Consider the following 115,343-nt stretch of genomic DNA (forward strand, 5'->3'; position numbering starts at 1 on the left):
GCCGGCGTGTTTGCGGTGCACCCCCTGACGGGCGAGAACACAGGCAAGCTGCAGCAGTTCGTGGCCACCGGTGACGCAGCCAGCACCACGCTGGGCATCTACCCCCCCATCATCCCTGCAGGCCCTGGCAAGAACGTGACCGCCTCTCCGGCAAACGGGGCTGCGCTGACGCTGGTTGGCTCGGCATCCACTGGCTACCGCCAGTCGCTGATGTTCCACAAGGACGCCTTCACCGTGGCTACAGCGCCACTCGGTGTGCTGGCTGGCTGCGAAGGCTACACCGCACGCCTTCCCAACGGCATCAGCGTGCGCGTGATGACTGGTGGCGATTTCACGAATGACCTCGAAAACACCCGTATCGATGTGCTGTATGGCTTCGCCGCCGTGCGCCCGCTGCATGCGGTTCGTGTCACCGAGTGATCTGGCTGCGAATCAAAGGGGCCCTTCGGGGCCTCTTTTCTTTCAAGGAGTGGAAATGTTCCAGGAATACCCCAAGGCCCTCTATAAGGGCGACAGCTATCGCGCTGTTGAAGATGCTGACCAGGAAGCCGAGGCACGAGCCCAAGGCTGGCATGATTTCGGCAAGGCGCCCGAAGCCCCTCAGACGGGCGGCGCTTCGCAATCTGGCGACCAGGCGGCCACCGGCCAGGTGCAAACGACGGTCACGACCACGAGCCGAGGCAAGAAGGCGAAAGCCGACCAGGCGGCCACCGGCCAGGAGGGCTAAGCCATGCGCACAGCTGGAGAAATTGCGCAGCGCGCGCTGATCCGCGCCGGTGTGGTTGCATCCGGCGAGACGCCAACGGCTGCAGAGCTACAGGATGCGGTGACCACGCTGAGCGACATGCTGGACAGCTGGAGCCTTGAGCGTCTGACCGTGTTCGGCACGAAAGAGATGGTTATCCCGGTGGCAGGTCTGTCCCGGATCACCGTTGGCCCCAGTGGCACCCTGGTAGCAGTGCGGCCGAATGCAGTCGTGTCTGCCTTCCTGCGCACCAGCGTGGGAGACACATCTATGAATCAGGCGGCGCCCGAGTTCCTGGATTCGATCCTGCACAAGGACGAAACGGATGTGGACTCGTTCTGGTTTAGCTATGAGGGCGCGATGCCGGATGGTGTCATCCAGATCTGGCCTGTTCCGGACAGCGGTGAGCTTCATCTTCGGGTCACGGCACCAATCGTGCAGATCACCGATGTCAATGAAGAGCTGGATCTGCCACCTGGCTGGAACCATGCAATGGTGCTGAACCTCGCGGTGAATGTGTGCGGCGAATACGGCTTCCAGGTGCCGGAAGGTCTGGCTGCCCTGGCGCAGACCGCCAAGGCCAATATCAAGCGCGCAAACCTGCAGCCAGCGGTTGCCACCTTCGATGTGGCCATCACAGCCAATCGCGATGGCATGGCGGAGTTCTACTATGGCCGTTGATTTCCCATTTGTCGGTGGAAGCTATACCAGCCGCAGTCTGAACTGGGATGCACAACGATCGGTCAACCTGTACCCGGTCCTTTCCGAGTCGGGCACATCCCGCAGCGTTGCCATGCTGACCACCACGCCGGGTCATCGAAAGTGGCTGGACGTCGGCACAGGGCCCATCCGCGGCGAGCTCAAGGTGGCCGGCTTGCTGCTGGTGGTGAGCGGATCGAAGCTGTACCGCGTGTCTGCCGGCAAGGTGATCACAGAGGTTGGCTCTGTGGCGGGTTCTGGCCTGGTCGGCATGGCCAGCAATGGCAAGCAGGTCATGATCGTGACGGGGGCCAGCAGCCCCGGCTATTTCCTCACCATTGCGACCTGGGCGCTCAAGCAGATCGACACGACAGAAGACCCGGACGGTAGCTTCACCGGCGCCGAAACCGTGGACTTTCTGGATGGCCGGTTCGTCTGGCCGCGCCCTGGTACTGGTGAATTTGCTGTCAGTCAGCTCTACGGCACCAAGATTGATGCACTGGAGTTCGCCACGGCCGAAGGCTCACCCGACAACTTGGTGGGCCAGATAGCCGACCATCGAGAGCTCTGGCTTTTTGGTGAATCGACCACCGAGGTCTGGTACACCAGCGGCGACCCGGATTTCCCCCTGGCGCGCATCAGCAACGCCTTCATTGAGCATGGCTGTGCCGCCCCAAAGAGCATTACCAAGCTGGACAACACCGTTTTCTGGCTGGGTGCCGATGATCGTGGCCAGGGCATTCTGTGGCGGGCCAACGGATACACCCCGCAGCGGGTCAGCACTTTCCCCATCGAGGAGGCCTGGGAGGAATACGCGCGCATTGACGATGCGATAGCGTTCACTTACCAGCAGGCCGGCCATAGCTTCTATGTGATCAGCTTCCCCTCGGCGGATGCCACCTGGGTCTACGACGTGGCGGCCAACCTATGGCATGAGCGGTCCTGGCGCGAAAACACTGGCATGAACCTGCAGCACCGGGTGCGCGGCCATGTCCACGCGCATTTCGCTGGTGAGCACCTGGTCGGCGACCACACCACCGGCCGGCTGTATGCGCTGGACCTGAACCATTTCAGGGATGAAGCATTTGGGGATGGCGCTGATGGCGAGTTGATCCCCCGCATCCGTGTCGCTCCGTACATCGAGGGTGACGGAAACCGCCGGCGCGTTCATTCCATGCAGATCGTCATGGAGACAGGCGTAGGCCTGGTGGATGGTCAGGGATCTGATCCCCAGGCCATGCTGCAGTGGTCAGACGATGGCGCTCATACCTGGAGCAGCGAGCACTGGACGGCCATGGGCCGTATTGGTGAACGCAGGACCCGTGCCATGTGGCGCCGTCTTGGAGCCGCTCGTGACCGCGTGTTCAGGGTGCTGGTGACCGACCCTGTGCCGGTCAACATCATCAAGGCGCGCATGGAGGTCTCATGAGTGAAAACATCAGCATCCCTGCTGCGCGGGTGCCTCTGGTTGATGACCAGGGGAGGATTACTCGGGAATGGATGGCATGGTTCCTAGGCATGTTTCAGCGTGTCGGTGGGCCCCAGGGCTTCTCCAACCAGGAACTCTATGGCGATGCCGTGGCGCTGCAGAGCTATGACGAGCTGTTGGAGCGCATTGGCGCCCTGGAGGCTCAGGCAAGAGACTTGAGGCAGGCCATGATGATGATGGCATTGGGTGGGCTAGAGCAGTTCATGGCTACGCCACCTATAGCCATATCGCCTGACACCTTTGCCCGCATCAAAGTTCTTGGAGAAACCGACCTGGCCATGGATAGCGGCAATGTGCGCATTCGCAAAGGCATCAATGACAGTGCGGCGGTTTTTCAGGTCAACGGAGAAAGCGACCAGACGGGCAACGCGCGATTCCGTTCTGGCCTGCATGTGAATGGTGCTTCCGAAGTAGATCTGAACTCTGTAGTGCATGGAACCCAGAAGGTCGACGGCACTTCAGAGGCCGCATCGTTCCTGGTCGGTGGCCAGCAGGTGGTGGGAGCGCGGGTTCCAGGAAACCCAGCATTCACCGCATACGCCGGCCAGACCATGGGGGCGGCATACAGCCAATCCCAGGCACAGACCAATGACAACGCCGTGAAGGCCGTCAGCACCGCCGTCGACGCGCTGGTCACGGCCATGCGAACCCACGGACTCATAGGAGATTGACCCATGTTCATGAATCAACGCGCCAGCGTCCAAGACGCGGTGCTGAGCACAAGTGCGTCCGTTCTTTACACAGCCCCGGCCAACACTGTGGCCCGTCTGTCCAGCGTCACGCTGTCCAACCAGACAGCCAGCGCCGTGAGCGTGAGTGTCTATCTGGTGAAGGCCGGAAGTGCACCAGGCACGCAAAACCGGGTGGTTCCTCCGTATGTTCTGGCCCCCAACGAGGCTTGGACATGCCCGCACCTCAACCACAACCTGAACCCGGGAGACACCCTGCAGGCCCTGGCCGACACCGCCAGCGCTGTGAGCGTCTATGGCTCGGTCATTGAGATGAGCAAGACGTGATCGGGCGGCCTGGGTATGACGAGGCCTGCGCAGAGGCGGCAGCCCAGGCCATGGCCAGCTATGACCCGACATTCGCGGAGCGTGCCAAGCAGACAGAGTTCTGGGGCCTATTCGACCCGGAGCCATGCGGTGCCGTGATCTTTGAAGGCAACGTCATCCATGTGGCCAGCCTCAAGCCCTGCGGTCTGGCAGTCCGTCGCATCGTGCGCCAAGCACTGCAGAACCGAGAAATCCTCTTCGCCCCCATCGCTGAATGGAACACGCCGGCGATACGCCTGGCCGTGGGGCTGGGCTTCAAGCTCGGCATTCAGAGCAGGGGCGTCAATTTGTATTGGAGAACACCATGAGCTTTGTAGGCGATCTGATTGGTGATGTTTTTGGCGGCATCACGGGCGCCAATCAAGCAGCGGAAGGCGCTGACAAGGCGGCAAATGCCCAGATTCAGGCGGCTCGCGAAGCAAACCAGCTCCAGAAGGAGATGTACGACCAGAACCGGGCGGACATGGCTCCTTGGCGTGAAGCCGGCATGGGCACCTTGTCCCAACTGGTGGCCGGCCTGCAGCCAGGCGGCGACTTCAATCGCAGCTTCACGATGAACGACTTCCAGGCCGATCCCGGCTATGCGTTCCGTCAGTCTGAAGGACAGAAGACCATCGACAACAGCGCCGCAGCACGCGGATCTTCTCTGTCAGGCGCCACGCTCAAGGCGTTGAATCGCTTCGGCCAGGACACAGCAAGCAACGAATATCAGAACTCGTACAACCGCTGGAACAACGACATGGCCAACCGGTTCAACCGCCTTTCTGGGGTTGCAGGGACGGGGCAGACGGCAACACAGACCATTGGCAACCAGGGCCAGCAAACAGCCCAGACCATGGGCCAGAACGTCACGGGCGCAGGAAATGCCCGTGCTTCTGGCTATATCGCCCAAGGCAACACCGTGGGCAATACGTTCGGCTCTCTCGCCGGTCTGGCAGGTGGTGCTGGGATGTTGGGCTGGAATCCGTTCAAATAAGGAAGCAGCATGGCAATCGATACTTCGATCTACTCCCAGGTCGGCAAAGGCGGCAACCTTGGTGATCTGGTCAACAGCTATGCCGCTGGGCGCCAGGCGAATATTCAGGGGCGTCTATCTGATCTGCAGCTTTCAGAAGCGGAACGCAATGCTGCCCAAGGCAAGGCCGTAAGCCAGGCCTACTCTGGGAACATTGGCGCTGACGGCACGATCAACCGCACAGGCATGATCAATCAGCTGGCCAGTTCCGGCCAGGGCGGTGCAATTCCTGGGCTGCAGAAGTCTTGGGCCGACCAGGACAAGGCCGCGACTGAGGCAAGCGCCAAGAAGCTTGAGATGGCCAAGAAGCAGCTCGACTACTTCAACGGCTCCATGTCTGGCCTGCTGGCATTGCCTGAGATCACGGACGATGCTTTGATTCGTGCGACATCCGATGCCGTGAACCGTGGCTTCCTCGGGCAAGACCAGGCTATAGCGTTCGTGCGCGGCATGCCGGCGGACCAGAAGGCGCGGCGCGCCATGCTGATGAGCGGCGTCATGCAGTCGACCGACGCTGCCAAGCAGCTGGAGGCATTGCTGCCCAAGGTGCAGGCGCAGAACCTGGGCGGCCGCACTTTGATGGTCGACGTCAATCCGATGACCAATCCAGCAGTTGTAGGCCAATCCATGGAGCGCACAGCCACGCCGGGTGAGGTGGAGCAGCAGCGTCACAATCTGGCGGCCGAAGGCAGTGCAGCCCAGAAGGCAAGCCGTGATCAAACCCAGATCGTTACCGATGCAGACGGCGGCGTGCAACTGGTCAACAAGCAGACCGGTCAGGCCCAGCCTGTGACCGGTGCAGATGGCCAGCCCGTGATCGGGAAGGGCGGCCTGTCGCAAGAGCAGCTCAAGAATGCATCTTCCAAGCAGCAGACGGTGACCATCCTGCGCAAGCAGCTGGAGAACTTGAAAGCTGCGCGCGACAAGCTTGGCACCATGGACTATGGCGTGGTGGCTGGCCGGCAGGCTGTCACCGACTCGGCCCGGGCCTACGATGGTGCGCTGGCGGCGCTGCAGTCGACCGTGCGCCAGCTGACCCGCACGCCGGGCGAAGGCTCCATGTCCGACTATGAGAGCCGCATTGCCCAGGCACAGCTCCCGGGCCGCGTGGATCCGGCTCAGGTGATCGACCAGAAGATCACACAGCTAGAAGACCTGGCCAATGTGATCGAACAAGGCTACAGCTCCATATTGAGCAAGGCCAAGGGCGGTCGCCAGCAGCCGGCACCGGCTGGAAGCGGCGGTGGTGTGCTCATGCCAGCGCAGCAGCCACAGGGCTCGGCTGTCATCGAGCAGGCCCGTCAGGCCATTGCCAGCGGGGCCGACCCTGCGGCCGTGCGCCAGCGACTGCAAAGCATGGGCATTGACCCAAGGGGGCTTGGAAATGGCAACGATTCTCGAACAGGCTCTTGGTAATGCCAATGCCAAGAAGTTTCTGCGCACCGTGGCGCAGGCTGAGGGCACCTACAAGGATGCATCCACGGATCCTTATGGCGTCGCTTTCGGTGGCGGCAGCTTCGATTACACCAAGGGGCACCCCGGCACGCTGCGCGACTTCACCCAGACAGACGGCACCAAGAACAAGACGAGCGCCCATGGCGCCTATCAGTTCCTGAAGCCGACATGGGATGGCCTGCAGCGCGACCTCGGCCTGCCCGACTTCGGCCCGCGCAGTCAGGATCTGGCCGCCCTGGAGCTGGTTCGCCGCGCCGGTGCCCTGGATGACGTGCTGGCCGGAAACTTCGACAAGGCCATTGCCAAGACGGGCAAGACCTGGGCCAGCCTGCCCAGCAGTCCTTATGCGCAGCCCCGGCGCTCAGCCGGTTTTGTGGAGAAAGCCTTGAACGCAGCAGTACCAGCAGCACAGGCCGCAGAGAATCCATTTGCCGATCTGATTCCCCAGGGGAAGAAGACGGTCAGCGCGCCGGCGGCAGCGGCGGAGAATCCCTTTGCTGACCTGATTCCGAAACAGAAAGAGCGCAGCTTTGCCGAGAAGGCTGGCGATGCGATCCGCGATATTCCGCGCCAGGTGGGCCTGACAGCCCGCTATGGCCTGGAGGGTCTGGGTAATGCAGCCGAGATCGTGACGAACCCGATTCGTGATCTGGTCACGGATCCCCTGGTCCGACTCGCCGGCGGGGCGCCCCAGCGCACGCTGAGCGATCTGGTTACTGGTGCCAAGGCTGGCCCGGCACGCAGCAAGAGCACGGGCGATGTGGCTGCGGCCGCCGCCGACTGGCTGGGCCTGCCAAAGCCTCAGACGGCTGGTGAGCGGGTGATTGGTGACGCAGCTCGGATGGTGGCCGGATCTGGCGGGTTTGTGGGAGCAGGGCGCGGCCTGGCAAATGCCGGTGCCAAGACGTTGGGCTCATTCCTGAGCGCAAACCCCACTGTGCAGGCATCGAGCGCCGCGGGCGCTGGCTTGGCTGGCGGCTCTGTGCGCGAATCCGGAGGGAGTGAAGGCGAGCAGGTCCTGGCGTCTGTGCTGGGCGGCTTGGCTGGTGCTGCTGCGCCTGCTGCCGTCAACAGCGTGACGCGCGCCGCGCGCAACGCGCCGGGCCGGCTGGCTGATCTTGTCAACCCCGGACGAAATACGCCAACTCAGCCAGTCGACCTGCAGATTTCTGCGCGGCTGGAAGGCACGGGCGTGGATTGGTCGGCTGTTCCTGAGCGCGTGCGCCAAGCTGTCCGCCAGGATGTTCAGCGCGCTCTGCAGGTCGGGGACGACCTTAATCCAGAGGCCCTGCGCCGGCTGGTCGACTTCCGGACTGTGGGCGCGACTCCGACTCGCGGCACTCTGACTCTGGACCCTGTTCAGATCACGCGCGAGAAGAATCTGGCCAAGACGGGTGCCAACTCGACGCTTGAAAGCGCCCAGCGTCTGGCAAATCTGGAGGCTGCCAACAACCAGGTGCTGATTCGCCAGCTCAATGGCATGGGGGCAGATGCAACCCAGGATGCAGCCAAGGCCTTTGGAGATCGAGGCGTCGGTGGCCTGCAGGGCTGGCTGGATTCTCAGAAGGCCAATGTGGACCGGCTTTACCAAGCCGCGCGCGACAGCGGCGGACGGTCGGCACCTCTGGATGGGTCTACCTTCACGCGCCGGGCTTCCGAGTTGCTGGACGAAAACCTGCTGGGCGGATCGCTACCGAAGGATGTGGAGACGCATCTGAATAGCATTGCTCAGGGCAAGGTGCCATTCAATGTGGACTATGCAGAGCAGTTGAAAACCAGAATCGGCAAGCTGCAGCGCGGAACCAGCGACGGCAGCGCCCGCATGGCACTTGGGGTGGTGCGTCAAGCTCTGGAGGAAACTCCACTGCTGAACGCCGGCGCAAGCCTGGGTGATGACGCCATCGGTGCCTTCAACTCTGCTCGGACCGCAAACCGCCAGATGATGCAGCAGATCGAGAAGGTCCCTGCGCTCAAGTCTCTGTATGACGGGAAGATCGCGCCGGATGACTTCATCAAGCGCTATGTGACCAGCCCAACTGCCAAAGTCCGGGATGTGGCCGAGATGGTAAAGGTAATGGACAGCAGCGGAAAGCAGGCGCTTCGCGACGGGGTTCTGGGTGAGCTGAAGGCTGCGGCCGTGGGAACTGTGGAAGATGAGGCAGCGAGATTCAGTGCTTCTGCATTCCGCAAGGCCCTGGACCGACTTGGTGACCGCAAATTGAGCCTGATCCTATCGAAAGAAGAGATCAACCAGCTCAAGGCTCTGTCTCGGGTTGCTGACTACACCACGGCTCAGCCAGTTGGCGCAGCGGTGAACAACAGCAATTCCGGTGCGCTTGTCGTCGGAAAGGCGATGGATGGCCTGAAGCTGCTTGGCCAGGTACCTGGTCTGAGGATGTTGGGCAATCTTGGCGCTGATGGCCTGCAACTGGCGGTGCGCACATCTCAGCAGAACAGCGCAATGAACGCGGTGCCCAGCATCGTGCTCAGGCCTGAGGTTCAGCGGCAGCTGACGCTGGGCAGCTTGGCCCGGCCAGCGTCCCTGTCTTCTGCGCTATTTGCCGCGCCACTCTCTCCACAGGCAGATCAGAACGATTGAGATCGCCCAGCCGATGGTGATGGGGTTGATGCCAGTCTCGCGTATCCACGCGCTGACGATCCGGTCAAGTTCCTGAAGCATCCGCGAATCCTAACGAAAAGCACCACAGCCGCCTAGAGCGGCTTTTTTCATAGACGCCGAAGCATAGAGCCGGGGGTATTGGAGAGATCCAGATTGGAATTCTCCGACCCCAGGTAGCCACAGCCGATTTGAAACTGTTGACTTAACCCACAACCACAAAGCGAAAGCCCCAGAGCGTATCCAGCGCCTGGGGCTTTCTTGTTTCCACCCCTTGAAGAGAGCAAGGAGAAGAAAGTCCGTGAAGTTTACCAAGATGACCATTACAGGACAACTCGATGAGAAGGGCGCCAAGCAAGTCGCATCCTGCGTTGCGAGGTCCTATCTCATCGCTTCGATTGGCGCCGCCATGGGTGGCGCTGCTGCGTTGATCTACGCCATTCGCTGGTGGTAGCCAGCACCTGAAACTCGTTCCAAACCTCAGCCCGCCACGGTTCGCCTTAGCGGGTTTTTTTTATTGCAGGAGCCGCAATGGCCACTTCTGTAGTCTTCCCCCGCGTCCAGTTCTTTGCGAACAACGGGCGACCGCTGATCGGTGGCCGCATCCATACCTATGTTGCTGGCAGCAGCACACGTGCGCCTACGTACAAGGATGCTGCGCGGGCTCAGCCTAATGCCAACCCCATCATCTTGGACGGTCGTGGCGAAGCATCCATTTATCTGGACATCGGCGTCGAATACAAGTTCGTCGTAGAGGACAGCAAGGGCGCTCTTCTGCTGACCCAGGATCCTGTGTATGGCGCCATCTGGCCTGATGCAGCAAGCTGGCCCAGTGATGCGACGCTTGCCTATCAGTACATGCTGGAGGCAAAGGCCGCAGCTGGTGCGATTGGACCTCTGAAGTTCTATAGCACCTATGCTCAGGCACTGGCAGACATTGCGAACATTCCTCTTGATGGATTGATCGAAATTTCCCAGGATGAGACCCATGGTGGAGCTAGGGCCCGCTACTTCAAACGAGTTGGGAATGTTTTTGAATTCTCGGTAAATTTAGATCAGCTCCGACTGGATCTATTGGCAAGTAATGGAGCAGAGCGTGTAAATGTCCGCCAAGCTCCCGATGCAGTAGTTCGAAGCGTTGCTGAAGTTCTGTCTAATGGCGCTATCAGTCCATTTATTTATGGCGGCAATTGGGACGGCGTTGGAGATGATACGGAGGCAATAAGAAAAGCCCATGCTTTGGCGAATTTGAAGCGAGTACCTGTCAGCTATGCAGGAATTTCAAAATTTTGCATACAGGCTAATGCAAGAATCCCCGTATACACCAGTGTTGATTTTTTCAGCGCTCGGATGGTAATCCTTGGTGGTGTTGAAGCATCGCCAAGCTTTGATAGTTTTAATACCATATTTATATTCAGCGATCCGGATTGCCCTCTTGTGACTGTGACCGGACCTGTTCTAGCAACAAACTTGGTACGCGGTGCAATATTCCCTACAAGGGGATTATTTGATGGGCATGGTTATGCGAAGCTTGAATGCGGTCTTCAAGTCCCAGATCGCGCAAAGACTGGAACTCAGAATTACACGCAGGCTTTCAAGGTAAATCGTGCCAGCAAGGTATCTCACCCATTGAGTTCTAACTGCTCAGCATTTGCATCTGCAATCACTGTCAGCTATAGGAAGACGTCAAAAACACCTCTCACCATTTCCAATGTTGGATTGGTTGAGGGTGCATGGAATAACCAGAGAGTGTTCCAAATTGAGCGTTGCAACACGCACATCAAAAACTTCGATTTGCTGTTTGATGGTGATGGCGCTCAATACAACAACGTGAGCGAAATAGTCTGCCTTCTGGACGTTTCCGATGTGACGATTGACGGGTACATGACAACCGGGAGGCCAGTCACTACCAGCACCGGGTCGTATTGCCTTGCTATCTATGGCGGGGCGGACATCTATGTGGACAACATGGAGGCCCTGACCGGGTGGGGCGCCATTGGATCGAACAATGTGAACGGTTTGTACTTTGAGGATTGCATCCTGAATAGAGTGGATGCTCACAGTTCTGGGCACAACATCTTCGTTGAAGAATGCGCGCTGCACGATATCGGAGTGAAGATCGGCTGGGGTGGTGGCGTGGTGAAGGTAACAAACACCACACTTTATGGGTGCCCTGCGATTTCGACTCGGGATGATTATGGCGGCCATTTTGATGGCGCGTGGATTGTGGATGGCTTTGAGATATCCATGGGAAATTCCTTTGGGACGTTCCCTGTGATTGATTGCGCGACCGCACCTATTGGGGCGAGCACCGCAATCCAACCTCCTGATTCGATTGTCAGCAACCTTCAGCGTGTGGCTGGGTCGACGGCGGCGGGTGGGGAGATTACTCCTGTCGCAATCAAGATCCGTCAAAACGGCGATCAAGTGCGGGCACCTAACCTTGTGTCTGTCTCCAACATTGAGAGCTCGGAAGGATGGCGTTTCAGTCTGAAGCTGGACTGGATGAACTTCATCACGAATGCTCGGGGAGAGATGCGCGTCAATATCAATGATGTAGATGCTTCGATGCGGGCGAATACCTCTTCGGGAGTTCAAGGTTATCCAGCATTTGCCTCAACTCCCGCCACCAGGGCATTTCTCAGCATCAACTGCTCAGCGGTAAGAAATCTTGCTTTGCGCTGTTTGCGTCCCGACATCACGTCTATTGATCTTCTCGACTGCGCGTTGAATGAAGCCACAGTTCCGAACCCATCACGCCTGAAGATTCTTGGCGGCCAACTCATCGCACCTACAGAAGGTGCATCCACTGTGGTGATCGGCGCGCTTCGCGGAGTCGCAACTCGTGAATACACATTCCTTCAAGGCGTGACGGTATCGCCCTATGCCGAATGGGATCTTTCAAAGGTTGCAGCTCTGAGCGGAGTGTTGGTTGAGCGCGGAACTCTTACCGCAACGCTTCCGTCTGGTGTTACGCCTGCAATGGCATTCACTGGCTGGAATGACGGTGTGATTTTTCCATGAGGGAGGGATATGGACGACTACGGCAACGAGCTGCCAGCGTTGACTCGGCAGCAGATCAATGACCGGTTTGATAAAGGAAGCGAGCGTATGGCAGCCATAGAGCGCGAGCTGGGAAAGACCCGGCAGGAACTGCACGAGCTCAAGCAGCAGCTGTCCGACCTGCTGGAGTTCTTCACCGCCATGCGCGGGGCCTTCAAGGTTTTGAACTGGCTCGGGAAGCTGGCCAAGCCGGTGGCGTATGTGGTAATGCTGGGAACGGCATTGCTTGGGTTCTGGACTGCAGTCCGTGCCGGAGGTGGTCGATGAGCTGGAAAGCGAAATTCATAGCCATCGTTGGTGCCGGCGCGGCTGCCATGGCGGTGCCCTTGGTGCAGCACTATGAGGGCACAGTGTTCAGCACCTACCGTGACCCGGTCGGTATCATCACGGCCTGCACGGGGCATACCGGGCCTGAGCTCAAGATGGGGCAGACCTATACCCGTGAGCAATGCGAGGACATGCTCTACAAGGACCTGGCCAAGCATGCAGATGCACTGAACTGCGTTCGCGCGCCACTGACCGACGGCCAGCGGGCGGCATTTCTCAGCTTCGCCTTCAATGTGGGGGATGACGCTTTCTGCCGCAGCACCCTGGTGCGCAAGGCCAACGCAGGCGACATCAATGGTGCCTGCGCAGAGCTGAGCCGCTGGACCTATGCCAGCGGCAAGCAGCTGCCAGGCTTGGTGCGACGCCGTGCTGCTGAGCGGCAACTGTGCGAAGTGGGGCTGGCATGACCGGCCGCGCCAAGGCCCTGGTGCTGGCCGTGCTGCTGGCCGTGCTGCTGGCCATGGCTTTTTCCGCCGGCTGGTGGGTCAATGCCCAGCGCGCTGAAGCCCGCATATCGCTCCTGAAAAAAGAGCATGCCGAGCAGAAGATGCGTGCTGGCGCGTCGGCTTTGGCTGCCTATTCACGCATGGAGAAAACCAAGGATGACGCAATCAAATCTGCCCAGGCACGAGCCGAAAGCCTCCAGGCTGATGCTGGTGCTGCTGCCGCTGCTGCTGACGGCCTGCGCAAGCAACTCGCCGGCGTGCCAGCCCGTATCGCAGCCGCTTCCCGCGTCGCCGTCGATGAGTACGCCGCAACCGCAGGAGAGCTACTCGGCGCGTGCACAGCGGAATATCAGTGGATGGCAAGACAAGCTGATGGCCACGCAAATGATGCGAGAATGATCACCGAATCTTGGCCGCGCTGAACAAACGCAAAAAAGCCCCCTCGACACCCAAATCAGGTGCGAGGGGGCTCTTTTTTTGTGCGGGAGATTTTGCCAACATGGGCGGTAAACCATGCGCTGAGTGCAGGCCTTGAGCCTTGGTCTTCATAGCGTCACAGGAATTCGCAAACAGCGAGCACGCCGCTTTTAATCCGTTGGTCGCGAGTTCGAATCTCGCAGGACCCACCAGAATACATAAGCCGCTACAGCTGTTAAAGCTGTAGCGGCTTTTATGTTTTATTCCCGTGGTGGAGCATTCATCGCTCCAAGGAATTGCGGTTGGCCCTCCTTGCGCGTTCATGGACACGGGTGGCCCTTGCTCTGTCGGCCTGCGGTTCGGGTAGCGCTCCGTATCGATTCCTGTGCCGGGTTATCAATCAACAGAAACGACTCTTGCGAGGCTGAGTGGCCTCTGCAGCCAGGTTTTGTGCTTCGCCAAAGGCTTTGTCCGTCGGAGTAGCGAACCTGCTTTCCGCTGGACAGGCAGCGGCTCAGCAGATCGGTCAGTGGAAGTGATGCTGGAGCCAGGCCTTGTCTTCTGGCGGGCCAGCGGTGCTGGCGCTGGTCGCCGTGTGCTTGCCGAAAAAGCAGAACCCCGCTCAGTTCACAGTGGCGGGGTTCGTCAGGAGATCGGAGACCGAGCTGTTGTTATGGGGTTTTGCTTCTTCCCCGGTAGTTCAGGTCAGTGGCCGAGTAGTTCTCACGCTTGCGCCAGTCCATTTGAATCGGGCCGGCGTGGTTGGCAGGATAGGTGATGCGCTCTTTTTCGCGATTGAGTTCCCACTGCTTTGCATCCACGATGCGATGGACTGTGGACTCTTTGGATTTGCTCATGGGGAAGGCGACCTTCAATCAAGTTTCTGAACCTAAAGAAGACGGTACAGCTGCCGGGATGGCGAGTCCAGTGAATTCGCATGATGAATGACGGATCGCCTGGATTGCGTTGGAATCACGACTACTAGGGAGTATTTTTAGGGTGGAGGCGGATAGTTGCTGCTTGGAGGATGGGGCTGTGTTCCCGTCAAGGCGTCAGCCTTGAAGCGGCCTGAGCCCTGTGTAGCCGCTCAAACGCTGCAAACAGAGCGTCGGGGAATTCTCGTCGGGCATATTGGCCCCCGGAATGAGAAAAGTCCGTTTTGGAAGACGGTCAGGGTGATGGATTCCAGGTGAGCGATGCCTTCGACTGTGACTGCTAGACCCAAATACATGCAGCCGGCGATCTGTCATCCATATCCTGCCTCGATGCGTATTCCAGTTGGGCCGACTCCTCGCGCCGGAGGCGAGGCATGGTGTTGCATCGGCCGATTGAATCCACCGCATGAAGCAGTCAGCCTGAGCATTTTCTTGGTGAACTGCTTCAGGCCGATTGCGATGCGCAGCTAGGGTATATGCGTTCAATGCGGGAGTGCTCGAAGTGAATGACACTCTCGTGAATCGTTGGCTTGCTTGAGGTAGGCAATCAAGTCACTACGCTCCTTGGAGTCAGGGATTCCGGCGTATGTCATTGTCGTACCTGGTAGCACCTTCATGGGCTGGGTCAGGAAGCGGTCGAGTGTTTTTTCGTCCCAGATGAAGCCGGAAGTCTTCATGGCATCCGAGTAGGCAAAGCCGGGAACCGTGCCAGCACGCCGTCCCAACAGGCCGCAATGATGCGGTCCCACTCGGTCATATGCCAGCGCATGGCAGGCCGCACAGCGAGCGTATATCTGCTCGCCAGGAAGTTTGTCAGGTGCTGCATGCACTGTCGCCGCGAACGACAGCATGCCAAGCAGCAGCCACCGTTCGGTGTTCATGATACGAATGCCGTGGGGACCGGTGCTTCGCCCACTGCCTGGCGCAGTACTGCCCAGTGCATGGCTTCATCACCCAGAATGCTGGCCGCCGCCTTGGATAGTTCTCGATTGCCGAACAAGGGAACGGCTCCCAGATAAGCACTGACGGCCCCTTGCTCCAGTCGTGCCGCAAACCGAAGCACATCCTCCTGTGATTTCAGCTGATTTGCTGGGAAGTTGTAAGCAGTCTTGGGGACTACCGGCTTGCCACCCAGTTTTTCAACCGTCTTGGCTAGTAGTTCAGCATGCGCTTTGTGATGGCCCTGGAAGGTCAGGGCCAGATCCAGCACCGAGTGTTGCAGCAGTTTGCTTTCTGCTCCCAACTGATAAGCAGCGATGGCCTCCAGCTCTGCACTCAGGGCGGTGTTCAGGATTTGAGTGTCCTGGACTTTTCCATCGCCGGTTTTGGCGGCTAGCGCTTCACGGCCGGCTAATAGCGCAACAGCGGCACCTGAAAGCATCAGCCCGGATTGGCCAAGAAAAAGGCGGCGCGCCTCCTGTGGATGAGCGATATGTAAAAACGACATGATGCACTCCTTCGTGGGTGACGAGGCCAGCTTTGGGAGACCGAAAATCCGGTGTCTAGGGCAAGCACTCATCCATTGGATGGATCGGAGCGTCACCACGTTCCGCCCCTGTTGGCAGCAGGGCCGAGAATCAGATCGACACGGGAACGCTGGATGCGGATACACCATCCAATGGTCAAAGGAGGCGTACATGCCGCACACTCAACCTTCGAACCACAGCCCTACGGTTGCTGATGCGTCGGATCTGGAGCTCGCTTTCAGAGCTGCAGCTGGCGATGAGGTGGCTTTCGAGGCCATCATGCGACGCCACAATCGCTTGTTGTTCCGCGCCGCACGAGCCATCTTGAAAAGTGACACGGATGCTGAAGATGTCGTGCAGCAGGCCTATTTGCAGGCTTGGCAGGCATTGGGGAATTTCAGGGCGGATGCCAAGTTGTCGACATGGCTGGTACGCATTGTCGTCAACGAAGCACTTGGACAGATCAGACGTCGTCAGTTGAAGATCGTGCCGCTGGAGTCCGCGATGGTATCGACTCAGCAGATGGATACCAGTTGGCAGCAAGACGATATGGACCGCAGCCCCGATCGAACCGTCATGCGTTCAGAGTTGCGTCAAATCATGGAGGCGCGCATTGACCTGCTGCCCGATGACTTCCGCAGGGTTTTCATGTTGCGCGGGGTGGAAGAGATGAGTGCGCAAGAGGTGTCGCAGATACTGGAAATTCCAGAGGCCACGGTGCGCACGCGCTTCTTCCGTGCACGAAGCATGCTTCGTGAAGGGCTTTCACAGGATCTGGATATGGCGCTCAGTGACGCCTTCAATTTCGATGGTGAGCGGTGCAATCGCATCGTGTCCTTGGTGCGGGCAAGACTACCCCAGCGTTAAGCAGGCATGCTTGGATCATTGGTTCTGATGAACATGCAGCAGATGCAGACCGATTCGCAAGAATGGACTGCCCTGGGCAAGTAGCAGATCTGCGCTTCACTAACTCTGGATTTCTTCATGCAGAGACCTCCCTGGGGTGAGCTCTCTACTTTTGAGTGGAGCGAGGATTTGAGGAGGCTTCAAAGCGGACAACAGGTGGCGATATATGCCACGAAGCCGTCATACAGAAAACTCACCGGGGAAACATGCCTGGAGCAGCAGCTGAAATCCAGGTGGATGGCGAAGCTGGTGGATTGATTGACATTTTCGCCACGGCAGCTGCTGAGACACTTGTTGGATATCGATGATCATCGCTTCACATTGCATGCTTTTCCAGATTAAATATTGACAAAAGCCGTGTGAGTCGACTGTATGTAAGAGGGGGCATGCAGATGAACGATCTGGAGGTTGACGGGAATCGCCATCTCAATCATTTGATGAGATCAGGTGTGTGCGCAGAAGGAGTGGATCGCATACTGCGTGCGGTTCGCAAGCATCTGGGAATGGATATCGCCTTTGTCTCACACTTCGGTGCGGCCGAACGGGTGCTCAAGCATTTGGACAGTGTTTCGGGCGGGCCGCTCCATCAAGGCCAGAGCATTCCCATGCAGGAGGGATACTGCCTGAAGGTTGTTCATGGCGAGCTGCCCGAATGCATTCCGGACACAAGTTGTGTGCCGGCTGCTCAGCACATTTCTGCAACACATGCAATTCCAATTGGGTCCCATTTGAGTGTTCCAGTCCGTCTCACGGATGGGCATGTGTATGGGACGCTTTGCTGCTTCAGCTACCTCCCGAATCCAACGCTAGGGGAGCGCGACATGCAATTGCTGCGCGCATTTGCAGAGATCCTGGCAGACCGTATCGAAGAGCAGGCTGTCGAGGAGCAGGTCAAGGCACGGTTGGTCGGTGAAGTCCGATCCGCGTTGGCGCACGGTGATCCGAGGATGGTTTTCCAGCCGATCTGCAGTTTGCGTGACAAGGCCATTTGCGGCTTTGAAAGCCTTTCGCGTTTTGATGTCGAGCCCAGGCATGCGCCGGATTATTGGTTCGATGTGGCAGACAAGGCCGGTTTGGGCATTGACCTGGAGTTGTGCGCTGTTTCCAAGGTGCTGCCGGCGCTGGAGCGGCTGCCCGCCAACAGCAGTGTAAGTGTCAACTGCTCGCCACAATTGCTGCTTAGCAGCAAATTCCATCAACTACTTGATGGCATTGATGATCTCTCACGTCTGGTCCTGGAGATTACAGAACATGCTGCGGTCAAGGATTACAAGGCTCTTGCCATTGGGCTGGAGCCTTACCGTCGCCGGGGCGCGAAACTGGCGGTTGACGATGCTGGTGCAGGCTATTCCAGCATGCGGCATATCCTCAATCTCGAGCCCGAGATCATCAAGCTGGATATGAGTCTTACTCACTCTATCGATACAGATGAGAAGCGGCGTGCACTGGCCAGAGGCCTCATCAGCTTCGCGCATGAAATAGGAAGCCTGGTGATTGCAGAGGGCGTTGAACGGCCGGAAGAGCTGGATATGCTGAAAAGGCTTGGAGTGGATTGCGCTCAAGGGTATTTGCTTTCCAGGCCACTTGAGATTGATGCCGCGGCTGTGTTCTCGCTTCATTAGTCGGTGTGCCGTGGGATGTGTCGCTGCATGGGCGGCCGCATCGTTCAAGTGTCTGGCAACCGATCTCGTCCTGCAGACGGCTGGCTTAGCTGGCTTCGTTCGCCTGCATCGAGCAGGCCTTGGCTCTTCTCGTGACTCCTTTGCAAAGGGCCTGAGCCCATATGGAGCCTCGGGTGACGGGTGCTTGGTTTGAGCTTGGTTTGTGCTTGGCCCTAGCGTAAACATCTATGTAGTGCTGTCAATCAATGCGAGCATACTGTTTGCGAATATCAATTGCACGAGGACGCTATGAAGTGGCTGCTTGTCAGTTTTGCGCTCATGGTGTTGACGCTCTGCGTCAGCTTTGTCGCGTCGGTCGCGGACGACCTGAGGCAAGGCAGCGATCAGGATTGACTGCCGGGGTTTTCAGCACCCCTCATGAGGCATTTCCGCGCCATCGATTGCAATCGTCACGCCCATGATGTTGCGGTCGATTTCCATTGGGCGTCCAGACCCCTCAAGCTTGACGATGTCGCTGCCGCGATTGAACTGCCTGGCTTTGCTGGAGCAGCTTGATGCGCCTGGGGGCGCTGTTGTATGCCTTCCAATGCCTCGGGAATGCTTGGCAAGCGCGCATGTGAGCGGTGTTGATCTGAAATTCATAGATCAGCGCTGAAATCTCCAATAGCAGCTATGCGCCGTCGGCTCTGAGAAAACCCGAAGGAGCGCCTTGCTGTCTCCAACCGGAAGCGGCTTTGGAAGCAGCCTCAGGCAGTTACACACTGCACCACAAGCGAATCGCTTGACCAGTCACCACCAAGGACTCATTGCACCAATTGGGGCAAAAAATGAGTGCGGCTGCATGGTGCTTCTGGCAGAAGAAATACCTGATTTCAGTGATTGCTCTTGCAGTCCTTGCCCAGTTAATATTCTTGGCACACTTTTTGACAATTAAGACTTTTGCATACTTTTTGAAAATTTGTTGCTAGAGCTCGCCGGCGTCTTCTTGTCAAACCGCCTTCGCCACTATCCCTCTGCTGATATGAACGTCCTTGCTTACCACCGGTCTGAGACAAATTTTCGTGGCCGTGTCCGGCTCACAGCCCTGCTAGGCTCGGCCATCTGGCTCACCGGTTGCGCCAATTTGACAAGCCAGGCACTTTCCACGGAGGAAATACAGTCACAGGTTCAGGCCGATCGGCAAAGCCTTGGCAAGGACGTTGCTCCTCTGACCGGGCCCGTGAGCCTGGAAGAGGCGATCGCGCGGGCCATCAAATACAACGCAGCCCAGCGCCTGCGTGGCATGGAAGAGGCGGTGGCGCAGGGGACGGCCAATGTTGCCAAGTTCGACATGCTGCCCAAGCTGGTGGCCTCGGCCGGCTACCGCTACCGCGACAAGGATCTGATCAGCCGCAGCACGGACTCCGTCACGGGCGCGCCTTCCCTGGCGCATCCCTATATCTCGTCGGATCGTGAGTCGACCTTGGCTTCGCTGAGCTTCTCCTGGAGCCTGCTGGACTTCGGTCAAAGCTATTACGCTGCTCGTCAGCATGCCGATCGGGCCCAAATTGCGGCTGAGCGTCGCCGCAAGGCCATACACACGCTGATCCAGGACGTACGTATCGCATACTGGCGCGTGGCTGCGGCCCAGGCGCTGGAGTCTTCGCTGCAGACCGCAGGCCAGGATGCAGACAAGGCCCTGGAAGACTCGCGCAAGGTCGAAGCGGAGAAACTGCGCTCCCCCATGGAGCCGCTGCGCTATCAGCGCCAGTTGCTGGAGAACATCCGCCTGCTGGAGGCCATTCAGCAGGAGCTCTCCTCCTCGCGTATCGAACTGGCTTCGCTGATGGGGGTGTCTCCCGCAGAGCTGAACCAGCCGCTGCGTGTGATCGAGCCTGCTGCATCGAATGCCCAGCGCTGGCTGGAGAAGCCGGTGGACAAGCTGGAAGACCGAGCCCTGCTGCTGAACCCGGATCTGCGCGAGAGCCTGTACAACGCCCGTATCGCCAATGAAGAGACCAAGCGCGTCATGCTGCGCATGTTCCCCGGCCTTTCCTTCAACTACGGTGTCAACAAGAGCAGCGACAGCTATCTGATCAACGACCGCTGGCAGGATGCGGGCCTGCAGATTTCCTTCAATCTGCTGGGATTGCTGTCACTGCCTGCACAGCGTCAGCTGGCTGACGCGGGTGTCCAACTGGCCGATCAGCGTCGTCTGGCTACCCAGATGGCGGTATTGACACAGCTGCATGTGGCACGTCTGCAATTTGCGAACGCCGTGCGCCAGTATGAAAGAGCACAGACCATTGCCTCGGTGGACCAGCGCCTGTCCGAGCATGTGAACAATCAGGTGCAGGCCGACAAGCTCAATGCGCTTGAGCGGGTCTCCCAGCAGACCACCACCATTCTTTCCGTGCTGCGCCGGTATCAGGCCCAATCCAATATGCAGGCCGCCAGCTCCCGCCTGCAAGCCACCCTGGGCATGGAGCCCGTGATCGAGGGCTCCGACAGCATGCCCTTGCCCGAGCTCACGCAGGCCGTTGGTAAATCGCTGCAAAGCTGGGACGCGGGCCAATTCCAATGAAGTCATGCGTGTCCCCCTTGATTCTGGGCCTGGCGCTGGGCCTGGCGCTCGCCGCTCATGGCCAAGGCGGCTCGGCTGCCCAGAGCCTTCCCAAGACTCAGACCCCCTTGCCCAGCGTGCTGGACCAGCGCGAGATCCGTGCCCAGCTTTCACCGCGCCGCTACACCACTCTGGCAGCAGAGATAGGTGCCAAGGTACAGCGTCTGCCCGTGGTGGAGGGAGGCGCATTTCGCCAGGGCCAGCTGCTGGTGCAGTTTGACTGCAGCCTGCCGCAAGCCCAGCTGAACAAGGCCCAGGCGGGTGTGGATGCCACCGAGAAGACCTGGAAGGCCAACCAGCGCCTGGCGGAACTGAACTCCGTAGGCAAGGTGGAGCTGGATGTCTCTCAGGCCGAATGGAACAAGGCCAGGGCTGAAGTCGCAGCCAACCGCAGCCTGCTGAGCAAATGCCAGATCACCGCACCCTATGCCGGTCGTGTGGCCGAACAGAAGATCCGTGAGCAGCAATATGCGCAGCCGGGTCAGGCACTGCTGGACATTCTGGACGACTCCGCGCTGGAGCTGGAGTTCCTGGTTCCTTCACGTTGGCTGAGCTGGCTGCATCAAGGCTCGGAATTCCAGGTGCGCATTGACGAAACCGGCAAAGCCTATCCAGCCAAGGTGCAGCGCCTGGCCGCGCGGGTGGATCCGGTGAGCCAGTCCGTAAAGGTCAATGCCACCATTCATGGAAAGTTTCCAGAGCTGATCGCCGGCATGAGCGGGCAGGTGTTGTTGGCACCGCCTCAGACCGGCAAGCCCTAGACATTCAAATACAAGAGCATATTACGCATGCTATTAAAAGGTTTCAGGTAATTTTTATTCTGAAGTCTAAATATAGAAAGCGAAAAATGCTCATGTTTTTATAGTCCGATAGCAGGAGACCGACTGCTTCCCAGGAAGAGGGTAAGCCGGCGGTCTGAACCTGCAAGGCAGGCAAGCGCCATGCCACCTTCATCCCGGAAGGACACTTTGATGACCCGCAAATCTCGCCCATTCTGGAACCGTCTGACACAGTCATTGACGACACAGGCCGTGAAGACCGATGTTTCCCAGCGTTCGCGGCCAGTATCTGCCGTGCGTCCGCTGGCATTGGAGCAGCGCTTTATGTTTGACGGTGCTGCTGCGGTGGATGCGGCTCATGCGGCTACAGATGCTGCGGCACCTGCGGCCGCAGAGCATATGGTGGACACGGCAACTGCGCTGCGACATGCGCTGACCGCGGAAGCGCAGATAGCGACCGAGGCTTCGCCGGCGACTACACAGCGCCAGGAAGTGGTCTTCGTTGACAGCAATATCAAGGATTACCAGCAGCTCATCAGCGGCCTGAAACCAGGCACTGAAGTCGTCGTGCTGGATGCGAACAAGGATGGGCTGCAGCAGATTGCCGATTACCTGGACGGCCGCAGTGGCATCGATGCCATTCACATCCTTAGCCACGGCGATGTGGGCAAGATCCAGCTGGGCAACGACTGGCTGGACAGCGGCGATCTAGCCGCTCGTAGCGAGTTGCTCGATGCCATTGGCCAGTCGCTCGACCAGGATGGCGACATCCTGGTGTACGGCTGTCGCGTGGGCGATGGCGGCACGGGCAACGATTTTGTCAAGGCCCTGGCCAGCGCAACCGGCGCGGATGTCGCCGCCTCGGACGATATGACAGGTGCGGCCGGATTGGGCGGTGATTGGACCCTGGAACAGAACCTGGGCACCGTCGAAACCAGCGCATTGCTTGGTTTGGAGACCTACAACGGGTTACTGGCGACGCCTGCGGACCAGAATTTCGACGCTCTTCCTGTTGCGAGCCAGGGGAGCAACAGCGTCAACATCGGCGGGATTACGTACTTCAATAACGACAGTTTTGCCATTTCGATCGTCAATGATGGTTTCATCGCGAATGGCACGGACCATGCCCTGGGATACCGGAGCACTGGCCCCAACACCTCCACAGAGGTTGGATTCAAGACCTCGGATGGGTCAGAATTCAAGCTCAACGGTTTTGTCGTGGACCGTGGTTTTGGTCTCGACAACACGTTCACCATCAGGGCCTATCGCAACAATGTGCTGATCGATACCCGGGTCGTCGACGTGTCGTCCGGCACTGCGAACTTCAACGTCAGCGGAAACAGCAACTGGGAGTACATCGACGAAGTCAGGATCAGCGGAACTGATCTTGACGTCGATATCGACGACATTAATTTCAGCGACGCAGTCCTCCCGGATACCACGCCGCCAACGGTAACGTCCGTCAGTGCCAGCACACCCAACGGCACCTACAAGACGGGCGACGTGATCTCCATCACCGTAGCGTTCAACGAGACGGTCACGGTCACCGGTGTTCCCCAGCTCACCCTGGAAACGGGCTCCACCGACCGGGTGGTCAGTTACGCCAGCGGCTCAGGCAGCAGCAGCCTGACCTTCAACTACACGGTGCAGGCCGGGGACACCAGCGCCGACCTCGACTACCTCGGCAGTGGGGCGCTTTCGCTCAATGGTGGCAGCATCCGCGACAGTGCCGGCAACGACGCTACCCTGAGCCTGGCCTCGCCGGGGGCGGCCGGTTCGCTAGGCGCCAACAAGAACATCGTGATCAACGACGCGCCCAGCCTCGGCAACCTCAATGGCGACAGCGTCGCCTGGGCCGGCGTCGGCAACAGCGTGAACCTCGATGTGGGCGGCAACGCCACCCTCGCCGACACCGAATTCGGAGCGCTCAACGGTGGCAACGGCAATTGGTCCGGCGCCAGCCTGACCGTGCAACGCGCGGGTACCGCCATCAGCACGGACGTGCTCGGCTTCGCCCTCGCCGGCGCGAGTTTCACCGTCAGCGGCAGCAACCTGCAGGCGGGTGGCCTGACCTTCGCCACCTTCACCAACGCCGGCGGCGTACTGACCATCACCTTCACCAGCAGCGGCACGACGGCCACCACCGCCCTTGTGCAGAACGTCCTGAGCCGCGTCACTTACCGCAGCGATACGCCGGCGGGCGATGCGACCCTGCGCTACAGCCTCAGCGATGGCACCTCCACCGCCACGGCCAACCTCACGGTGACCAGCGATACCATCTATGTCACCAACACCGCCGACACCGCGACCATCGATTTCAGCAACGGCGTCAGCCTCAGCGAGGCGGTGGCCATCGCCGCCGCCGACGCCACCGGCAGCCAGACCCTGATCCTGGGCAGCGCCTTCACCGGTCAAACGCTCAACCTCGCCGGCAACCTGGCGATCGGTGAAAGCCTGACCCTCAACGGCGATTCCGCATCAGGCCTGACCCTGAACGGCAGCACCATCACCCTGGGCGGCGGCACCACGCTTAACTTCACCAACTCCGCCGGCACCGTAACCCTCGGCAGCACCCTGGCCGGCAGCGGCTCGCTGGCCAAGGCCGGTGGCGGCACCCTGGCGCTGACCAGCACCAGCAACGAGGCCAACATGTCGGGTGGCATCAGCGTCACGGCCGGCACGCTGCAGGTTTCCAACGACGATCACCTGTCCTCCGGCACGCTGACCCTGAACGGCGGCACCCTGACCAACAACAGCGCCGCCTTCACCATCGACAACGCCATCGCACTGGGCGCCGCTGGCGGCTTCATCAATGTCGGCGGTGGCGGCGGCTCCACACAGCAGACGCTGACCGGCGTGATTTCCGGCAGCGGCAGCCTGACCAAGAATGGCCAGGGCATCCTGCAACTGGATGGCAACAACACCTATACGGGCGCCACCAATGTCACGGGCGGCACCCTGATCGCCAACCACGCCAATGCCCTCGGCACCCTCGCCGGGGCCACCACGGTCTCCAGCGGCGCGACCGTGCGCATCGTCGGTGGCCTGACCATCGGCGAGGCGTTCACTGTCAGCGGCACCGGCAAGCAGGTCGGCGTCAATTCCTTCGGCGCCCTCCACCTGAACAGTGGCAGCAGCACCCTGAGCGGCAATATCACCCTGGCCGGCGATGCCGATATCAGCGCGGCCAGCGGGGCCACGCTGACCCTCAGCGGTGCGCTGGGTGGTGGCGGCTTCAACCTGAACAAGACCGATGCCGGTACGCTGGCGCTGGCCAACACGGGCAACGAGGCCGGCCTGACCGGTGGTACGACCATCTCCGCAGGTACGCTGAGCATCGGCTCGGATGATCACCTGACCGCCGGCACGCTCACGCTGAATGGCGGCACGCTGGCCCTGACCGGCGCCACCACGGTCGACAACGCCATCAACCTGGCCGCGAATTCCACCGTCAGCACCAGCGCCAATGCAACGCTCAGCGGCAACATCACCGGCACTGGTGACCTGACCAAGAGCGGCGCCAGCACCCTCGCGCTGAGCGGCAGAAACAACTTCGCTGGCGCGGTGTCGGTAACGGCGGGCACGCTGGCGCTGCAGAACGGTTCCGCATTGGCCGACAGCGCAACGGTCGCGCTAAGTACCGGCACGACATTGACGCTTTCCAACAGCGAGACCATCGGCGGCCTTTCCGGTGCCGGCAACGTCAACCTGTCGAGCAACACGCTCACCGTCAGCCAAAACACCAACACCACATACTCCGGCGTCATCAGCGGCACGGGCGGCCTGACCAAGTCCGGCAGCGGCACGCTGACGCTGAGCGGTTCCAACGCCTACACCGGCGCCACCACCGTTTCGGCCGGCGGGCTGACGCTCAATGGAGCCAGCGGCACGCTGGATGACAGCACCTCGGTGACGGTTTCGACGGGCGCAATGCTGACCCTTGGCGCCGACGATGTCGTAGGCCTGCTATCCGGCGCGGGCACAGTGGCCATCGGGGCGAACGAATTCGTGGTTGGCGTCGGCGGCGGCAGCAGCACCTTCTCCGGCAGTATCACCGGCAGCGGCACCTTGACGCTGGATGGCAGCGGCACCCTGACGCTGTCCGGCATCAACAGTGGCCAGAGCTGGGGGATGCAGGTGTTGAGCGGGGGCACCCTGTCGATTGCCGGCGACGCCAATCTGGGAAGCGGAACCGTGCAGCTCAACGACGGGACCCTGGCAATCACCAGCTCCACGAGCGTCGACAACGCGATCGTGCTGGGCGCCAGCGGCGGCGCCGTTTCGCTGGGCTCCGGCCTTGCCGCCACCCTGAGTGGCGCAATCGGCGGCACCGGCGGATTGACCAAGACCGGCAGCGGCTCGCTGACACTTTCCAACACAAACAACTATTCGGGTACGACCACCGTCTCGGCCGGCACGCTTGCCGTGAATGGCAGCACCGCCAGTGCAACCACCGTCAATAGCGGCGGCACCCTCGCTGGCGTTGGCACGCTGGGTGGCAATGTAAGCGTCAACAGTGGCGGTACCTTGTCGCCGGGCAACAGCGCCGGCACCCTGACGGTGAACGGCAACCTGCAGATGAACGCCGGCAGTACCCTCGCCGTCGAGATCAACGGCACCACGGCCGGCAGCCAGTACGACCAGGTGGTGGTGACTGGCTCCGTGGACGTTTCCGGGACGACCCTGTCGGTCAGCCACGGCTATGCCCCTGGCAACGGCGACAGCTACATCCTGATCGTCAATGACGGGGCCGACGGCATCACCGGCACCTTCAGTGGTCTACCCGAAGGCGGCACCACCACGGCCGCCGGCAACGGCACCCTGTTGACCGCCAGCTACATCGGCGGCAGCGGCAATGACTTCACCTTGACCGCGCCAATCAACGATGCGCCCGTGGTCGGCAACCTGAACGGCGACAGCGTGGGCGTCATCGAAGGCGGCAGTCCGGCGCTGCTGGATGCCGGCAACAACGCCACGGTCAGCGACAGCGATTCCACGGACTTCGCTGGCGGCAATGTCACAGTCGCCATAGTCGCCAACCGCGCCAGCGGCGAAGACATCCTGGCCATAGTCAACCAGGGATCGGGAGCAGGGCAGATCGGTCTATCCGGCTCGAACGTCACCTACGGCGGCGTGGTGATCGGCACCTTCACCGGCGGCACCGGCAGCAACGACCTGGTGATCAGCCTGAACGCCAATGCGACCCCGGCCGCGGTCCAGGCGCTGGTCCGCAATATCACCTACACCAACAGCAACACCCTCGATCCGAGTACCGCTACCCGCACCATTCGCGTGACAGTCAACGATGGCGACGGCGGCACCAGCAGCAACGCCGATATCGCGGTCAGCGTGACGGGCGTTAACGACGCGCCGACCCTGTCCGCCACCGGCGGCACGCCCAGCTACACCGAGAACGCTTCGGCGGTGGACCTGTTCAGCGGCGTGAGCGTCGGCACCATCGAGGCGGGCCAGGCCATCACCGGCCTGGCCCTGACCGTTGGCAACCTGGCCAACGGCGCCAGCGAAATCCTGCGCATCGACGGCACCGACATTGCCCTCGTCAATGGCGCCAGCGGCACCACCGGCGGTAACGGTATCGGCTACAGCGTCAGCGTCAGTGGCGGCACCGCCACCGTCACCCTGACCATCGCCGGCGGCCTGGGCACGGCCAACGCGCAGGCCGTGATCGACGGCATGACGTATCGCAACAGCAGCGAGGCACCCACCGGTGGCAGCCGTGTGGTCACGCTGGCCAGCATCCGCGACAACGGCGGCACCAGTAATGGCGGCGTGGACAGCACGGCCGTCTCGATCGCGGCGACGGTCAACGTCGTGGCGGTGAACGATGCGCCGACCATCATCGCGCCCGGCTCCATCGCCGTGACCGAGGATGTGACCACGGCCTTGACCGGCATCAGCTTCGCCGATGTCGACGCGGGCGCCGGCAGCGTGACCGCCACCTTCAGCGTGGCCAGTGGCACCCTGGCTGCCACCAGCGGTGGCGGCGTTACAGTGGGCGGCTCTGGGACCGGCACCCTCAGCCTGACCGGCACTGTCGCCGACATAAACGCCTTCATCGCCGCCAATGGCCTGAGTTTCACCACCGCTGCAAACGCCACGGCCAACGTGACGCTGATGATCGCCATCGACGATGGTGGCAACACCGGTACTGATCCGGGCCTGTCCGGCACCGGCAGCAGCGAGGCCGACTCGGCCACCCTTATGTTGACGGTCTCGGCCGTCAACGATGCCCCGGTCAACAGTGTCCCGGCCGCGCAGACCATCGACCAGGATGCCAACCTGGTGTTCAACAGCAGCAACGGCAACCTGATTTCCATCAGCGATGTGGATGCTGGCGGCGGCACGGTACGAGTGACCCTGACCGCCAGCAATGGCCTGCTTACCCTGAGCGGCACCACGGGCCTGAGCTTCCTCGTCGGCAGCGGCACGGGCGACGCCACCCTTACCTTCGAAGGCTCGATCGCCAACATCAACAACGCCCTCAACGGCCTGGTGTTCAGTCCCACGGGCGGCTACAACGGCCCGGCCAGCCTGCAGATAGTCACCAACGATCTGGGCCTCAGTGGCAGCGGCGGCGACCAGACCGATACCGACACCATCAATATCACCGTCAGCCCGATCAACCCTGAGATCACCGACGTCAGCACCACCACCCCGGACGGCGGCTACAAGGTGGGCGATGTCATCACCGTCACCATCACTTTCGACCAGAGCGTGATAGTCGACACCAGCGGCGGCGTCCCGACGCTGCTGCTGGAAACCGGCCTGGTGGACCGCAACGCCACCTACGTTTCCGGGTCCGGCACCAACACCCTGACCTTCAGCTACACGGTGCAGGCAGGGGATGTCAGCGCCGACCTGGACTTCCAGTCCACCGGCGCCCTGGCATTGAACGGTGCGACCATCAAGAGTGCCGGCAACGACGATGCCATCCTCACCCTGCCCACTGTCGGTGGGGCGAACTCCATCGCCGGTCAGAACGACATCCTGGTCGACGGCGTGGCACCCACGGTCGCCAGCGTCAACGTGCCGGGCAACGGCACCTACGTCGCCGGGCAGAACCTCGACTTCACCGTCAACCTCAGCGAGGCGGTGACCGTCGATACCACCGGCGGTACCCCGCGCATCGCCATTACCCTGGATGGCGGCGGCACGGTATTCGCCGAGTACCTCGGCGGCTCCGGCACCACCGCCCTGGTGTTCCGCCTGACCGTCGCCAGCGGCCAACTCGATAGCAACGGCATCAGCGTCGGCGGCGCCATCCAGGCCAATGGCGGCACCGTGAAGGACGCCGTGGGCAACGATGCTGTGACCACACTCAACAACGTCGGCAGTACCAGCGGCGTGCGCGTCGACGCCGTGCTTCCGACGGCCTCCATCGTCGTTTCCGATACGGCCCTGGCCGCCGGAGAAACCTCGACGGTCACCATCACCTTCAGCGAAGCGGTGACGGGGCTGGATGTTGGTGACTTCAGCGTCACCAACGGTGTACTGAGCGGATTGAGCAGCACCGACGGCGGCATCACCTGGACGGCGACCCTGACCCCGACCGCTGCCGTGACCGACAGCAGCAACCTCATCACCCTGGATAACAGCGGCGTGGCGGACTTGGCGGGCAACGGCGGGACCGGCACCACCGACTCGAACAACTACGCCGTCGATACCCTGCGACCTACGGCCACCATCGTCGTAGCGGATGCGGCGCTGCAAGCCGGAGAGAGCGCCCTGGTCACTATCACCTTCAGCGAAGCGGTGACGGGGCTGGATGTCGGTGACTTCACTGTGGCGAACGGCAGTCTGAGCAACCTCAGCAGCAGCGACGGCGGCTTGACCTGGACGGCGACGCTGACGCCAACGGCCAGCATCACCGATGCCAGCAATGTGATCACGCTGAACAACACCAGCTATGTGGATGCAGCTGGCAACACTGGCACGGGAACGACGGATTCGAACAACTACGCCATCGACACCCAGCGCCCGACAGCCACCATTGTGGTGAACGACACGGCGCTGGCGGTGGGCGAGAGCACCACGGTCATCATTACCTTCAGCGAAGCGGTGACGGGGCTGGATGTTGGCCATCGACACCCAGCGCCCGACAGCCACCATTGTGGTGAACGACACGGCGCTGGCGGTGGGCGAGAGCACCACGGTCATCATTACCTTCAGCGAAGCGGTGACGGGGCTGGATGTTGGTGACTTCACTGTGGCGAACGGCAGTCTGAGCAATCTCAGCAGCAGCGACGGCGGCTTGACCTGGACGGCGACCCTGACGCCAACAGCCAGCATCACCGATGCCAGCAATGTGATCACGCTGAACAACACCGGCTATGTGGATGCGGCAGGTAATACAGGCAGCGGCGCCACCGACTCCAACAACTACGCCATCGATACCCAGCGCCCAACGGCGACCATTGTGGTGGCGGATACCGCGCTGAAAGTTGGGGAAACCTCGCTGGTGACCATTACCTTCAGCGAAGCGGTAAGCGGTTTCAGCAACGCCGACCTGACGGTAGCCAACGGCACCCTGAGCGCGGTCAGCAGCAGCGACGGCGGCATCACCTGGACGGCGACCTTCACACCTACCAGCAACGTCACCGACGCCAGCAACCTGATCACCCTGGACAATACCGGGGTGACTGACGCAGCGGGCAACGCTGGCAGCGGCACTACCGACTCCAACAACTACGCCATCGATACCGTGCGTCCTACCGCGACCATTGTGGTGGCGGACACAGCGCTGCAAGCCGGAGAGAGTACCCAGGTCACCATCACCTTCAGCGAAGCAGTGAACGGGTTTGACAACAGCGACCTGAGTGTCAGCGGTGGCTCCTTGAGCACTGTCACCAGCAGCGATGGCGGCGTCACCTGGACTGCGACCTTCACGCCCACGGTCAACCTGGAGAGCACGGGTAATCTGATCACACTGAACAACGCCGGTGTGACAGACAAGGCAGGCAATGCTGGAGTCGGCACTACGGTATCCAATGCCTATGCCATCGACACCCTTGATCCGGTTGGGCCAGAAATTACTCTGGATCAAGCCACGCTGGTGAATGGGCGGCAAGTCTCGCCAACGGGCTTGGTCTTCATTTCTGGTCTGGAAGCAGGAGGCAGTTGGCAGTATTCCTTGGACAATGGCGTTTCTTGGATTGAAGGCCGCGGGAACTCTCTCCAGCTACCTGGTCTCGGGGCATTCAGCCTCTGGGTTCAGCAAAGGGACGTTGCGGGCAATGCATCTTCGCTAACGTCACTTAGCGGCATTGTTGAACCGCTGGTACCTCCTGCCGTGCATGCTCCATTTGCCTTTGCTGTGAGTAATCCCTCTGATGGGCTTGGTCTCGCACCATTTCAACCCTCCGAGGTACCAGAACCGAATGCTGATTTTCTACACCCTGCATCGATGATGCTCGGCTCCGTATCTCGAGACACAGGAATGCCTCGTCAAGATAGCTGGTCTGAATATGGCCTTCCGCAGTCAATTGCAGGTGTCAATGACTGGATGTGGGCGCCGCTTTTCGCACCGACAGAATCCGATCGCTCTGGATTTGATCCGGCACCTGAGCAGTTCTCGGTCACGACTGGGGTCAGCACTCTGGATCTGAAGCCCGTCCTCCTGGCGTCGGAGAGTCCGTGGGATATCGAGTCGCTCCAGTTCAGCTTCTCCGGTAAGCAGGAGCTGCCCGGATGGGTGCGCTTGGACCGTCATAGCGGTCAGCTAACCATCAACGCACCCAAGGACCTCAGCACAACGCTTGTTCTGCAGATCAAGGTCAGCGATGGAAAGGGACACGAGTCGGTGCGAACTGTCAAGCTGGTAGTCGGCGATGCACAGGCCACATCCAGTGTGCCCACAGGGCGAGCCGGACTGAGTGAAAAGATGGCAAATGCGGCAAATCAGCAGGCGGGGAAAAGGATGTCCCAGTATGTCCATGGTTGATGGAATCATGACTACAGCATATGAGGCGGTTGCGCCATGAACGCAGCCGTTTCTCCTCAGAGCGTGAACCCGGCAATGCTGCTGCTTGAGCTGGGGCATCGCGCCAGGGCTGCCCGCAGCAATGCCGAACTGCGCTTTTTGCTGGTCAACGATAGCCGTTTGCTCGTTCCTTACCGTCAAGCATGTCTGTGGCTGGATGACGGCGGGGTAACGGCCCTATCCGGCGTGGTAGAGACCGATAGAAATACGCCTTATGCCCAATGGCTGCACGGGGTATGCCAGTTTCTCCAGACACAGCAACCCATTCAGGTTCGGCGCATTGAACCGGCTCAGCTTCCACCCGAGTTGGCAAGCTCATGGAGCGAATGGTTGGGGCCCTATGCGGTATGGGTGCCTCTGCTGCAAGATGGTCAAAAGCCTGTTCCTGAAGGCGGACTGCTTCTTTCGGGGGCACAGGCAATTGAAGAGCAGCGCTTTCCGCTTCTCGCCGAATGGGGGCATATCTGGTTTCATGCCTATTCTGCATTGCAGGCAAGCCAGCCCAGGTTCTGGCGAAAACCTGCGGCATCGAGAGTCAACGCCAAAAGCTGGTGGCAAAAAAAAACTACCTGGATCCTGGGCGGACTTTTTGTGCTTGGCGCCGTTCCTGTGCACATGAGCGTGCTTGCTCCTGGTGAGCTCGTTGCCGCGCAGCCTGTAGTTCTCAGGGCTCCATTGGACGGTGTCATTGATCAGATCCACGTCCAGCCCAATCAAATGGTACGCAAAGGCGAGAGCTTGTTTGGACTGGATGAGGCGCAGATCAGCAGTCGGCTGGAGGTTGCCCGGCAAGCTCTGCTGACCGCTGAAGCCGAATATCGACAATCTGCCCAACTGGCCTTGGGCGACGCTCGCTCCAAGGCTCAGCTTGCAGCGCTTGTCGGGCGCATAGGCGAGAAGCGTGCCGAGGTGCAGTATCTGAGTGACCAGCGTGATCGCAGTCGGGTGCTGGCACCTGAAGATGGCATGGTTTTGTTTGACTCTCCCACCGAATGGCTTGGCAAACCTGTACAGACCGGTGAGCGGGTGATGCGTATTGCCCGGTCTGATGAAGTGGAAATCGAGGCCTGGGTTCCTATCGGTGATGCCATTCCATTGGCCCAGGGCGCCACAGTGAAGCTGTATCTGGCAGCGAATCCCATGGCAGGGCTGGAGGGCAAGCTACGGTATATGGCGTATGACGCCAATGCCAGGCCAGATGGCAGCTACGCCTATCGAGTGCGTGCATCCATGTCGCTCGCCAAGGAGGAGGCTCGTATCGGCCTCAAAGGTACCGCCAAGCTGCAAGGTGATTGGGTACCGTTGGTCTACTGGGTTCTGCGCAAGCCCTGGGCCGTCCTGCGCCAGTTCATTGCCTGGTAAGTCCCATGAGTACCGCATGGCCTGCTTTACGTGAAGAACTGGACTTGCTTCCCGGTCCTGTGTTGCCCGATGGTCAGCCGAGCTGGACCCTGCATGATCCCGTGCGCAACCTTTTCTTTCAGCTGGACTGGGCCAGCTTTGAGGTGTTCAAGCGCTGGCATCTGGGCGTCGCTGACGCGATTGTGCAAGATGTCTGTGCTCAAACGACATTGACGCTCCATGAGGAAGACGTGAATGCGCTCTTGCAGTTTGCGCAGCGAAATGATCTGTTGGAGCCGCCTCCCAATAGCGCCGATGCGCTGGCTGAGAGGTGGCAGGGCAGACGCTCAAGCTGGATGCAATGGCTTCTTCATAACTACCTCTTTTTTCGGGTCCCGCTGATCAAGCCTGATCGCTGGCTGACACGGTGGGCCCCTTCGCTGGAGTTTCTATTCAGTCGAACGTTTGGCTGGATCAGCTTGCTGGCTCTGTTTGCTGGACTGTGGGGTGTTTCACGCTCCTGGGGAACGTTCACGGCCACCCTGGTTGATTCGCTGACTTGGCAAGGACTGCTGGCCTATGGTTTGACGCTAGGGTTTGTCAAGGTGCTTCATGAACTGGGGCATGGTTTGATGGCTAAGCGATTTGGATGCCGCGTTCCGACCATGGGTATCGCCTTCCTGGTGCTTTGGCCGGTTGCATACACCGATACCAACGAGGTCTGGAAATTGACCCGGCGCGATCAGCGCCTCAAGGTCGCGGGTGCTGGCATCGCAACGGAGCTGATGATTGCCGCATGGGCCTTGCTGGCGTGGGTCTGGTTACCTGAAGGGACCCCCAAGTCCATGGCCTTTTTGCTGGCCAATACGACATGGGTCAGCACGCTGGTCATCAATGCAAGTCCGTTCATGCGTTTTGATGGATATTTTCTGTTGTCCGATTTTCTACAGATGCCCAATCTGCACTCACGTGCCTTTGCGCTGGCACGCTGGGATCTCAGAGAGAAATTATTCAAGCTCGGTGAACCTCCCCCGGAGTCTTTTACCGTTGCCAAACGTCGCGGGCTTATCTTGTTTGCCTGGGCTACCTGGATTTATCGATTGGTTCTTTTTTTGGGTATTGCCGCCTTGGTGTATCACTTTTTCATAAAGGCGCTGGGCATCTTGCTGTTTCTGGTGGAGATTGTGTGGTTCATTGCCAAGCCTCTCTGGTCCGAGATTGCCGCATGGCATTTGCGCTGGCCTCAGATCGTCCGTAGTCGAAGAGCACGTTGGAGTGCCATCGTCGCCTTTGTGCTTGTTGCACTTTGCTGGCTGCCCCTGCCTGCCCCAATCCGCACCGAGGGTATGTTGCAATCCAGCGAGATATGGCCTTTGCATGCGCTTGATGCATCGCAGCTGCAGCAGCAAATGCTTGGCGACGCACGCATGGTCGAGGTTGATGCTCCAGTCTTTATGCTGGACTCCCCGGCTCTCAAGGCCGCTCAGGCTCAGAACGATGCGCAGAGGACCCAGTATTCTCAGCAAATAGCGGCAGCAGGTTTCGACTCGGAGCTGCGCAGGGATTGGCAGGTTCTGCAAGAGCGTCAGCTGCAGGCGGCCACTCAACAGCAGGCGGTGGAAACCGAAGCCAGTCGCTACCGGCTGAATGCCTCGGGCGCTGGAGTGCTGCGCGACGTGGATCCGGATCTTCGACCGGGAGACTGGCTGGCCCGGAATGAATTGCTGGGTAGGGTCGTGGGCAGCGATCGACTGGAGGTTCTTGCCTATGTGCAGGAAGAAGATGTGCAACGCATCGGCATCGGCGACAGCGCAATTTTTATCGCTGACGCTGGTGTGGGGCCGGTACTGGATTTGACGGTGCGCAGCGTTGATCAGGATGCGAGTCGCACGCTCTCGGAAGCTGCGCTGTCTGCGGCAGCTGGCGGAATGATCCAGGTCCGAAGCATGCAAGGCACCCTATACCCGGAGCGTCCGGTCTACAGAGTGGTGCTGGATGTGGTGACACCGCTTGAAACGGACGCAGTCTTGCAACACCGTTGGCGTGGCAAAGTCAGCATTCGCGGCCAGTGGGAAGCGGCTGCGGCGCAGTTTGTGAAAACTGCGACGAGTGTCTTTTGGAGGGAGGCAGGTTTTTAGCCTCAATGAATGACTGCAATGGACGGTGATTCAACCGGTCGATGCATCCGCCCAGCAGCAGTCTGCGGCCGTATTCCTTGATCGCGCGGAACTTCGCGGAACGAAATCGGGTGGCTTGCCGATCCTTCCTGCCGCAGCAAAGAACAGCGAGGGTCGCTGTCAGCGCAAGCCTGCATGGGCGCCCAGCGTGCGCACGCGCTCTATCCAGGCGGCGCGCTTGGCAGCACTGGACTTGACCACCGGGCCGAAACTGTGCACCTGCACGGGCCGGATGCCGCTGAACTCCAGGATGCTCTGCTTCATTTGCCGGTGACCTGGTTGGCGTTGTATCCAGCGGTAGTACCAAGGAGGGAAATCCATTGTCACAAGCAGTTCAGCAGTGCGGCCGGCCAGCAGGCGGTCCCACAATGCAGAGTTGGCCCGGTATTTGAAGGCGAAGCCTGGCAGGAAGATGCGATCCAGAAAGCCCTTGAGCAGGGCCGGTAGTCCGCCCCACCATATCGGATAGACCCACACCAGGTGTTGCGCCCAGGTAATGTCGAGCTGAGCGCCTTGCAGGTCGGCCTCCAGCGGCTGGCTATGCTCGTATCCGTGGCGCAGGATGGGGTCGAATTGCATTTCACCCAGCTCCAACAGTCGGACCTCGGCTCCAGCATGGTGCGCGGCATCGGCATAGGTGCTCGCCAAGGCGGCACATAGACTGTTGGTGGAGGGCTGGCCGAGGATGATGAGGATGCGACGGGACATGGCGATAGAGGCGGGCTGAGTTCGTAAGCAGCCAGCATCACCTTGTCCTTGGGGGCAGAGTCAAGCCCTACAACGTCAAATGGAGAGTGGCTCTGGTGAATGGCATGTCTTTGCACCGTCGCATGTGCTCAGCTCCATGGACAATGCAGCCAGGGCGGTGTCGGCAGCTTGCAGCCGCGCCAGTTCGTCGGCAATGGCGCGTCGCCGGGTCTGGAGCAGGGTCTGGATGGCGGCAGCGCCGGAGGGAGTGTCGATGCTGCGTAGCGGCTGTAGCGCAGCCAGGCGAAAACCCAGAGACAGCGCCTGGCGGATCCACTGCACGCGCTGCACATCTTCCAGGTCGTAGTGGCGGTAGCTGCCCCGGCGTGCCACGGTGCCGAGCAAGCCGTGCGCCTCATACAGGCGTAGCGCTTTGGGCGTGCAGCCTGTGAGTGCGGCGAGTTCACCGATACGCATAGGTGACTCCCGTGCGCTTGGCAGTATGTATCTTTCTTGCTGAAAGTGCTGTTGGCTCAGGGTGCATGAATGCTTGGAGTCGTTTGAATGTGTTGAGGGAGTTGTTGACCCATGAATTTCGAGTGGTCGTGACAAGGGGTTCACGGCCATAGGCCTTGTCAGGAGCCATCGTGCGAATTTACGGCAATCCCATGGCGCGACTGCAGCAAATTTCGGCGCGGCCCTGGCACTCGACAATCGTCAGGGTTGTCGGCTTGTCCAGTGCATGTCGGAAATCCTCTGCTAACGGCTTTTCTCTGGTGAGCAATGCCTTGCTGCCGCTCCTTTATCTGCTCATATTGACTGGGCTCGCTGCAGCAAGCATTGAGGGCGACTATTGGATGCCTCTTGCTAGGCAGAGCAGGGTGGTTTCAAGCTTCCATCGCATACCTTAGCCCTGGGAAGGCCTGGAGGGCGCGAGCAGCCAGGGTGCGCAGCTGGTAAAATCAGTCGATTAACCTGTTTTGGGCCGTGTCAATGCTTGTTGATGACTCGGGCTTTTAATCCGTTGGTCGCGAGCTTGAATCTCGTGGAACCAGCCAGATACAGGCGCTACAGCTATAGAAGCGGTAGCGCCTTTTTCGTTTACCAGTTTTTCATCGTGCGTGTGGCTGACTCGAACAACAGAGTCGAGTCTGCTGATTTGGCCGTTGAAATAAAATTTCTGCTTGGCGCGTAGACGCTGCGCTGCTGGAAAAATCAAATGAAATCAATCGACTCCGTTAGCCCCACGCAAACCGCAATCCCCAAGGTGGGCTTTGTTTCGCTGGGCTGCCCCAAGGCCTTGACTGATAGCGAGCTGATTCTCACGCAGCTCAGCGCCGAGGGCTACCAGACTTCCAAGACCTTTGAAGGCGCGGATTTGGTCATCGTCAACACCTGCGGCTTCATTGACGATGCCGTCAAGGAAAGCCTGGACACCATTGGCGAAGCTCTGGCAGCCAACGGCAAGGTTATCGTGACCGGTTGCCTGGGTGCCAAGGCAGGCAAAGAGGGCGGCTCCACCATGGTGGCCGAAGTGCACCCCAGTGTGCTGGCAGTCACGGGACCCCATGCGACGCAGGAAGTGATGGATGCGGTGCACACCCACCTGCCCAAGCCGCATGACCCGTTCGTGGACCTGGTGCCGGGCAGCTTTGGCGATGCTGGCATCAAGCTCACGCCCAAGCACTATGCCTATCTGAAGATTTCCGAGGGCTGCAACCATCGCTGCACCTTTTGCATCATTCCCAGCATGCGTGGCGATCTGGTTTCGCGTCCGATCGGCGATGTGCTCAAGGAGGCCAAGGCGTTGTTCGAAGGGGGCGTGAAAGAGCTGTTGGTGATCAGCCAGGATACCTCGGCCTATGGTGTGGATGTGAAGTACCGCACCGGTTTCTGGGACGGCAAGCCCGTCAAGACCCGCATGCTGGAGCTGGCCGACGAGCTGGGCAAGCTGGCGCAGCAGCACGGTGCCTGGGTGCGTCTGCACTATGTCTACCCCTATCCCACCGTGGATGCGGTCCTGCCCTTGATGGCCGAGGGCAAGATCCTGCCTTACCTGGATGTGCCCTTGCAGCACAGCCACCCCGATGTGCTCAAGCGCATGAAGCGACCCGCATCGGGCGAAAAGAACCTGGACCGTATCCGCGAGTGGCGCAAGATCTGCCCCGAGCTGGTGATTCGTTCCACCTTCATTGCCGGCTTCCCCGGCGAGACTGAAGAAGAGTTCGAGCATCTGCTGGACTTCATTCGCGAAGCCGAGATCGACCGTGCCGGCTGCTTTGCCTACAGCCCCGTCGAAGGCGCCACCGCCAACGAACTTCCCGGCATGCTGCCCGAAGAGGTGCGCGAAGCACGTCGTGCGCGTTTCATGGAGGTGGCCGAAGAGGTCTCCACCAAGCGTCTGCAGCGCCGCGTGGGCCAGGTCATGAAGGTGTTGGTGGACAAGGCGGTCAGCCTGGGCAAAAAGGGCGGTATGGGCCGGACCTATGCCGATGCTCCCGAGATCGACGGTGTGGTTCACATCCAGCCGCCCGAGAAGGCCAGCAAGACCTACAAGGTGGGCGAGCTGATCAGCGTGCGCATCGTGGGCACGCAGGGGCATGATCTGGTGGGCGTTCCGGTTTGAATTTTCATGGCGTCACTCACTGTGCGGCGCCATTTCAATCCAGTAGGGACAAAAAGGCCGCGACTGCGGCCTTTTTTGCATCAGATCTCTTGGCCTCTTGGTTGCCGCTCTTGTCTGCCAATGGCCTGCGGGAGATCCTGATGCAATGAAGGGTTCAGATTCGGTTCTGATCGGGACGGCATCGCCTCCGGGGTCGATTTGAGATCCAGGACACGACGTCAGCACGAAACACTTTTCCTGGGCAACGCGCCGCAGCATTGTGTTGTTCATGTAAGGAATTGCCTTTCTCGGAAGACAGCCTCTTGTCTGTAAGAGGTTTCCATCGAAAGGTGACGAGCCTGATCTCGGCACTGTATCCACAGTTAGGGCTGCTTGGTTCCCCACCTGACCCGGTTGGCTGCTTCCCCATGCGAGGAGGCCCGTCACATTCGATTATAGATGCAAAACCGACACAGTCCCACGAGCTGTGAAATGAGATTCCAGGAGCAGGCTTGTTGGCATGTCCCGGCCCCGTAGAATCAGAGGCTATGTCTTATTTAGTGCTTGCTCGCAAATACCGGCCTCGTACCTTCACCGAAATGGTGGGGCAGGAGCACGTGGTTCAGGCTCTGACCAATGCGTTGACCCAGCAGCGCCTGCACCATGCCTATCTGTTCACGGGCACACGTGGCGTGGGCAAGACCACGGTGTCGCGCATTCTGGCCAAGTCCCTGAATTGCCAGGGCCTGGACGGTAACGGTGGAATCACCGCAACCCCTTGCGGGGTTTGTGCAGCATGCACTGAAATCGATAGCGGTCGTTTCCCCGACTACACCGAACTGGACGCTGCGTCCAACCGGGGTGTGGATGAGGTGCAGAGCTTGCTGGAGCAGGCGGTGTACAAGCCGGTGCAGGGGCGCTTCAAGGTCTTCATGATCGACGAGGTGCACATGCTGACAAACACCGCGTTCAACGCCATGCTCAAGACGCTGGAGGAGCCTCCGGAGTATCTGAAGTTCGTGCTGGCCACAACCGATCCTCAAAAAGTGCCGGTCACTGTGCTCTCGCGCTGCCTGCAGTTCAATCTGCGCCCGATGGCGCCTGAGACGGTTCTGGAGCACCTGACCCATGTGCTGGACAAGGAAAGCGTGCCGGCAGAGCCTCAGGCGCTGCGATTGCTGTCGCGTGCTGCGCGTGGCTCCATGCGCGATGCGCTGAGCCTGACCGACCAGGCGATTGCCTTTGGCAGCGGGCAGTTACAGGAGACGACGGTGCGCCAGATGCTGGGCAGCGTGGATCGCAGCCATGTCTTTCGCCTGATCGATGCCTTGGCGCAGGGTCATGGGCGTACGGTGGTTGAAGTCTCCGAAGAGCTGCGCCACAACGGTCTGTCTGCGGCATCGACACTGGAGGAAATGTGCGCCGTGCTGCAGCGCATGGCCGTGTTGCAGGCCGTACCCGATATGCCGCTGGATGCCAGCGACCCGGAGGCTGCCGAAGTAGACCGACTGGCCAGTCTGATGCCGCGCGACGAGACTCAGCTGCTCTACAGCATCTGCCTGCACGGCCGTGCCGAACTGGGGCTGGCCCCGGATGAATATGCGGCGCTGACCATGGCGCTGCTGCGGCTGCTGGCCTTCAAGCCGGAAAACGCCGAAGCCGGCATGGCTGAAAAAAAAACTCCGGCGTTGAGGCCTAGCCGGCCTGTTGTCCAAGCTCCGGATCCGATTCAGCAGCCTCCGGCTTCAACGCCAGCGGCGATGGAGGCGCCACCGGCCAAGGTTCAGTCCATGCAGCCGGTGGTGGAATCCGCACTGGAGTCCGCACCGGTGCAGGAGCCTGCGTCAGTGGCCGGCATGGCCGAGCCAGGACACATTCAAGTTGTTGCCGATCGCTCGGATTCAGCAGAGTATTCCGTCGCAAGGCCGGTGATGCAGGCAGTGCCGGAGTCGACCCGCTTGCCTGCTCCTGCAGTGACGCCTGAGCCTGCTGCGGTTCGGCAGAACCTGCCTGCTGAGGATCAGGAGGCCGTCGCCGAGGCAGACCAGAGGCCTGTCGACGATGCCTCCGAGAGTGCAGAGGGCAGCGATATGGCTGATGCTCCCGAAGAGCAGGATGCCAGCGAGGCAGCCTGGGCAGGCATGCCCGATGAGGGCTGGTCTGACGATGGGCGCTGGGGCGATGATGCCGACCTGGATATCGGACAGCCCCCGCATGTCATGCCGCCCATGGAGTCTGACGAGCCGGCGGCCCAGAGCGCAAGCGGCGGCTATGTCAGCACGGCCCAGGATGCAGCCCCTGTGGAGCGAACAGCCGAGGGCGATCTGTGGTTTGGCGTGGTGCAGCAGTTGCTGCAGAGCGAAGCCGTGGTGGCCGTGGCGCGGCAGCTGGCGCTGCAGTCTCAACTTCTGGGTCGTGACGGCGATCTGTGGCGGCTGCGCGTGGAGTCCAACTCGCTCAATCAGGCTGGCACACGTGATCGTCTGCGTGCTGCGCTGGAAGCAGCCGGTCATGCGCGACAATTGCAGGTTGAGCAGGGGCCGGTGACGGATAGTCCTGCCCGCCGACTGGCCCTGGAAAGAAAAGCCAGCCAGTTGCTGGCCGAGGACATTGTCAAAAGCAATCTGCAGGTGCAAACCTTGATGCGAGACTTTGGCGCGAAAATCGTGCCCGGTAGCATCAAGCCCATATCTATTCAGCCTGAATAAGGCGTTTCAACAAAAGAAGGAATTCTCATGTTCAACAAAGGACAACTCGCCGGTTTGATGAAGCAAGCTCAGGCCATGCAGGACAACCTGAAGAAGGCTCAGGAGGAGCTGGGCAATATCGAAGTCGAAGGCGAATCCGGTGCCGGTCTGGTCAAGGTCGTGATGACCTGCAAGCATGACGTCAAGCGCATCACCATCGACCCCAGTCTGCTGGCCGAAGACAAGGACATGCTGGAAGACCTGGTGGCTGCTGCCTTCAACGCGGCTGTGCGCAAGGCCGAAGAGACCTCCAACGAGAAGATGGGCAAGATCACTGCCGGTATGCCCGGCCTGCCCGGCGGGATGAAGTTCCCGTTTTAAGCGGCTCCCCCCTGTGCGGCGAAGCCGCTTCCCCCTGAGGGGGACGGCAGCCTCGCTGCGCGGCGGCGCTTGCTTGCTGCCTCTGGCTTGGGACATGCCAGCGTTGAGTGCAGTGTGCGAAATCCTGCATTCAAATATCAGGCGATCTCCGGGTCGCCTTTTTTCTGGTGACTGAAAGGACAAGCCTGTGTCTGATGTGCAATCTCTGGACGCCTTGATCGAGGCCTTGCGCCGACTGCCGGGTGTGGGCATCAAGTCGGCGCAGCGTATGGCGTTTCATTTGCTGCAGCGTGATCAGGCAGGTGCGCTGCAGCTGGCGCGGGCGCTGGACTCGGCGGTGAACTCTGTTCATCACTGCGAGCGCTGCCATACGTTTACCGAAGGCGCTATCTGCAGCATCTGTGATGACGCCGGGCGCGACGGGGCTCGGCTGTGCGTGGTCGAGGCTCCGGCCGATCTGGCTGCGATGGAACGCACGGGGGCCTATCAGGGCTATTACTATGTGCTGATGGGGCGGCTGTCCCCGCTCGACGGGGTGGGCCCCAAGGAAATCGGCATGAAGCAGTTGCTGGAGCGTGCCTGTGATGGCGTGGTGCAGGAGGTGATTCTGGCCACCAGCTTCACGGCAGAGGGCGAGGCCACGGCCCATGCTGTCAGCGAGGCGCTCAAGTCGCGTGGCATTCTGGTCACGCGGCTGGCGCGTGGCGTGCCGATAGGCAGCGAACTTGAATATGTGGATCTCGGCACGATTGCCCATGCGCTGGTGGACAGGCGCTGAAAATATCGCTTGAATTGGCTGCCAGCGCTTTTATATCAGGCGTGTGCTGCTATTGATTTCTTTGAATGAGCAGAGATAAAAAAAGCCCGCCGGTTTTTACGAACAGCGGGCTTTTTGGCGGGCGGCGAAGCTTATTTGCGCTTCTTGGCTGGTGTGCCGCCACGTGCCTTGGGTTCGCTCTTGCCGCCACGGGGAGCGGGCGCGCTGCTGGTTCTGGCGTTCTTGCTGGAGGCTGCCACCTTGCTGCCGCCATGGGTGTTGCGGGCTGACTCGCGTGGGCTGTCGTTGGCTTCGGCACGTGCGCTGCGGGCCGCGCGGCTGGGCAGGTAGGCAATCAGCGACTGGCCGGGGCGCAAGGATGCCGTGGACTTGAGGTCGTTCCAGTCCGCGAGGTTGGAGACGCTGATGCCATAGCGGCTGGCCACGCTGACGAGCGTATCGCGCTTGCGCGCTTTGACCGTGGTGCGCACGGTCACGATTTCGGGGGCGAAGGAGATCTGACCGTTGTCGGCCACATGGCCGGGCACATCGGTCTTGACATTGGCATCGCGCGGCACCATCAGAGCCGATCCGGCCTTGATCAGCATGCGCGGCGGGATGTTGTTGATGGCGCGCAGATCAGCTTCGCCCAGGCCTGCGCGCTGGGCGGCTTCGGCCACGGTGATGGTGGTGGGCACGGTCCATACCGTCCAGCTGGCAAACTGGCCTTCGCTATAGGCCTGCAGATTGCGGCGGAAAACCTTGGCATTGTCCCAGGGCAGCAGCACCTGCGGTGTGGCGCGTGCAAAGATCACCGGTTTGTGAAAGCTGGGGTTGAGCGCCTTGAAGTCCTTGACGCTGACATCGGCCAGCTTGGCCACCAGCTCAACGTCGATGTCGTGCGGCAGATCCACGGCCTGGAAATAGGGGTGGTTCTCGATGATGGGAAGTTCGGTGTTGAACTTCTCGGGTTCAGCCACGATGTTCTTGACGGCTTGCAGCTTGGGCACGTAGTTGCGGGTTTCGGCCGGCATCTGCAGGTCGAGGTAGCCTGCGGGCTGGCCCAGCTTTTCATTGCGCTTGATGGCGCGGCCCACGCTACCCTCGCCCCAGTTATAGGCGGCCAGGGCCAGATGCCAGTCGCCGAACATGTTGTAGAGCTTTTGCAGATAGTCGAGCGCGGCGCGTGTCGAGGCCAGCACATCGCGGCGATCGTCGCGGAAGACATTCTGCTTGAGGTCGAAATAGGTGCCGGTAGCAGGCATGAACTGCCACATGCCGGCGGCCTTGGCGCTGGAGACGGCCTGCGGGTTGAAGGCGCTTTCGATGAAGGGCAACAGCGCCAGCTCTGTCGGCATATTGCGGCGCTCCAGTTCCTCGACGATGTGGAACAGATACTTGCTCGATCGCTCCGTCATGCGCTGGATATAGTCGGGGCGCGTGGCATACCACTGCTCCTGGTTCTGGACCAGATCCTGCTCAAGATTGGGCATGGCAAAGCCCTTGCGGATACGTACCCAGAGGTCGCCCGTGGCTTCAAGCTCAGCGACTTCGGAGCTGCCGACTTTGCCCTGGCCCAGGGGTTTGAGCGGGCCATTGGGATACATGGGGTCGACGCTGCTGGTGGTGGCGCAGCCGGTCAATATCAGTGCGCTTGTCAGCAGCAGGGTGGATAGCAGCTTCATCAGAAAACGTTTTTCCATTGGCGCAGGGTGGCCAGCACGCTGGCGGGCTCCTCGGGCCTGGTTTGAGGATCATGGTGCATGGCGGCTGCGATCACATCGGCAGCGCGGCTTCGCATGAACGGGTTGACGGCCAGCTCGGTCTGCAATGTGGAGGGCAGCGTGGGCTGCCCGTTCTTGCGCAGTTGCTGGCAATATTCCAGATACTGAGCCAGTTCCGGGTTGTTTGGTTCCACGGCCTGCGCAAATCGCAGGTTGGAAATTGTGTACTCATGTGCGCAGCACACCAGCGTGTTGCCGGGCAGGGCGGCCAGTGCGTCCAGCGAAGCCTGCATCTGCGCTGCCGTGCCTTCGAAAAGGCGACCGCAGCCGCCCGAGAACAGCGTGTCGCCGCAGAACAGCAGGGGCTGGTCTTGTGCCAGGGTGCTGAAGAAGGCGATATGGCCGCTGGTATGCCCCGGCACATCGATGACCTGCCAGGGGCCGCCCAGCAGCTCCACGTGGTCGCCCCCCTGCACGCGCGTCACGGGCTCGGGCAGGGGCTCGTAGGCGGGGCCCCAGACCGGAGCACCCGTGGCCGCGCGAATGGCGTCCACGCCGCCCACATGGTCGGCATGATGGTGGGTGACTAAAATGCCCTGCAGTTTCAGACCTCGCTGTGCCAAGGTGGCCAGCACAGGCTCGGCCTGACCCGGATCGACGACCACGGCATGTTCTGCATCGTGGAGCATCCAGATGTAGTTGTCGGAAAAAGCGGGAATGGGCAACAGGTTCATGAGCTGCAAAATTATAGAGATGCATCACTGGACGGATTCAGCCCTCGGGCACTATCTCCTGGAATGGGAGCAGCAGCGCTTTGACGAGGCGGTGGCCGATATCTTTGGCTACCACGCCTTGCAGCTGGGCTTGCCGCAGCTGCAAGGCCTGCGCGGCAATCGCATGCCTCATCGCTGGCTGGCGCTGGAGGGCCTCGATCCCGTTCCGGATGCAAAAGCAGGCACTGTAGCGCAAGCGAAGGCGACCGCAGTGTCGCCGCCGCTGCCGTCCGTTGATGAAGCACAGAATTTTGCCCCGCTGATGCCGGCGCTCAGGACCGCCCCGGAAGCCCTGCCTTTTGCCGAGGCCAGCCTCGACCTGCTGCTGATGCCGCATACGCTGGAGGCTTCCAATGATCCGCATGCCGCGCTGCGCGAGGCTGCGCGCGTGCTGGTGCCGGAAGGCAGGCTGGTGATCAGCGGGCTGAACCCCTCCAGTCTGCTGGGTTTGCAGCGCCGTGTGGAGCGCAGTGCGGGTTATTTGCCGGACCTGAGCCTGGGTGTGGGCTACTGGCGTTTGCGCGATTGGCTGCGATTGCTGAGCTTCGAGATCGAAGCAGTGCAATTTGGCTGTTATCGTCCTGCCACTCAAAGTGAAAAGTGGCTGAGCCGCTGGCAGTTCATGGAAGGCCTGGGCCACCGCTGCTGGCCGGTGATGGGGGGCGTCTATTGCGTGGTGGCCGTCAAGCGTGTGCAGGGCATGCGGCTGATGAGCCCGAGCTGGCGCAAGAGCAGCGTGCCGGCCGGCATGAAGGCGCCCGTGACCCAGAGGCAGCCGCCGGACATGTCCTGGCGTAACAAGGAAGAAAATTGAATCAAGTTGTGATCTATACCGATGGTGCCTGCAAGGGCAATCCCGGCCCTGGCGGCTGGGGCGCATTGCTGCAGGCCGGATCGGCGCAGAAAGAACTCTTCGGTGGTGAACTGGGAACCACCAATAACCGCATGGAACTCAAGGCCGTGATCGAGGCGCTGTCCGCGCTCAAGCGTCCCTGCGATGTGGTGTTGTATCTGGACAGCCAGTACGTGCGCAAAGGCATTACCGAGTGGATACAGGGTTGGAAGGCCAAGGGCTGGGTTACCGCTTCCAAGGAACCCGTCAAGAATGTCGAACTCTGGAAGCAGCTGGACGCGCTGGTGCAGGGCAGCGGCCACCGCATCGACTGGCGCTGGGTTAAGGGCCATGCCGGAGACCCTGGCAATGAGCGCGCCGATGCGCTGGCCAACAAGGGTGTGGAGCTGGCACTTAAGAAGGGCTGAGCCAGGAGCCGGGGCAGATGCGCTGGCTCAGTTCGTGATTTGTGCCAGCGCTTCTTGGATCTGTTGCTCGGATTCGGGGCGCACGATGCGCGCCACTTCCTTGCCGTCAAGCAGAAAAATCAGCGTGGGCCAGAGCTTGACGCGATAGCTGCGGCCCAGCGGCCGGCCGGGACCGTCTTCCACCTTGATGTGCGCTACTTCCGGCTGGGCAGCCAGCGCAGCCTGCAACAGCTGCTGGGCGCGCTGGCAGTGGCCGCACCAGGGGGTGCCGAATTCCAGCAAATTCGCGCCCTTGAGCGCATCGATGGCCTGCCTTGTGGGTTCTGTAGCCCAGTGGGTGGCTTGGTATGGCATGAAATATTTCCCAGAATGGATCGAGGGTCTAAGCACAGACGGCAAGTCTGTCTTCAGATCAGGCCCTGCAGCAGCAGAATGTTGATGGATTCTCCGGGCAGGACATCGCCGCGCGCATCGTCCAGCACGATGATGCAGTCGGCTGCGACCATGGAGCTGAGCACGCCCGAGCCTTGCGGTCCCGTGGTGCGTACTGTGGCCTGGCCCTTCGCATCGAGTTCGAGCACGCCGCGCAGATATTCGGTGCGGCCCGGGCGTTTGCGCAGGCGCTCGCTGCTGATCGCCTGCAGCAATGGCGCGGGGGCGCCTCGTTCGCCTGCCAGCATGGCCAGGGCCGGGCGCACAAACATCAGAAAGCTCACCATGGCGGCCACCGGGTTGCCTGGCAGTCCCAGCAGCACAGCCGGGCGCTGTGTGGGCGGTGGACTGCTCTGATTTTGGGAGCCGCTTGCGCTTGTCTTGATCGGGATGCCTGCCGATCTGGTTAAGGAGATTCCACCGGCGGGAGCGAGCAGGCCCACCGCCAGCGGCCGACCGGGACGCATGGCCACCCGCCAGAACTGCACGGTGCCCAGACGCTGCAGCATCGCGCGGGTGTGATCGGCCTCACCGGCGCTGATGCCGCCACTGGTCAGCACCACATCGGCCAGGGTGGCTGCTTCGCGCAGGCGCTCTTCCAGTGCGGCCGGTTCATCGGGCACTGCTCCCAGGTCCAGCACATGGGCTCCCAGACGGCGCAGCAGCGCCTGCAGGCTGAAGCGGTTGCTGTCGTAGATGGCTCCCTCGCGCGGCTCGGCGCCTGGGCTCAGCAGCTCGTCGCCGGTGGAGAAGTAAGCCACGCTGAGGCGGCGTCGCACGCTGACCTGGCCCAGTCCCAGACTGGCCAGCAGGCCAAGGGCGGCTGGTGTGAGACGCTGGCCGGCCTGCAGCGCCACGGAGCCTTGCTCCAGGTCTTCGCCGCGCAGGCGACGATTGGCGCCCGCACGCAGGGCAAGGCCGTCAAACTGAATGTACTCCTTGCCAGCGCTGGCCTGCTCATGGGCTACCACCGTGTCCGCACCCACCGGCATGACTGCACCCGTCATGATCTTCACGCATTGGCCCACGCCAAGCCGGCCTTGCCAAGGCCCTCCTGCCAGAGCAGTCCCCACCACACGCAGCATCAGAGGCTGGCCGGGCTGCACTTGCTCCAGCTCGCGGCCAGCAAAGGCATAGCCGTCCATGGCGCTGTTGTCATGGGGCGGCACGTTGACGGGGCAGATCACATCGGCTGCCAGCACACGATCGAGAGCATCGGGCAGGGCGACGGTTTCCACCTCGGCGACCGCACCCAGCGGCTGCAGCAAGGCTTGCAGCTGTTGCAGCACCTGGTCAGTGGTCAGCGTCTGGGCGCTGGTGGAAGCGGCGGGTTGAAAAGTCGCAGTCATAACAGCAAAAAAATAAGAAACCTCATGACAGGATGCGGCCATGGGGTTGCGTGGCACTTTACGCTTTTGGCTGGTGGTGCCGGTGACTCAGTATTGGCGTTCGGGGGCGATTTGCTCCAGATCAAGCAACTGGGCCAGCGTGTTGGCGTTGCTGAAGGCCTGTTCGTCCCCGGGGCGGTCAAATACGGCCTGGGCGCTGTGATGCTGGCTGGTCCAGGCGTCTATCTTGCGGCCACCACTGGTGATGAAGCGCTCAAGGCTGTAGGCGAGTCCGGCCCGCAACAGGCAGAACACGGGCTGGGGGCGCAGTTGCGGCGGCTGCCCCGGCTGGGCATGCTCGGTATCCCAGCCGTGAGCGATGACGATATCGGCATCGCCACGCGACGCCAGCATTCGCGCAGCCAGATCGAGGGGCAGCAGCGGCGTATCGCAGGGCACGCACAGCAGCCATGGCGTGCGGCAATGGGCGAGGCCGGCCATGAAGCCCGCCAACGGGCCGGGGTAGTCGGGCAGGCTGTCGGCGCAGACCTCGGCAGCCAGTGGCTGCCCCAGCTCGGCGTAAGCTGCTGTATTGCGATTGGCATTGATGAGCAAGGGGCCGACCTGCGGAGCCAGGCGCTGCAATGCATGCAGTGCCAGAGGCAAGCCTTGAAAGCTCTGCAGGCCCTTGTCCACACCGCCCATGCGCGCACCGCGTCCTCCGGCCAGCACGCAACCGGTGATCTGCTCGGGGGTGATGCGTGAGTCAGCCACCGATATAGCTCATCTCGATGCGCCGACCTTGCCGGACTGGCGCCACATCGGGGGGCATTTCGCTGCGCATTTGCGAGTAGCGATCGTCGCGCTGTTGCCAGATGGGGGCAATGGCGGCTGCAATCTCGGCATCGCTGGCACCGGTGCGCAGCAGGCTGCGCAAGTCCCAACCCTGGCTGGCGAACAGGCACAGATAGAGCTGGCCCTCGGTGGACAGGCGTGCACGGTTGCAGTCGCCGCAGAAAGCGTGGGTCACACTGCTGATGACGCCCACCTCGCCCAGCTGCGGATCATGTCGGCCGCTGGCGTCGGCATAGCCCCAGCGCACGGCGGTCTCGCCAGGGGCGCTGGGTGCCAGCGGGATCAGCGGCAGCTCGGCGCGCAGACGGGCTATGACCTCGTCCGAAGGCAGCACCTCGTCCATGCGCCAGCCGTTGGTGGCTCCCACATCCATGTATTCGATGAATCGCAGCGTGATTCCCGTGCCACGGAAGTAGCGGGCCATGGGCAGGATCTGGTCGTCATTGGTGCCGCGCTTGACCACCATATTCACCTTGATGTGCGACAGGCCTGCGGTCTGTGCAGCCTCGATGCCGGCCAGCACATCGGTCACGGGAAAGTCCACATCGTTCATGCGCCGGAACACGGTGTCGTCCAGTCCGTCGAGGCTGACGGTCACGCGGTTCAGGCCGGCTTCCTTCAGGGCGCGGGCCTTGCGCGCCAGCAGCGAGGCGTTGGTGGTCAGTGTCAGGTCCAGCGGCTGGCCGTCGGGCGTGCGCAGCTCGGCCAGCTGGGCAATCAGGGCTTCGATGTTCTTGCGCAGCAGTGGCTCGCCGCCGGTCAGGCGCAGCTTGCGTACGCCATGGGCGACAAAAAGCCTGGCCAGGCGCGTAATTTCCTCGAAGCTCAACAGCGAGCTGTGGGGCAGATATTGGTAGTTCTTGTCAAAAACTTCCTTGGGCATGCAGTAGTTGCAGCGGAAGTTGCAGCGGTCGGTGACGCTGATGCGCAGGTCGCGCAAAGGCCGTCCCCATTGATCCTGCAGCAGCCCGGTAGGGGCCTGCAGGGGGCTGGGGACGATTGCGCTGCGCGATGCCGCACGCTCATCGACCAAGGGGATCACACGTTCTGCCATAGGCTCGATTGTGCCGCAAGAGCGAAGTCCGGGCCGGCTGCGGGCTTGTTGTGGGCTATCAAAATTGATAGCTGGTGGTGCTTGATGGTATTGTGGATCAGTCTTTTGTAGTGGTTTCCACGGGTTGCTGAGAGAGCGGCTTCCAGCCCTTGAACTCGGGGTAGAACTCGGCCACGCCGGGGCCGTTGAAGTCCCAGCCCAGGCACTGACCCAGATGGCGTGGCGGCAGGCCCGAGCCATTGGGGCCGAACTGGTTGAGCACGGTGTGAAAAGCGGGCGTTGCCATATTGAACAGCAGCTCGCGCAGATGCGTGCAGCCCACTACCCCGCCCAGATTGTCGGCAATGGCACGGCGCCAGCCGCGGGCTATGCAGCAGCCCACCATCTTCTGCATGGACTTTGTGGCCTGGGGGCAGTGGCCCAGGGGGTGGTCGTCCATGGCGGCCTCTATGCCGTGGACCACCATGTCGGCATCGATGGTCAGGCGGATCCACATATGGTGAATCGGCTTGCCCGCTGGCACTTTGCGGTGGCCATGAAGCTCGATGTCATAGGTTTTCTGGTCGATCAGCTCGGCTTCCACGTCCCACATGCCGTCATCACGGGCATAGCCCCGGTATTTGACGTCGCGCATATTGATGGGGACTGGCTTGCGGCTGGCACTGGGAGACAGGGGCATGGGGTATCCGTTGTTATGGCGGGCGACAACGACGGCATGTCGGAACTCGGCTGGGTCGCCCGCGATGATCTTGAGCCGGGTCTGGTGCATCAGACCCGATTTCATTATCAAAGAGATAGCAGGCTTGTCCAGCACCAGGCGGACAGCGGGGCGGGGGGCAACCCCGAGCCAGGCCGAAAGCGCCTAGCTGCTCGTGGGGATTTGCCCGGTGAGTGCTGCGGCCTTGAGTGCGGCCAGGTCGAGAACTTCCAGCTTGCCGCGCCGCAGTTGCAGCCAGCCGGCCTGCTGCAACTCCTGCAGGATCTGGTTGGTGGTCTGGCGTGACAGGCCGAGCATGCGTGCGATCTGCTCCTGGGAGACGGCCAGCTCGCGGTGAGTGCGCATGCGGTCGGCCCATTGCTCGTGGCCCATGGCCATTTGCACCAGACGGCACATCACGCGCTGCGGTGCAGGTAGCACGGTCTGCTCCTCCAGCGCGATCAGGCTGGCACGCAGCTTGTGGGTCAGCAGCAGGGCCATGTGGCGCCAGCAATGCGGGTTGGCATCCAGCCATTCGCGCAGCGGCGGTATAGGGATATGCAGCAGGGCGCAGGCGGTGTTGGCGCAGGCGTCGTGGGTGCGGGGCTCGCCATCGAAGAGGGCGATCTCACCCAGCCAGCTCGGCGGCTCGATCAGGGTCAGCAAGGCTGTGCGGGTGTTTTCCTGAAGCGCTGCTGTGCCGGAGATGCTGAGCGAGCCCCTGGCCACCGCATACAGGCCGCAGGGGGCATCGCCACGGCGAAACAGCCATTCGCCGGCGGCCAGCAGCCTTGGCTGGGCCAGTTGCTGCATCTGGGCGGTCAATTCCGGCGGCAGCGAGCGGAACCAGCGGCCGGCCTGCACGATGGCCCAGAGGTCATTGGAGTTGACATGCTCGAAGCTGCCGCGCTTGCGTGCAGTGGGCACTGAGGCCAGTGCAGGCCTGGGTGAGGGGTTTAGCGCTTGTGTCGGTGGCATGACAGACGGCAAGGTTGATGCTGCGCCACCATGCTCTGTCAAGCGACCAGGAGATACAGCGATGAAAACCCTAATCGATCAACTGTCCAACTACGCCGACTACCACCGCGACCCGCGCAATATCGTCACGCACTACATCGGTGTGCCCATGATCATGCAGGCGGTGGTGATTCTGCTGGCCAGGCTGCAATGGGGAGCGCTTGGCGGCATGCCGATCTCGCTGGCCCTGCTGGCAGCGGTTGCTGCAGCAGTGTATTACTGGCGGCTCGACGGGCGCTACGGCCTGTTCATGAGCGTGTTGCTGGCCGCCATGCTGGCGCTGGCGGCTCCTGTCGCCGCGCAGCCCATGGGGAGCTGGCTGGCCTGGGGGCTGGGCCTGTTTGTGCTGGGCTGGGTGATCCAGTTCATCGGTCACTACTGGGAAGGACGCAAGCCCGCTTTTCTTGACGATGTGATGGGTCTGCTGATAGGCCCGCTGTTTGTGGCGGCCGAGCTGGGTTTTGCTCTGGGTCTGCGCAAGGAGGTGCAGGCGGCGGTGGAGCAGCGCAGCGGTCCCGTGCGTCGCCGGCATCCGGTGAGCGCCTGAAATGCTCTTGTTCTGAGAGCTGAAACCGCTTTATGAGTATTGGTTTTGGTGGGTTTTCATGGCTGCAGCGGGCGAGGCTGCCCGGCGGGAATACACGACTGCACGCGCATCTTTCAGACATGTAATGCCAGCGTTAGGGTCATGCGCCTAAAATCGCGGGCTGACCCTCAGGTGCCGATGCTTTGTCGGCTCTGGCGGGCTTTTTGTATTACTTCTCCCAACCATCATGTCTCTGAACAATGTGACCCCCGGCTCCAAGACGCCTGAAGTCTTCAACGTCGTCATCGAAATCTCGGCCAACTCGGCTCCCGTGAAGTACGAAGTGGACAAGGAATCCGGCTGCCTGTTCGTGGATCGTTTCCTGGGCACTGCCATGCACTACCCCGTGAACTACGGCTATGTGCCCCAGACCCTGTCTGGCGACGGCGACCCCGTGGATGTGCTGGTGATGACTCCCTTCCCCCTGCCCAGCGGCGTGGTGGTGCCCTGCCGTGCCATCGGCATTCTGGAGATGGAAGACGAGTCCGGCGTCGACGGCAAGGTTCTGGCCGTTCCCACACAGAAGCTGCTGCCTTCCTACGACAAGATCAACCACCTCAGCGACATCCATGAGCTGACCCTGCAGCAGATCGCTCACTTCTTCGAGCACTACAAGGATCTGGAAAAGGGCAAGTGGGTCAAGGTTCTGGGCTGGAAGGGCGTGGACGCGGCACACAAGGAAATCGTGGACGGTATCGCCAACTACAAGGGCTGATCCAAACTAGTAAAGGGTCTCTAACCTTTACTTGCAGAGAAGCCTCGCGATCTGCATCTATACAATTTGAAACGCACCCGGTGGACATCGCTTGGTGCGTTTTTTATTGCCTGTATCGATATATACGAGGGGGTGCGCATGAGTTGGAAGATTTCGGACTGGCGCGTGGGGACCAAGTTGGGCATCAGCTTTACGGCGCTGGTGCTGTTGTCTGCATTGCTTGGTCTGGTGGCCTGGCTGCAGCTGTCCAGCATTCATGCAGCGGGCCGCGAGGTTTCCGAAGTGGCGCTGCCCAGCGTTTACAACGCAGCCTCCATGCGCTCCGAGTACAACCGGCTGCGCCGCCACGAGGCAGGCATTGCCACGGCACGCACCCTGGTCGAGATCGAAGGCTACGAGCAGCAGATCCAGCAGCGCCTGAAAACCATTGCCGAGCAGGAGAAAGTGGTCAACGAGCTGATTGCCAGCCAGCCGCTGCGCGAGGCCTACGAGGGCTATCAGGCCAACAAGGCGAATTTCCTGAAGCTGCACGAGCAGTTGCTGGCGCGAGCACGCGATGGCGACTACAACACCGTGGACAGCCAGGCAGGCATGGCCGACGAGCTGGGGCTGTTCTTTGCCGGGTTGTCCGAACAGGCCTTCAGCCAGCTGGCGGAAAGCACGGGCAAGCTGATGACGCTGCAGCTCGAGAACGCGGCTCAGGCCCAGCAGGCCGAAAAGTCCAGTTTCGAGCTGGCCCGCTACTGGCTGCTCGGTACGCTGGCGCTGGTGGTGCTGTTTGCCGCCGTGGTCGGCATTGCGATGACACGTGCCATTACGGCTCCCGTGGCCACGGCAGTTGAGCTGGCGCAGGCCGTGGCTGCCGGCAGGCTGGGCATGGTGGTGAAGAACCAGCGCCGCGATGAAATGGGCTTGCTGCTCAATGCGCTGGAAGACATGCGTCGGCAACTGTCCTCCGTGGTCCAGGATGTGCGCGGCAATGCCCATGGCGTGGCCCTTGCGTCCAGCGAAATCGCTCAGGGCAATGCGGATCTTTCGGCTCGCACCGAAAGCCAGGCCAGCGCCCTGGAGGAAACGGCGGCCTCCATGGAGCAACTGGGCTCGACCGTGCGCCAGAACGCCGACAACGCCCAGACAGCCAATCAAATGGCAAAGAATGCCTCCGATGTCGCGGGTCGAGGCGGGGATGTGGTTGCCCAGGTGGTGGACACCATGAAGGGCATCAACGACAGCAGCCGCCAGATCGCCGACATCATCGGCGTCATCGACTCGATTGCCTTCCAGACCAATATCCTGGCCCTGAATGCGGCCGTGGAAGCCGCGCGTGCCGGCGAGCAAGGCCGTGGCTTTGCCGTGGTGGCGGGCGAGGTGCGCACGCTGGCCCAGCGCAGCGCCGAGGCGGCCAAGGAAATCAAGCAGCTCATCCATGCCAGCGTGGAGCGCGTGGAGCAAGGCTCGCAGCTGGTGGACAAGGCCGGTGACACCATGGCCGAAATCGTGACGGCCATAGGCCGCGTGACCGACATCATGGGCGAGATCAGCGCGGCCAGCCGCGAACAGAGCCAGGGCGTGGCCCAGGTGGGTGAAGCCGTCACCCAGATGGATCAGACCACGCAGCAGAATGCGGCCCTTGTGGAGCAGAGCGCGGCGGCCGCCGATTCTTTGCAGCGCCAGGCCAAGGCGCTGGTCGATTCGGTGGCGATTTTTCAGTTGGGGAATCAGGCACAGAGCTTTGCCGCTGCAGCGCTGAAAAATCGGGTCGAGCCGGTTGCAAAGGCCGGCATGAGCGCTGGCCCGCGGGCTGCGGCGTTAGCCGGTCAAGGCCCGGGCAAGGCTGTGCCTGCGCCGGTCAAAACGGCTCAGCCCGCTTTGAGCAATGACCAGGATTGGGAGCAGTTCTGAGGTCGAGGTATTGCCGGTTTCAACGACTTCCGTCTCAAAACCCCGATAGCGAATGCTGTCGGGGTTTTTTTACAAGCTTTCTTCAAACTGTCTTGATATTGATCAAGAAGAAGGGTGGCTTGATGCTTTTTCAAGGCTATGTAGGTTGCCATGGCATCGAGAATCTCTGTTGTCACTGATTGGTAACTTTCAGTAACTCAAGTGCGGCGTAAGTGACTGCCTACATGACTGTAGGCTCGTGAAGATAGGCAAGGAATATGAAACTGGAAACAATTGAAAACATATAAACCGGTATCAAGGACCATTCCATCTCTGGTATGTCATTCAGAGAGATATTTCCCGATCGAGCAGAAAATTGAATCCTTGCGCTTCGCGGGCATGGATTCAAAAGAAGTATTTATAAAAACAAATTGGTAATAGAGGGAGGTGCAATCAATGAAAAGCATCAAAATCTCCACGCGGATTCTCGGTACGTTCGGGGTTCTGGTCTTGCTGCTGGTCGTGGTGGTTGCCATGGCATTGCTGCAGCTGCGCTCCATGCGCTCCAGCGCCGAAACCATCACCGGCAATGCCCTGCCCAGTGTGGAAGTGATCAATACACTCAATACCGACCTGGCGCGTACCCGCTTGCTCGAGTTGCGGCATGTCAATAATGAGGAGCCCGGCTATATGGCTCAGGTGGAAGCTCAATTCGAGCAATTGCAGAAACACCTGGCGGAGGCAAAAAAGCTCTATGAACCTTTGATTGTCACTGCCGAGGAGCGCGAGCTCTACACGCAGTTCCTGCGCGAACGGGAGCGCTACGTCGAGTTGAACAAGCAACTGTTCGAAATTTCGCGTCGAGGCGATAAAGAGCAGGCCAAGCAACTGCTGGGAGGCGAATCTCTCAAGCTCTATGAACAGTCTTCGGCGACCCTGCAAAAGCTGATCAAGTTCAACAGTGATGTGGCAAGGGGCGAGACTCTGGCTTCGGAGAGGGTTTACGACCGGGCTGTGAGCATGCTTGCCTTGGCTGCCTTGATTGCGGTGCTGGTGGCTGCAGGGGCAGGCATCTGGTTGGTGCGTTCCATACGTGCGCCGCTGGAGCAGGCGGTGCAGGCTGCGGACCGTGTGGCCAATGGGGATCTGAGCGGCGTCATCCGCGTGGAGCGACAGGACGAAACAGGCCGCTTGCTCGGAGCCCTGGAGCGTATGCAAAGCAGTCTGGTGCAGACCGTGCGCTCGGTACGCCAGAACGCGGAAGGCGTGGCCTCGGCCAGTTCGCAGATTGCCTCGGGAAATGCTGATCTCTCCGGTCGCACCGAGGAGCAGGCCAGTGCGCTGGAGGAAACCGCCGCCTCCATGGAGCAGCTGGGCTCAACCGTGCGCCAGAACGCCGACAACGCCCGTGCCGCCAATCAGATGGCGGTGAATGCTTCCCAGGTGGCAGCGCAGGGCGGTGCCGTGGTGGCCGAAGTGGTGGAAACCATGAAGGGCATCAACAACAGCAGCCAGCAGATTGCCGACATCATCACCGTCATCGACTCCATCGCCTTCCAGACCAATATTCTGGCGCTGAATGCGGCCGTGGAAGCAGCGCGCGCCGGTGAGCAGGGCCGTGGTTTTGCCGTGGTGGCGGGCGAGGTGCGTACCCTGGCCCAGCGCAGTGCCGAGGCGGCCAAGGAAATCAAGGCCTTGATCAGCACCAGTGTGCAGCGGGTGGAGCAGGGCACGCAGCTGGTGGACAAGGCCGGTGCCACCATGGCCGACATTGTGTCGGCGATCAGCCGGGTGACGGATTTGATGGCCGAGATCAGTGCCGCCAGCCAGGAACAGAGCCAGGGTGTGGCCCAGGTTGGCGAGGCGGTGACGCAGATGGATCAGACGACGCAGCAAAACGCGGCGCTGGTGGAGGAAAGTGCTGCTGCCGCCGGTGCGCTGCGCAAGCAGGCGCAGGATCTGGTTCAGGCTGTGGCGGTCTTCCAGTTGCCTGCCAGTGCGCTTTATGACCAGGCACCCAAGGCTGCAGCCCGTTCTGCGTCGCCGGCTGTGGTCGCTGCTGCCGCCCCGGCGAGTCAGGCTCCTGTCCGTCGTGTGGCCGCCCGTCCTGCCCCCATGCCTGCAGCCCCGCGCTCTTTGATGGGGGGCGCTGTTGCTGGCGAATCCGCTACTGCCCGTAATGCGCAAAAGTCCTCGCTGGATGAGGGTGACTGGGAAACCTTCTGAATGTCTCCTGGAGTCTGAGCTTCAAGGCCGCTGCAAAGCGGCCTTTTTTTGTCTTCACCTTCAGGCCTTGCGCAGCGGGCTATGGGATTGCAGCTCTTCCACATATTGGGCCATGCCTTCGCTCTCGCGCTGCAAGAAGCGCTCGATGGCATCGGCAAAAGCGGGATGGGCCACCCAGTGGGCGCTCGGTGTTTCCACGGGCAGCAGCGCGCGGGCCATCTTGTGCTCGCCCTGGGCGCCGCCTTCGAATCGGGCAAAGCCGTTGGCGATGCACCATTCGATGGGTTGGTAGTAGCAGGCTTCGAAATGCAGGCTGTCGACCCGCTCCAGAGCGCCCCAGTAGCGACCATAGGCCACCTTGCTATTGATAGCTGCTTGCGCTTGTCCATCCTCAAAAAACAATGGTTTTGATACTGAAATCATTGATTGCAAGGCGCTAATAGCTATCAAACTTGAGGCGACAGGCTGCCCGTTGCGCTCGGCGATGAACATCACCCAGTTCTCGGGCATGGCCGAGGCCATGGAGGCAAAGAACTCCGGTGTCAGATACGGCGGGTTGCCGTGCTCCAGGTAGGTGCGCTCATAGCAGCGGTAGAAGAAGGACCAGTCCTGCGCACCGATGTCGCTACCCTGCATGGCTTTGAAGCTCACGCCGGCTTCGCGTATCTTGCGTCGCTCCTGGCGGATTTTCTTGCGCTTTTCCTGGTTCAGCGAGCCCAGAAAGTCGTCGAAGTCCTTCCAGCGGGACGGTGTTGTCGCAGTGCCGCCCGCAGCGGGGGGCGCGGGCGGCGTGTTCGTCCAGTGAAACTGCACTGTGCTGCGCTGCATCCAGCCGGCTGCGGCGCAGGCGGCAAGATCGTCGGCATCGCCAAACAGCAGGTGCAGCGATGACAGCTGCTGCTCGGCTGCCCAGGCCTGGACGGCATGCACCAGCGCCACGCGCAGTGCCTGGCTGCGTGCCAGCAGGCGGGAGCCTGGCACGGGCGTGAAGGGGACGGCCAGCAATCCCTTGGGGTAATAAGGCAGGCCATGCTGCTGATAGGCGCGCGCCCAGGCCCAGTCAAACACATATTCGCCGTAGGAGTGGGTCTTGATATAGAGGGGGCAGGCCGCCAGCAGTTCATCGCCGTCCCAGACGGTGATGACCCGGGCGATCCAGCCGGTATCGGGCGTGGCGCTGCCGCTTTGCTCCATGGCTGCCAGGTATTCGTGGCGCATGAAGGGCGTGGGCGTGGATTGAGAGGCCAGCAGCACATTCCAGGTTTGTGCGTCCAGCTGCTGCACGCTGGCAAGCACGCGAGTGATAATCTTGTTTTCGGCCATGCCCTGATTGTCGCGGGGGCTGGTGGCCTCACCGCCTAGCTTGCTTTTCATGACGCTTTCCATTTGCTGTGCCCAACGCAATTTTGTTGTGGGAGACCTCTCTGGCAATGTCCAGAAAATCATCGCCGCTGCTGCTGAAGCTTATGCCAACGGTGCCCGCCTGCTGCTCACGCCCGAGCTTGCCCTGTGTGGCTACGCGGCTGAGGACCTGTATCTGCGTCCGGCATTTTTGGAAGCCTGCGATGCGGCTCTGCAGCAGTTGCAGCAAGCCAGTGCCCAATGGCCGGGGCTGGCGCTGGTCATCGGTCACCCGCAGCGCGATGAGCAAGGTGAGAAACTGTTCAACGCTGCCAGCGTGTTGCGCGATGGTCAGCAGATTGCGCGCTATTTCAAGCAACTGCTGCCCAACTTTGGCGTGTTCGACGAACAGCGCTACTTTGCGGCCGGTGAGGAAAGCTGTGTCTTCGAGCTGGAGGGCATCCAGATCGGACTGCTGATTTGCGAAGACGCCTGGCATGCCGGCCCGGCCCATGCCGCCGTTGCCGCAGGCGCCCAGTTGCTGCTCGTCATCAATGCCTCGCCGTTCCATAGTGGCAAACCCCTGGAGCGCGAGGCGGTGATTGCGCAGCGCGCCGTGGAAAACGCGGTTCCTCTGGTCTATGTCCATCTGGTGGGTGGCCAGGATGAAGTCGTGTTCGACGGCTGTTCGTTCGCGGTGCAGGCCGACGGCCAGGTGGCGGCGCGTGCGGCGGCCTTCGAGGAAGAGCTGCCCATGGTTGCCGCGCTGCTGGTGGATGGATGCGTGACGCTGATGGGGCAAGTCAAGCCCCAGCTGAACCACCACCATGCGCTTTGGTCGGCGCTGGTGCTGTCCGTGCGCGACTATGTGGGCAAGAACCGTTTTCCGGGTGCACTCATCGGCCTGTCGGGCGGTATGGACTCGGCCCTGGTACTGGCCATTGCCGTGGATGCTCTAGGCGCGGACAAGGTGCGCACGGTCATGATGCCTTCGCCCTATACGGCCGATATCAGCTGGCTGGATGCGCGCGAAATGTCCGAGCGCGTCGGCGTGCAGCACGAAGAGATCGATATCGCGCCGCAGTTCGAAGCCTTCAAGGCAGCGCTGGCTGGCACTTTTGCCGGACGCGCCGAAGACACGACCGAGGAAAACCTGCAAGCCCGTATTCGCGGCACCCTGCTGATGGCCATGAGCAACAAGTTTGGCTCCATCGTGCTGACCACGGGCAACAAGAGCGAGATGTCCACCGGCTACTGCACGCTGTACGGCGACATGGCCGGCGGTTTTGCCGTCATCAAGGATGTGTTCAAGACCGAGGTGTTTGCGCTGGCACGCTGGCGCAATGCCAACGATCCCTTCGGCACGGGGCTCGACCCCATTCCCGAGCGCATCATCACGCGTCCGCCCAGCGCCGAGCTGCGCCCCGATCAGAAGGATCAGGACAGCCTGCCGGACTACGAGGTGCTGGATGCCATCGTGTCCCGTTACATGGAAAACAACGAGAGCATAAGCTCCATCGTCGCCGAGGGTTTTGCGCCTGCGGATGTGGAGCGGGTCACGCGTCTGATACAAATCAACGAGTACAAGCGTCGCCAGGCGCCGGTCGGTCCACGTCTGACAATGCGCAGCTTTGGCAAGGACTGGCGCTACCCCATCACCAACAAATTTCGCGCCTGAGGTTCTGCCTCCGGTGTTTTGCCGATTTCAATCCATTGAGGAACTAGCCCCATGAAAATGATTACTGCCGTCATCAAGCCCTTCAAGCTAGAGGAAGTGCGCGAGGCCCTGGCCGAGTGTGGGGTGAATGGTCTGACCGTGACCGAAGTCAAGGGTTTTGGCCGTCAGAAAGGCCATACCGAGCTTTATCGTGGCGCGGAGTATGTGGTCGATTTCCTGCCCAAGGTGAAGATCGAAGTCGTGGTGCGAGATGAGGACGTGGACCGCTGCGTGGATGCCGTCGTCAATGTCGCGCGCACCGGCAAGATTGGTGACGGCAAGATCTTCATCACCCCCGTGGAGCGCGTGGTGCGCATCCGTACGGGCGAGCTGGACGACACTGCTGTCTAAGTCGCCATGTTGCGCCCCAGTCATGCGCCCCAGGCAAAAAGCCAGACCTTGAGTCTGGCTTTTTTCATGGTCCGGAGCCGGGTGTGCGCACTGCAGGCAGCGCTACGGGTCGGCGGATGCCGCCCTGCAGTGTTTTTCAGGGCTCAGATTACCGAGCGCAGAGGCGGTGTATCCAGCTGGCTGCCGGCATTCTGGACGAGATTTTGCAGCAGGGCCGAGGTGTCGCTGCTGCTTTCGACCAGGCCCATCTGCCACTCGCCCATGAAGCCGTTGCCCACGCAGGACTGAAGAAACTGCAGCATGGCGTCGTAATAGCCATCCACATTGAGAATGCCGATGGGCTTGTCGTGGTAGCCCAGCTGGCGCCAGGTCCAGACTTCGAACAGCTCTTCAAAAGTACCGATGCCGCCGGGCAGGGCCACGAAGGCATCGCTGCGCTCGGCCATCATGGCCTTGCGTTCGTGCATGTTCTTGACGATGTGCAGTTCGTCGCAGGCCTGGTTGGCCAGCTCCTTGTCGACCAGTGCCTGAGGGATGATGCCGACGACACGGCCGCCAGCTTGTTGCGTGGCTTCGGCCACCACGCCCATCAGGCCGCTGCGTCCACCGCCATAGACCAGCTGGCCGCCGCGCGAGCCTATCCATTGGCCCACGGCCTTGGCGAATTCGGTGAATTGAGGGTTGGTGCCGGGGCGTGAGCCGCAGTACACGCAAATGGAAAAAGCGGGTTGAGTCATACGATGAAACGGTGATAAAGAGCGGCCGCCCAGACGGCTCCGCAAAGGCACAGGGCCAGAAATACAGCAGCGCTGCCCATGTCCTTGGCTTTCTTGGAAAGCTCGTGCCATTCGGGCCCGATACGGTCTATGGCTGCCTCTATGCCGGTATTGAGCAATTCCACAATGAGCACCAGGATGACGGTGCCGGCCAGCAGCGCTGTCTGTTCCCAGTTCTGGCCCAGCCAGAGCGCCAGAGGAATCATGACGGCGGCACAGATTGCTTCCTGCTGAAATGCTTTTTCATGCCAGCCGGCCTTGAGGCCAGCCAGCGAGTAGCCGCCGGCATGCAGCACCCGGGACAGTCCGGTACGGCTTTTTTGCGGGTTGACGGGGTCAGGTGAGGAGGTGCTCATGGAGGGGAGGGGTCAGCGGATGCGTTTGGGAGTGGGGGCCTGATGCACCAACTGGGTGCCGGCCCAGGCGTCGTGCCAGAACTGCTTTCTGGGGTGAAAGCGGCTCAGCAGCGCCCAGATCAGAATCCAGCCCATGAGCAGCACCAGCACCTCCAGTGGCGGCAGGCCCAGCGGGTAGAGCAGGGCCAGCGGTGGCAGCCACCACATCCAGCTGGCTGCATAGCGCAGCAGGGCGCGGGTTTGCGTCAGGGGGCGGCCTTGGGTATCGACCACGCGGATATGCCAGGTCTTCATGGCCAGCGTCTGGCCTTTGCTCCAGAACCAGACAAAGTAAATCCCCAGCACCACCAGCATGAAGGCCTGCAGCAGATGCCGATTGTCGAGTGCATTGCGCGTCTGCGACAGCGTGCCGAACAAATAGCCGGCGATGAACACCACGCCAAACAAAAGCATGCCTTCATAAAGCCAGCAAGCCATACGGCGACGCAGGCTTGGTGCTATGAAGTCAGGAGTCGATGAGGCTGCCGGCTGGGTGTCTTGCTGCATGAGGGCATTGTAGGGCTCAGGTCAGCGGGCTTGGCGCTCGGTTGCCGCACCGACACTGTCATTGGTGCGCGTCTTGACCTGGCGCATCCAGCGGAGGCAGGGTGATCGGGGTGGCGCGAGGAATGTCCACGGGAGCCGTCTCCACAATCACCGAGGGCGTACGAATGGGGTGTGTCTCCACCATGGCTGGTGTTGCGGGCACGGGCGGTGGTGGGTGATGAATGGTTGCGGGTGGAATCTTGGGCAGATTGGGCACCGTATTGGGGGAGGCCGTGGCAGCAGGAATGCGCGCCAGCTTCTTGGACGGCACAGGCTTGATGGCCGGTGCGGCGCTTACCACCTTGGGAGTGGCGCGGGCGGCCAGCAGTCGCTTTTCTTCATCGCTCAGAGCCTGGTAGGCCTCCCACTGGGCTTGCTTGTCAGTCGCGAGCTTGTTGGTAATGGCGAAATTCAGCCGGGCCTGGTTGCGCTGGGCGGCACTCAGGCCGGACCATGCTTCCATGCGGTCATGAAGCTTTTGCTGTTCGCGCTCGCTGAGTTTGTCAAAGCCATCCGCCAGGGCAATCCAGCGGCGCTTCTGTACCGAGCCGATCATGGCCCAGCGCTCTTGCAGCGGCAGCAGAATCTCGCGCTGGTGGCTGCTGAGTTCGCCCCAGCGTGGGCCCGAGGCCTGTGCTGAGGCTCTTTGGCGCGTGGACGGGTCTGCATGCATGGATCTGGATGCAGCTACCGTGGCGGGGGGCACGGAGCTGGGCGCCAGCCTGACTTGCTGTACGACATTCCATCCTGTCCAGCTCAAGGCCACCAACAACAGCGCCGCCATGATGGCGGCGGTGTTGTCGGGTTTCAGGAGGGAGCGCTTCTCAGTGGGCATCAAGGCAGAGGTGGCAGGCTGTTTAGTGTTCTGATGGGGTGGCTGCCGAGGTCTTGAGGTACTGGATGAAACCAGGGTCAGAGTAGGCAGCAGGGGGCAGATCATCGGTCAGCAAGGCGGTATCGACCTCGGTGACTTCGCTTAGCATACTTTGTTCGGTGTCGGAGTTGTAGATTACCAGGCCCGCAATGAGTGCAAAAACGGGGATGGCCGAGACCAGAGTGCGCCACCAGCCGCTACCCTCGTCGGGGTTGCCCAGTGTCAGGGTGCTGCCCTGGGCAGATGTTGCAGTACTGGTCTGAACGCGCAGCACAGACGCTTCGCGGCGACGTACAGACACGGCTTGCTCGCGGGAGGCGCGCAGGCGTTCGGTGATTTCGTAAGGGAGCAAGGCTTCGCCCTCGCTCAGTCGGGCAGTGATTTGACGGGCGATGCGGTCGGCGGTCTGTTCTTGCCGGAGGGTGGGCGCGGATTTCATAACTCGATTCCTTTGGCCTTGAGTGCCTTGCTCAATGTTTGAATGGCGCGGAAGCAATGGGTTTTGACGCTGCCTTCAGAGCAACCCATGGCGGCAGCAGTCTCTGCGACATCCATCTCTTCCCAGTAACGCATGAGAAAGGCCTCGCGTTGACGCGCAGGCAGCTCCTGTATCTCTTTTTCTATGCTTTGCAGCGTCTGCTTGCGTTCGGTCAGGCTCTCGGCGTTGCTGGCGGCGGATTCGTCGCTGTTGGTGGCATAGGTTTCCAGCCAGTCGAAGTCGCTGTCCCCGTCTACGGAAGACTCCAGGTCGCTGAAGTGAGTGAAAACGGCTTTCTGGGTCTTCTGGCGGCGAAACCAGTCCAGCGTGCTGTTCGACAGAATGCGCTGGAACAGCATGGGCAGTTCATTGACCGGTTTGTCCCCATAGTGCTGGGCCAGTTTGAGCATGCTGTCCTGCACGATATCCAGGGCGGCCTCCTCGTCGCGGACATGGAAAACGCTGCGTTTGAAGGCGCGCTTTTCAACGTCTTTGAGGAATGCAGACAGTTCTTGTTCTGTGGCCAAGAGAGAGTAACCCTGGAGAAAGCGGGAGTTAGGTAGTGGCGAAAGCGGCAGATTATCGCATCCGATGATGTTTTTTTGTGTACTGCATTTGAAGGTCTTGTTGCAGTGCGATAATGATCTTCAACTTAAAGAAGCAAACGGATCACGGTCCGGCGTACACACAAACGTCCATGGCATGTGGTCTTAAGTCCTAAACCGGCCTCACAAGGGCTTCAGGCTAAGGGCACCGAAGGTTTTTCGTTAGAGAAATTCACAAAGGTTGATCATGGAAATCTCCAAAGCCGAGCTGGCCTCTGCAGCCGCCGCATCGTCCCCCAAGGGCGCCCAGGAATTGATGGGCTCCGAAATCCTCATCAAGTCTCTTCAGGCTGAAGGTGTCAAGCACCTGTGGGGTTACCCTGGCGGGGCAGTTCTCTATATCTACGACGCGCTCTACAAGCAGGACAGCATTCAGCATGTGCTGGTGCGCCACGAGCAGGCGGCCGTGCATGCAGCCGACGGTTTTGCGCGTGCCACCGGTGAAGTGGGCGTGGCGCTGGTGACATCCGGCCCCGGTCTGACCAATGCGGTGACGGGCATTGCCACGGCCTATACCGACTCCATCCCCATGGTGGTGATCGCGGGACAGACATCGACCAATTACATCGGTACCGACGCATTTCAAGAGTGCGATACCGTGGGCATCACTCGTCCCATCGTCAAGCACAACTTCCTGGTCAAGGATGTGCGCGAGCTGGCCGAGACCATGAAAAAGGCTTTCCACATCGCCCGCACCGGCCGTCCCGGCCCCGTGGTGGTGGATATTCCCAAGGACGTGTCCTTCAAGAAGGCGCTGTACACGGGCTATCCTGAAAAAGTGGAAATGCGCTCGTACAACCCTGTCAAAAAGGGACATGCGGGCCAGATCCGCAAGGCTCTGCAGCTGCTGCTGACGGCCAAGCGCCCCTACATCTATACCGGTGGCGGCGTGCTGCTGGGCAATGCCTGCAACGAACTGCGTCAGCTGGTGGACATGCTGGGCTACCCGGTCACGAATACGCTGATGGGCCTGGGCGCCTACCCGGCCAGTGACAAGAAGTTCCTGGGCATGCTGGGGATGCACGGCACCATCGAAGCCAACAATGCCATGCAGAACTGCGATGTGCTGCTGGCCGTGGGTGCGCGCTTTGACGATCGCGTGATCGGCAATCCCAAGCATTTCATGTCGGTGGAGCGCAAGATCATCCATATCGACATCGATCCTTCCTCCATCTCCAAGCGCGTGAAGGTGGATGTGCCCATCGTGGGCGATGTCAAGGACGTGCTCAATGAGCTGATCGCCATGCTGCGCGAGTCTGCACAGCGCCCCGATGAGGCAGCTCTGGGCCAATGGTGGAACACCATCGAAGGCTGGCGCAGCCGCGACTGCCTGAGCTACGACAAGTCCAACACCGAAGTCATCAAGCCTCAGTACGTGGTCGACACACTGTGGAACATGACCAAGGATGCCGACGCCTACATCACCTCCGATGTGGGTCAGCACCAGATGTGGGCTGCCCAGTATTACCGCTTTGATGAACCCCGTCGCTGGATCAACTCCGGCGGTCTGGGCACCATGGGCGTGGGCCTGCCTTACGCCATGGGCATCAAGTTGGCCAAGCCGGACTCCGAAGTCTTCTGCATCACGGGCGAAGGCTCGATCCAGATGAATATCCAAGAACTGGCCACCTGCAAGCAGTACAACACCCCGGTGGTCATCTGTGCGCTGAACAACCGCTTCCTGGGCATGGTGCGCCAGTGGCAGGAAATTGAATACTCGGGTCGCTACTCGAGCAGCTATATGGATTCGCTGCCCGACTTCGTGAAGCTGGCCGAGGCCTTTGGCCATCGTGGCCTGCTGATCGAAAAGCCTGCCGATGTCGAGGCTGCGCTGCGCGAGGCGCGCCGTATCGTGCGCGAGGAAAGCAAGACGGTTTTCCTGGACTTCCGCACCGATCCGACCGAGAACGTGTTCCCCATGGTGCAAGCCGGCCGTGGCATCACGGAAATGCTGCTGGGCGCCGACGACCTGTAATGCATGGAAAGCCGATTTCCAATGAAATCGGCATCAAGCACTTACATATCAAGCACAAGCAGCTATATTTTAAATAGCGTTTTGACGAATCTATTGTCCGTCGAGCCTGGCACTTACCGGTGTCAGGGGAGGGCGGCGAAAAGAGGAATCTCCCAATGAAACACATTATTGCCGTGCTGCTCGAGAACGAGCCTGGAGCACTGTCGCGCGTCGTGGGCCTGTTTTCCGCCCGTGGCTACAACATCGAATCCCTGACTGTCGCACCGACCGAGGATCCCTCGCTGTCGCGCATGACCATCCTGACCACGGGCTCGGACGATGTGATTGAGCAAATCACAAAGCACCTGAACCGACTGATTGAAGTGGTTAAAGTGGTGGACCTGACCGAAGGTGCCTACACCGAGCGCGAGCTGATGATGGTCAAGGTGCGTGCCGTGGGCAAGGAACGCGAGGAAATGAAGCGCATGGCGGACATCTTCCGCGGCCGCATCATCGACGTGACCGAGAAGAGCTACACCGTGGAGCTGACCGGCGACCAGTCCAAGAACGACGCCTTCCTGCAAGCCATTGATCGCACTGCCATCCTTGAGACCGTTCGCACAGGCGCCTCGGGTATTGGTCGTGGCGAACGCATTCTGCGTGTCTAATGGCTGCGTTGCACCACTTTTGAATCTGAACAAACCTTTTTAACCCCCTCAAGATAAGAGACCTGGAGCCATCATGAAAGTTTTCTACGACAAGGACTGTGACCTGAGCCTGATCAAGGGCAAGACTGTTGCCATCATCGGCTACGGCAGCCAAGGCCACGCACATGCTCAAAACCTGAACGACAGCGGCGTGAAGGTTGTGGTCGGTCTGCGCAAGGGCGGCTCTTCCTGGGACAAGGTCGGCAAGGCCGGTCTGACCGTGATGGAAGTGAACGACGCGGTGAAGGCTGCCGACGTGGTCATGATCCTGCTGCCCGACGAGAACATCCCCGAGGTGTACAAGAACAACGTCGAGCCCAACATCAAGTCCGGCGCTACCCTGGCTTTCGCTCACGGCTTCAACGTGCACTACAACCAGGTCGTGCCCCGCGCCGATCTGGACGTGATCATGGTCGCCCCCAAGGGCCCCGGCCACACCGTGCGCTCCGAATACCTGAAGGGCGGCGGCGTGCCTTCCCTGATCGCCATCTACCAGGACAAGTCCGGCAAGGCCCGTGACGTGGCCCTGTCCTATGCTTCCGCCAACGGCGGCGGCAAGGGCGGCATCATCGAAACCAACTTCAAGGAAGAAACCGAGACCGACCTGTTCGGCGAGCAGGCCGTGCTGTGCGGCGGTGCCGTGGAACTGGTGAAGATGGGCTTCGAGACGCTGACCGAAGCTGGCTACGCTCCCGAAATGGCTTACTTCGAGTGCCTGCACGAGCTCAAGCTGATCGTTGACCTGATGTATGAAGGCGGCATCGCCAACATGAACTACTCCATCTCCAACAACGCGGAGTATGGCGAGTACGTGACCGGCCCCGAAGTCATCAACGAAGAATCCCGCAAGGCCATGCGCAACGCCCTCAAGCGCATCCAGAGCGGTGAATACGCCAAGATGTTCATCAGCGAAGGCCGTCTGAACTATCCTTCGATGACTGCCCGTCGTCGCCAGAACGCCGATCATGCCATCGAGCAAGTGGGCGGCCAGCTGCGCTCCATGATGCCCTGGATCTCCAAGAACAAGCTGGTCGACCAGACCCGCAACTAATGCAGGCAGGTCATTCGGCGCGAGCCGGATGACTGCGCTTGGGCAAGAGGCCACCTTTGAGGTGGCCTTTTTTCATTCCGGAGGCGATCTGTGTGGCGGGTACACTGGTGGCAGGGACATGGCCATGATGGCCATGCTTGAAATACTATCGTTTTAATAGCTGCATGCAATTGACATGCAAGCACTGGAGGTCTGTTTGATGCAAAACAGCAATGATTCTGCCGATCTGAGTGGAATGCCGCGCAAGCCGCGCAAAGGCATTTATGTGCTGCCCAATCTGTTCACGCTGGCAGCGCTGTTTGGCGGTTTCTACGCCATCGTCATGGCCATGAACAACAAGTTCGAACTGGCGGCCGTGGGCGTTTTCTGCGCCATGGTGCTCGACAGCCTGGACGGTCGCGTGGCGCGCATGACGCACACGCAAAGCGCGTTCGGTGAGCAGATGGACTCGCTCTCCGACATGGTGTCCTTCGGTGCCGCGCCCGCGCTGATTGCTTATGAATGGGCTTTGCGTCCCCTGGGGCGCTGGGGCTGGATTGCCGCCTTTGTGTATTGCGCCTGCGCCGCATTGCGCCTGGCGCGCTTCAACGTGAATACGGCCGTGGTGGACAAGCGCTATTTTCAGGGCATGCCTTCGCCTGCGGCTGCGGCCCTGGTGGCGGGCTTTATCTGGCTGACCAGTGCGCTGATGGTTTCCCATCGTGATGTACCCATCTTCGGCGATGTGATTTCCTGGTTTGGCGGCTATCCCACGGACAGGGCCGATCTGTCCTGGATCATGTTCGCCATCACGCTGTTCGCAGGTCTGACCATGGTCACCAATATTCCCTATTACAGCTTCAAGGACATCGGCGGCGCCAAGAGCATGCCGTTCGTCTCGCTGGTGGTGGTGGCCCTGCTGATGGCCGTGGTCAGCATCGAGCCTGCAACCATGCTCTTCTTGGTGTTTGTCGGCTACTCGGTCTCGGGCTATGTGATCTATGTCTGGCGCCGTGCCAAGGGTGAGCAGGTCAGCATTGTGGCGACCTCCAAGGACGAGCCCGATGAGCGTGGTCTGCACGACGATTGAAGTTCGGTTCCAAAAAATCCTGGCCCTGTCAACTTTTCTTGTGTTAAAGTGACCCGCATGCAAAACCTGTCGCTAGCTCTACTACTAATGTCCAACGGGCAGAGAAAGTAGCGCGCGCGTACAAACACACCCTACTTGGCGGCCCGTAGCATCAGCGACGGGCCGTTTTTGCTTTTGGGCGTCGCTGGAGCTGGGTTCAATTTCCTCTAATTTCGACTAAAGAGACTCACCATGTTGCAAAACCCTTCCACCAAATACCGCGCTTTCGCCCCCGTGCGTCTGACCGATCGCACCTGGCCCGACGCGGTCATCACCAAGCCTCCGGTCTGGTGCAGCGTGGATCTGCGTGACGGCAACCAGGCCCTGATCGAGCCCATGGACATCGAGCGCAAGGTGCGCATGTTCGAGCAACTGGTGAAGATCGGTTTCAAGGAAATCGAAGTCGGCTTTCCTTCGGCCTCGCAGATCGAGTTCGACTTCATGCGCAAGCTCATCGAGGAAAACCGCATTCCCGACGACGTGACCGTGCAGGTGCTGACCCAGGCGCGTGAGCATCTGATTCGTCGCACCTTCGAAGCGCTCGAAGGCGTGCCCCGCGCCATCGTCCATCTCTACAACGCCACGGCTCCCGTGATGCGCCGTGTGGTGCTGAATATGAGTGAAGACGAGATCGTTGAGCTGGCGGTGACCAATGCCCAGATGTTCAAAGACATCGCGGCCCAGCACCCCAACACCAAATGGACCTTCCAGTACTCGCCCGAAATGTATTCGGACACCGAGCTGGAGTTCTCCAAGCGCGTGATAGACGCCGTCACCGACGTCTGGCAGCCCACGCCCGAGAACAAGTGCATCATCAACCTGCCTACCACCGTGGAGCATTCCACGCCCAATATCTTTGCCGACATGGTGGAGTGGACGCATCGCAACATCAAGCGCCGTGACAGCGTGGTGATCTCGGTCCACCCTCATAACGACCGCGGCACGGGAACGGCAGCAGCGGAGTTGTCCCTGATGGCTGGCGCGGACCGCCTGGAAGGCTGTCTGTTCGGCAACGGCGAGCGCACCGGCAATCTGGACGTGGTGAATGTGGCGCTCAATATGTATATCCAGGGCGTGAACCCCGGTCTGGATTTCTCCGACATCGACGATATCCGCGCAACGGTTGAGCATTGCAACCAGTTGCCCGTGCATCCTCGTCATCCTTACGTGGGTGACTTGGTCTACACCTCCTTCTCCGGCTCCCACCAGGACGCCATCAAGAAGGCTTTCGCCGCCCACAAGGAAGGCGATATCTGGGATATGCCTTATCTGCCCATCGATCCCAAGGACCTGGGTCGCAGCTATGAGGCAGTGATTCGCGTGAACAGCCAGTCGGGCAAGGGTGGTATTGCCTATCTGCTCGAGAGCGAATATGGGCTTCAGCTGCCTCGCCGCCTGCAGATCGAGTTCAGCCAGGTCGTGCAGCGCGAGATGGATGCCAGCGGCAAGGAATTGTCGGCTGCGGATCTGTGGGAGCTGTTCCAGCGCGAATATGGGGTTAACACTGTCAAGCCGCCTCAATATCGCCTGAGCGAGGCAGATGGCGTGGTCAATATGACTTCCCACATCGAGATCGCCGGAGAAAAGTATTTTTTGGAAGGCGAAGGTACGGGCCCCATTGATGCCTTCGTGCAGGCGCTGTCGGCTAACGTCGGTCGCAATGTGCGCGTGCTCAACTATGCCGAGCATGCGATTGGCGAGGGAGCGAATGCCAAGGCGATTGCCTATGTGGAGCTGCGTGTGGATGACGCTCAGGTCTGCTATGGCGTCGGGGTCGATGCCAATATCGTTTCTGCCTCGTTGCGGGCCATCATCTCGGGAGTGCAGCGCGTCCCTGCTGTCGCCGAAGAGGCGGTAGCCGCATAAAAGGTTCAAAGCCGGTGCCGCCAAAAGCGCACCGGCTTTTTTGTCGGCAATCCTCCAGTCAAAACAGGCGTCTACCGGCGCCACTACATAGAGAGTCCCCACCATGTCCGATCAGCTCATTATTTTCGATACCACCTTGCGTGACGGCGAGCAGTCGCCCGGCGCCTCCATGACGCGCGATGAAAAGCTGCGCATTGCACGCCAGCTGGAGCGCCTCAAGGTCGATGTGATCGAGGCAGGGTTTGCCGCGGCATCCAATGGCGACTTCGAGTCCATCCAGACCATTGCGCGTGCCATCAAGGACTCCACGGTCTGTTCGCTCTCGCGCGCCAACGACCGCGACATCGCGCGTGCGGCCGAGTCCTTGAAGGGGGCCAACCGCGCTCGCATTCACACTTTCATCGCCACCAGTCCGCTGCACATGGAGAAAAAGCTGCGCATGACACCCGAGCAGGTGCTGGAGCAGGCCAAGCAGGCGGTGCGCTTCGGGCGCAATCTCATCGAAGACATCGAGTTCAGCGCGGAGGACGGCTATCGCAGCAAACCCGATTTTCTGGCGCGCGTGATCGAGGCCGTCATCAAGGAAGGTGCAACCACCATCAACGTGCCCGACACCGTGGGTTATGCGATTCCCGAGCTCTATGGCGAGTTCATTCGCAACTTGCGCGAGCGCGTTCCCAACAGCGACAAGGCCGTCTGGTCCGTGCATTGCCACAACGACCTGGGCATGGCGGTTGCCAATTCGCTGGCGGGGGTGAAGATCGGCGGCGCGCGCCAGATCGAATGCACCATCAACGGGCTGGGCGAGCGTGCAGGTAACTGCTCACTTGAAGAAGTGGTCATGGCCATCAAGACGCGCAAGGACTACTTTGGTCTCGACGTGAATATCGATACCCAGCATATCGTGGCCGCCAGCCGCCTGGTCAGTCAGACCACGGGCTTTGTGGTGCAGCCCAACAAGGCGGTGGTGGGAGCCAATGCCTTTGCCCATGCTTCCGGCATTCATCAGGATGGCGTGCTCAAGGCGCGTGACACCTACGAAATCATGCGTGCCGAGGATGTGGGCTGGGCGGCCAACAAGATCGTGCTGGGCAAGCTCAGTGGTCGCAACGCCTTCAAGCAGCGTCTGCAGGAGCTGGGGGTGGAACTGGACAGCGAAGCTGCCATCAACCAAGCCTTCACGCGCTTCAAGGAACTCGCGGATCGCAAGAGCGAAATCTTTGACGAGGACATTCTGGCGCTGGTGAATGCCGAAGGCGCGGAGCACCAGGACAATCAGTTCCAGTTCATTTCGCTGGCCCAGCAGAGTGAAACAGGTGAGCGTCCACATGCAAGCGTGGTCTTCAGCAATGCAGGCCGGGAAATCAAGGCCAGCTCCGAGGGCAATGGTCCGGTCGATGCCTCGTTCAAGGCCATCGAGTCCGAAGTCAAGAGCGGTGCCGAGATGGTGCTGTATTCCGTCAATGCCATCAGCGGCTCAACCGAGAGTCAGGGCGAGGTGACGGTGCGCCTGCAGCGCAGCGGTCGCATCGTCAACGGAGTGGGTGCTGACCCCGATATTGTGGTCGCATCGGCCAAGGCATATCTGAGCGCTTTGAACAAATTGCATAGCAATCAGGAAGTTGTTGCAGCACAAGGTTGACTGCTGGATTTATAATTTCACTCAGATTATCGAGAAGGTTGTGTAAGTGCTTGTCACTGCACAACTTTTTTGATTGAATTAAATCCTTACACCTTGTTGTCTGGAGTATCGCATGCAGCTGCTGCGTCCATTTCGCCTTGCAAAACTCACCCAGGTGGTGTCTTTGGCTCTGTTGAGCTGCGCTCTGGCTGCTCCGGCAGCGCATGCGGCGACGCCCAAAAAAGACTCCAAAAAGCCCGTGGCTGCTGCAGCTTCGGCTAAGAAAGCGGCCAAGGAGCCGGCTGGCAAGGTTCGTGCCGCAGCGCAGCCCAAAAGCGCAAAGGTCGCCAAAGGCAAGCCGGAAAAGGCAGATGCCAAGCTTGCAAGCAAGAAGGGCGGAAAGACAGCTCTAGCGGCCAAGGCCGAAAGAGAAGAGAAGACCGGCGGCAAGAAGCGTCTGGCCAGGGCGGGAGCCACCGGTGCTGCGGTTGCGGCGGCAGCAGCTGCCACGGCGGTCGAGCCCGCACGCCTGTCCTATGGGCAGATGGCGGGTCTTCATTCCGTCTCGGATCCCCTGGATCTGCAAAGCAGCGTGGCTTATGTGATTGACCAGGACACACATGAGGTGCTGCTGAGCAAGAACGATCAGGCAGTGCTGCCGATTGCCTCGCTGACCAAGCTGATGACCGGTCTGCTGATTTCTCAGGCCCGCCTGCCCATGGATGAGATGATCACCATCACGCAGGACGATGTGGATACCGAAAAGCACAGCAGCTCCCGCCTGCGTGTCGGGACCACCTTGACGCGTGCCGAGATGATGCACCTGGCGCTGATGTCCAGCGAGAACCGTGCTGCCCATGCCCTGGGACGCACTTATCCCGGCGGTCTGGCGCAGTTTGTGCAACTGATGAACTCCAAGGCGCTGCAACTGGGCATGAAGGACACGCGCTATGTGGAGCCCACCGGCCTGTCCAGCAGCAACCAGTCCAGCGCACGCGATCTGGCGCGCTTGGTGGCGGTGGCTCATGCCGATCCGCTGATGCGCGAGTACTCCACATCGCCTGGCTATGAAGTGGCCGTCGGTCGCCGCACGCTGCAGTTCAACAACACCAACCGTCTGGTCAAGAGCGACAACTGGGATATCGGCCTGCAAAAGACCGGCTATATCTCCGAAGCCGGACGCTGCCTTGTGATGCAGGCCCATGTGGCCGGGCGCAAGCTGATCATGGTGTTCCTGGATTCCGCAGGCAAGTTCAGCCGCCTGGCAGATGCCGAGCGAGTGCGCCATTGGATGGAAAGCAAGGGCCCCACGGCCAGCAACACGATTGCCAGCCGTATCCGCGGTTGAGCCTGGCGAGAGGGCCAGGCCCGTCAGCAAAAAAAGCGCTACCTTGGTAGCGCTTTTTTATTGGATCAACACCTGAAATGGCCTTCCCAGCCGCTTTTGCGGATTGCGAGATGAACTCGCTCCTGTCATTGGAGCGAAGAGATTCAGCCGTGCTGGCTGCGGCTATAGGGGTTGGCCGGTGCTTGAGCCGGCGCAGGGCGTGTGCCGCTGAAACCCAGCGCCACGGAAATTTCCTGCACCGTGGCCTGCAATCTGGGGGCCCAGCTCTCGTCAAGGCGGTCTGCGGGGGCAGAGATGGACAGGCCCGCAATCAGCTTGCTCTGGTCGTCGTAAATGCCGGCTGCCATGCAACGCACGCCCAATTCCAGCTCTTCGTTGTCGCGGGCAATGCCGTATTGGCGTACCTTGGCCAGCTCATGTTCGAGGTCACCCAGCTGGGTGATGCTGAAATGGGTCTTGCCGGGCAGGCCGGTGCGCATGGCGTAGGCGCGCACCTGCTGGGAGTCATCGGCCGCCAGAAACAGCTTGCCGTTGGAGGTCAAGTGCAAAGGCGCGTGGCCGCCAATGGCGCGTACCACCTGCATGCCCGAGCGCTCGCTGTAGGCGCGTTCCACATAGACAATCTCGTCGCCCTGGCGCACGGACAGGCTGATGGGTTGCTGAATCTGCTTGTAAAGCTGACGCATGGGGGTCAGCGCCACTTCACGTACGTTCAGCCGGGCCTTGACCAGGTTGCCCAGTTCCAGAAAGCGCATGCCCAGGCGGTAGCTGCCCGATTCGGGGCGATCCACAAAGCGGCCCAGTGCAAGGTCATTGAGGATGCGGTGCGTGGTCGATGGATGCAGACCCGTGCGTTCGCTGATCTCCTTCAAAGAAACCGCTTCCTCACGCGATGCCAGCACGTCGATCAACGTGAACATGCGTTCCAGAACCTGGACGCTGGGCTTTGCGGAGGCCGATAGGTCGTCTTTTTTCATGCGTTGGAGATACTTTGCGGGATGAGGGCATTCTAGCGGTGCTGCAGCCGTGCAGCCATGTCATCCGCTCATATATCCATGTGCTGCTTTTTGCAGCGTCACTCTTCAATTTGCGAGCGCACAATGCTCTGCCTGTCTACGCGCTGCCATAGCTCGCCCTGGCGAATCTCATGTGGCAAAAAGCTGGCCTTGTAGCGCATCTTCTGGCTCTCGGAGATCCAGTAGCCAAGATAGACATAAGGCAGGTTCATGGCTTTGGCCTGCTGAATTTGCCACAGCACATTGAAGGTTCCATAGCTGGCGTGGTCTTCCGGATCGTAGAAGGTGTAGACCGCCGACAGCCCGTCCTCCAGTACGTCCAGAATGGAGAGCATCTTGAGTGTGCCGGGCTGGCCGTCCGCGCCCGGCTCGCGGAACTCGACCAATCGGGAGTTGACCCGGCTTTGCAGCAGAAACTGCGTGTACTGGTCCACGCTGTCGTTGTCCATGCCGCCACCGCTATGGCGGTGCTGCTGGTAGCGTAGGTAGAGCTGGTAGTGCTCGTCGGAGTAGTGCAGGCGCTGAATGGAGGCGACAAGTTGCCCATGCTGTTTTGCTGCGCGCCGCTGGCTGCGGCTGGGGCGAAACTCCTGGGCCAGAATTCGCAGGGGAACGCAGGCCTTGCAGCCATCGCAATAGGGGCGATAGGTGAACATGCCGCTGCGCCTGAAGCCCAGCGTGACCAGTTCCGAATAGGTGGTGTTCTGAATCAGGTGACTGGGTGTGGCGACCTGAGAACGTGCCAGCCGGCCCGGCAGATAGCTGCAGGGATAGGCTGCCGTGGCATAAAACTGCAGGGCATGTAGCGGGAGGTCGTTCGGGTGCGTCATGATCGGACTCGGCTGCAGATGCGGTGCGTCAAGCCTCAGTATGGCTTAGCAACTGTTCCCAGTATATGGGGCTGAATTGCCACTGCATATCGGGCAGCTGGGCCTGGGCTTGAACGGTCCGGGCGAACTGCGCTCTTGTGACTTCTCGAGCGCCCATGAAAGACAGATGTGCTGTGGCCTGCTGGCAGTCGATCTGCGGCACCTGATGAGCCCTGCACAGGGCCACCAGCGCCGACAGTGCAATCTTGGATGCATCGGTCTGCAGTGCGAACATGGATTCGCCAAAAACCGCTCTGCCCAGTGCCACGCAGTAAAGGCCGCCGACCAGCTGGCCGTCGATCCAGGTTTCCACGCTGTGTGCAGCGCCCTGCTGATGCAGCTCGGTATAGGCATCGACGATGCTTTGCACAATCCACGTACCGTTCTGTCCATCGCGCGGGGTCTGGGCGCAATGCTGCATCACCGTGGCAAAAGCGCTGTCGATGCGAATTTCACAGCGCGGATCATTGCGAAATTTCTGCAGTCTTTTGCGCAGGCTGCGGTGCAGGCGGAATTCCTCGGGATGCAGGGCCATGCGCGGGTTGGGGGACCACCAGAGAACCGGCTGTCCCTCGCTGAACCACGGGAAAATGCCTTGGCTGTAAGCAGTGCGAAGACGTGCTGCATCCAGCGTATTGCCGGCGGCCAGCAGCCCGGGAATGGGGTCCCGCTCGCCCCAGGTCTGATCGATGGGGGGGAATTCTTGTTCGGGCTGCAGCCAGGGCAGGGAGTGCGTCATTGGCAGTGGGAGTGGATGGACTGCCCTTAGTCTTGCACAGACTGAAGCGGTTTTGAGTGTCGCGGCAGACGAAGGGGCTGGCGTAATCCCGCTGTCGGAGGCGGAAATGAAAAAAGGCTTCCTGAAGGAAGCCTTTTGCCGGGAAGCAGCTGCGGCAGCTGCCGCCACATTACACGCGCTTGCGGTATTCGCCGGTGCGGGTGTCGATTTCGATCTTGTCTTCCTGGGACACGAACAGGGGCACGGCCACTTCGAAGCCGGTAGCGATCTTGGCGGGCTTCAGAACCTTGCCGGAGGTATCGCCCTTGACGGCGGGCTCGGTCCAGGTGATTTCGCGCACGATGGTGGTGGGCAGTTCGACGGAGATGGCCTTGCCGTCGTAGAACACCACTTCGGCAGTCATGCCGTCTTCCAGGTAGTTCAGTGCGTCAGCCATGTTTTCAGCTTCGACTTCGTACTGGTTGAACTCTTCGTCCATCCACACGTACATGGGGTCGGCGAAGTAGGAGTAGGTGCAATCCTTCTTGTCCAGGATCACGTTGTCGATCTTGTCGTCGGCCTTGAACACGTTTTCCGTGCCGAAGTTGCCGATCAGGCTCTTGAGCTTCATGCGCACGGTAGCAGCGCCACGGCCGCCACGAGCGTATTCGGTCTTCAGAACGATCATGGGGTCCTTGCCGAACATGATCACATTGCCTGCGCGGATTTCTTGAGCGATTTTCATGGCTTGCTTGCGTTTGAAAGGTTGGAGCCGCTCTACACGGCAGGCAAGCTGTTCGCAATGGTCGCTGGAGAAAGCAACGCATCAAAGGTGCGGCGGCGGGGCCTGCCGCATGTACCGCGGCGGGGCGCGACCCCGAAAGCAAGATCGCTCGGCATACCGGCTGCGACTGCCCTCAGAGAGGCAAAACGTGGATTTTAGCTTTTTTCGGCGACAAAAGCTTGAAGCTGCGCAATCAGTTCGGTTTGTTCCATCAATCTGGCTCGCGCGGCCCTGATGCAGCAGGCCCATTCATCAAGCATTTCGCGTGTGAGCAAAGGCAATGTTTGCGGTGCGGTCATGCCGTTCCAGGTGTGGTGAAAGCGCCTGAGGCTGTCCGGAGCCTGGAGCCAGTCGAGAAAGGCATTCAGCTTGTCGTGGTGGGCGTTGTCATGCTGAGGGTAGATCTGCCAGACCATGGGTTGGCCGGCCCAGAGCGCACGTACCAGGGAGTCCTCGCCACGCACCAGATTCAGGTCGCAGGCCCAGAGCATTTCGTCGAACCGGGCCTGAGGGCGGGCTGGCAGATAGAGCGGCTGCATCTGCTGCGCTTGGGGCAGCGCCTGCACGGCAGTCGTGGCGCGTCCGGGGGTCACGAGCAGCCTCGCATTGAGCGCCTGCTTGTCCGAGAGCTGCGCGAGCAACTGGGGCAGGGCGGCGGGCTCGTAGCAAAACAGCGAGACGGCACATTCGCCGTGCTCAATGCCTTGTGCGCGGCGCCACGAGTCGCGTTGGGCCATGAAGGCCTGCTGGCGCTCGGCCAGGTTCTGCTCGCGTACCAGCGAGCCGGTTGCCGCCGTAAAGCCGGGGTAGAAGAACCAGCGTGTCAGCCCGGACGCGGGGCCGCTCATGATGCGTGAGGGCAGGCGATGGCAGCGCTCCACATAGTCTTCGGCCGAGAGATATTCGAGATTGATCCAGACCGCAGGCTTGCTCTTCGACGCCTTGTCAGCAATGGCGCTCACGAATGCCGCGGGAATCTCGCAGCCGAATGCCTCGATGACCACATCGCCAATCGACGCCGGAACGTCTGCGGCTTGCGCGGGCCAGGCATGCACGCTCAGGCCCGGCGGCCAGGGCTGAGGGGCCATCCATTGCAGGGCGCTGGCATCGTCCATCCACAGGCGTACCTGCTGGCCGCGTGCGGCCAGTTCTGCGGCCGTGCGCCAGCACACCCCCACGTCGCCAAAGTTGTCTATGACCTGGCAGAAGATGTCCCAGCTCAGTGATGGGTGCTGTGGCGCTTGGCCGGGGGCTGGCAATGGTGCGAATTCGGGCATGGGTTCAGTCTTTATCGGTTGAGGCGCTCTGGCACAGGTGCTCGACCAGCAGTTGCGCGACGCTCGAGAGTGCGTCCTGGGAGCGTACGCAGAGCATGAGCTGGCGCTCGGCCCAGACTTCGTCCAGGCGGATGCAGTGCAAGGGCAGTGCGCCCATGTAGATATGGGCGCTGCCCTCGGGGAGAATGCCCACGCCCAGGCCGGCGGCCACCATCAGGCACAGGGCGTCATAGCCGGTGACCTTCATGCGCAGGCGCGGCTGCAGGCCCTGGTCGGCGGCAGAGCGGGTGATGAGATGGTTGAGTGCGCTGTCGGCATGCATGCCGATCAGATCATGCTCGATGACCTGCTCCAGGCGCAGTCTGTGCTCGCCGGCCAGCGGATGCGATCGAGGCATGACCACGGCCAGCCGATCCCGGCGATAGGGGCGCAGGCTGATCTTGCTGCCGTAGCTGCCGTTGTTGAGCAGGCCGATATCGGCTTCGTTATCGGCCACGGCACGTGCGATATCGGTGCTCACGCGCTCCTGCAGCCGTACATCCACCAGCGGGTGCCGGCTCAGAAAGCTTTGCAGCTGGGCCGGCAGAAACTGGGTGATGCTGGAAATATTCGCCATTACTCGCACATGGCCGCGCAGGCCTTGCTCGCCGCCCTGGGCGTAGCCCTTCATCTGCGTGGCGATGCCGTCCAGCTCGTTGAGCACGCCGCGCGCCATGTTCAGCAGTGCGTAGGCGGCGGCCGTGGGCTGGCTGCCCCGGTTGCTGCGTGTGAACAGCTCAAGCTGCAGCTGGCCCTCCAGCTCGGCCAGACGGCGGCTGGCGGCCGAGGGCGCAATGTGCTCGCGTGCCGCGGCACGCGCGATGGCGTTCTCTTCCATCACGGCCACAAACAGGCGCAGGGTGATCGGGTCCAGTTTCATGAGGACAGCATTATCCCGCCTGGCTATGCCCAAATGCGATGGCAGCTTCGCATTTCAGCGTTTTGCAGGACTGCCCTTCAAGGGCAAGATGATTGAAAAGCCGCTTTGCCTGGTGTTGGTCAACGCAAAGCAGCACAGCAAGACAGGTAGCGAGAGACAAACAAGAGACAAACGCATGACGACGATGAATATCCACGACCCTGCCACACAGACTGCCACGCCGCGCGCGCTGGAAGGGGTGAAAGTGGTGGAAATGGGCCAGCTGATTGCGGGTCCCTTCTGTGGCAAGACCCTGGGCGAATTTGGTGCCGATGTCATCAAGATCGAGGCACCCGGTGCGGGCGATCCGCTGCGCAACTGGCGTCTGATCAAGGAAGGCACCTCCGTCTGGTGGCAGGTGCAGTCGCGCAACAAGCGCTCGGTCGCTCTCGATCTGCGCAAGCAGGAGGCGCAGGCCGTGGCGCGCCAGCTGATTGCCGAAGCCGACGTGCTGGTCGAGAACTTCCGTCCCGGCACGCTGGAAGGCTGGGGCATGTCGCCCGAGGAGCTGCACGCCATCAACCCCGGCCTGGTGATTCTGCGGATCTCTGGCTACGGTCAGACCGGCCCCTATCGCGATCTGCCAGGCTTTGGTGTGATCGGCGAGGCCATGGGCGGACTGCGCCATCTGACGGCCGAGCCGGGCCGGGTGCCGGTGCGCGTGGGCGTGTCGATCGGCGATACGCTGGCGGCCCTGCACGGCGTGATCGGCGTGATGATGGCTCTGTACCACCGCAAGGTGAACGGCGGTCCCGGCCAGGTGATCGATGTGGCTCTGCATGAGGCCGTGTTCAACATCATGGAGAGCCTGATCCCCGAGTACAGCGCCTTTGGCGCCGTGCGCGAGGCCGCCGGCAGTGCGCTGCCAGGCATTGCACCCTCGAATGCCTATCCCTGCCAGGATGGCTGGGTGCTGGTGGCGGGCAATGGCGACTCCATCTTCAAGCGACTCATGACGGCCATCGACCGCCAGGATCTGGCCGACGCGCCCGATCTGGCCGACAACGCGGGCCGCGTCCAGCGCGTGGCCGAGATCGATGCCGCGATTGGCGCCTGGACGCAGGCGCGCAGCGTGCAGACGGTGATGGACGAGCTGGGCGCAGCACGTGTGCCGGCCGGCAAGGTCTACACGGCCAAGGATATTGCCGAGGATCCGCATTACCGGGCACGCGAGATGATTCTGACCCAGCGCACCCGCGATGGTTTCGAGCTGCAGGTGCCCGGCGTGGTGCCCAAGCTCTCGCTGACGCCGGGCACGGTGCGCAGCAGCGCCCCCCATGTGGGCGACGACACCGATGCCGTGCTGGCCGAGATCGGCCTGAGTGAGGTGCAGATTGCGCAGCTGCGCGCCAAGGGGATTGTCCAATGATGGCCGCCGACCTGAATACGAAGGTGTGGACGGGTGCGGGTCGCCGCATCCATATGAACGAGGTCGGTACGCGCGACGGTCTGCAGATGGAGCAGGCCTTTGTCCCCACCGAGGACAAGATCGCGCTGGTCAATGCGCTGTCCGAGGCGGGCCTGTCCAAGATCGAAGTCACGGCCTTTGTCTCGCCCAAGGCCATACCGGCCCTGCGCGACGGCGAGATCGTGATGCGCGAGATCGCGCGCCGGCCGGGCACGGTCTATACGGCGCTGGTGCCCAATGTGCGCGGCGCGGAGCGCGCCATCGATGCACAGACCGACGAACTCAATCTGGTGATGTCGGTCAGCGAGACGCACAACCTCTGCAATCTGCGCATGCAGCGCAGCCAGTCCTTCGAGGCACTCAGGCAGGTGATTGCCACGGCGCAGCAGGCGGCAACGCCCGTCAACGTGTCGCTTTCCTGCTGCTTTGGCTGCCCCATGGAGGGCGATGTGGCCGAGGTCGAAGTGCTGGCCTGGGTGCAGCGCTTTGCCGATCTGGGCGTGCAGGGCATCACGCTGTGCGATACCACGGGCATGGCCTATCCCAGCCAGGTGCATTCCATGGTCCTGGCCTTCAAGGCGCGCTGGCCGCAACTGGGCCTGACCCTGCATTTCCATAATACGCGCGGCATGGCGCTGGCCAATGTGCTGGCCTCCATTGATGCGGGTGCGGATCGCTTCGACGCCTCGATTGGCGGTCTGGGTGGCTGCCCCTATGCGCCGGGCGCCTCGGGCAATGCCTGCACCGAAGAGATCGTGCAGGCGCTGCAACTCATGGGCTATGACACCGGCACAGACCTGGCCCGCATTGTGGCGGCTGCTCGCAGCCTGCCGGCGCTGATCGGCCACGAGACGCCCAGCCAGATCGTCAAGGCCGGCACGCGCTGGGACCTGCACCAGCCGCCAGCGGATTTTGCCGAGATCAAGGAACGCGCCCAGGCCAGGGCCTGAAACGATTTTCGCCCCGCTGCATCGGCTCTTTCGGGGGAAGGAGCTGCTGCGGTTTACCGCCCCACGGCTTGCGCAAATTCGGATCAGGCATGGTGTCTGGCCAATACAGATGCCCGCTGCCCACCCTTGTTGGCGCAAGTCCCCATTCCAATCAGGAGACAAACATGACTGTTCAACGTCAACGCCTTTATTTCATGCTGGCTGCGGTTACTGCCGCCGCCGGTCTGGTCAGCGCCCCGGCCATGGCCCAGGGCAGTTATCCCAGCAAAACCGTGCTGATGATCGTGCCCGCAGCCGCAGGTGGCACCACCGATCTGGCCGGCCGCATGGCCGCACAGGCGCTGGCGCCGGTGATGGGGCAATCGGTGGTGGTGGACAACAAGGGCGGCGGCAATGGCGCCATCGCCGCCAATCTGGTCAAGCGTGCGGATGCCGACGGCTACACGCTGCTGATGCAGTACTCGGGCTACCACGTCATCTCCCCGCATCTGGCCAAGATCAAGAGCTGGGAGCAGGGCGACTTTGCCCCCGTGGCCAATGTGCTGTCGGCGCCGCAGATCATCGTGGTGCGCTCCGAGCTGCCCGTGAAGACGCTGGCCGAGCTGGTGAGCTACACCAAGGCCAACCCCGGCAAGCTCAACTACGCCTCGTCTGGCAACGGCTCGCTGCAGCATGTGACGGGCGCCATGCTGGAGCAGCAGGCCGGCGTGAAGATGGTGCACGTGCCCTACAAGGGCACGGGCCCGGCGCTGCAGGACTTGCTGGGCGGCCAGGTGGACCTGACCTTCGGCACCGCGCCTCCCTTCATGCCGCATGTGCAAAGCGGCAAGCTGCGCGTGCTGGCCGTGACGGGCAAGCAGCGCCTGCCCAGCCTGCCCAATGTGCCCACCACGGCGGAAGCCGGCTACCCGGGTGTGAACGCCACGTCCTGGTTTGCCGTGTTTGCGCCCAAGGCCACGCCACAGCCCGTGATCGACAAGCTGGCTGCCGATATCAAGAAGGTGGTGGAGGACCCCGCCTTCAGGAAAAAGGCCGAAGAGCAGGGCGCCACGGCAGACTATATGAGCCCGCAGCAACTGGCGGCCATGGTCAAGACCGAATATGGCAACTGGGCGCAGGTGGTGAAGTCGTCCAAAATCGAAGCCGAGTAAGCTGCAGGGCGCAGGGATTGCCCCAAATCCCTTGGATCTAAAAAAGGAGCTTCTACCGCTTGACTGATAAGGATCTCAGATTGAAAAGTATCTGAAATTCAATCTCATCAAGCGCTGGAAGCTCCTTTTATTGATAGACAGAACGCTGGCCTGGCGTTTGAGCCGCTTGCTGCCGGATTCGTCCACATGCGCAGACAATAGCGCCCATGTCTTCCACGCATTCCGCCGAACTGCTGGCCCAGGTGGCCGCGCTGCCGCCATTGCCGGGCGTCTATCGCTATTTCGATGCGGCCGGTGTCCTGCTCTATGTAGGCAAGGCCATCAACCTCAAGCGCCGCGTTTCCAGCTATTTCCAGAAGGACCATGGCGGCACGCGCATAGGCCATATGGTCAGCAAGATCGCGAGGCTGGAGACCACGGTGGTGCGCTCAGAAGCCGAGGCGCTGCTGCTGGAAAACAACCTCATCAAGACGCTGTACCCCAAGTACAACATCCTGTTCAGGGACGACAAAAGCTATCCCTATCTCAAGATCACCGGTGTGGCGCATCGCGACGGCAAGGAGGGCGAACCGGCGTTTCAGGAGTTCCCGCGCATCGCCTACTACCGGGGCGCAGTGGACAAGAAGCACCGCTATTTCGGCCCCTATCCCAGTGCCTGGGCGGTCAAGGAAAGCATTCAGCTGCTGCAGAAAGTCTTCCGGCTGCGTACCTGCGAGGACACGGTGTTCGCCAACCGCAGTCGCCCCTGTCTGCTCTATCAGATCAAGCGCTGCACCGGCCCCTGCGTGGATCTGATATCGCCCGAGGCCTATGCGCTGGATGTGCGCAATGCCGAGGCCATGCTGCGCGGCGAAACCAGCGAGCTGCTGCAGCAGCTTGAAGCGCGCATGATGGCGCACTCCGACAAGCTGGAGTTCGAGCAGGCGGCCGAGGTGCGCAACCAGCTCACGGCCCTGTCGCGCGTGCTGCACCAGCAGGCGATCGAAACCACGGACGACAAGGATGTGGACATCCTGGCCGTGCGAGTGCAGGGCGGCCGCGCCTGTGTCAACCTGGCCATGGTGCGCGGCGGCCGCCACCTGGGCGACAGGCCTTATTTTCCGGCGAATCTGGGCGATGCCGCATCGGTCTACTCCAGTGAGGAAGAGGTGGACGCCGCGGCCGAGGCACGGCCCGTGGAGGAGCTGGTGCTGGAGGCCTTCATTGCCCAGCACTATGTCGGCGTGGCCGTGCCGCCCACGCTTGTCGTCAGCCATCCCGTGGAGAAGCGGCTGGTGGAACTGCTGACCGAGCAGACCGGCGTGCGCATCACCGTGGTCCAGCAGCCGCGCGAGCAGCGCCGCATCTGGCTGGAGATGGCACAGAAAAATGCCGACATCCAGCTGGCCCGTCTGCTGGCCGAAGAAGGCTCGCAACAGGCGCGCACGCGCGCCCTGGCCGAGGCGCTGGATCTGCCGGTCGAGAATCTCGACGAGCTGACCATCGAATGCTTCGATATCTCGCACACCAGCGGCGAAAGCACCAAGGCGTCCTGCGTGGTGTTCCATCACCACAAGATGCAGAGCAGCGATTACCGCCGTTTCAATATCGAAGGCATCACCGGTGGCGACGACTATGCGGCCATGCGTCAGGTTCTCACTCGTCGCTACAAGCCCGTGGCCGAGGCGCAGCGCGAGGCGGGCGGCGCCGAGCTGACCGGCAAGCAGCCGCATCTGCCGGATCTGGTGCTGGTCGACGGCGGCAAGGGCCAGGTCAGCATGGCGCGCGAGGTGTTCACGGAGCTGGGCCTCGATCTGTCGCGCATCGTGGGCGTGGAAAAAGGCGAGGGCCGCAAGGTCGGCCTCGAAGAGCTGGTGTTTGCCGACGGGCGCGACAAGGTCTACCTGGGTCATGACTCGGCGGCGCTGATGCTGGTGGCGCAGATTCGCGACGAGGCGCACCGCTTCGCCATCACCGGCATGCGCGCGGCTCGCGCCAAGGTGCGCACAGGCAGCAGCAGTCTGGAAGACATTGCCGGCGTGGGGCCCAAGAAACGGGCGCGATTGCTGCAGCGTTTTGGCGGCGTGCGCGGCGTGGCCGATGCCAGCGTGGACGATCTGATGACCGTGGAGGGCATTTCCGCAACGCTGGCCGAAGAAATCTACAAGGCACTGCATTGATGCAGGCTGAGCGAGCGCGAATCCGCGCTGGCGCTGCGTGCTCGTGACACAATGACACCCATGTTCTTCACCATCCCTACTGTGCTGACCCTTACGCGGATCGTGGCGATTCCGCTCATCGTGGGGGTGTTTTACGCGCCGCTGGATCAGGCGACCCGCAATCTCATCGCCACCGTGATGTTCATCGTGTTTGCCGCCACCGACTGGTTCGATGGTTATCTTGCGCGCAAGCTCAATCAGACATCGGCATTCGGTGCTTTTCTAGATCCCGTTGCCGACAAATTTCTGGTCTGTGCATCGCTGCTGGTACTGGTTCATCTGCAACGCGCCGACGTGTTTGTGGCGCTGATCATCATCGGACGCGAGATTGCCATCTCGGCACTGCGTGAATGGATGGCTCAGATCGGCGCCAGCAAGAGCGTGGCCGTGCACATGATCGGCAAGGCCAAGACCATGGCCCAGATGGTGGCCATCCCCTTTCTGCTCTATGACGGAGTGGCGTTCGGAGTGATCGATACCGGCGTCTGGGGGCAGTGGCTGATCTGGATTGCAGCGGTGCTGACCGTCTGGTCCATGGTCTACTACCTGCAAAAGGCATTGCCCGAAATTCGTGCCAGGCTCTGAAATCCGAAGTGGAGCTCTCTGAAAGCGCTTGTTCATCAAGCGCTTTTTGCTATTTGGTGGGCTGCTTTCGGAGCAGCAAAAAGACTTTGCGGCGGCGCATCGCATGACTTGATCGGACTGCAGATTTTGTCAATTGTTGTCAATCGGTGAAGCCGACACGGAAGAAGCTTGAAAAAAGCCGCTGTGGATGGCCGAACCCGCTCAAAAACCGCATAGAATCTGGTTCTGTCGCTGGAATGCGCAGCGCGAGTTGGCGTCAAAAATGTCAGCGGCTTCAGGTAGAAATGGGCTTGCCCATACGCAGAAACTGATAGGCTGGCTTCCGTCTTTATCGCGACTGGTTTCTTGCTACGCAAGGTCTGCGTTTGCAGAGACATTCCATTCACTTATTTCTCGAGAGGCATCTTGTGAATAAAACCGAACTGATTGAGCACATCGCTAACAACGCCGATATTTCCAAGGCCGCAGCTGCGCGTGCACTGGACTCCACGATCGACGCAGTGAAGAAAACACTGAAAAAAGGTGGTACAGTATCGCTTGTTGGTTTTGGCACATTTGCTGTTGGCAAGCGTGCAGCTCGCACCGGTCGTAATCCTCGCACCGGCGATTCCATCAAGATCAAAGCGGCCAAGGTGCCTAAATTCCGTCCGGGCAAAGCATTGAAAGATGCTCTGAACTGACACCCAGTTTTAGTGGGTCCTTAGCTCAGTTGGTAGAGCGGCTCCTTTACACGGAGTAGGTCGGCGGTTCGAGACCGTCAGGACCCACCACTAAAAAACTAAAGAAATCAAGGGCTTAGAGCGATCTAAGCCCTTTTTCTTTGCCCTCTTTACCAACCCGAATAGCCGCCACAAGCCGCCTCTACCAACCGAAAATCGTTGTCTACCAACTCTGCAGGGATTAGTATGGCGCTCCTTTTTGGGAGGCTAGATGGCAGGCAAGAAACAGTTCGCAAATGGATCGTGGCAGTACATCTTCAAAAGGAAGGGTGTTCTGGACAAGCCGCTGTATCTCACGTTTTCCACAGAGGCGGAAGGCGATGCATATGCGGCCAAGTTGGAGGCGTTGCTCGCGCGCGGCATCGTTCCTCTTGAGCACCAACAGACAGAACAGGTTTTGACCATCGCTGACCTCGTTGGCGATTACGAGCGCGAGGCCCATCCCTCGCCCAAAGATGTAGCGTCGCTGAAAACTATCCTGCCGACGCTCGGCACGGTGCGCTTGACTGAAATCAATGCTGCTTGGGTGGATCAATGGATCGCTAAGATGAAGCGCATTGATAAGGTAGCGCCCACTACCATTCATGCGAAGGTCGGTGCACTCGCTCGCGCCACGGACTGGGGCATGCGCAAAGGCTTCCTCACGATGCCAGACCATGCGCTTCGTTCGCTGCCAAGCGGCTACGCTCAATACACCAAGGCTGACGCGGCCGTGGCCGGAGTGCAGCGAAAAGACAATGAACGGGATCGGCGGCTTGAGCCGGGAGAGTGGGAAAAAATCCTGGGGGTGATCGCCACGGGTGTGCTGCCCCGCATGCAGCGACCCCTCGTGCTTGAGGGGCGGCGGGACAAAGTGGCGTTGAAGTGCATCACAGTGCTGGCGGTGGAGACTGCGATGCGGATGCGCGAAATGTATACGTTGCGCTGGAGCCAGGTGGATCTGCCGCAAAAGACAGTTTTCCTGGACAAGACCAAAAACGGGGACAAGCGGCAAGTCCCGCTTTCGTCCGTGGCACTGGCGGAACTGCGCGCGTTCCAGCCCAGTGATGCTGACCCTGGTGATTTGGTGTTCCCTTTCCTGCAGGGGGAGGAGTCACCGAAGAAGCTGAATGACACGACCGATTTCCTGTCGCGGCTTTTCGTGGATATCTTTGAGCACGCCGGGGCGGAAGGGTTGCTTTTCCATGACCTGCGTCACGAGGCGACGAGTCGCCTGTTTGAGCGCACCAAGCTCAGTGAGACGCAGATCATGAAAATTACTGGCCATAAGAGCCACAGAATGCTCATGCGATACGCAAACTTGCGCGGATCGACCTTGGCCGATGACCTTTGGTAAGCCGCTCTGAAGTCTGGTCAAGGATGACTTTTTCTGCATAGCGGTGCACATCGCTGGTCCGCATCACATAGGCGCGGCCGATTCTGCCAGCTGGTAGCACGCCGCCGGCAATGAGTTTTTCAATGGTGGAACTATGCACCTGAAGAATCTCGGCCGCTTCTGTGACGGAGCAGGTGAAATTGTTTGTGGCTTTGGTCATAGTGCTATTAAAAGTTAAGCCCCTCTCGGGGCTTTCAGTTTGTTTGAGGGTGCTAGGTACAGGGCTTGGAATGCCTGCAGGTAGAGGTCCCATAAGCGCTGCCCATCCGGACATCGCGCCTGCTTTCCGCCAGATCGGCCGGCAGCGCAGCATGTAGGGCAGTTGAAGTGGTGGGATATGTAGGCCTTGTATTCTGGCGGGCCCACGGTGCTGGCGCTGGTCTTCACGACTTCTGAGTCGCGGCCTTTTCAGGCATGCGCTCCAGGATCTTTTTCATGAGTCGGTCCAGGTTGTCCTTTGCCTCCTGCAGATCGCGCATGTCGATTACGTCGCGCAAATGGCGTATCGCGGAACCGATGACATAGGTCGATGCGCCGGGCGGCAAACCGAGAACCTCGATTAGCTCGGCATTCTTTGCATTGACCTCGACCATCATTTCTTCTTTGCGAGCAGTCAGGCGGGCTACTTCACCGTCGGCCATAAGGCGGGCACGCTCCACGCGCTCCCTGTATTCCTCTGGTTTAGCTATCAGCGCGGCCAGTTCTTCGCCCATGCGCTTGCGTGCAATCTTTTCCAGCTTGTAGGCGCTCGGTGCTGCCCGGGGTGCCTTGGGCTCGCCGTTGAACCCTATGGGGTGCAGATCCATCAACAGGCGCAACCATGCATCGCGCGGCAGGGTGTCCATCGCCTGCGGCTTCGGCTTTCGCACTGAACGCCAGCCCTTGGCACTACGAACAGTCAACCCGGTGCCGTCAGGCAATTCGCTGGGCTTGATCATTCCTTCGGGGACAGCGAACCAGACCGCATGCGAATGGTCTAGGTATTTGCGCCACTTCCCGCTTGTTACGTCGCTCAGAAAATCAGAGCGCGAAACCTTGATTTCGTAAGTGTCAGCGCGGAAATTCGCGAAAGACTTCATGACCGTGAAAACATCGGGCCGGCCGCCGTGGTACTGCCCCATGGTGATGTTCTGGAACACCATCCGGTCGGTGTTGCCGCGCAGGTGCGACTCAAGGTCATTACAGAGGCCTTGGTGTGTCCACTCGGAAAGCAGTGCGCTCTCTTTACTCATGCACTTCTCCAAAAAAGAACCCCGCTCAGTGGCGGGGCTCGGGGTGGTTGATTGGTTCGCGCCATCTGTCGCGCTTGTCGCCTCGGTCGCGGGCTCGCTTGCTCATTTGCTGACCTTTATGCAGTGACAAAAGCATCCTCGTGACATGCACTCTGGCCGCTGGCAGTCTCTTGATTGAGGATTGCGCTCCTGCCTTGGTCCAGTTGCCGCTACGGCGAGCATGGCGTCTAGCATTCGCTGCGGGAGCCCGTCAAGGCCATTTGCGCGGTGCAGAACCTTCACGGCGGCCCTGTGCATTTCTTCCGTGACCGTCCACGCCCGCGACGTCTGGGCGCGCTGGGTGAGCGAATATTGCAGCGGGATAACGTCTTTGACCGTCTTGCATGCTGGGCAGACATGGCAGTATCCCTTTCCTGGCGGGATGTAGAGGCCAGTCGGCGGGTTGTGCTCCGGATGGATGCATGTTTTGTCTGAGGGAAGGTCGAAGAACATTACTCGCCCTCCTGTGTCTGCTGGGTTGCCAGCGGATCGCCGCCATCGCCTTCACTCGAAACTGCAACCCAGCCGCAGTTTTGGCAGTTATTGCCACCAAGTGAACCGAGGTAAGAGCCGCAATCTGGGTTCTGGCAGTAGAGATATAGCCCGCTCATGCGGCACCTCCCTGCTGGGCTACCTGGGTGGCCCCTTGCGCCCACCAGTCGCGCGATGGCTTTTCGGCGTTATCCGCTTCAATTGCAACCATGAGCGCGACCAGAGCCATGCGAGTGCGGCTTGATTGGCCGCCGCCGCCACCGCCCGGATTACAGAACTCAATGCTTCCGCCGCCGTTCTCGTCCCAGACGGATACAAACACATCGTTGTCAGAGTCGAACCCCACTCGGATGTGAGCGGCAGGGCTCATGTCTCCGATGCGGCCAACGTCGCGCGCCTTGGGCCATGTGATTCCCGCATCCCGCGCGTCTGCCTGCGCCTTGGGTGCTGCTGGCGAGAGAGCAAGTACCGCTTTCCAGATCCTGCGCGGTGCGTCAGTCTGGATTTCGATCTGATCGCGGCGGTTCACATAAATGTCGATGCCGTCCATGAGCAGATCCATGAACTCGCGCTTCATTTCGGGCGTCAAATCCACCGGCACCAGCTTCCAGCCATCAGGCACTGCCACGGCTGCGGGCGCTGCCTGGGCAGGGGCTGCTTCGATGGCCTGCGCGCGATCTGCGCTTTCCATGCTTTGCCTGGTGGGATGGCCTTGCTCGCCATCAATAAGCTGCCCGTGAAGCCACGATTTCCCACGCGGCGCGATGTTGAGCTCTGTGGGAATGGGGGCGTGGTTAGAAGTCTTGTCTTGCATATAGGTGGCTCCCAGAATGAGAAAAGCCCGCGGCTGCGGGCTGGGGTGTTGGTGGTCAGGACATGCAGCTCATGCCCGCTTCGATGAAGATGCGCGCCTGTTCCGCGTTGATGGCATTGCCGTAGGCGCGCAGGCGTCCCACTCTGGCGGGAGCCCCATGAGCCAACGGGAATGTGCCGGGTTCAACTGGCCGCCACTTTCCATCTCGGCACAGGAGCCAGTCAGCAGCTGACCAGAGGCCGTTAGTCGGGCTGGGCCCGGTGCTAGGTGAAGCGCTTGATCCGCCAAGCTGATCTGCGGATCGGTTGGCTTGCGGTTTCCAAGCACTGGTGGCCGAGCCTTGGCTTGCGTCATGGTGCTGTCTCGTTGTAGTACGCCGGTTTCATGGCTCCAGAAAGCAAAAAGCCCGCTCACAGGGGCGGGCGGTGATTCATTGATGCAGACAGAAAGCCCAATTCATGAAGATCTATGAATAGGCTTGCAGCTGCTGGCGCTGGACGCCTAGGTGGTCGGCTCCCAGAGGGTGCGCTTGCCGCTGGCATCCATGCGCGACACTAGCCCCTCGGCCTGCATGCGCTCCAGCAGCGCAGCTGCGCGGTTGTAGCCAATCAATAGCTTGCGCTGCAAGTACGAGATGCTGGGTTTCCGGTCCTTGCGTACCAACTCCACAGCTTCGGCATAAATAGGATCCGGGCCGTCGCCAGCTGCTTCGCAGTGCGGGGCGGGTGCGGCCCTGACAGTGCGAGCAGGCGGGGCTTCCGCAGCGGGCGCGTTCTGAAGCGATGCAGGCAGTCCGTCGCCCAGCGCGGTGCGGCCTTCTCCGCCCAGGGCTTCGATCAGATCCGGAATCAGGCGCGACAGCTCGCCGGTGGCAATGGCCACATCGGTATCAAAGCCGCCGTCATCCTTGCTGTTGCCGTGCATGACCGCATCCAGAAGGGTGATGTTCTTGATCTGCAGGCCTTCGGTCAGCACGAAGCTCACTCGGTCGTCCCAAGTCATCGCCAGCTTGGTGGGTAGCTTGCCGTGCTCGATGTGCTGGCGGACTTCATCAATATCCAGTGGGTGGCGGGCATAGCGCACGACAGCCTTGGATTCATCAGCAGCTTTCAGCTCCGTTTCGCGGTCGGCGCTGAAGCCGGCGGGTGGCTCCTGCGTCATCAGCCAATGTGCCATGGCTGCCTGTGGGCTGGTCTGTGTGTCCAGCAGAGCCAGGGCGAAGCCGGGCAGGCCTTCGACCAGCAGCGTGACCACCTCGTCGGCGCGGCCCTGGGCGCTGGTATCGAGCACCAGCGTGCGTGCCTGCGCATCGATCCAGACCCACATGCTGCCTTGCTTGGTGAAGGCCATGGGCAGCAGGTCCAGCTTGGCCTCGTCCTTGAGCTCGCGCTTTTCCTTCTTGCCTGGCTTGCGTCCCTCGGTCTTCTCAATGTGCTCGGCCTTCTCGTTGACCTTGCGATTGAGCACGCTGGCCGGCAGCACCTTGGCCTCGGTCATGAAGCGCATCACCCACTGACCGGCCACGGACTCGACCAGCGGGCCGTGCTTCTCGCCGCGCGGCGGAACCCAGCCCACGGAGCGCTCCTGTGTGGCGCCGCACTCCTCGAAAACTGTCTTTTGCAGGGCATCTGCCAGCAACTGCAGATCGCCCTGCCAGCTCTCAGCAATGCGGTAAATAATCATGCTCTTAAACATTGAGGCTCCAAAAGAAATAGCCCGCTTATGGCGGGCAATGGTTTTCCACTATGAATTGAAATAATCCGACCTGCTAGGCTTTAGAGAATGTCTTGGGTGCTATCAAAATAAGATAGTTAAATCGCGTTTTAGTGAAGCGTTGCAAGCCATGAGAACTAAAGCTATTGCGGTTGGCGTCGCAGCAATTTGCGCTTCGTCATTTGCTTTGGAGTGCTTTGGGCAAAAATCCAATGGTGTCGCTGATGAAGTCAACAAAGCAGCCTCGGAGTCTTTGAAGACTTATCGACTACATGGACTAGCCGGGTTGAAAGAGTCAGTGGCTGAATGCTGGCTACAGCCGCGTGATTTCTGCCTCTACTTGGACGTGGCAGCACAGCGCATTGCAGCGACTAGAGCCCGCAGAGATACTGCTCTTGACAAGTATTTCTTCGCATCAGCATCGCTGGAGCGTGCTCATGCATGGCTATCGCCGAATGCTCGCGGCCCTGTGTCCAATATCCAGTACCTCTATGCCGTAGAGCAAATAATGGACAGCATCTTGAGCGCCCAGCAGGAAAAGGTGATCTACAGCGGTCAATAACTCTCGGCAGAAGCCTACTTCAAACGCTGCATGGCCTTTTCACCCAACCACTCGGCATGCCGAGGGAGAGGTGCTGCCAGCCGCGCACGAGGAATTCGCGGTTGGCTTTGCGGGAGTTCTTTTCATTGAGCCACTCTCTAGCTGTCGGCAGTGCCGTGAACGATCATGCTCTTGAGCATCGGGCCTCCATCAACAAAATAGCCCGCACTCATGCGAGCTGTCAGATGAACTAGTTAGTCAAGAAGCTGTCCAACAAGAACTCACTCTGACTCTGGAGTGAGTAGCCTAGAGGCTTCACTTTCTTTGGGGGTGCCATGAAAGTGCTTCTTGTGATTTCCATCCTCGCCAGTGCGCTTACTGGCTGTGCAGTGATACCGAGGCCTGAATTTGTCTCGATGGCTGATCAGCGATCTAGTTGTGCAATGGGATCAATGAACATGGGAGGGGACATTGGTCGATGGATGTATGGCCCTGATAGGCAGCCATGGACAGGTGGAGATGGTCCATTCTTTGTTCGCAGCAACATATAGCGCGGATTGATTCCTGTCCGAATCAAGCAGAACGAATGAGACATGCATCGTCATGCAGGTGGTTTCTTGCTGGCCGAATCCTTCTATGCAGCGCTGCGCCAGGGCGCGCGACTCATTTGCTTATGGCTCCTCTCTAACGCACTTCACGATACTCTCACTGACCCAAATAGCTTTCATCCCAGGACACTGCCAGGCACTAACGGCTGCCTTTTTGAAGGACGCAGCAGCTTTGTCGAGTCCCGTTCCTGATTCAGCTTTGCAGCCTGCCAAAACTAAGCAGGCCGCAAGGATCGCTAGGCAGCTCAGTAGGAAGCCTCGAGCGAGGGCTAGGTTGCGCTTCCTGCTTCGCCTCGACGGTAAGTGCTCAAGCTGGATTGGTGGCTTGGTCATAAGCCTTTGTCTCTTTTTAATTGGAGTGAACTCAATCGCATTCATTGCACACCTTGAGGCCTACCGCTCGCTAGTGGACGGCTGTAGTGCAGGTTCTCAGACAAGGGGTTGAAAAATTGGGTTTGAATCAAGCTATTGCGCCGAATGCTTCAATGGCTATTGTCTATATTTTGGGTCGATGAAGAAGTAAGCACCTTCTTTGGTGAGGTCTTGTGGATGTCAAATTACGGGCTTTCCTTCAAACATTGCACAGTCTTGGCGTCCAGCCATTCGGCGTGCATGCCTGGGCAGGCGAATTCATCGCGCAGGCTCCGGGTAATACTTTGGGGTTCATCGGCTTGGGCATCAGGCGCGGCCAACCATGCCGCGAGAAGTAGGGCGCCAACTATGACAAGCACAGAATCAACAATCGTCTTCAGCATGAGGATCTCCTTGTAGCTTCAAAGCTGAATGCTCAGAGGGGCCAGGCTTCTGGCGTGAGTGCGATCACCACGGCCGCGCCGACGAGGCAGAAGAGGCCGAAGACGGTGAGGCCCCATTGGGCGGCGAGCAGCAGCATTGTCGTCGGGGTATTAGTTCGTGATGAGTGCATGGAGTCTCCTGAGGGCAAAAAAAAAGCCCGCGAGCAGTTGCTGCGGGCTTGAAGAAAAAGCCGGTGACCTTTCGGGTCTGCGTGGGGAATGGTTCAGAGATGGTGGGAAGAAATAAGCCCCATGCGCGGCTGGAAACTAGAATGGGTCAACAGACTGGAGGTGCTTCATGACCCAGGAGGAATCTGGCGCATTCGCTGCGTTGTCCATGATCTTAACGGCAGTCGTCAAGGTGCTTCCACCAGAGACTGCGCATCAGGTGGCGAGAGAGCTGCGCGCTGCACAGCTGGATGCCAAGCATCAGGACGGGCCTGATAGAACGGACCCTGAATTCAGGCTCGGCCGCGATCACTTGGTGAATGTGTATCGCGAGCTTCTCAATAACGTGGCCGAGGGCAACGTCTACCTTGTCGGTGGTGTGAAGAAGTAAATCTGACTTGCTATCTGGCGTGACCACTGTCGCATCTAGCGGCACGAGACATTGCGCCAGGTGAATTTGCCGTCGTTGAAGAACTCAGTCCATACCGACATGATGGGCGCCTGGCGGTACGAGAACGTAATCTGGTTAGGAATCTTTGGCCCTAATGCAGCCAACTGGCCGTTCTTGTCGAAGACTTTGACGATGTAAAGCGTGACGCCTCCGTCCTCATCGGTGTTCAGGACTACGCGGTAGTCCTTGGTGAAGAGATCCCAGTCAAAATGTTTCGTCACATATGTATGCATGCGTACATAGGCGCGGTTTGCGTGCTTGGCAGCAGGATTAACTTGCTTCATGAGGACACTCCCTACATCTCAGAGACTGGCCGCAGAACCTGCGAGCTGACGTTTCTTTGTGAGTCCGTCTTGTTGTAACTGGCGGATGTAAGTAGGTATGTAGGAGCTTACAGATTAAGCGATTGGATACCTTTGATTCAACTTGTGATATCTGTGGAACCTCAAACGGTGCACCCTCCCTTCGCGGCTGTTATCTTTCTTTGATGAGGTTGCCAAGCTAAATGCTGCGTGACTGAGTGTCTCAAAAAGAAAAGCCCGCGAGCAGGTGCTGCGGGCTTTGAATAGAGGGCCGATGACCTTTCGAGTCATGCCTAGGGAAAGATTGAGGGGGGGCCTAGGCTCGGCGTAACAGGTGGATTGCGTCGAATTCTGCATGACGCTTTTGGGGCAAACAAGACGAGCTCGACTTACACCAAAGAGGGTAGAACCATCTGGCGTGACCACTGTCGCCACGACGCAAAGCGCCGAGTTCGTGACTGCCGCCAGCCCAGGCCCATTCCTGAGCTGCCGTACCTGCTCGAGCAGTCACGCCGGATGGACCTGAACTCAGGATAAAAAAAGCCACCTTGTGGGTGGCGCAAGAGGCTCCACCTACGTCCTAATAGCTGGGCCCAACGCGAATGCTACTGGAATCGCGTCACTAGCAGCAGACTGTTGCTGCGTAATTCATTACGAGGTGTACGGACACGCAAATTCCCCTCACTGTTGTGGATCCTTTAGAGCCCAGCGGGTCGGCACATACATGAGCTTGCTGGCAGTTCATCGTGCAAGCGCATCAGTCTGGAGCAGTCCGCCTAGAAGGCAGCATGCTAAAGAAATCGAAGACGTTTGGTTCAGCGGTGTGTTGGCTAGTCTTCGACGTTGCATATTTCGACGCACAGACGAACTTTGTGGCCGATGTTCGCACCACGTATGTCCCAAATAAAGTGAAGCACATCCTTTACACGTAGGAACTGTCCTGTCTGGGGCTCAGGGTGCCATCTGGCATTTCTAAATCCATTCCAACTCATCTTGTCTCCGATGGTGAAGGGTTGAAATGGTGTTGATGACTCAAGGTGGACGACCGGCTCGCTCTTAATTGAGTCCTGTGAAATTTCGAGGTGATAGGTAATGGGGCGTACCAGCATCTTTGCCTCAGCTTGGCTTGAAGTTCTCTCCCACGTAAGCTTGCTCTTCGAGCATTTGCATGCATAGAGTGCTTTCATTGATTTTTGCTTGAAGCACTCAGCGCCAATTCCACAAATTACACGTGAAGCATTCATGCGTCATGCTTAGGTTTAGGAGAGCTGCTGAGCCATCTGGCGTGACCACTCTCGCCAAGTTCGTGATTGCCGTCAGCCCAGGCATATTCCTGAACTGTCGTACCTGCTTGAGTGATCACGCCGGATGGCCTTCTTGGGAGGCCAGAGGATAGAAACTGCACACTAATTCGTTCAAAAGGCCGGTAACCCTGCTAGCAGGTGTTAAGGCTGGTTTTTTGGCATCGCTAAAGCAATGTGGGAGGCTCAACATAGCTGCAGAGAGCGTGCTTCTTGATATCAAGTGCAGGAGAGCAGCTCGTCTGCCATAGAGATTGCCCGCGGCAGGTCTTGATCAAGTTTTTTACTTTGGCAACTTCATCTTCGTTTTCGAGCCTGTCCTCTATAAAGTTCTTGAAGTCCTTGTCCTGAAGCATTTCCACAAGGCTTGTGGTGTGCGTGTTGAGTTCATAGACAAATGGTTTCTTGCCTGGATAGGACGCTAACTCACCTTGACGAAAGCCCACAAATCCGCAGACAGCATCGCCGTTCTTGCTCAACTTCACGTCTTTGAACTCGGCATGCTCAGGGAAGGCAAGCAGCCGCCTGGCAGCTCGCCTGGCCTCAAGTTTGTGGCTCTCCTCATTCGTACAGGAAACAAGGATGAAGCCTGAAATGGCGATCGATATGCTGATAGACAGCGTTGATGGACGCATAGCTATTTCAGTATTGATTTGGCTAAGCCGGGACTGCGCAACGGTCGCAGACACGATTGCTAGTTGGCGTTGGCTGTTGGATGAATAGCTAGATCAAACCGAACTCAAGCGGCTTTCACGGATATCGCGGTGGCGCTTGGGAAGCGTTGCAAGGCATCTTCAAGTGCGGCGCATGTGCTTGGGAATAGGGCTGTGTAGCAGGCTCCTGCTACTTTGATGATGCATCGCTTCAATGAAATCTCCTTGAGTCTGTTCAGTTCATATGAGGTTATCGGTTGATATGTATCAAACTGAAACACAAAAAGTGCAGTAGCTCAGATTGACCCAACGATTGGCTGGATGCGTTCGGCGCTGACAGCCTGGGAGAAGATGCTGGGCAAGTCCAAATCGATCTTGATTTCCATGGGAACTCCTGTGGAGGGTGGTTTGGGCAAATAAAAAGCCCGCGAGCGGTTGCTGCGGGCTTGAAGAAAAAGCCGGTGACCTTTCGGGTCTGCCTGGGGAATGGTTCAGAGAGGGAGGGAGGAGATAGGCCCCAGACCCGGCGGAAAAGTTAGATGGCGCAGCTTCCTTCAGCCCGATGAGGGTCAGGCAGAAGAAATGCGCACTTGGGTTAATAAAAGGTGCTGCGCCATCTGGCGTGACCACTGTCGCCACGACGCGGATGCGCCGACTTCCTAATTGACGGTAGCTCAGGCGAATTCCTGTGCTGCCGTACCTGCTCGAGCAGTCACGCCAGATAGCCCCCGCTACTTTCCCGGGGTGTTCATGATGGGCACCTAAGACCGGTGCAATTACCCTCTTGCAGTATTCCAGCCGGGCCTTGCAGGCCTGGTTTGTAAGAACCGGGGAGCCGACCCCCGGCACCATCAAGAAAAAGAGCGGATCACCCGGCTTGCGGTCTGTCGGTGGCGGCATCTCGGATTGCCTAACTCCACGCCCGGTTTAGTTTTTCAATGCCGCGCTCTTTCTTGATGGCCCCGCGATAGCCCTGCGGGGAAGGGCACATGCATGGCCGCATGCTGGCTAAATGCTCACATTTTTGAATCTCCGTTGTTTACTTGGCCGCCTATGCATTCAGCAAGTGCGCCTTGATGAATGGCCCGAAAAATGGGTTGTCGCCTTTTTTGTATTCCAGGCGGATGCGGTCGCCAGGGTGGAAGCCACTGGGCGGCGCAATATGAGCATCCACCCGGACGTCAAACCCCATGTCTCCACTGCGCACAGTCAGGCTCCAGGCTCCGCTGATGAATTGCTCGGCACACTGCACAGTGGCGCCCAGGAAAGAAGTCTGCAGGGTGGCTGTCACCACCTCTTCCTGCTTTGTGGCGGGAGTCTTGGGGTCCACCTTCTTGGGCAGCTCAGCCCACGCTAGGGTTTCGTCAGCGCCATCGCTGTTGCGCAGTGGGCGCAGCTCGCAATCCCTGTAGACAACGGAGCGCCCATCACCTGGGCTGTTTCGGCGCCCACCGAAGTCAAACGTCGAAAGAGGGCGTCCAACCCAGTCGGCGGGAATTGAATAGGCGCCAGCCTGGGCACGAGCAGTGATCTCGAGCAGGCAGCCGTTGTTGATGGGGTAGTCAAGATCGTTGACCACGATGGCCAGATCACCAAGACGACAATTCATGGCATTCCTTGATTTAACTGTTTATTTATACAGTATTCTTAAGCGAATTGGGCCTGTAGGTCAACTCAAACGGAAGCCCTGCAAGCAAGGCTTTGGTTTGAACCCCGGATGCGCTCCGGGCGGCGGCGCTCGCGCGCTGGGCGTTTTTGCTCTTGGCCTCCCTGAATGCCTCACCGCCGTATAGAACCCAGCGGATGGATTTCGCGAGGCCTTTCGATGTTCCTGTTGCCGATCCCATCCGGGGGCAGAGCAGTACTGACTAGAGCGACCGACGACCTTTTGTATCCCGCTGCCGCCCGCGGTGCCCTGTGTTTACCCAGCCGTGCGGCTGCATGAACGGGGTGCTGGCTCGGTCACTTGGCACCCAGCGCCGGCAACACGATGATTGCGGCGATGAGTGGAATGTAAGAGTACTAACATTTAATGTCAAGTGCACTTACTTAAATAATTTTAGAGTGCTAATATTTATCTCATGGCAACACACCACACACACGAAAAAAAGCCCGCTGATGCGGGCTTTAGGGCGGTCCCGTGCGGGCTGGCTATAGATAGCAATGGGCGTTTCTACATCGAGCCATCGACAAGCGATGGCGAAGTAGCTTTGCGCAGCATGCTTTCTGAAGGCGTGGCCGTAACCATTACGCCATCAGAGCCTCAATCCGCTACAGGCGTTGCTGCAGCCATGGGATGACGTCTTCGTGCTTAGAGTGGCCCCAGAATGGTGAAGTAAGCGTAATGACGATGCAGCTGTCATTGCTGTCGAGCATGGGCAGCAGTGCTTCGTAGACCTGTCTGGGGCCTAACTGGGTGTTTACAGCGTATGAGGACTCGGAAAGCTTGGCCCATTCTGGGAAAAGCGTCTTGATCTTCTGAAGCAGAGGTGGTCTGCGTACTTCTTGGTTTAGGTCGTAGGTGATCAACAGAACTGCCACTTTTCTCCTCCTTTAGTTACGATAGATCTCTGGTTCAACTTGTCATTTGATTGCGAGCCGCTTCCGCAGCGCCCATTGCCACCTGGAAGGTGAGCGCATGAGATATGGCGCTTCTTAGCAGGTGAGCATCACTTCCGCCGAAATTTTCTGCGGTGCTCCAACATCGTTCCAATGACAACCAAGTGGTGCTCATCGCTTCGCATAACGGGGTAGTCGTCATTCAATGGCACCAGCTCAAAAATCTCTTGACCAGCCTCATCGATGCCTCGCACCCGGTACTTTTTAAAGGTGGCCTCTTGCCTAGTGTTACGCGCAGCCACGAAATCGCCGGGGCGGGGAGATACCTCAGGGTCAATCAAAACCCTGTCACCTGGGCGGAACTCCGGGAGCATTGAGTCACCCTCGATCTCAAAAAAGAAGGCCCAGTCAGAGGCATCGTCTTCACCGAACTCAACGGCAAAGCCGTCGCCAGGTTCATATGGGCACACGATCTCTTTCACGAGCCCGGCTTGTATCTTTGAGATAACAGGGTAGGCGCGCATTCCTGGCGGCGTTGGTTTGACGTTTTCATCGAAATCTGCGTGGACGCCTTTCTCTGGGCCTGTTCCAGTTGCAATCCACATGGCGCTAAATCCAGACGCTGCCGCGAGCTTTGTTGCTGGCGCTGTCTTTAGGCTCTTGGTCGGGCCGTCTTTCCATTGAGTCACTGCAGACGAGGTGACCCCCGCAATTCGAGCAATTTCTCCAACGGACATTCCCGTTTCTGACATCAGGCGTGCAATGCGGTCTTGAAGCGTTGACATGTTAGTGAGCTTACGTCTTATGGCTGTTAGAGTGCTTGCAAACGTCTTGTAAGTTCTCTAACATTCGGCATGACCAAGACTGAAGCCATAACTTTGCTTGGCGGCTCTGTCGCCAAGGCTGCGGAAGCCATCGGCATCAATTCCCAAGCCATCTCACAGTGGCCCATGGAGCTTCCTGCTCGACTGATAGACCGTGTGCAGGCCGCCCTGTGGCGTATGCAAGAGGCAAAAGGCGCAGCCCAGCAGCTGCCGCAGCCATCCACCCCAGAAAAGGAGGTGGGCAATGACTGACACCACCAAATACATCACGCAACTCGCTCACCTGACCAAGGCGCAGAAAGCCGCTCTTGGGGCCGTGCTCAATGCGCTGCAGGGGCTTCCCCCGGACGATGCCCAGGAGGTGCTGGATCACGCGACTGCTCATCTGGCGGGGGACGAGCACACGCCAATGTTTGCCCGCGGCATTGCTGGTCCTCTGGGCAAGCTCGATCACGAATTGAAGACGAAGGTCGATGAGGTGACCTTTCATCGTTTCCGTAGGAGCTGCGCTTTGTTGGAGCTGGACACCTCGGCGCGCATCCGCGATGCAATCTATGTGCTGGAGTGGAAAAAGCCGTACCGACAGATGGTGGCGGAGAAGATGCTTCATGAAGATGAGCATAGCCAAGGGTTGCTGGCGCTGGTAGGCCACGTTCAGGCCCCCGAATTCGGAGGGCGTGGCCGATGAGTCTGAATTCGCAACTTTCACCGGTGGCCGTGCCGCTGACCATGAGCAGCCGCGACATTGCGGAGCTGACCGGCAAGGATCACTTTCATGTGATGCGCGACCTGCGCGCTATGCATGGACAGCTGGGGACTATGTTCGGTGGGTCTATCCATCCTTGGATACACCCCCAGAACGGCCAGACCTACGACGAGTACCTGCTGGACAAGGACACCAGCCTGACCTTGCTGCTGGGCTACGACCCGGTGGCCCGCATGAAGGTGGTCAAGCGCTGGCAGGAGCTGGAAGCCCAGCAGGCCCCCAAGCTGCCCCAGACGATGGCCCAGGCGCTGCGCCTTGCAGCAGAGCAGGCCGAGCAGATAGAAGCCCAGCAGGAGCAGCTGGCGCTGGCCGCGCCCAAGGTGGCCTTTGTGGACCGCTACGTCGCGGCTACCAGTGGCGAGAAGGGATTCCGCGAAGTCTGCAAGCTGCTTGGTGCCAATGAACATGAGTTCAGCGAGTTCCTGGCGCGGGCCAAGATCATGTACCGCCTTGCCGGGAAGATGACACCCCATGCCGAGCACCTGGCTGCCGGCCGCTTCAAGGTGAAGACGGGCACGGCACCGCGCAATGAGCATGCCTACGCACAAGCCAAGTTCACCCCGAAGGGCGTGGAGTGGATTGCGGGCCTGTGGGGTTCGCACAAGGCGCGGCTGGCGCAGGAAGGCGGTGCCGCATGAGCACGATCATCATGGCGGCCTGCTGGCCCCTGCAGGGCATGAGCCCGAGCCAGAAGGCAGTCCTCATTTCTCTGGCTGACCAAGCCAACGACGATGGCGTGTGCTGGCCTGCAGTCGGGACCATCGCCGCACGCACCTGCCTGTCAGAGCGCGCTGTGCGCGATGCCTTGGCCTGGCTGCAAGCTGCTGGCGCTGTGTTCCGCGAGTACCGCCACAACACCAGCACCAGCTACACCGTCTGCCCCAAGCGCTTTGACCCGGCCAAGGCTCCGGCGGAGAGCAAGCGCACCACCAAGCGCAAAACCAATGTGGCGGCAAATGCCGCCCCCCCTGCGGCTGCCGCCCCCCCTGCGGCTGCCGCCCCCGGTGCAGATGCCGCCCCACCGGCAAATGCCGCAGTACCCCCGGCAAATGCCGCCCCAGCCCCGGCAAATGCCGCCGGTCTAGAGGGGCAAATGCCGCCCCCAAATCATCAGTTGAACCGTCACTTAACCGCCAATGAACCATCCCCGCCTGCTTTGCAGTCGGGCCGTGGTGGGGCAGGGCAACCTGAAAACACCGAGGAAACCGCACTGCAGGCCGCTTGCCGGGAAACCTGGGCAGCCTACAGCTTCGCGTTTGAGCAGCGCTACGGGGTCAAGCCCGTTCGCAACGCTCCGGTGAATGCCAACGTCAAAGCGCTGGTCAAGCGCCTGGGCCACGAGGAAGCTCCGCTGGTGGCCGCGTGGTACGTGGCGAACGTGAACGAAGCCTTTGTGGTGAAGAACTCCCACGGCATGGGGGTGCTGGTCAACCAGGCGGAGGGCTACCGCACCCAGTGGGCACGCGGTCAGGCCGTGACGGCGACAGCTGCACAGGCGGCCGACAAGAGCAGCGCGAACTTCGATGCCATCGAGGAAGCCAAGCGCTTGATGCGACGAAGCAAGGAGGGTGGCAATGCTTGACGAACTCGACACCGATTGGCTGATCGAAGAACTTGGCGCGACCATGGAGCTGTCGGGGCAGCAGATCCGCCCCGCGTCGTTGAGGCTGCTGGCCTCTGACCTGTCCCACATCGACAAGTCGCTGCTGCGCATGGCGCTGGCCCGCATCCGTGCAGAGCACAAGGGGCAGATCCTGACGGGCACGGTGCTGCAGTACGTGGATCACGCCATGGGCCGATTGCTGCCGGCGGAGGCCTATGCCTTGGCACTGTCCAGCTCAGACGACAGCGCCACCATCGTGTGGACGAACGAGATTGCCGATGCCTGGTCCGTGGCCGCGCCGCTGCTGCGTGCTGGCGATAAGTTCGGTGCCCGACAGGCTTTCGTTGAGGCATACGGCCGCATCACTGGCGAAGCCCGCGCGCTGCGCCAGCATCCTGTGGTGCAGGTGAGCCTTGGTCATGACCCCGAGGGGCGCACCCGTGCCTTGCAAGAGGCTATGACCGCAGGGCGCTTGCCGGGTGGTCTGGAGGCTCTGACCGAGGATGTGCGCCACCAGCTGCAACTGCCTGCACCACGCGCTGCGCTGGCGCTGCCAGCCCCTGAGAGTGCACCAGCAGGCCCAGCGCGCAGCACGCTGCAGCAGTTGGCCAAGCTGCGCGATCACTTCGCCCGCAAGGCCGGTCGCTTCACCCATGCCCAGGTCCTGGCTCGGGCAGACCGCATGCGCCTGAATCAGGAGAAGCGCAAAACTGCCGCCGCTGTGCTGGCCTACCAGCAGGGGGGCAGGTGATGAATGCCAAACGATTTACCAACGCACTACCTCGAAGCCAGGGACCATCTGGTGCAACTGGCAATGACCCCGGGGTGGTGGCACTACTCAAGGCACAGGGCTACGGAGTTGGAAGAGGAATCCGTGACACATGGTCACGGGCTGTGGCTGGGAATGCGGGAAGCCGTGCGGGCGGAACTCAAGCGCCTGCGGTTCAAGCCGCGGCCAAGCGATCTGGAGCCGGTGGAGCCAAGTACGGAAACAAGAAGACCGTCACCCCCGATGGGGTGAAGTTCGACAGCCGTGCCGAGGCTCGCCGCTGGGGCCATCTGTGCATGCAGCTGCGCGCTGGGGAAATCACCGAGCTGCGCCGCCAGGTGGCCTATGAGCTGGTGCCTGCTGTGAAGTTTGCCGATGCGAGCCGCGTCAAGCCGGCCATACGCTACGTGGCCGATTTCGTCTACGTGGAAAAGGGCGTGGAGGTGATCGAGGATGTGAAGGGTGTGCTGACCACCGAATTCAAGCTCAAGCGCCACCTGATGAAGGCCCTGCTGGGCCTGGAAGTGAGGTTGGTCAAATGATCCAGCCATTGGACACCGCATTTTTCGGCAAGGTCGTGCCACTGGCTGGCCAGCGCAAGCCGCCCAGCAATTCCACGACCACCCGGCTGCTGAAGCCGCACCTGGACCGCATGTGCGACGGTCGGTACATGCATCGCGTCACCATGGAAAACCGCTGCGGCAACACCATCGAGGTGGGCGCCCGCCGGATCTACGTGATGGACGAGTATGGCGATACCGTGCTGGTCGACGATTGGGGGCCCTCATGGTATTGAACGACTACCAGCAGGCCTTGAAGCGTGCTCAAGAAGATCGAAACTATCTGAGGTCGATTATCTCGATTGTTGGTCGTGGATCTATGACAGGCCGCGCTTGCTCTGACTGGTTCGCACATTCATTGTTGAATGACGAACCTATCTCGGAGCAAGTATGGAAGCTGCTTGTCCCTCAACTCCTTCGACTACGACGATTGAAGCGGTGTGATAGCGCATTGGTTCGTGGCGCGGTAGAGCGACTGCTTGCAGCGCGTGCCGCGACCCAGGGGGACACATCATGCTGATGCGCCGTAAACCCCTTAATCCCGGCAAGGGCTTCAAGTCTCGCAGCGGCTGGGCTGGCGCTGGGCTCCGTGACGAACAGGACGAGGGCCACTACTGCGAGCCGGGGCAGGCTGGCAGCCGTGAGCAGCGCCTTGCCGAGCGCGCTGCCCGTCAGATCGAGAGCGCCCTTGCTACGGCCAACCTGGTGCCTGAGAACGTCACCATGGCCCCTGGTGCTGGCACGACGGGCATCGTGGTTCCGAAAGAGCACGCCATCGAAAGCGAGCCCTATCGCCGGCTGGTGGCCGAGCTGCCTTGCTTTTGGTGCGGCATCAGCGGCTATAGCCAGCATGCCCACCTGAACTACGGCAAGGGCCTGGGCCTCAAGACCGACGACCGCACAGGCTTCCCGCTGTGCTGCAGCCGCCCCGGCATTGAAGGCTGCCATGTGGCCTATGACCAGTATCGACTGCTGGAGAGCGGAGGGCGAGAGGCCCACCGTGAGTACGGCATCGAGGCTGGCCGATTTACCCGCGAACAGATCCTGAAGGCCGGCCTGTGGCCCAAGAAGCTGCCCCTGTGGGCCTAAGAAGTTTAAGAACCCGACACCCTGGAGCATCAATGAATTCCACACAAGCAAAGCAAACCTCTGGAACATCGACACACCGCGCCCGTGATGGGGGCGTGGACCTGGGAACCACGGAGGAAACGCCGACGCTCATGCTGGTGTTTGAGGCAATCAGGCAGATTCACGATGCGGGCGGAGAGCCGACGCGCGAGCGCATTGTGGCGATGACCGGACTAAAGCCCACCACGGTGGACGACCGCATCAAAGTGCTGCGAGGCGAGGGCATGATCAGCCCCCAGAAGCAGTGCTACCGTCCGCTGCACCAGCACGTGGCCGCACAGGCGGTGTCGTGCACAGTCATGCCCAACGGGGTCTACAAGATCGAAAAGGGCGATGAGGTGATGACGCTGGTGCCAGCCGAGGCGCGCCAACTGGCCCCGATGCTGGCCGGTAAGGCGCTTGAGGCCTCTGCATTGGAGCGCGTGCAGGAGATGGAAACCCGCATGGTGGAGATGGCGCAGCAGCTTCGGGATGTGCAACGTAGATACAGGGGGCTGAAGGAGGCTCACGCAGAGAGCTCGGCACAGAGCAAGCTGGAGTTTACGCAGTAGAAAGCCTGCCATTTAAGCAGTGGGGAACACATTTGTACAGTGGTCTTCTTCGTCGAAATGATTGACCAATTTTAGATTGATCCTGATATTGACAAGCTATAAGTCTGATGGTCATGATGAGTTCGTTAATAAGACTGCATTCTGTGCCGACCTGATAGGAGGCTGTATGAATCTTGTCCGAATAGGAATAGTCATAACGTTCTGCATGTGCAGCCTATTTGCGGTGGGCTGCGCAGGGGGGCGACCAACAGGATATTTTCAAGAAGAAAATTCCATCACGACAAGAGGTGGGCTGGGTGAAAATGGTGTATTTCACGATGCTCTTTACGGCCCTGAGTCCATAGCGTTGAATTTTCCCGGTTACCTGATTGGATTTGATAAGGGAAGACATCATGCGGTCGGTAAAGATGCCAAATTTCCTGTAGATAATAAAAATGACCAATCTGGTTTGAGAAAAGTAAAGTTTAGGATGATTCATGACCCTAAGACCCATTATATTTCTCATGTTATGAAATATGAGGGGAACTTTTATGGTGTCGGTAACTGCGTAATTTATACAATGTACTCGCAATGGGGCGGAGATATTGGTAACAATGCCGGTGAAGCACCGGCGAAGCACTGTCTTAATCAAGATGCAGCAACTGGCAATAGCGTAACCGCCCAACGTGACTCTGAGCTGGCATTAAAAGCACTTTCAGCAGAGCTCAACCGAGCAATAAAGCTCAGAGCTGAAAATGGAAAGCCGTATACCCACATAATTGTGGTATCCATGGGGTGGAATACGCCACAAGTTGAAGCTGTACAGAACTTCAATGCTATTGCGTCCCATATTTATGCTGCTGCAGTAGCCGACCAATCACGGTACGAGCCCCTGTTCATTGGTGTGACTTGGCCCAGTATTTGGACGTCTGAATGGTTGGATCCGCTGATTCGTGCCGCCAGTTACACAGCGAAAGCTCACGATGCAGATGAAGTCGGTGCAATCTGGCTTGCTGATGTGTTAGATGTAGTTAGAACTGTTGCTCCATCCGATGTGACTTTGGTGGCGTTAGGGCATTCGTTTGGCGCGAGGGCAATGTTCTCCGCTGTGTGTGGTGACAGTGTTTGGGATGGGCCGAGACCTCCACGTAAGTGGGATGTTCTGATTGGGTGGGAAGGGGCATTTTCGATCAGAAGGCTGACCACTGATGGTGCGGGTGATGGTTTTGCTTACAAAGAAGGGTGTCTTGATCGTGCGCACACTGTTTTACTGACTTCCAGCATCCATGACAGCGCAGTAACTACAGCATTTTGGTCAGATATGGCAGGATCACATAAGCAGTGGAATGCCGTATGCAAAGATCAAGGGGACGCTTCTATTTCATTGGCTGGTCCTCCAACGACTGGTAATCCGACGAACTGCATTGAAGCCGATAAAATTACTTATTCGTCAGTTGGACGTATTCCAATAGAAAAAGGGAAGATTAATTATCTCGATGCATCGAATATTGTTTTCTTCTCTCATCCTAATACTGGTGGTGGTGCCCACAGTGATATTTACCGCCGCATTCATGGAAGCATAAATTGGCGTGCCATGCGGTAGACGCGCCTGCAAATCTGCTTTTTGTGTGTAGTTTATTGTGGACCTTAGGGCTGACAGCTTGCCTAAGTATTTCTTGAGGCCCCACTAGGGTTCGCCGTTCTGTTTGGGGACCTGCAGTATTGGATGCATGGCATCCCAAGAGGCAGTATCCAAACCCAAAACAAGTACCCAGTCCACCCCCAGCACAAGGGGGGCGGGCAGAGCCGCGCCTGCGGATTGGGAGCGCATCGAGCTTGACTACCGTGCCGGCATAAAAACGCTGCGTCAGATCGCAGATGAGAACGGCATTACGCACGGTGCTATCAATAAGAGAGCGAAGCGCGATGGATGGGAGCGCGACCTGTCCGAGAAAATCCAGCGCAAGGCGGATGCGCTGGTATCCAAAGCGGCGGTATCCAGCGAGGTATCCAAGGAAACCAGAGCTGCGGAGCGGGCCGTAGTCGATGCCAATGCGCAGGCCATTGCCGATGTGCGCCTGGCCCACCGTCGTGACATTCACCGCGCCCGGCGCATCACCAATGCGCTGCTGGACGAGTTGGAGCAGCAGGCGGATGCCGACACCGTAGCCCTGCTGGAGCAGTTGGGCGAGAACATGCGCAACCCGGATGAGAACGGGATTGACCGCCTCAACGACCTGTACCACAAGGTCATCAGCCTGCCCGAGCGCTCCAAGACCATGAAGACGCTCTCTGAGAGCCTGCGCATGCTGGTGGACATGGAGCGCACGGCCTTTGGCATGGATGACAAGGAAAAGGACGAGCCTGCACCTGGTGCCGCTGGCTATGTGCCTCCGGCCATTCAGATCGTGCATGTGAAAGCGCCGGTGCACGAGCCCGATGAGGACGAGCAGGAATGAAGCTGGCTCCTGTCCCCTCTACTGCGCAAGGCATGCCCGAGGTGCCGGTGCTGGCCATCCCTGAGAAGCTGGCCGGCATCTGGGAGCCGAAGCGCTACAAGGTCATGCATGGCGGGCGCGGCGGCGGCAAGTCGTGGACCGTGGCTGCCGTGCTGCTGGTGATGGCGGCCAGCCGGCCCCTGCGCGTGCTGTGCACCCGGGAGATTCAGAAGTCCATCAAGCAGTCGGTGCACCAGTTGCTCAAGGATGTGATCACGCGGCTGAACCTGCACGCCTTCTTTGAGGTGCTGGAAACCGAGGTGCGCGGCATCAATGGCTCGCTGTTTCTGTTTTCAGGCTTGCAGAGCCACACCGTGGACTCCATCAAGTCCTTTGAGGGCTGCGACATCGTTTGGGTGGAAGAAGCCCATGGCGTGAGCAAGAAGTCCTGGGACACCCTGATTCCGACGATTCGCAAAGAGGGCAGCGAGATATGGCTGACCCTCAACCCGGACATGGAGACGGATGAAACCTACCAGCGCTTCATCGCCACGCCTAGCCCCGATACCTGGGTGGTGGAGATCAACTGGCGCGACAACCCCTGGTTTCCGCGCGTGCTGGATGAGGAGCGGCGCAAGGCCAAGCGCACCATGCTGGCCGACGACTACGCCCATATCTGGGAGGGCAAGGCGCGGCGCGTGGCGGCCGGCGCGATCTACCGCCATGAGATGGAGTCTGTGTATCTGGACAACCGGGCGCGCGACGTTCCCTATGACCCGACGCTGCCGGTGCACACGGTCTGGGATCTGGGCTGGAACGATGCAATGAGCATCGCACTGGTGCAGCGCGGCCCCCAGGATGTGCGAATCATCGGCCACATCGAGGACAGCCATCGCACGCTGGATTGGTATGTGGCCAAGCTGGAGAAGCTGCCGTATCGCTGGGGCACGGACTATTTGCCGCATGACGGCAAGACCAAGAATTTTCAGACCGGCAAGAGCACGGAGCAGCTGCTGCGAGAGCTGGGGCGGCGCTCGGTCATGGTGCAGCCGCGTGCCACGGATGTGGAAGAGGGCATCAAGCAGGTCCGCATGCTGATGCCGCGTTGCTACTTCGACGCGACCAAGACCGCGCGACTGCTGGAGTGCCTGAAGCGCTACCAGCGGCGCATTCATGCCGTCACCAATGAGCCCATGGAGCCGCTGCACGACGAATTCAGCCATGGCGCGGACTGCATGCGCTATGTGGCGCTGTGGGTGCCGCAGATGCCAGGCATTCCCAGTGCCAACGATGACTATCAGGAAGCCGATGCGCCCGACTGGCGCTAGTGAGAGCCAACATGCAATACATCAAGCCCCCTCAAAACGCGGATCTGGGCCAGCCCATGACCGTGCTGGAATACGCCAAGATCGTGCAGGAGTGCATTGACCAGCCACCCTGGCGCGCGGCAGCGGACAAGGAGGCCGACTATGCAGACGGCAACCAGCTGAGTACCGAACTGCTCAAGCGTCTGCAGGCCACCGGTGTGCCGCCGGCCAAGGAGAACGTGATTGGCCCGGCCATCGCGGCGATCTGCGGGTTTGAGGCCAAGACGCGCACAGACTGGCGCGTGACTCCGGACGGCGACCCCACGGGCAAGGATGTGGCGGACGCACTGAACTACCGGCTCAACCAGGCCGAGCGCTTTTCCAAGGCGGACGCGGCCATGAGCGAGGCGTTCAAGCCGCAGGCGGCCGTGGGCCTGGGCTGGGTCGAGGTGGCGCGCAGCAGCAACCCTCTGGAGTACAAGACCCGCTGCCACTATATCCACCGCAATGAAATCCATTGGGATATGCGCGCCTCTGAGAAGGATCTGTCCGATGCGCGCTGGCTGCTGCGCGAGCGCTTCATCAGCAAGGAGCGCACCGCGCGCGCCTTTGAGGACAAGGCAGCGCTGATCATGCAGGCGCAAACCGTCAGCGGCCTGGGTGGCTACGGCGACTATGTGACCGAGGGCGGCGTATCGACGGGGCTGCTCTCGGCTGCCGACGCCAATCGTGCCTGGACCACACGCGAGCAGGCCTGGTACCGCCATGAGTCGGATGAGGTATGCCTGGGTGAGCTCTGGTACCGGCGCTGGGTGAACGTAGTGCTGCTAAAGATGCGCGGCGGCCGCGTGGTCGAGTTTGATGCGGCAAATCCTGCTCACCAGGCTGCCGTGGCTGGCGGCCAAGGCAAGCTGGAGCGCGCGACCGTGGCACGCATGCGCCGCTCGTACTGGATGGGCCCGCACATGCTGCATGACAGCGCCAGCCCTTATCCGCACCCGCATTTCCCATATGTGCCGTTCTGGGGTTACCGTGAGGACATGACGCGCGTACCGTTCGGCCTGGTGCGCGACATGATCTTTCCGCAGGACAACCTCAATAGTTCCATTGCCAAGCTACGCTGGGGCATGGCCAGCACCCGGACCGAGCGCACCAAGGGAGCCGTGGCGATGACGGACGATCAATTCCGGCGCCAGATTGCCCGCCCGGATGCGGACATCGTGCTGGACCCCCAGGCCATGGCCCAGCAAGGCGCTCGGTTTGAGGTCAAGCGCGACTTTCAGCTCAACAACCAGCAACTGCAGATGATGGCCGACAGCCGCGCGGCGCTCCAGCGGGTCGGCTCCATCACCGCGGCTTTCCAGGGGCAGAAGGGCAACGCGACCAGCGGCGTGCAGGAGCAGACCCAGGTGGAGCAGTCGCAGATCAGCATTGCCGACCTGATGGATAACTTCAAGGAAGGGCGCGCCATGGTGGGCGAGTTGATCCTGGCGCTGGAGATCGAGGACCTGGGCGAGGAACGCGAGGTGATCGTGATCGAGGGCGACACTATCAACCCGCCGCGCACCGTAGTGCTCAATGAGACTGTGGAAGAGGGCGGTCTGCGCTATCTATCCAATGATGTGCAGCGCACGCGGCTCAAGGTGGCCTTGTCGGATGTTCCGTCTTCCTCCAGCTTCCGCGCCCAGCAGCTCGCGGCCCTGTCCGAAGCGGTCAAGGCCCTACCGCCGCAAATGCAGCAGGTGGTGATGCCGTTCATGCTGGATCTCATGGACCTGCCGCGCAAGGAAGAAATCATCAAGGTGATCAAGGAAGCGAACCAGCAGACCGACCCCGAGCAGCTGCGCAAGCAGATCGAGCAGGAGCTGCAACGCGACCTCAAGGAGCGAGAGCTGGACCTGCGCGAGCGCGAAGTGGCAGCGCGTGAGAAGCTGATGGCTGCGCAGCAGGTGCAAGTGGGTGTGCAAGCCTCGTACAGCGCCATGCAGGGCGGTGCCCAGGTGGCTCAGATGCCCATGATCGCGCCCATTGCGGACGAGATCATGAAGGGAGCCGGCTACCAGGCGCCCAACCCTGGCGGCGATGACCCGAATTTCCCCACGGCAGACAAAACAGCGGCCATGAACATCAAGAGCCCCTATATCCAGGGGCAAGGGCCGGAGGGCGCAGCTACATCCGGTGCTGCTGCCGAAGCTGGCGCGGCGCCAGAGGTGCGGGAGAACACCAGCCCGGCCTATCCGCCTGTACCGCAGGAGGCTAGTACCGGGATGCAGGGAATCGAGACTCCGCGCACTGGCGACAACCTGGCTTAGCGGCTGTACCCCACTAGAGTTAGACCGGGCCGCGAAGCCCGGAGACACTTCATTCCATCGAAGCGCGAAAGCGAAGAGATACAGCCCACTCGTGATGAGTCGGCCCATTCCCACCGCTGGAGAGTGTGATGGTCAGGGCTTCGGCCCTGGCCTGATCCTCGAATCGGTGTGCCCCACCAACAGGCCCAGCCGGATAGCTGGGAACGGAGCACAGCAGAGTGAACGAAGCTCAAAAACTCTTGGCAGCAGCCTTTGCAGGCGAATTGGATCTGGATGCGGATGCTTCCGGGTCTTCTGGCGTTTCTGCACCTGAAGGCTCGGCCACCTCGGCTAATTCCGAGAGCACCCAAGCAGCGACCGCGGCAGCCGCTGGCGCAGAAGCCGCCACAACTGCCACCACCGCAGGCACTGCAGCAGCCGCATCGGCTCAGGAAGAGCACGAAGGCGCGCCCATTGCCAGCAAGTCCGGTGGCTACACCATCCCCTATGAAAAGCTGACAGAGGCACGCACCGCGCGCGATTCGGCCATTGCCGAAGCCGCACAGCTGCGCGCTCAACTGGAGCAGGTGACGGCCGCACAGGCTGCCAATCTGCAGCAAGCCCAGGCCGAAGCCCAAGCTCGTGCGGATGCAGGGAAGGCTCCGACCCAGGCAGACCAGAACCTGGCAGCTGCCAAGAGCCTGGTGGAGGGTGGCGCTGACGCCTCTCTGTTCGGGAGCTTTTCCGAAGAAGACATTGCCGCTGGCATCAACAAGCTGGTTGCCGATCAAGTCGCCGCGCGAGTGGAGGCTGCATTGGCGCCCCAGCGCGAGGCGCAGGCCCGTGAGCAGGCCGTGTCAGCAGAGCAAGCGCATACCCAGAAGATTCTGGATGCGCACAAGGATGCTTTTGAAGTCGCTGAATCCAAGGAGTTCGCCAGCTGGAAGTCTGGCCAGCCCGGATACATGCAAGCCGCCATTGATCGCACCCTGCAAGCGGGTACCGCCCAGGACGTGATTGACCTGCTGGGCCAGTTCAAGCAGGTCCATGCGGCAGCAGCAGGCGCGGCGACTGGCGACCCCACTGCAGCAGCCGTGGCAAAGGCTTTGGCCGATGCCAAGACTGCGCCTCCCGTGAGCCTGTCGAGTCTGCCCGGAGCGGCACCCGCAGGCACCGAGGCAGAACGCGCAGCCGCGCTGGCCAGCGATCCGGTTGCTCTGTTGGAGTACATGAGCAGCCTGCCCCGCGACCGCCAGACCAGTCTGATGAATAGCGTGGTGTAGCCGTCAGGCGCGCCACAAACCATTTCCCGGGCCATCTCGTGATGAGAGCGCCCTTGTCCCATAGCAGGAGGACTTGATATGTCCAAGACCAGTGTAGGCGCAGGTTCGTCCAATGCGCAGTTCGTACAAGCTGCAGGACTGTTCGCGCAGTCCATGCAGCGCAACTCCAAGCTCAACCAGATGGTGGGCACCATGCCCAAGGGCGAGGGCTCGGCAGCTGCAACGCTGCGCAAGCAGACCACCAACGATATGCCCATCGTGCGTACCGTTGACCTGTCGCGCGGCAAGGGCGACGAGGTGGAGTTCCACTTTGTGCAGCCTGTGGGTGCGTATCCCATCATGGGTGCCCGCATGGCCGAGGGCAAGGGCACGGGCGTGTCGCTGGACAAGGCCCGTGTGCGTGTCAACCAGGCGCGCTTCCCCGTGGATGTGGGTGACACCATGACCGACCTGCGCTCGCCCGTCGAGTTTCGCAAGATCGGCCGCCCCATCGCCCAAGGCCTGATGGACCGTTACCAAGACCAGGGCTCGCTGATGCACCTGGCTGGCGCGCGCGGCTTCCACAACAACATCGAGTGGGCCATCCCCACCGAAGATCATGCGGACTTTGAAGCCATCGCGGTCAACCCAGTGCTGGCTCCCACCAAGAACCGCCACTACATTGCCGATGGCGATGCGATTCGCGGCTTCAGCGTTAATGCGGGCGAGCTGGACATTCAGTCCTCTGACGCGCTGACGATGACCATTGTGGATGCGTGCCGCACGCTGGTGGAGTCCATCGCGCTGCCGCCTCCTGCAATCCGTTTGCCCGGCGACCAGGCCGCCGACGACTCCCCGCTGCGTATGCTGATGGTGAGCCCCGCTCAATATCACCAGTTCTCGCAGGACAAAGATTTCCGCCAGTTCCAGGCCAACGCGCTGACCCGCGCCAGCCAGGCCGAGCGTCATCCTCTGTTCCTGGGCGAAGTGGGCCTGTGGAACGGCATTCTGATCTGCAAGCAGCCGCGCCCCATCCGCTTCTATGCCGGCGACACCATCAAGTACTGCGCCAGTCACACCAGCGATCAGGAGAGCTCCTGCATCGTGCCGGCCAGCTTCGGCACGACCCACGCCGTGGATCGTGCGTTGCTGCTGGGCGGCCAGGCCCTGGCCCAGGCGTTTGCTTCCAGCCGTCACGGTGGTATGCCCTTCTTCTGGAAAGAGAAGGAATTCGACCACGACGACAAGATGGAGCTGCTGATTGGCGCCATCCAGGGCACGTCCAAGGTGCGCTGGGCCGTGGACCAAGGCAACGGCACCAAGCATTACACCGATCACGGTGTGATCGCCCTCGATACCGCCGTGCCCATCATCGGCGCGCGCCAGTAATCCAGTCCGATCGGGCGCGGCCAAGGCGCGGCGCCTGATCTGTCTGGACCCGTGTTCCCTCTCGATTCGGTCTAGGAGCCAATCATGTCTATCGTGACGACCCAACAGAAGCACGGCAATCAGCTGGGCTCTACCCCCTGGGGCAATCTCAATGCCCTGCATTTCATTCTCAAGACCGGCGCCAACGGCGGCGCGCTGGACGCTGACTCCAATGCGCCTCTGGCCGTGGGTGACAAGGTGCGACTGGGCATCATCCCTGCCGGCTCCACGCTGGTGGACTCTGACGCCATTGTCTCCACCGGGCTGACCGCATCCGTCAAGGGTGATCTGGGCTTTGAGTACGTGGACGGCGTGGACAGCGCCAAAGTGCCCCAGGACGCAGCCTATTTTGGTGACGACCTGGATCTGGCCGCCGCTGCGCGCCTGCGCAATACATCCACCAAGGCGCCCGTGACTCTGCCCAAGGACGCCTATCTGGTGCTGACCACCTCGAGCGCGGCCAACGCCAAGGCGGCCCGCGTCGATGTGGTGCTGCAGGTCATCTCCACCGGCGCCCTGTAAAGAGCGCTCCCAGGATGCGGGCCTGCCTTTGGGTAGCGCCCGCATTCGTCCATCTGAACACTCTCCAGCATCATGAACTTTGTACGCATTACCTATACCGGCCGCAAAATTTACCGCGACCGCGCCACCGGCCATATCTGGCAGCCCGAGGAGGAGCGCCTGGTGAGCGAGGCCATCGCCAAGCCGCTGCTCAAGTTTGTGGAGTTCAAGCGCACGGCTTCCCTCAAGCCGGCGGAGGAGCCGCCGCAGCAACTGGGCCAGGCGCAAACCGGCACCGAAGGCACGGAGCAAGGCGCGCTACTGACTACAGAGCAGGGCAGCAACCAGGCCAACACGCAAAAGCCCGAGCTCACCGAGCAAGAGATTGCAGCGCTGGAGCAGCAGGCTCTGGACGACAAGGCCAAGGAAGTGGACGACCAGCGCGAGGCCATGCTGATCACTGTGCAGGGTATGAACAAAGCAGCGCTGACCGAGTACGCCCAGAAGTACGACCACGCCTTTGATCCCAAGACCAAGGTGGACGATATGCGTATCACGGTCAACGGCCTGATTCACCAGTTCGGGGTGCGCTGACATGACCCTTGAGGAACTGATCGCCTCTTTCCGCGAGGACTCCACCGACAAGCTGGAGCCCTACCTGTGGGAAGACGAGACCGTAACACGCTGGCTCAATGAAGCCCA

The 115,343-nt window shown here is 60.3% G+C and carries 106 protein-coding genes, 1 tRNA gene and 1 other RNA gene (2 of these 108 cut by a window edge); 70 read left to right on the forward strand and 38 right to left on the reverse strand.

The features are described from left to right. The 15 genes from EIC84_RS00325 to EIC84_RS00385 all read left to right on the forward strand — a co-directional run. Positions 1-420 carry the 3' portion of a P22 phage major capsid protein family protein gene (locus tag EIC84_RS00325; protein ID WP_003071486.1) on the forward strand. It extends 771 nt beyond the left edge of the window, so 420 of the gene's 1,191 nt are visible here — the last part of the coding sequence; its start codon lies off the left edge, out of view; the stop codon is at positions 418-420. A 55-nt stretch (positions 421-475) separates the two neighbouring features. Next, on the forward strand, positions 476-727 hold the full coding sequence (locus EIC84_RS00330; protein WP_003071490.1) for a hypothetical protein: 252 nt from the start codon (positions 476-478) through the stop codon (positions 725-727). 3 nt (positions 728-730) lie between these two features. Beyond that, positions 731-1,426: a hypothetical protein gene (locus EIC84_RS25875; RefSeq protein WP_003071492.1), complete on the forward strand. Its 696-nt coding sequence runs from the start codon at positions 731-733 to the stop codon at positions 1,424-1,426. Then, positions 1,416-2,873, forward strand: coding sequence for a packaged DNA stabilization protein (locus tag EIC84_RS00335; RefSeq protein ID WP_003071495.1), 1,458 nt, complete (start codon positions 1,416-1,418; stop codon positions 2,871-2,873). The genes EIC84_RS25875 and EIC84_RS00335 overlap by 11 nt, the downstream gene beginning before the upstream one ends. Next, positions 2,870-3,604, forward strand: coding sequence for a hypothetical protein (locus EIC84_RS00340; RefSeq protein ID WP_131361401.1), 735 nt, complete (start codon positions 2,870-2,872; stop codon positions 3,602-3,604). The genes EIC84_RS00335 and EIC84_RS00340 overlap by 4 nt, the downstream gene beginning before the upstream one ends. Positions 3,605-3,607: 3 nt before the next feature. Then, positions 3,608-3,949, forward strand: a complete 342-nt coding sequence (locus EIC84_RS00345; RefSeq protein ID WP_003071500.1) for a hypothetical protein — start codon at positions 3,608-3,610, stop codon at positions 3,947-3,949. Beyond that, a complete protein-coding gene (locus EIC84_RS00350) occupies positions 3,946-4,296 on the forward strand; it encodes a hypothetical protein (protein WP_003071503.1) in 351 nt (116 codons plus the stop codon). The genes EIC84_RS00345 and EIC84_RS00350 overlap by 4 nt, the downstream gene beginning before the upstream one ends. Further along, positions 4,293-4,964, forward strand: coding sequence for a hypothetical protein (locus tag EIC84_RS00355; protein WP_003071505.1), 672 nt, complete (start codon positions 4,293-4,295; stop codon positions 4,962-4,964). Before EIC84_RS00350 ends, EIC84_RS00355 begins: the two co-directional genes overlap by 4 nt. Positions 4,965-4,973: 9 nt before the next feature. Beyond that, the gene (locus EIC84_RS00360; protein WP_003071506.1) at positions 4,974-6,419 is read left to right on the forward strand and encodes a hypothetical protein; all 1,446 of its coding nucleotides are present in this window, start codon (positions 4,974-4,976) and stop codon (positions 6,417-6,419) included. Beyond that, the gene (locus tag EIC84_RS00365) at positions 6,388-9,057 is read left to right on the forward strand and encodes a glycoside hydrolase family 104 protein (protein WP_003071508.1); all 2,670 of its coding nucleotides are present in this window, start codon (positions 6,388-6,390) and stop codon (positions 9,055-9,057) included. Before EIC84_RS00360 ends, EIC84_RS00365 begins: the two co-directional genes overlap by 32 nt. A gap of 319 nt (positions 9,058-9,376) precedes the next feature. Continuing rightward, positions 9,377-9,529, forward strand: a complete 153-nt coding sequence (locus tag EIC84_RS25880; protein WP_003071510.1) for a hypothetical protein — start codon at positions 9,377-9,379, stop codon at positions 9,527-9,529. Positions 9,530-9,606: 77 nt separating this feature from the next. Beyond that, positions 9,607-12,099 carry a hypothetical protein gene (locus EIC84_RS00370; RefSeq protein ID WP_131361403.1) on the forward strand — a complete coding sequence of 831 codons (2,493 nt, stop codon included), beginning with the start codon at positions 9,607-9,609 and terminating at the stop codon, positions 12,097-12,099. Between the two features lie 9 nt (positions 12,100-12,108). Continuing rightward, positions 12,109-12,405 (forward strand): hypothetical protein, encoded by a 297-nt coding sequence (locus EIC84_RS00375; protein WP_003071517.1) that lies wholly within the window; start codon positions 12,109-12,111, stop codon positions 12,403-12,405. Further along, entirely contained in the window at positions 12,402-12,872 is a 471-nt protein-coding gene (locus tag EIC84_RS00380; RefSeq protein WP_003071519.1) for a lysozyme, read from the forward strand. The genes EIC84_RS00375 and EIC84_RS00380 overlap by 4 nt, the downstream gene beginning before the upstream one ends. Then, positions 12,869-13,333, forward strand: coding sequence for a hypothetical protein (locus EIC84_RS00385; protein WP_003071521.1), 465 nt, complete (start codon positions 12,869-12,871; stop codon positions 13,331-13,333). The genes EIC84_RS00380 and EIC84_RS00385 overlap by 4 nt, the downstream gene beginning before the upstream one ends. A gap of 666 nt (positions 13,334-13,999) precedes the next feature. Here the strand turns inward: EIC84_RS00385 and EIC84_RS00390 are convergent. From EIC84_RS00390 to EIC84_RS00400, 3 genes are all read right to left on the reverse strand, one after another. Then, the gene (locus EIC84_RS00390; RefSeq protein ID WP_003070780.1) at positions 14,000-14,185 is read right to left on the reverse strand and encodes a hypothetical protein; all 186 of its coding nucleotides are present in this window, start codon (positions 14,183-14,185) and stop codon (positions 14,000-14,002) included. A 560-nt stretch (positions 14,186-14,745) separates the two neighbouring features. Beyond that, on the reverse strand, positions 14,746-15,144 hold the full coding sequence (locus tag EIC84_RS00395; protein WP_003070778.1) for a cytochrome c family protein: 399 nt from the start codon (positions 15,142-15,144) through the stop codon (positions 14,746-14,748). Further along, positions 15,141-15,710, reverse strand: coding sequence for a ferritin-like domain-containing protein (locus EIC84_RS00400; protein WP_003070776.1), 570 nt, complete (start codon positions 15,708-15,710; stop codon positions 15,141-15,143). The genes EIC84_RS00395 and EIC84_RS00400 overlap by 4 nt, the downstream gene beginning before the upstream one ends. A gap of 190 nt (positions 15,711-15,900) precedes the next feature. Between EIC84_RS00400 and EIC84_RS00405 the strand changes: the two genes are divergently transcribed. From EIC84_RS00405 to EIC84_RS00445, 8 genes are all read left to right on the forward strand, one after another. Continuing rightward, a complete protein-coding gene (locus tag EIC84_RS00405) occupies positions 15,901-16,596 on the forward strand; it encodes an RNA polymerase sigma factor (RefSeq protein ID WP_034363462.1) in 696 nt (231 codons plus the stop codon). Positions 16,597-17,021: 425 nt separating this feature from the next. Then, entirely contained in the window at positions 17,022-18,257 is a 1,236-nt protein-coding gene (locus EIC84_RS00410; protein ID WP_003070770.1) for an EAL domain-containing protein, read from the forward strand. Positions 18,258-19,476: 1,219 nt separating this feature from the next. Further along, the gene (locus EIC84_RS00420) at positions 19,477-20,820 is read left to right on the forward strand and encodes a TolC family protein (protein WP_003070766.1); all 1,344 of its coding nucleotides are present in this window, start codon (positions 19,477-19,479) and stop codon (positions 20,818-20,820) included. Between the two features lie 17 nt (positions 20,821-20,837). Further along, a complete protein-coding gene (locus EIC84_RS00425; protein ID WP_003070764.1) occupies positions 20,838-21,620 on the forward strand; it encodes an efflux RND transporter periplasmic adaptor subunit in 783 nt (260 codons plus the stop codon). A 210-nt stretch (positions 21,621-21,830) separates the two neighbouring features. Then, positions 21,831-29,858 carry an Ig-like domain-containing protein gene (locus EIC84_RS00430; protein WP_167598988.1) on the forward strand — a complete coding sequence of 2,676 codons (8,028 nt, stop codon included), beginning with the start codon at positions 21,831-21,833 and terminating at the stop codon, positions 29,856-29,858. Beyond that, positions 29,740-31,599: an Ig-like domain-containing protein gene (locus EIC84_RS26260; RefSeq protein WP_240701970.1), complete on the forward strand. Its 1,860-nt coding sequence runs from the start codon at positions 29,740-29,742 to the stop codon at positions 31,597-31,599. Before EIC84_RS00430 ends, EIC84_RS26260 begins: the two co-directional genes overlap by 119 nt. Positions 31,600-31,737: 138 nt before the next feature. Then, positions 31,738-33,000, forward strand: a complete 1,263-nt coding sequence (locus EIC84_RS00440) for an efflux RND transporter periplasmic adaptor subunit (protein ID WP_237704455.1) — start codon at positions 31,738-31,740, stop codon at positions 32,998-33,000. A 5-nt stretch (positions 33,001-33,005) separates the two neighbouring features. After that, positions 33,006-35,117, forward strand: coding sequence for a site-2 protease family protein (locus EIC84_RS00445; protein ID WP_034362208.1), 2,112 nt, complete (start codon positions 33,006-33,008; stop codon positions 35,115-35,117). Between the two features lie 159 nt (positions 35,118-35,276). Here the strand turns inward: EIC84_RS00445 and EIC84_RS00450 are convergent, their stop codons facing one another. Next, the gene (locus tag EIC84_RS00450) at positions 35,277-35,864 is read right to left on the reverse strand and encodes an NAD(P)H-dependent oxidoreductase (RefSeq protein WP_003066182.1); all 588 of its coding nucleotides are present in this window, start codon (positions 35,862-35,864) and stop codon (positions 35,277-35,279) included. Positions 35,865-35,939: 75 nt separating this feature from the next. Next, positions 35,940-36,320: a MerR family transcriptional regulator gene (locus tag EIC84_RS00455; protein WP_003066185.1), complete on the reverse strand. Its 381-nt coding sequence runs from the start codon at positions 36,318-36,320 to the stop codon at positions 35,940-35,942. A 742-nt stretch (positions 36,321-37,062) separates the two neighbouring features. Between EIC84_RS00455 and rimO the strand changes: the two genes are divergently transcribed. Next, on the forward strand, positions 37,063-38,469 hold the full coding sequence (gene rimO, locus EIC84_RS00460) for a 30S ribosomal protein S12 methylthiotransferase RimO (RefSeq protein ID WP_003066187.1): 1,407 nt from the start codon (positions 37,063-37,065) through the stop codon (positions 38,467-38,469). 328 nt (positions 38,470-38,797) lie between these two features. Here the strand turns inward: rimO and ffs are convergent. Beyond that, positions 38,798-38,893: signal recognition particle sRNA small type (gene ffs / locus EIC84_RS00465), an RNA gene on the reverse strand. Between the two features lie 103 nt (positions 38,894-38,996). Between ffs and dnaX the strand changes: the two genes are divergently transcribed. The 3 genes from dnaX (at position 38,997) to recR (ending at position 42,294) form a co-directional block, all read left to right on the forward strand. Then, positions 38,997-41,156, forward strand: a complete 2,160-nt coding sequence (gene dnaX / locus EIC84_RS00470; RefSeq protein WP_134737285.1) for a DNA polymerase III subunit gamma/tau — start codon at positions 38,997-38,999, stop codon at positions 41,154-41,156. A gap of 27 nt (positions 41,157-41,183) precedes the next feature. After that, entirely contained in the window at positions 41,184-41,516 is a 333-nt protein-coding gene (locus EIC84_RS00475) for a YbaB/EbfC family nucleoid-associated protein (RefSeq protein WP_003066189.1), read from the forward strand. A gap of 187 nt (positions 41,517-41,703) precedes the next feature. Next, on the forward strand, positions 41,704-42,294 hold the full coding sequence (recR, locus tag EIC84_RS00480; RefSeq protein WP_003066191.1) for a recombination mediator RecR: 591 nt from the start codon (positions 41,704-41,706) through the stop codon (positions 42,292-42,294). Positions 42,295-42,425: 131 nt separating this feature from the next. Here recR and EIC84_RS00485 read toward each other — a convergent pair whose 3' ends face one another. Both EIC84_RS00485 and gloB read right to left on the reverse strand, forming a co-directional pair. Next, positions 42,426-43,958, reverse strand: a complete 1,533-nt coding sequence (locus tag EIC84_RS00485; RefSeq protein WP_003066193.1) for a transglycosylase SLT domain-containing protein — start codon at positions 43,956-43,958, stop codon at positions 42,426-42,428. Then, entirely contained in the window at positions 43,958-44,731 is a 774-nt protein-coding gene (gloB, locus tag EIC84_RS00490; RefSeq protein ID WP_003066195.1) for a hydroxyacylglutathione hydrolase, read from the reverse strand. Before gloB ends, EIC84_RS00485 begins: the two co-directional genes overlap by 1 nt. A gap of 19 nt (positions 44,732-44,750) precedes the next feature. On the opposite strand from gloB, the gene EIC84_RS00495 reads away from it, so the two are divergent. Further along, on the forward strand, positions 44,751-45,584 hold the full coding sequence (locus tag EIC84_RS00495) for a class I SAM-dependent methyltransferase (RefSeq protein WP_003066198.1): 834 nt from the start codon (positions 44,751-44,753) through the stop codon (positions 45,582-45,584). Beyond that, on the forward strand, positions 45,581-46,030 hold the full coding sequence (rnhA, locus tag EIC84_RS00500) for a ribonuclease HI (RefSeq protein WP_003066200.1): 450 nt from the start codon (positions 45,581-45,583) through the stop codon (positions 46,028-46,030). Before EIC84_RS00495 ends, rnhA begins: the two co-directional genes overlap by 4 nt. Positions 46,031-46,057: 27 nt before the next feature. Here the strand turns inward: rnhA and EIC84_RS00505 are convergent, their stop codons facing one another. The 6 genes from EIC84_RS00505 to EIC84_RS00530 form a co-directional block, all read right to left on the reverse strand. Then, positions 46,058-46,384: a thioredoxin family protein gene (locus EIC84_RS00505; RefSeq protein WP_003066202.1), complete on the reverse strand. Its 327-nt coding sequence runs from the start codon at positions 46,382-46,384 to the stop codon at positions 46,058-46,060. 53 nt (positions 46,385-46,437) lie between these two features. Further along, a complete protein-coding gene (gene glp / locus EIC84_RS00510; RefSeq protein WP_003066203.1) occupies positions 46,438-47,811 on the reverse strand; it encodes a gephyrin-like molybdotransferase Glp in 1,374 nt (457 codons plus the stop codon). A gap of 87 nt (positions 47,812-47,898) precedes the next feature. Continuing rightward, positions 47,899-48,564, reverse strand: coding sequence for a molybdenum cofactor guanylyltransferase MobA (gene mobA / locus EIC84_RS00515; protein WP_003066205.1), 666 nt, complete (start codon positions 48,562-48,564; stop codon positions 47,899-47,901). Next, positions 48,557-49,699 carry a GTP 3',8-cyclase MoaA gene (gene moaA, locus EIC84_RS00520; RefSeq protein WP_003066207.1) on the reverse strand — a complete coding sequence of 381 codons (1,143 nt, stop codon included), beginning with the start codon at positions 49,697-49,699 and terminating at the stop codon, positions 48,557-48,559. Before moaA ends, mobA begins: the two co-directional genes overlap by 8 nt. Positions 49,700-49,796: 97 nt before the next feature. Then, positions 49,797-50,378 (reverse strand): DUF2889 domain-containing protein, encoded by a 582-nt coding sequence (locus EIC84_RS00525; RefSeq protein WP_034362247.1) that lies wholly within the window; start codon positions 50,376-50,378, stop codon positions 49,797-49,799. 183 nt (positions 50,379-50,561) lie between these two features. After that, positions 50,562-51,374 (reverse strand): Crp/Fnr family transcriptional regulator, encoded by an 813-nt coding sequence (locus tag EIC84_RS00530; RefSeq protein ID WP_045839648.1) that lies wholly within the window; start codon positions 51,372-51,374, stop codon positions 50,562-50,564. Between the two features lie 61 nt (positions 51,375-51,435). On the opposite strand from EIC84_RS00530, the gene EIC84_RS00535 reads away from it, so the two are divergent. The 4 genes from EIC84_RS00535 (at position 51,436) to EIC84_RS00550 (ending at position 56,821) form a co-directional block, all read left to right on the forward strand. Continuing rightward, positions 51,436-51,960 (forward strand): DUF962 domain-containing protein, encoded by a 525-nt coding sequence (locus EIC84_RS00535; RefSeq protein WP_003066213.1) that lies wholly within the window; start codon positions 51,436-51,438, stop codon positions 51,958-51,960. 226 nt (positions 51,961-52,186) lie between these two features. Beyond that, on the forward strand, positions 52,187-52,714 hold the full coding sequence (gene ppa / locus EIC84_RS00540) for an inorganic diphosphatase (protein WP_003056663.1): 528 nt from the start codon (positions 52,187-52,189) through the stop codon (positions 52,712-52,714). A gap of 138 nt (positions 52,715-52,852) precedes the next feature. Beyond that, positions 52,853-54,616 carry a methyl-accepting chemotaxis protein gene (locus tag EIC84_RS00545; protein WP_003066215.1) on the forward strand — a complete coding sequence of 588 codons (1,764 nt, stop codon included), beginning with the start codon at positions 52,853-52,855 and terminating at the stop codon, positions 54,614-54,616. Between the two features lie 435 nt (positions 54,617-55,051). Beyond that, positions 55,052-56,821 (forward strand): methyl-accepting chemotaxis protein, encoded by a 1,770-nt coding sequence (locus tag EIC84_RS00550; protein ID WP_003066217.1) that lies wholly within the window; start codon positions 55,052-55,054, stop codon positions 56,819-56,821. 60 nt (positions 56,822-56,881) lie between these two features. Here the strand turns inward: EIC84_RS00550 and EIC84_RS00555 are convergent, their stop codons facing one another. Continuing rightward, on the reverse strand, positions 56,882-58,195 hold the full coding sequence (locus tag EIC84_RS00555; protein ID WP_003066219.1) for a GNAT family N-acetyltransferase: 1,314 nt from the start codon (positions 58,193-58,195) through the stop codon (positions 56,882-56,884). Here EIC84_RS00555 and EIC84_RS00560 point away from each other — a divergent pair. Both EIC84_RS00560 and EIC84_RS00565 read left to right on the forward strand, forming a co-directional pair. Further along, complete coding sequence (locus tag EIC84_RS00560) at positions 58,194-59,840, forward strand: NAD+ synthase (RefSeq protein WP_003066221.1); 1,647 nt, start codon at positions 58,194-58,196, stop codon at positions 59,838-59,840. The genes EIC84_RS00555 and EIC84_RS00560 overlap by 2 nt on opposite strands. 51 nt (positions 59,841-59,891) lie before the next feature. Continuing rightward, on the forward strand, positions 59,892-60,230 hold the full coding sequence (locus EIC84_RS00565) for a P-II family nitrogen regulator (protein ID WP_003056652.1): 339 nt from the start codon (positions 59,892-59,894) through the stop codon (positions 60,228-60,230). 143 nt (positions 60,231-60,373) lie between these two features. Here the strand turns inward: EIC84_RS00565 and EIC84_RS00570 are convergent, their stop codons facing one another. The 6 genes from EIC84_RS00570 to EIC84_RS00595 are packed head-to-tail and all read right to left on the reverse strand — an operon-like array spanning position 60,374 to position 63,826. Then, a complete protein-coding gene (locus EIC84_RS00570; RefSeq protein WP_003066224.1) occupies positions 60,374-60,967 on the reverse strand; it encodes a TIGR00730 family Rossman fold protein in 594 nt (197 codons plus the stop codon). Next, positions 60,964-61,362, reverse strand: a complete 399-nt coding sequence (locus EIC84_RS00575) for a diacylglycerol kinase (RefSeq protein ID WP_034362220.1) — start codon at positions 61,360-61,362, stop codon at positions 60,964-60,966. The genes EIC84_RS00570 and EIC84_RS00575 overlap by 4 nt, the downstream gene beginning before the upstream one ends. Before the next feature lie 12 nt (positions 61,363-61,374). Beyond that, positions 61,375-61,908: an RDD family protein gene (locus EIC84_RS00580; protein ID WP_034362222.1), complete on the reverse strand. Its 534-nt coding sequence runs from the start codon at positions 61,906-61,908 to the stop codon at positions 61,375-61,377. A gap of 58 nt (positions 61,909-61,966) precedes the next feature. Continuing rightward, on the reverse strand, positions 61,967-62,782 hold the full coding sequence (locus EIC84_RS00585) for a DUF3106 domain-containing protein (RefSeq protein ID WP_003066230.1): 816 nt from the start codon (positions 62,780-62,782) through the stop codon (positions 61,967-61,969). Positions 62,783-62,804: 22 nt separating this feature from the next. After that, positions 62,805-63,260 (reverse strand): DUF3619 family protein, encoded by a 456-nt coding sequence (locus tag EIC84_RS00590; protein WP_003066232.1) that lies wholly within the window; start codon positions 63,258-63,260, stop codon positions 62,805-62,807. After that, entirely contained in the window at positions 63,257-63,826 is a 570-nt protein-coding gene (locus tag EIC84_RS00595; protein WP_003066234.1) for an RNA polymerase sigma factor, read from the reverse strand. The genes EIC84_RS00590 and EIC84_RS00595 overlap by 4 nt, the downstream gene beginning before the upstream one ends. Before the next feature lie 265 nt (positions 63,827-64,091). On the opposite strand from EIC84_RS00595, the gene EIC84_RS00600 reads away from it, so the two are divergent. The 7 genes from EIC84_RS00600 (at position 64,092) to pbpG (ending at position 73,559) form a co-directional block, all read left to right on the forward strand. After that, positions 64,092-65,879: an acetolactate synthase 3 catalytic subunit gene (locus EIC84_RS00600; protein WP_003066236.1), complete on the forward strand. Its 1,788-nt coding sequence runs from the start codon at positions 64,092-64,094 to the stop codon at positions 65,877-65,879. A gap of 155 nt (positions 65,880-66,034) precedes the next feature. Further along, positions 66,035-66,526 (forward strand): acetolactate synthase small subunit, encoded by a 492-nt coding sequence (gene ilvN, locus EIC84_RS00605; RefSeq protein WP_003056638.1) that lies wholly within the window; start codon positions 66,035-66,037, stop codon positions 66,524-66,526. 73 nt (positions 66,527-66,599) lie between these two features. Next, positions 66,600-67,616, forward strand: coding sequence for a ketol-acid reductoisomerase (gene ilvC / locus EIC84_RS00610; protein ID WP_003056637.1), 1,017 nt, complete (start codon positions 66,600-66,602; stop codon positions 67,614-67,616). A 199-nt stretch (positions 67,617-67,815) separates the two neighbouring features. Continuing rightward, positions 67,816-68,685, forward strand: a complete 870-nt coding sequence (pssA, locus tag EIC84_RS00615; RefSeq protein ID WP_003056635.1) for a CDP-diacylglycerol--serine O-phosphatidyltransferase — start codon at positions 67,816-67,818, stop codon at positions 68,683-68,685. 231 nt (positions 68,686-68,916) lie between these two features. Further along, positions 68,917-70,590 (forward strand): 2-isopropylmalate synthase, encoded by a 1,674-nt coding sequence (leuA, locus tag EIC84_RS00620; protein ID WP_003066243.1) that lies wholly within the window; start codon positions 68,917-68,919, stop codon positions 70,588-70,590. A gap of 103 nt (positions 70,591-70,693) precedes the next feature. Beyond that, positions 70,694-72,232: a 2-isopropylmalate synthase gene (locus EIC84_RS00625; RefSeq protein WP_003066244.1), complete on the forward strand. Its 1,539-nt coding sequence runs from the start codon at positions 70,694-70,696 to the stop codon at positions 72,230-72,232. A 112-nt stretch (positions 72,233-72,344) separates the two neighbouring features. Beyond that, positions 72,345-73,559 (forward strand): D-alanyl-D-alanine endopeptidase, encoded by a 1,215-nt coding sequence (gene pbpG, locus EIC84_RS00630; RefSeq protein WP_003066246.1) that lies wholly within the window; start codon positions 72,345-72,347, stop codon positions 73,557-73,559. 143 nt (positions 73,560-73,702) lie between these two features. Here the strand turns inward: pbpG and EIC84_RS00635 are convergent, their stop codons facing one another. The 6 genes from EIC84_RS00635 to EIC84_RS00660 form a co-directional block, all read right to left on the reverse strand. Then, complete coding sequence (locus EIC84_RS00635; protein WP_003066249.1) at positions 73,703-74,536, reverse strand: IclR family transcriptional regulator; 834 nt, start codon at positions 74,534-74,536, stop codon at positions 73,703-73,705. A 98-nt stretch (positions 74,537-74,634) separates the two neighbouring features. Beyond that, the gene (locus tag EIC84_RS00640) at positions 74,635-75,405 is read right to left on the reverse strand and encodes an arginyltransferase (protein WP_003066251.1); all 771 of its coding nucleotides are present in this window, start codon (positions 75,403-75,405) and stop codon (positions 74,635-74,637) included. 28 nt (positions 75,406-75,433) lie between these two features. Then, the gene (gene aat / locus EIC84_RS00645; RefSeq protein WP_003066254.1) at positions 75,434-76,183 is read right to left on the reverse strand and encodes a leucyl/phenylalanyl-tRNA--protein transferase; all 750 of its coding nucleotides are present in this window, start codon (positions 76,181-76,183) and stop codon (positions 75,434-75,436) included. Between the two features lie 169 nt (positions 76,184-76,352). Then, positions 76,353-76,907, reverse strand: coding sequence for an elongation factor P (efp, locus tag EIC84_RS00650; protein ID WP_003056627.1), 555 nt, complete (start codon positions 76,905-76,907; stop codon positions 76,353-76,355). A 194-nt stretch (positions 76,908-77,101) separates the two neighbouring features. After that, positions 77,102-78,223, reverse strand: coding sequence for an elongation factor P maturation arginine rhamnosyltransferase EarP (earP, locus tag EIC84_RS00655; RefSeq protein ID WP_003066256.1), 1,122 nt, complete (start codon positions 78,221-78,223; stop codon positions 77,102-77,104). A 4-nt stretch (positions 78,224-78,227) separates the two neighbouring features. After that, positions 78,228-79,142, reverse strand: a complete 915-nt coding sequence (locus EIC84_RS00660; RefSeq protein WP_003066258.1) for a LysR family transcriptional regulator — start codon at positions 79,140-79,142, stop codon at positions 78,228-78,230. 175 nt (positions 79,143-79,317) lie between these two features. On the opposite strand from EIC84_RS00660, the gene EIC84_RS00665 reads away from it, so the two are divergent. From EIC84_RS00665 to EIC84_RS00700, 8 genes are all read left to right on the forward strand, one after another. Further along, positions 79,318-80,550 carry a CaiB/BaiF CoA-transferase family protein gene (locus EIC84_RS00665; protein WP_050788975.1) on the forward strand — a complete coding sequence of 411 codons (1,233 nt, stop codon included), beginning with the start codon at positions 79,318-79,320 and terminating at the stop codon, positions 80,548-80,550. Next, positions 80,547-81,539 (forward strand): hydroxymethylglutaryl-CoA lyase, encoded by a 993-nt coding sequence (locus EIC84_RS00670; protein ID WP_003066262.1) that lies wholly within the window; start codon positions 80,547-80,549, stop codon positions 81,537-81,539. Before EIC84_RS00665 ends, EIC84_RS00670 begins: the two co-directional genes overlap by 4 nt. A 164-nt stretch (positions 81,540-81,703) precedes the next feature. Continuing rightward, positions 81,704-82,690, forward strand: a complete 987-nt coding sequence (locus tag EIC84_RS00675; protein WP_003066264.1) for a tripartite tricarboxylate transporter substrate binding protein — start codon at positions 81,704-81,706, stop codon at positions 82,688-82,690. Between the two features lie 206 nt (positions 82,691-82,896). Next, positions 82,897-84,849, forward strand: coding sequence for an excinuclease ABC subunit UvrC (uvrC, locus tag EIC84_RS00680; RefSeq protein WP_003066266.1), 1,953 nt, complete (start codon positions 82,897-82,899; stop codon positions 84,847-84,849). Positions 84,850-84,909: 60 nt separating this feature from the next. Then, entirely contained in the window at positions 84,910-85,473 is a 564-nt protein-coding gene (pgsA, locus tag EIC84_RS00685; RefSeq protein WP_003066269.1) for a CDP-diacylglycerol--glycerol-3-phosphate 3-phosphatidyltransferase, read from the forward strand. 407 nt (positions 85,474-85,880) lie between these two features. Beyond that, positions 85,881-86,153 (forward strand): HU family DNA-binding protein, encoded by a 273-nt coding sequence (locus EIC84_RS00690; RefSeq protein ID WP_003056615.1) that lies wholly within the window; start codon positions 85,881-85,883, stop codon positions 86,151-86,153. 14 nt (positions 86,154-86,167) lie between these two features. Continuing rightward, positions 86,168-86,243 (forward strand) — tRNA-Val (locus EIC84_RS00695). A 160-nt stretch (positions 86,244-86,403) separates the two neighbouring features. Then, complete coding sequence (locus EIC84_RS00700; RefSeq protein ID WP_003066273.1) at positions 86,404-87,528, forward strand: site-specific integrase; 1,125 nt, start codon at positions 86,404-86,406, stop codon at positions 87,526-87,528. On the opposite strand, the gene EIC84_RS00705 is transcribed toward EIC84_RS00700, so the two are convergent. The 4 genes from EIC84_RS00705 to EIC84_RS00730 all read right to left on the reverse strand — a co-directional run bounded on the left by EIC84_RS00705 (position 87,476) and on the right by EIC84_RS00730 (position 91,839). After that, positions 87,476-87,727, reverse strand: coding sequence for a helix-turn-helix domain-containing protein (locus EIC84_RS00705; protein WP_080554151.1), 252 nt, complete (start codon positions 87,725-87,727; stop codon positions 87,476-87,478). The two genes, EIC84_RS00700 and EIC84_RS00705, sit on opposite strands and share 53 nt — an antisense overlap. Before the next feature lie 223 nt (positions 87,728-87,950). Continuing rightward, entirely contained in the window at positions 87,951-88,799 is an 849-nt protein-coding gene (locus tag EIC84_RS00715; RefSeq protein ID WP_003066278.1) for a hypothetical protein, read from the reverse strand. Between the two features lie 646 nt (positions 88,800-89,445). Beyond that, the gene (locus tag EIC84_RS00720) at positions 89,446-90,021 is read right to left on the reverse strand and encodes a hypothetical protein (protein WP_003066284.1); all 576 of its coding nucleotides are present in this window, start codon (positions 90,019-90,021) and stop codon (positions 89,446-89,448) included. A gap of 624 nt (positions 90,022-90,645) precedes the next feature. Then, on the reverse strand, positions 90,646-91,839 hold the full coding sequence (locus tag EIC84_RS00730; protein WP_003066287.1) for a recombination-associated protein RdgC: 1,194 nt from the start codon (positions 91,837-91,839) through the stop codon (positions 90,646-90,648). Positions 91,840-91,987: 148 nt separating this feature from the next. On the opposite strand from EIC84_RS00730, the gene EIC84_RS00735 reads away from it, so the two are divergent. Then, positions 91,988-92,419, forward strand: a complete 432-nt coding sequence (locus tag EIC84_RS00735; protein ID WP_003066293.1) for a hypothetical protein — start codon at positions 91,988-91,990, stop codon at positions 92,417-92,419. Positions 92,420-93,563: 1,144 nt separating this feature from the next. Here the strand turns inward: EIC84_RS00735 and EIC84_RS00745 are convergent. Beyond that, complete coding sequence (locus EIC84_RS00745; protein WP_003066295.1) at positions 93,564-93,761, reverse strand: hypothetical protein; 198 nt, start codon at positions 93,759-93,761, stop codon at positions 93,564-93,566. A 32-nt stretch (positions 93,762-93,793) separates the two neighbouring features. Next, positions 93,794-93,931, reverse strand: a complete 138-nt coding sequence (locus EIC84_RS25885) for a hypothetical protein (protein WP_003066298.1) — start codon at positions 93,929-93,931, stop codon at positions 93,794-93,796. Between the two features lie 167 nt (positions 93,932-94,098). On the opposite strand from EIC84_RS25885, the gene EIC84_RS00750 reads away from it, so the two are divergent. Beyond that, positions 94,099-94,359, forward strand: coding sequence for a hypothetical protein (locus EIC84_RS00750; protein ID WP_003066302.1), 261 nt, complete (start codon positions 94,099-94,101; stop codon positions 94,357-94,359). A gap of 35 nt (positions 94,360-94,394) precedes the next feature. Here EIC84_RS00750 and EIC84_RS00755 read toward each other — a convergent pair whose 3' ends face one another. The 5 genes from EIC84_RS00755 to EIC84_RS00780 all read right to left on the reverse strand — a co-directional run bounded on the left by EIC84_RS00755 (position 94,395) and on the right by EIC84_RS00780 (position 100,019). Continuing rightward, on the reverse strand, positions 94,395-94,640 hold the full coding sequence (locus EIC84_RS00755) for a hypothetical protein (RefSeq protein WP_223305745.1): 246 nt from the start codon (positions 94,638-94,640) through the stop codon (positions 94,395-94,397). A gap of 1,549 nt (positions 94,641-96,189) precedes the next feature. Then, positions 96,190-96,711: a hypothetical protein gene (locus EIC84_RS00760; protein ID WP_131361330.1), complete on the reverse strand. Its 522-nt coding sequence runs from the start codon at positions 96,709-96,711 to the stop codon at positions 96,190-96,192. 1,015 nt (positions 96,712-97,726) lie between these two features. Beyond that, positions 97,727-98,284, reverse strand: a complete 558-nt coding sequence (locus EIC84_RS00770; protein WP_003066314.1) for a hypothetical protein — start codon at positions 98,282-98,284, stop codon at positions 97,727-97,729. A gap of 662 nt (positions 98,285-98,946) precedes the next feature. Beyond that, a complete protein-coding gene (locus EIC84_RS00775) occupies positions 98,947-99,216 on the reverse strand; it encodes a hypothetical protein (protein WP_003066318.1) in 270 nt (89 codons plus the stop codon). A gap of 128 nt (positions 99,217-99,344) precedes the next feature. After that, on the reverse strand, positions 99,345-100,019 hold the full coding sequence (locus EIC84_RS00780; RefSeq protein ID WP_034362228.1) for a LexA family transcriptional regulator: 675 nt from the start codon (positions 100,017-100,019) through the stop codon (positions 99,345-99,347). A gap of 69 nt (positions 100,020-100,088) precedes the next feature. Between EIC84_RS00780 and EIC84_RS00785 the strand changes: the two genes are divergently transcribed. From EIC84_RS00785 to EIC84_RS00870, 18 genes are all read left to right on the forward strand, one after another. Continuing rightward, on the forward strand, positions 100,089-100,310 hold the full coding sequence (locus tag EIC84_RS00785; protein WP_003066322.1) for a hypothetical protein: 222 nt from the start codon (positions 100,089-100,091) through the stop codon (positions 100,308-100,310). After that, entirely contained in the window at positions 100,303-100,746 is a 444-nt protein-coding gene (locus EIC84_RS00790) for a hypothetical protein (protein WP_003066323.1), read from the forward strand. Before EIC84_RS00785 ends, EIC84_RS00790 begins: the two co-directional genes overlap by 8 nt. Then, on the forward strand, positions 100,743-101,462 hold the full coding sequence (locus tag EIC84_RS00795) for a phage regulatory protein/antirepressor Ant (RefSeq protein WP_003066325.1): 720 nt from the start codon (positions 100,743-100,745) through the stop codon (positions 101,460-101,462). The genes EIC84_RS00790 and EIC84_RS00795 overlap by 4 nt, the downstream gene beginning before the upstream one ends. Beyond that, the gene (locus EIC84_RS00800; RefSeq protein ID WP_003066327.1) at positions 101,459-102,406 is read left to right on the forward strand and encodes a helix-turn-helix domain-containing protein; all 948 of its coding nucleotides are present in this window, start codon (positions 101,459-101,461) and stop codon (positions 102,404-102,406) included. The genes EIC84_RS00795 and EIC84_RS00800 overlap by 4 nt, the downstream gene beginning before the upstream one ends. Continuing rightward, on the forward strand, positions 102,399-103,178 hold the full coding sequence (locus EIC84_RS00805) for a hypothetical protein (RefSeq protein ID WP_003066328.1): 780 nt from the start codon (positions 102,399-102,401) through the stop codon (positions 103,176-103,178). Before EIC84_RS00800 ends, EIC84_RS00805 begins: the two co-directional genes overlap by 8 nt. Beyond that, a complete protein-coding gene (locus EIC84_RS00810; RefSeq protein WP_237704456.1) occupies positions 103,178-103,738 on the forward strand; it encodes a DUF1064 domain-containing protein in 561 nt (186 codons plus the stop codon). The genes EIC84_RS00805 and EIC84_RS00810 overlap by 1 nt, the downstream gene beginning before the upstream one ends. Next, on the forward strand, positions 103,735-103,992 hold the full coding sequence (locus tag EIC84_RS00815) for a hypothetical protein (protein ID WP_003066332.1): 258 nt from the start codon (positions 103,735-103,737) through the stop codon (positions 103,990-103,992). Before EIC84_RS00810 ends, EIC84_RS00815 begins: the two co-directional genes overlap by 4 nt. Positions 103,993-104,269: 277 nt before the next feature. Then, positions 104,270-104,845, forward strand: a complete 576-nt coding sequence (locus EIC84_RS00820) for a hypothetical protein (RefSeq protein ID WP_003066334.1) — start codon at positions 104,270-104,272, stop codon at positions 104,843-104,845. A 32-nt stretch (positions 104,846-104,877) separates the two neighbouring features. Beyond that, positions 104,878-105,435, forward strand: coding sequence for a hypothetical protein (locus EIC84_RS00825; protein WP_131361332.1), 558 nt, complete (start codon positions 104,878-104,880; stop codon positions 105,433-105,435). A 166-nt stretch (positions 105,436-105,601) separates the two neighbouring features. Next, on the forward strand, positions 105,602-107,017 hold the full coding sequence (locus tag EIC84_RS00830) for a hypothetical protein (protein WP_131361334.1): 1,416 nt from the start codon (positions 105,602-105,604) through the stop codon (positions 107,015-107,017). Positions 107,018-107,144: 127 nt separating this feature from the next. Continuing rightward, positions 107,145-107,873, forward strand: coding sequence for a hypothetical protein (locus EIC84_RS00835; protein ID WP_003066340.1), 729 nt, complete (start codon positions 107,145-107,147; stop codon positions 107,871-107,873). Beyond that, entirely contained in the window at positions 107,870-109,180 is a 1,311-nt protein-coding gene (locus EIC84_RS00840; protein ID WP_003066342.1) for a PBSX family phage terminase large subunit, read from the forward strand. The genes EIC84_RS00835 and EIC84_RS00840 overlap by 4 nt, the downstream gene beginning before the upstream one ends. A gap of 11 nt (positions 109,181-109,191) precedes the next feature. After that, positions 109,192-111,471: a hypothetical protein gene (locus EIC84_RS00845; protein ID WP_003066344.1), complete on the forward strand. Its 2,280-nt coding sequence runs from the start codon at positions 109,192-109,194 to the stop codon at positions 111,469-111,471. A gap of 218 nt (positions 111,472-111,689) precedes the next feature. Next, entirely contained in the window at positions 111,690-112,733 is a 1,044-nt protein-coding gene (locus tag EIC84_RS00850; protein ID WP_050788972.1) for a hypothetical protein, read from the forward strand. Positions 112,734-112,811: 78 nt separating this feature from the next. Further along, a complete protein-coding gene (locus tag EIC84_RS00855; protein ID WP_003066348.1) occupies positions 112,812-114,101 on the forward strand; it encodes a DUF4043 family protein in 1,290 nt (429 codons plus the stop codon). Between the two features lie 84 nt (positions 114,102-114,185). Continuing rightward, a complete protein-coding gene (locus tag EIC84_RS00860) occupies positions 114,186-114,662 on the forward strand; it encodes a hypothetical protein (protein WP_003066350.1) in 477 nt (158 codons plus the stop codon). Positions 114,663-114,734: 72 nt separating this feature from the next. Continuing rightward, positions 114,735-115,235: a hypothetical protein gene (locus EIC84_RS00865; protein ID WP_003066352.1), complete on the forward strand. Its 501-nt coding sequence runs from the start codon at positions 114,735-114,737 to the stop codon at positions 115,233-115,235. Between the two features lies 1 nt (position 115,236). Then, positions 115,237-115,343, forward strand: partial view of a DUF6682 family protein gene (locus tag EIC84_RS00870; protein ID WP_003066355.1) — the beginning only. 568 nt of this gene lie beyond the right edge of the window; the window shows 107 of its 675 coding nt (coding positions 1-107); it begins with the start codon at positions 115,237-115,239; its stop codon lies off the right edge, out of view.

Origin of the sequence: Comamonas sp. A23 (assembly GCF_004522605.1) — a bacterium.
GTDB classification, from domain to species: Bacteria; Pseudomonadota; Gammaproteobacteria; order Burkholderiales; family Burkholderiaceae_C; genus Comamonas; species Comamonas thiooxydans.

Excerpts from the sequence above, each read along its gene's own strand:
- EIC84_RS00330 (WP_003071490.1), top strand. The coding sequence starts at position 476 with ATGTTCCAGGAATACCCCAAGGCCCTCTATAAGGGCGACAGCTATCGC.
- EIC84_RS25875 (WP_003071492.1), top strand. The coding sequence starts at position 731 with ATGCGCACAGCTGGAGAAATTGCGCAGCGCGCGCTGATCCGCGCCGGT.
- EIC84_RS00335 (WP_003071495.1), top strand. The coding sequence starts at position 1,416 with ATGGCCGTTGATTTCCCATTTGTCGGTGGAAGCTATACCAGCCGCAGT.
- EIC84_RS00340 (WP_131361401.1), top strand. The coding sequence starts at position 2,870 with ATGAGTGAAAACATCAGCATCCCTGCTGCGCGGGTGCCTCTGGTTGAT.
- EIC84_RS00345 (WP_003071500.1), top strand. The coding sequence starts at position 3,608 with ATGTTCATGAATCAACGCGCCAGCGTCCAAGACGCGGTGCTGAGCACA.
- EIC84_RS00355 (WP_003071505.1), top strand. The coding sequence starts at position 4,293 with ATGAGCTTTGTAGGCGATCTGATTGGTGATGTTTTTGGCGGCATCACG.
- EIC84_RS00360 (WP_003071506.1), top strand. The coding sequence starts at position 4,974 with ATGGCAATCGATACTTCGATCTACTCCCAGGTCGGCAAAGGCGGCAAC.
- EIC84_RS00365 (WP_003071508.1), top strand. The coding sequence starts at position 6,388 with ATGGCAACGATTCTCGAACAGGCTCTTGGTAATGCCAATGCCAAGAAG.
- EIC84_RS00370 (WP_131361403.1), top strand. The coding sequence starts at position 9,607 with ATGGCCACTTCTGTAGTCTTCCCCCGCGTCCAGTTCTTTGCGAACAAC.
- EIC84_RS00375 (WP_003071517.1), top strand. The coding sequence starts at position 12,109 with ATGGACGACTACGGCAACGAGCTGCCAGCGTTGACTCGGCAGCAGATC.
- EIC84_RS00380 (WP_003071519.1), top strand. The coding sequence starts at position 12,402 with ATGAGCTGGAAAGCGAAATTCATAGCCATCGTTGGTGCCGGCGCGGCT.
- EIC84_RS00385 (WP_003071521.1), top strand. The coding sequence starts at position 12,869 with ATGACCGGCCGCGCCAAGGCCCTGGTGCTGGCCGTGCTGCTGGCCGTG.
- EIC84_RS00390 (WP_003070780.1), bottom strand. The coding sequence starts at position 14,185 with ATGAGCAAATCCAAAGAGTCCACAGTCCATCGCATCGTGGATGCAAAG.
- EIC84_RS00395 (WP_003070778.1), bottom strand. The coding sequence starts at position 15,144 with ATGAACACCGAACGGTGGCTGCTGCTTGGCATGCTGTCGTTCGCGGCG.
- EIC84_RS00400 (WP_003070776.1), bottom strand. The coding sequence starts at position 15,710 with ATGTCGTTTTTACATATCGCTCATCCACAGGAGGCGCGCCGCCTTTTT.
- EIC84_RS00405 (WP_034363462.1), top strand. The coding sequence starts at position 15,901 with ATGCCGCACACTCAACCTTCGAACCACAGCCCTACGGTTGCTGATGCG.
- EIC84_RS00410 (WP_003070770.1), top strand. The coding sequence starts at position 17,022 with ATGCAGATGAACGATCTGGAGGTTGACGGGAATCGCCATCTCAATCAT.
- EIC84_RS00430 (WP_167598988.1), top strand. The coding sequence starts at position 21,831 with ATGACCCGCAAATCTCGCCCATTCTGGAACCGTCTGACACAGTCATTG.
- EIC84_RS00445 (WP_034362208.1), top strand. The coding sequence starts at position 33,006 with ATGAGTACCGCATGGCCTGCTTTACGTGAAGAACTGGACTTGCTTCCC.
- EIC84_RS00450 (WP_003066182.1), bottom strand. The coding sequence starts at position 35,864 with ATGTCCCGTCGCATCCTCATCATCCTCGGCCAGCCCTCCACCAACAGT.
- EIC84_RS00455 (WP_003066185.1), bottom strand. The coding sequence starts at position 36,320 with ATGCGTATCGGTGAACTCGCCGCACTCACAGGCTGCACGCCCAAAGCG.
- rimO (WP_003066187.1), top strand. The coding sequence starts at position 37,063 with ATGAAATCAATCGACTCCGTTAGCCCCACGCAAACCGCAATCCCCAAG.
- dnaX (WP_134737285.1), top strand. The coding sequence starts at position 38,997 with ATGTCTTATTTAGTGCTTGCTCGCAAATACCGGCCTCGTACCTTCACC.
- EIC84_RS00475 (WP_003066189.1), top strand. The coding sequence starts at position 41,184 with ATGTTCAACAAAGGACAACTCGCCGGTTTGATGAAGCAAGCTCAGGCC.
- EIC84_RS00485 (WP_003066193.1), bottom strand. The coding sequence starts at position 43,958 with ATGAAGCTGCTATCCACCCTGCTGCTGACAAGCGCACTGATATTGACC.
- gloB (WP_003066195.1), bottom strand. The coding sequence starts at position 44,731 with ATGAACCTGTTGCCCATTCCCGCTTTTTCCGACAACTACATCTGGATG.
- EIC84_RS00495 (WP_003066198.1), top strand. The coding sequence starts at position 44,751 with ATGCATCACTGGACGGATTCAGCCCTCGGGCACTATCTCCTGGAATGG.
- EIC84_RS00505 (WP_003066202.1), bottom strand. The coding sequence starts at position 46,384 with ATGCCATACCAAGCCACCCACTGGGCTACAGAACCCACAAGGCAGGCC.
- glp (WP_003066203.1), bottom strand. The coding sequence starts at position 47,811 with ATGACTGCGACTTTTCAACCCGCCGCTTCCACCAGCGCCCAGACGCTG.
- moaA (WP_003066207.1), bottom strand. The coding sequence starts at position 49,699 with ATGGCAGAACGTGTGATCCCCTTGGTCGATGAGCGTGCGGCATCGCGC.
- EIC84_RS00525 (WP_034362247.1), bottom strand. The coding sequence starts at position 50,378 with ATGCCCCTGTCTCCCAGTGCCAGCCGCAAGCCAGTCCCCATCAATATG.
- EIC84_RS00530 (WP_045839648.1), bottom strand. The coding sequence starts at position 51,374 with ATGCCACCGACACAAGCGCTAAACCCCTCACCCAGGCCTGCACTGGCC.
- EIC84_RS00535 (WP_003066213.1), top strand. The coding sequence starts at position 51,436 with ATGAAAACCCTAATCGATCAACTGTCCAACTACGCCGACTACCACCGC.
- ppa (WP_003056663.1), top strand. The coding sequence starts at position 52,187 with ATGTCTCTGAACAATGTGACCCCCGGCTCCAAGACGCCTGAAGTCTTC.
- EIC84_RS00545 (WP_003066215.1), top strand. The coding sequence starts at position 52,853 with ATGAGTTGGAAGATTTCGGACTGGCGCGTGGGGACCAAGTTGGGCATC.
- EIC84_RS00550 (WP_003066217.1), top strand. The coding sequence starts at position 55,052 with ATGAAAAGCATCAAAATCTCCACGCGGATTCTCGGTACGTTCGGGGTT.
- EIC84_RS00560 (WP_003066221.1), top strand. The coding sequence starts at position 58,194 with ATGACGCTTTCCATTTGCTGTGCCCAACGCAATTTTGTTGTGGGAGAC.
- EIC84_RS00555 (WP_003066219.1), bottom strand. The coding sequence starts at position 58,195 with ATGAAAAGCAAGCTAGGCGGTGAGGCCACCAGCCCCCGCGACAATCAG.
- EIC84_RS00565 (WP_003056652.1), top strand. The coding sequence starts at position 59,892 with ATGAAAATGATTACTGCCGTCATCAAGCCCTTCAAGCTAGAGGAAGTG.
- EIC84_RS00570 (WP_003066224.1), bottom strand. The coding sequence starts at position 60,967 with ATGACTCAACCCGCTTTTTCCATTTGCGTGTACTGCGGCTCACGCCCC.
- EIC84_RS00575 (WP_034362220.1), bottom strand. The coding sequence starts at position 61,362 with ATGAGCACCTCCTCACCTGACCCCGTCAACCCGCAAAAAAGCCGTACC.
- EIC84_RS00580 (WP_034362222.1), bottom strand. The coding sequence starts at position 61,908 with ATGCAGCAAGACACCCAGCCGGCAGCCTCATCGACTCCTGACTTCATA.
- EIC84_RS00585 (WP_003066230.1), bottom strand. The coding sequence starts at position 62,782 with ATGCCCACTGAGAAGCGCTCCCTCCTGAAACCCGACAACACCGCCGCC.
- EIC84_RS00590 (WP_003066232.1), bottom strand. The coding sequence starts at position 63,260 with ATGAAATCCGCGCCCACCCTCCGGCAAGAACAGACCGCCGACCGCATC.
- EIC84_RS00600 (WP_003066236.1), top strand. The coding sequence starts at position 64,092 with ATGGAAATCTCCAAAGCCGAGCTGGCCTCTGCAGCCGCCGCATCGTCC.
- ilvN (WP_003056638.1), top strand. The coding sequence starts at position 66,035 with ATGAAACACATTATTGCCGTGCTGCTCGAGAACGAGCCTGGAGCACTG.
- ilvC (WP_003056637.1), top strand. The coding sequence starts at position 66,600 with ATGAAAGTTTTCTACGACAAGGACTGTGACCTGAGCCTGATCAAGGGC.
- pssA (WP_003056635.1), top strand. The coding sequence starts at position 67,816 with ATGCAAAACAGCAATGATTCTGCCGATCTGAGTGGAATGCCGCGCAAG.
- leuA (WP_003066243.1), top strand. The coding sequence starts at position 68,917 with ATGTTGCAAAACCCTTCCACCAAATACCGCGCTTTCGCCCCCGTGCGT.
- EIC84_RS00625 (WP_003066244.1), top strand. The coding sequence starts at position 70,694 with ATGTCCGATCAGCTCATTATTTTCGATACCACCTTGCGTGACGGCGAG.
- pbpG (WP_003066246.1), top strand. The coding sequence starts at position 72,345 with ATGCAGCTGCTGCGTCCATTTCGCCTTGCAAAACTCACCCAGGTGGTG.
- EIC84_RS00635 (WP_003066249.1), bottom strand. The coding sequence starts at position 74,536 with ATGAAAAAAGACGACCTATCGGCCTCCGCAAAGCCCAGCGTCCAGGTT.
- EIC84_RS00640 (WP_003066251.1), bottom strand. The coding sequence starts at position 75,405 with ATGACGCACCCGAACGACCTCCCGCTACATGCCCTGCAGTTTTATGCC.
- aat (WP_003066254.1), bottom strand. The coding sequence starts at position 76,183 with ATGACGCACTCCCTGCCCTGGCTGCAGCCCGAACAAGAATTCCCCCCC.
- efp (WP_003056627.1), bottom strand. The coding sequence starts at position 76,907 with ATGAAAATCGCTCAAGAAATCCGCGCAGGCAATGTGATCATGTTCGGC.
- earP (WP_003066256.1), bottom strand. The coding sequence starts at position 78,223 with ATGCCCGAATTCGCACCATTGCCAGCCCCCGGCCAAGCGCCACAGCAC.
- EIC84_RS00660 (WP_003066258.1), bottom strand. The coding sequence starts at position 79,142 with ATGAAACTGGACCCGATCACCCTGCGCCTGTTTGTGGCCGTGATGGAA.
- EIC84_RS00665 (WP_050788975.1), top strand. The coding sequence starts at position 79,318 with ATGACGACGATGAATATCCACGACCCTGCCACACAGACTGCCACGCCG.
- EIC84_RS00670 (WP_003066262.1), top strand. The coding sequence starts at position 80,547 with ATGATGGCCGCCGACCTGAATACGAAGGTGTGGACGGGTGCGGGTCGC.
- EIC84_RS00675 (WP_003066264.1), top strand. The coding sequence starts at position 81,704 with ATGACTGTTCAACGTCAACGCCTTTATTTCATGCTGGCTGCGGTTACT.
- uvrC (WP_003066266.1), top strand. The coding sequence starts at position 82,897 with ATGTCTTCCACGCATTCCGCCGAACTGCTGGCCCAGGTGGCCGCGCTG.
- pgsA (WP_003066269.1), top strand. The coding sequence starts at position 84,910 with ATGTTCTTCACCATCCCTACTGTGCTGACCCTTACGCGGATCGTGGCG.
- EIC84_RS00700 (WP_003066273.1), top strand. The coding sequence starts at position 86,404 with ATGGCAGGCAAGAAACAGTTCGCAAATGGATCGTGGCAGTACATCTTC.
- EIC84_RS00705 (WP_080554151.1), bottom strand. The coding sequence starts at position 87,727 with ATGACCAAAGCCACAAACAATTTCACCTGCTCCGTCACAGAAGCGGCC.
- EIC84_RS00715 (WP_003066278.1), bottom strand. The coding sequence starts at position 88,799 with ATGAGTAAAGAGAGCGCACTGCTTTCCGAGTGGACACACCAAGGCCTC.
- EIC84_RS00720 (WP_003066284.1), bottom strand. The coding sequence starts at position 90,021 with ATGGAAAGCGCAGATCGCGCGCAGGCCATCGAAGCAGCCCCTGCCCAG.
- EIC84_RS00730 (WP_003066287.1), bottom strand. The coding sequence starts at position 91,839 with ATGTTTAAGAGCATGATTATTTACCGCATTGCTGAGAGCTGGCAGGGC.
- EIC84_RS00735 (WP_003066293.1), top strand. The coding sequence starts at position 91,988 with ATGAGAACTAAAGCTATTGCGGTTGGCGTCGCAGCAATTTGCGCTTCG.
- EIC84_RS00745 (WP_003066295.1), bottom strand. The coding sequence starts at position 93,761 with ATGCTGAAGACGATTGTTGATTCTGTGCTTGTCATAGTTGGCGCCCTA.
- EIC84_RS25885 (WP_003066298.1), bottom strand. The coding sequence starts at position 93,931 with ATGCACTCATCACGAACTAATACCCCGACGACAATGCTGCTGCTCGCC.
- EIC84_RS00750 (WP_003066302.1), top strand. The coding sequence starts at position 94,099 with ATGACCCAGGAGGAATCTGGCGCATTCGCTGCGTTGTCCATGATCTTA.
- EIC84_RS00770 (WP_003066314.1), bottom strand. The coding sequence starts at position 98,284 with ATGAATTGTCGTCTTGGTGATCTGGCCATCGTGGTCAACGATCTTGAC.
- EIC84_RS00780 (WP_034362228.1), bottom strand. The coding sequence starts at position 100,019 with ATGTCAACGCTTCAAGACCGCATTGCACGCCTGATGTCAGAAACGGGA.
- EIC84_RS00785 (WP_003066322.1), top strand. The coding sequence starts at position 100,089 with ATGACCAAGACTGAAGCCATAACTTTGCTTGGCGGCTCTGTCGCCAAG.
- EIC84_RS00790 (WP_003066323.1), top strand. The coding sequence starts at position 100,303 with ATGACTGACACCACCAAATACATCACGCAACTCGCTCACCTGACCAAG.
- EIC84_RS00795 (WP_003066325.1), top strand. The coding sequence starts at position 100,743 with ATGAGTCTGAATTCGCAACTTTCACCGGTGGCCGTGCCGCTGACCATG.
- EIC84_RS00800 (WP_003066327.1), top strand. The coding sequence starts at position 101,459 with ATGAGCACGATCATCATGGCGGCCTGCTGGCCCCTGCAGGGCATGAGC.
- EIC84_RS00805 (WP_003066328.1), top strand. The coding sequence starts at position 102,399 with ATGCTTGACGAACTCGACACCGATTGGCTGATCGAAGAACTTGGCGCG.
- EIC84_RS00810 (WP_237704456.1), top strand. The coding sequence starts at position 103,178 with ATGAATGCCAAACGATTTACCAACGCACTACCTCGAAGCCAGGGACCA.
- EIC84_RS00815 (WP_003066332.1), top strand. The coding sequence starts at position 103,735 with ATGATCCAGCCATTGGACACCGCATTTTTCGGCAAGGTCGTGCCACTG.
- EIC84_RS00820 (WP_003066334.1), top strand. The coding sequence starts at position 104,270 with ATGCTGATGCGCCGTAAACCCCTTAATCCCGGCAAGGGCTTCAAGTCT.
- EIC84_RS00825 (WP_131361332.1), top strand. The coding sequence starts at position 104,878 with ATGAATTCCACACAAGCAAAGCAAACCTCTGGAACATCGACACACCGC.
- EIC84_RS00830 (WP_131361334.1), top strand. The coding sequence starts at position 105,602 with ATGAATCTTGTCCGAATAGGAATAGTCATAACGTTCTGCATGTGCAGC.
- EIC84_RS00835 (WP_003066340.1), top strand. The coding sequence starts at position 107,145 with ATGGCATCCCAAGAGGCAGTATCCAAACCCAAAACAAGTACCCAGTCC.
- EIC84_RS00840 (WP_003066342.1), top strand. The coding sequence starts at position 107,870 with ATGAAGCTGGCTCCTGTCCCCTCTACTGCGCAAGGCATGCCCGAGGTG.
- EIC84_RS00845 (WP_003066344.1), top strand. The coding sequence starts at position 109,192 with ATGCAATACATCAAGCCCCCTCAAAACGCGGATCTGGGCCAGCCCATG.
- EIC84_RS00855 (WP_003066348.1), top strand. The coding sequence starts at position 112,812 with ATGTCCAAGACCAGTGTAGGCGCAGGTTCGTCCAATGCGCAGTTCGTA.
- EIC84_RS00860 (WP_003066350.1), top strand. The coding sequence starts at position 114,186 with ATGTCTATCGTGACGACCCAACAGAAGCACGGCAATCAGCTGGGCTCT.
- EIC84_RS00865 (WP_003066352.1), top strand. The coding sequence starts at position 114,735 with ATGAACTTTGTACGCATTACCTATACCGGCCGCAAAATTTACCGCGAC.